This window comes from Lapidilactobacillus wuchangensis (genome assembly GCF_003946645.1).
Lineage (GTDB): Bacteria > Bacillota > Bacilli > Lactobacillales > Lactobacillaceae > Lapidilactobacillus > Lapidilactobacillus wuchangensis.
The window spans coordinates 230,180-345,522 of sequence record NZ_RHOU01000001.1 but is presented as its reverse complement, the minus strand read 5'-3'; the positions used below and the strand labels follow the sequence as shown (position 1 = coordinate 345,522).

100 protein-coding genes and 1 riboswitch (2 of these 101 running past the window's edge) are annotated in these 115,343 nt (G+C 42.4%); of the genes, 89 read left to right on the top strand and 11 right to left on the bottom strand.

Going from position 1 to position 115,343, the window contains the following annotated elements; translation table 11 throughout:
- The 5 genes from mgtA to lpdA all read left to right on the top strand — a co-directional run.
- Positions 1–658, top strand: partial view of a magnesium-translocating P-type ATPase gene (mgtA, locus tag EKM82_RS01425; protein ID WP_125766548.1) — the end only. It extends 1,958 nt beyond the left edge of the window; the window shows 658 of its 2,616 coding nt (coding positions 1,959–2,616); its start codon lies off the left edge, out of view; the stop codon is at positions 656–658.
- 467 nt (positions 659–1,125) lie between these two features.
- Entirely contained in the window at positions 1,126–2,229 is a 1,104-nt protein-coding gene (gene pdhA / locus EKM82_RS01420) for a pyruvate dehydrogenase (acetyl-transferring) E1 component subunit alpha (protein ID WP_125766547.1), read from the top strand.
- Positions 2,229–3,206, top strand: a complete 978-nt coding sequence (locus tag EKM82_RS01415; protein WP_125766546.1) for an alpha-ketoacid dehydrogenase subunit beta — start codon at positions 2,229–2,231, stop codon at positions 3,204–3,206. The genes pdhA and EKM82_RS01415 overlap by 1 nt, the downstream gene beginning before the upstream one ends.
- 18 nt (positions 3,207–3,224) lie before the next feature.
- Positions 3,225–4,850: a dihydrolipoyllysine-residue acetyltransferase gene (locus EKM82_RS01410; protein ID WP_125766545.1), complete on the top strand. Its 1,626-nt coding sequence runs from the start codon at positions 3,225–3,227 to the stop codon at positions 4,848–4,850.
- A 2-nt stretch (positions 4,851–4,852) separates the two neighbouring features.
- Positions 4,853–6,259, top strand: coding sequence for a dihydrolipoyl dehydrogenase (gene lpdA / locus EKM82_RS01405; protein ID WP_125766544.1), 1,407 nt, complete (start codon positions 4,853–4,855; stop codon positions 6,257–6,259).
- 876 nt (positions 6,260–7,135) lie between these two features.
- Here the strand turns inward: lpdA and spxB are convergent.
- The gene (spxB, locus tag EKM82_RS01400) at positions 7,136–8,959 is read right to left on the bottom strand and encodes a pyruvate oxidase (protein WP_125766543.1); all 1,824 of its coding nucleotides are present in this window, start codon (positions 8,957–8,959) and stop codon (positions 7,136–7,138) included.
- 457 nt (positions 8,960–9,416) lie between these two features.
- Between spxB and EKM82_RS01395 the strand changes: the two genes are divergently transcribed.
- From EKM82_RS01395 to holA, 13 genes are all read left to right on the top strand, one after another.
- Positions 9,417–9,692, top strand: coding sequence for a UPF0223 family protein (locus tag EKM82_RS01395; protein ID WP_125766542.1), 276 nt, complete (start codon positions 9,417–9,419; stop codon positions 9,690–9,692).
- 16 nt (positions 9,693–9,708) lie between these two features.
- Positions 9,709–10,482, top strand: coding sequence for an inositol monophosphatase family protein (locus EKM82_RS01390; RefSeq protein ID WP_125766541.1), 774 nt, complete (start codon positions 9,709–9,711; stop codon positions 10,480–10,482).
- Positions 10,483–10,593: 111 nt separating this feature from the next.
- Complete coding sequence (typA, locus tag EKM82_RS01385; protein ID WP_125766540.1) at positions 10,594–12,441, top strand: translational GTPase TypA; 1,848 nt, start codon at positions 10,594–10,596, stop codon at positions 12,439–12,441.
- A 119-nt stretch (positions 12,442–12,560) separates the two neighbouring features.
- The gene (locus tag EKM82_RS01380; RefSeq protein ID WP_125766539.1) at positions 12,561–13,382 is read left to right on the top strand and encodes a helix-turn-helix domain-containing protein; all 822 of its coding nucleotides are present in this window, start codon (positions 12,561–12,563) and stop codon (positions 13,380–13,382) included.
- Positions 13,383–13,456: 74 nt separating this feature from the next.
- A complete protein-coding gene (locus EKM82_RS01375; RefSeq protein ID WP_125766538.1) occupies positions 13,457–13,870 on the top strand; it encodes a hypothetical protein in 414 nt (137 codons plus the stop codon).
- Positions 13,871–14,219: 349 nt separating this feature from the next.
- Positions 14,220–15,425, top strand: coding sequence for an FtsW/RodA/SpoVE family cell cycle protein (locus tag EKM82_RS01370; RefSeq protein WP_125766537.1), 1,206 nt, complete (start codon positions 14,220–14,222; stop codon positions 15,423–15,425).
- Between the two features lie 2 nt (positions 15,426–15,427).
- Entirely contained in the window at positions 15,428–15,709 is a 282-nt protein-coding gene (locus EKM82_RS01365) for a YlbG family protein (RefSeq protein WP_164508043.1), read from the top strand.
- Positions 15,706–16,269 (top strand): 16S rRNA (guanine(966)-N(2))-methyltransferase RsmD, encoded by a 564-nt coding sequence (gene rsmD / locus EKM82_RS01360; protein ID WP_125766535.1) that lies wholly within the window; start codon positions 15,706–15,708, stop codon positions 16,267–16,269. Before EKM82_RS01365 ends, rsmD begins: the two co-directional genes overlap by 4 nt.
- Entirely contained in the window at positions 16,269–16,754 is a 486-nt protein-coding gene (gene coaD / locus EKM82_RS01355; protein WP_125766534.1) for a pantetheine-phosphate adenylyltransferase, read from the top strand. The genes rsmD and coaD overlap by 1 nt, the downstream gene beginning before the upstream one ends.
- Positions 16,755–16,758: 4 nt before the next feature.
- A complete protein-coding gene (locus tag EKM82_RS01350; protein ID WP_125766533.1) occupies positions 16,759–17,799 on the top strand; it encodes a SepM family pheromone-processing serine protease in 1,041 nt (346 codons plus the stop codon).
- A gap of 73 nt (positions 17,800–17,872) precedes the next feature.
- Positions 17,873–18,571, top strand: a complete 699-nt coding sequence (locus tag EKM82_RS01345) for a helix-hairpin-helix domain-containing protein (protein ID WP_125766532.1) — start codon at positions 17,873–17,875, stop codon at positions 18,569–18,571.
- Positions 18,571–20,895 carry a DNA internalization-related competence protein ComEC/Rec2 gene (locus EKM82_RS01340; RefSeq protein WP_125766531.1) on the top strand — a complete coding sequence of 775 codons (2,325 nt, stop codon included), beginning with the start codon at positions 18,571–18,573 and terminating at the stop codon, positions 20,893–20,895. The genes EKM82_RS01345 and EKM82_RS01340 overlap by 1 nt, the downstream gene beginning before the upstream one ends.
- On the top strand, positions 20,853–21,893 hold the full coding sequence (gene holA, locus EKM82_RS01335; RefSeq protein WP_125766530.1) for a DNA polymerase III subunit delta: 1,041 nt from the start codon (positions 20,853–20,855) through the stop codon (positions 21,891–21,893). Before EKM82_RS01340 ends, holA begins: the two co-directional genes overlap by 43 nt.
- Before the next feature lie 246 nt (positions 21,894–22,139).
- Here holA and rpsT read toward each other — a convergent pair whose 3' ends face one another.
- Positions 22,140–22,397: a 30S ribosomal protein S20 gene (gene rpsT / locus EKM82_RS01330; RefSeq protein WP_125650578.1), complete on the bottom strand. Its 258-nt coding sequence runs from the start codon at positions 22,395–22,397 to the stop codon at positions 22,140–22,142.
- A 265-nt stretch (positions 22,398–22,662) separates the two neighbouring features.
- Here rpsT and rpsO point away from each other — a divergent pair, with 265 nt between their 5' ends.
- From rpsO to yihA, 10 genes are all read left to right on the top strand, one after another.
- Positions 22,663–22,932, top strand: a complete 270-nt coding sequence (rpsO, locus tag EKM82_RS01325; protein WP_125766529.1) for a 30S ribosomal protein S15 — start codon at positions 22,663–22,665, stop codon at positions 22,930–22,932.
- A gap of 77 nt (positions 22,933–23,009) precedes the next feature.
- Complete coding sequence (gene pnp / locus EKM82_RS01320; protein ID WP_125766528.1) at positions 23,010–25,127, top strand: polyribonucleotide nucleotidyltransferase; 2,118 nt, start codon at positions 23,010–23,012, stop codon at positions 25,125–25,127.
- A 9-nt stretch (positions 25,128–25,136) separates the two neighbouring features.
- Positions 25,137–26,816 (top strand): ribonuclease J, encoded by a 1,680-nt coding sequence (locus EKM82_RS01315; protein WP_125766527.1) that lies wholly within the window; start codon positions 25,137–25,139, stop codon positions 26,814–26,816.
- Between the two features lie 83 nt (positions 26,817–26,899).
- Positions 26,900–27,838, top strand: a complete 939-nt coding sequence (locus EKM82_RS01310; protein ID WP_125766526.1) for a hypothetical protein — start codon at positions 26,900–26,902, stop codon at positions 27,836–27,838.
- A 229-nt stretch (positions 27,839–28,067) separates the two neighbouring features.
- Positions 28,068–29,258 (top strand): elongation factor Tu, encoded by a 1,191-nt coding sequence (tuf, locus tag EKM82_RS01305; RefSeq protein ID WP_125766525.1) that lies wholly within the window; start codon positions 28,068–28,070, stop codon positions 29,256–29,258.
- A gap of 535 nt (positions 29,259–29,793) precedes the next feature.
- Complete coding sequence (locus tag EKM82_RS11210) at positions 29,794–29,967, top strand: hypothetical protein (protein WP_164508042.1); 174 nt, start codon at positions 29,794–29,796, stop codon at positions 29,965–29,967.
- A 143-nt stretch (positions 29,968–30,110) separates the two neighbouring features.
- Positions 30,111–30,677, top strand: a complete 567-nt coding sequence (locus EKM82_RS01300) for a GNAT family N-acetyltransferase (protein ID WP_164508041.1) — start codon at positions 30,111–30,113, stop codon at positions 30,675–30,677.
- Positions 30,678–30,849: 172 nt separating this feature from the next.
- The gene (gene tig, locus EKM82_RS01295) at positions 30,850–32,139 is read left to right on the top strand and encodes a trigger factor (protein WP_125766523.1); all 1,290 of its coding nucleotides are present in this window, start codon (positions 30,850–30,852) and stop codon (positions 32,137–32,139) included.
- Between the two features lie 150 nt (positions 32,140–32,289).
- Positions 32,290–33,543: an ATP-dependent Clp protease ATP-binding subunit ClpX gene (gene clpX, locus EKM82_RS01290; protein WP_125766522.1), complete on the top strand. Its 1,254-nt coding sequence runs from the start codon at positions 32,290–32,292 to the stop codon at positions 33,541–33,543.
- A gap of 96 nt (positions 33,544–33,639) precedes the next feature.
- Entirely contained in the window at positions 33,640–34,227 is a 588-nt protein-coding gene (gene yihA / locus EKM82_RS01285; RefSeq protein WP_125766521.1) for a ribosome biogenesis GTP-binding protein YihA/YsxC, read from the top strand.
- A 550-nt stretch (positions 34,228–34,777) separates the two neighbouring features.
- Here yihA and EKM82_RS11205 read toward each other — a convergent pair.
- Positions 34,778–34,945 carry an SPJ_0845 family protein gene (locus EKM82_RS11205; RefSeq protein ID WP_164508006.1) on the bottom strand — a complete coding sequence of 56 codons (168 nt, stop codon included), beginning with the start codon at positions 34,943–34,945 and terminating at the stop codon, positions 34,778–34,780.
- Positions 34,946–35,122: 177 nt separating this feature from the next.
- Between EKM82_RS11205 and EKM82_RS01280 the strand changes: the two genes are divergently transcribed.
- The 6 genes from EKM82_RS01280 to EKM82_RS01255 all read left to right on the top strand — a co-directional run bounded on the left by EKM82_RS01280 (position 35,123) and on the right by EKM82_RS01255 (position 43,537).
- Positions 35,123–35,863 carry an amino acid ABC transporter ATP-binding protein gene (locus tag EKM82_RS01280; RefSeq protein ID WP_125766520.1) on the top strand — a complete coding sequence of 247 codons (741 nt, stop codon included), beginning with the start codon at positions 35,123–35,125 and terminating at the stop codon, positions 35,861–35,863.
- 166 nt (positions 35,864–36,029) lie between these two features.
- Positions 36,030–37,817 carry an excinuclease ABC subunit UvrC gene (uvrC, locus tag EKM82_RS01275; protein WP_125766519.1) on the top strand — a complete coding sequence of 596 codons (1,788 nt, stop codon included), beginning with the start codon at positions 36,030–36,032 and terminating at the stop codon, positions 37,815–37,817.
- Between the two features lie 478 nt (positions 37,818–38,295).
- On the top strand, positions 38,296–39,786 hold the full coding sequence (locus EKM82_RS01270; RefSeq protein WP_125766518.1) for an ABC transporter substrate-binding protein/permease: 1,491 nt from the start codon (positions 38,296–38,298) through the stop codon (positions 39,784–39,786).
- A gap of 258 nt (positions 39,787–40,044) precedes the next feature.
- Entirely contained in the window at positions 40,045–40,416 is a 372-nt protein-coding gene (locus EKM82_RS01265; RefSeq protein WP_125766517.1) for a nucleoside triphosphate pyrophosphohydrolase family protein, read from the top strand.
- Positions 40,417–40,508: 92 nt separating this feature from the next.
- Positions 40,509–42,140, top strand: a complete 1,632-nt coding sequence (locus EKM82_RS01260; protein WP_125766516.1) for an ABC-F family ATP-binding cassette domain-containing protein — start codon at positions 40,509–40,511, stop codon at positions 42,138–42,140.
- A 248-nt stretch (positions 42,141–42,388) separates the two neighbouring features.
- Positions 42,389–43,537, top strand: a complete 1,149-nt coding sequence (locus EKM82_RS01255) for an MFS transporter (protein WP_125766663.1) — start codon at positions 42,389–42,391, stop codon at positions 43,535–43,537.
- A gap of 180 nt (positions 43,538–43,717) precedes the next feature.
- Here EKM82_RS01255 and EKM82_RS01250 read toward each other — a convergent pair whose 3' ends face one another.
- The 4 genes from EKM82_RS01250 to EKM82_RS11200 all read right to left on the bottom strand — a co-directional run bounded on the left by EKM82_RS01250 (position 43,718) and on the right by EKM82_RS11200 (position 47,746).
- Positions 43,718–45,691 (bottom strand): PTS fructose transporter subunit IIABC, encoded by a 1,974-nt coding sequence (locus EKM82_RS01250; protein ID WP_125766515.1) that lies wholly within the window; start codon positions 45,689–45,691, stop codon positions 43,718–43,720.
- 33 nt (positions 45,692–45,724) lie between these two features.
- Positions 45,725–46,642: a 1-phosphofructokinase gene (gene pfkB, locus EKM82_RS01245; RefSeq protein WP_125766514.1), complete on the bottom strand. Its 918-nt coding sequence runs from the start codon at positions 46,640–46,642 to the stop codon at positions 45,725–45,727.
- Positions 46,639–47,397, bottom strand: coding sequence for a DeoR/GlpR family DNA-binding transcription regulator (locus tag EKM82_RS01240; RefSeq protein WP_125766513.1), 759 nt, complete (start codon positions 47,395–47,397; stop codon positions 46,639–46,641). Before EKM82_RS01240 ends, pfkB begins: the two co-directional genes overlap by 4 nt.
- Before the next feature lie 166 nt (positions 47,398–47,563).
- Positions 47,564–47,746, bottom strand: coding sequence for a hypothetical protein (locus EKM82_RS11200; RefSeq protein WP_164508040.1), 183 nt, complete (start codon positions 47,744–47,746; stop codon positions 47,564–47,566).
- Between the two features lie 736 nt (positions 47,747–48,482).
- Between EKM82_RS11200 and EKM82_RS01235 the strand changes: the two genes are divergently transcribed.
- The 22 genes from EKM82_RS01235 to EKM82_RS01135 all read left to right on the top strand — a co-directional run bounded on the left by EKM82_RS01235 (position 48,483) and on the right by EKM82_RS01135 (position 73,381).
- Positions 48,483–49,571 carry a DUF871 domain-containing protein gene (locus EKM82_RS01235; protein ID WP_125766512.1) on the top strand — a complete coding sequence of 363 codons (1,089 nt, stop codon included), beginning with the start codon at positions 48,483–48,485 and terminating at the stop codon, positions 49,569–49,571.
- Positions 49,572–49,991: 420 nt separating this feature from the next.
- Positions 49,992–51,290 carry a GTPase ObgE gene (gene obgE / locus EKM82_RS01230; protein ID WP_125766511.1) on the top strand — a complete coding sequence of 433 codons (1,299 nt, stop codon included), beginning with the start codon at positions 49,992–49,994 and terminating at the stop codon, positions 51,288–51,290.
- A gap of 36 nt (positions 51,291–51,326) precedes the next feature.
- Positions 51,327–53,309 (top strand): acyltransferase family protein, encoded by a 1,983-nt coding sequence (locus EKM82_RS01225; RefSeq protein WP_125766510.1) that lies wholly within the window; start codon positions 51,327–51,329, stop codon positions 53,307–53,309.
- Positions 53,310–53,338: 29 nt separating this feature from the next.
- The gene (gene rnz / locus EKM82_RS01220; protein ID WP_125766509.1) at positions 53,339–54,286 is read left to right on the top strand and encodes a ribonuclease Z; all 948 of its coding nucleotides are present in this window, start codon (positions 53,339–53,341) and stop codon (positions 54,284–54,286) included.
- A 195-nt stretch (positions 54,287–54,481) separates the two neighbouring features.
- Positions 54,482–55,282 (top strand): SDR family NAD(P)-dependent oxidoreductase, encoded by an 801-nt coding sequence (locus EKM82_RS01215; protein ID WP_125766508.1) that lies wholly within the window; start codon positions 54,482–54,484, stop codon positions 55,280–55,282.
- Positions 55,283–55,302: 20 nt separating this feature from the next.
- Complete coding sequence (locus EKM82_RS01210) at positions 55,303–55,734, top strand: lipopolysaccharide assembly protein LapA domain-containing protein (RefSeq protein ID WP_225419629.1); 432 nt, start codon at positions 55,303–55,305, stop codon at positions 55,732–55,734.
- A 113-nt stretch (positions 55,735–55,847) separates the two neighbouring features.
- The gene (rpmF, locus tag EKM82_RS01205; RefSeq protein WP_125766506.1) at positions 55,848–56,036 is read left to right on the top strand and encodes a 50S ribosomal protein L32; all 189 of its coding nucleotides are present in this window, start codon (positions 55,848–55,850) and stop codon (positions 56,034–56,036) included.
- A 564-nt stretch (positions 56,037–56,600) separates the two neighbouring features.
- Positions 56,601–56,762 (top strand): hypothetical protein, encoded by a 162-nt coding sequence (locus EKM82_RS11195; RefSeq protein WP_164508039.1) that lies wholly within the window; start codon positions 56,601–56,603, stop codon positions 56,760–56,762.
- 240 nt (positions 56,763–57,002) lie between these two features.
- Positions 57,003–57,575: a DUF1836 domain-containing protein gene (locus EKM82_RS01200; RefSeq protein ID WP_125766505.1), complete on the top strand. Its 573-nt coding sequence runs from the start codon at positions 57,003–57,005 to the stop codon at positions 57,573–57,575.
- Positions 57,572–59,128: a bifunctional metallophosphatase/5'-nucleotidase gene (locus EKM82_RS01195; RefSeq protein ID WP_125766504.1), complete on the top strand. Its 1,557-nt coding sequence runs from the start codon at positions 57,572–57,574 to the stop codon at positions 59,126–59,128. The genes EKM82_RS01200 and EKM82_RS01195 overlap by 4 nt, the downstream gene beginning before the upstream one ends.
- 77 nt (positions 59,129–59,205) lie before the next feature.
- The gene (locus EKM82_RS01190; RefSeq protein ID WP_164508038.1) at positions 59,206–59,400 is read left to right on the top strand and encodes a DUF2929 family protein; all 195 of its coding nucleotides are present in this window, start codon (positions 59,206–59,208) and stop codon (positions 59,398–59,400) included.
- 159 nt (positions 59,401–59,559) lie between these two features.
- Positions 59,560–62,901: a DNA polymerase III subunit alpha gene (gene dnaE / locus EKM82_RS01185; protein ID WP_125766502.1), complete on the top strand. Its 3,342-nt coding sequence runs from the start codon at positions 59,560–59,562 to the stop codon at positions 62,899–62,901.
- A gap of 206 nt (positions 62,902–63,107) precedes the next feature.
- Positions 63,108–64,067 carry a 6-phosphofructokinase gene (gene pfkA, locus EKM82_RS01180; RefSeq protein WP_125650633.1) on the top strand — a complete coding sequence of 320 codons (960 nt, stop codon included), beginning with the start codon at positions 63,108–63,110 and terminating at the stop codon, positions 64,065–64,067.
- 80 nt (positions 64,068–64,147) lie between these two features.
- Positions 64,148–65,917 (top strand): pyruvate kinase, encoded by a 1,770-nt coding sequence (gene pyk / locus EKM82_RS01175; RefSeq protein ID WP_125766501.1) that lies wholly within the window; start codon positions 64,148–64,150, stop codon positions 65,915–65,917.
- 852 nt (positions 65,918–66,769) lie between these two features.
- Positions 66,770–67,234 carry a DUF441 domain-containing protein gene (locus EKM82_RS01170; RefSeq protein WP_125766500.1) on the top strand — a complete coding sequence of 155 codons (465 nt, stop codon included), beginning with the start codon at positions 66,770–66,772 and terminating at the stop codon, positions 67,232–67,234.
- Positions 67,235–67,238: 4 nt separating this feature from the next.
- Positions 67,239–68,108, top strand: coding sequence for a S1 RNA-binding domain-containing protein (locus tag EKM82_RS01165; RefSeq protein ID WP_125766499.1), 870 nt, complete (start codon positions 67,239–67,241; stop codon positions 68,106–68,108).
- Complete coding sequence (gene xerD, locus EKM82_RS01160) at positions 68,101–68,988, top strand: site-specific tyrosine recombinase XerD (RefSeq protein ID WP_125766498.1); 888 nt, start codon at positions 68,101–68,103, stop codon at positions 68,986–68,988. Before EKM82_RS01165 ends, xerD begins: the two co-directional genes overlap by 8 nt.
- A gap of 29 nt (positions 68,989–69,017) precedes the next feature.
- Positions 69,018–69,485, top strand: a complete 468-nt coding sequence (locus tag EKM82_RS01155; RefSeq protein ID WP_125766497.1) for an N-acetyltransferase — start codon at positions 69,018–69,020, stop codon at positions 69,483–69,485.
- A 5-nt stretch (positions 69,486–69,490) separates the two neighbouring features.
- A complete protein-coding gene (locus tag EKM82_RS01150) occupies positions 69,491–70,234 on the top strand; it encodes a segregation and condensation protein A (protein WP_125766496.1) in 744 nt (247 codons plus the stop codon).
- Positions 70,234–70,869, top strand: a complete 636-nt coding sequence (gene scpB, locus EKM82_RS01145) for an SMC-Scp complex subunit ScpB (protein WP_225419628.1) — start codon at positions 70,234–70,236, stop codon at positions 70,867–70,869. Before EKM82_RS01150 ends, scpB begins: the two co-directional genes overlap by 1 nt.
- Complete coding sequence (locus EKM82_RS01140; protein WP_125766495.1) at positions 70,847–71,599, top strand: pseudouridine synthase; 753 nt, start codon at positions 70,847–70,849, stop codon at positions 71,597–71,599. The genes scpB and EKM82_RS01140 overlap by 23 nt, the downstream gene beginning before the upstream one ends.
- Before the next feature lie 962 nt (positions 71,600–72,561).
- A riboswitch (FMN riboswitch) is annotated at positions 72,562–72,679 on the top strand.
- Positions 72,680–72,787: 108 nt separating this feature from the next.
- Positions 72,788–73,381, top strand: coding sequence for an ECF transporter S component (locus EKM82_RS01135; protein ID WP_125766494.1), 594 nt, complete (start codon positions 72,788–72,790; stop codon positions 73,379–73,381).
- Positions 73,382–73,533: 152 nt separating this feature from the next.
- Here EKM82_RS01135 and EKM82_RS01130 read toward each other — a convergent pair whose 3' ends face one another.
- The gene (locus EKM82_RS01130; RefSeq protein ID WP_125766493.1) at positions 73,534–73,785 is read right to left on the bottom strand and encodes a ferredoxin; all 252 of its coding nucleotides are present in this window, start codon (positions 73,783–73,785) and stop codon (positions 73,534–73,536) included.
- Between the two features lie 29 nt (positions 73,786–73,814).
- Between EKM82_RS01130 and EKM82_RS01125 the strand changes: the two genes are divergently transcribed.
- From EKM82_RS01125 to EKM82_RS01095, 7 genes are all read left to right on the top strand, one after another.
- Positions 73,815–74,783 (top strand): hypothetical protein, encoded by a 969-nt coding sequence (locus EKM82_RS01125; RefSeq protein ID WP_125766492.1) that lies wholly within the window; start codon positions 73,815–73,817, stop codon positions 74,781–74,783.
- Positions 74,776–76,218, top strand: a complete 1,443-nt coding sequence (locus EKM82_RS01120; protein ID WP_125766491.1) for a RecQ family ATP-dependent DNA helicase — start codon at positions 74,776–74,778, stop codon at positions 76,216–76,218. The genes EKM82_RS01125 and EKM82_RS01120 overlap by 8 nt, the downstream gene beginning before the upstream one ends.
- Before the next feature lie 93 nt (positions 76,219–76,311).
- On the top strand, positions 76,312–76,917 hold the full coding sequence (locus tag EKM82_RS01115) for a LysM peptidoglycan-binding domain-containing protein (RefSeq protein WP_164508037.1): 606 nt from the start codon (positions 76,312–76,314) through the stop codon (positions 76,915–76,917).
- A 45-nt stretch (positions 76,918–76,962) separates the two neighbouring features.
- Positions 76,963–77,637 (top strand): (d)CMP kinase, encoded by a 675-nt coding sequence (gene cmk / locus EKM82_RS01110; RefSeq protein ID WP_191988092.1) that lies wholly within the window; start codon positions 76,963–76,965, stop codon positions 77,635–77,637.
- A 92-nt stretch (positions 77,638–77,729) separates the two neighbouring features.
- Positions 77,730–78,950 (top strand): 30S ribosomal protein S1, encoded by a 1,221-nt coding sequence (gene rpsA, locus EKM82_RS01105; RefSeq protein ID WP_125766488.1) that lies wholly within the window; start codon positions 77,730–77,732, stop codon positions 78,948–78,950.
- 99 nt (positions 78,951–79,049) lie between these two features.
- Positions 79,050–80,360: a ribosome biogenesis GTPase Der gene (gene der, locus EKM82_RS01100; protein WP_125766487.1), complete on the top strand. Its 1,311-nt coding sequence runs from the start codon at positions 79,050–79,052 to the stop codon at positions 80,358–80,360.
- Between the two features lie 216 nt (positions 80,361–80,576).
- Complete coding sequence (locus EKM82_RS01095) at positions 80,577–80,852, top strand: HU family DNA-binding protein (RefSeq protein WP_125648599.1); 276 nt, start codon at positions 80,577–80,579, stop codon at positions 80,850–80,852.
- A 62-nt stretch (positions 80,853–80,914) separates the two neighbouring features.
- Here EKM82_RS01095 and EKM82_RS11190 read toward each other — a convergent pair whose 3' ends face one another.
- Positions 80,915–81,151, bottom strand: a complete 237-nt coding sequence (locus tag EKM82_RS11190) for a hypothetical protein (protein ID WP_164508036.1) — start codon at positions 81,149–81,151, stop codon at positions 80,915–80,917.
- A 617-nt stretch (positions 81,152–81,768) separates the two neighbouring features.
- On the opposite strand from EKM82_RS11190, the gene EKM82_RS01090 reads away from it, so the two are divergent.
- On the top strand, positions 81,769–83,043 hold the full coding sequence (locus EKM82_RS01090) for a tetratricopeptide repeat protein (RefSeq protein WP_125766486.1): 1,275 nt from the start codon (positions 81,769–81,771) through the stop codon (positions 83,041–83,043).
- Here EKM82_RS01090 and EKM82_RS01085 read toward each other — a convergent pair.
- Entirely contained in the window at positions 83,040–83,942 is a 903-nt protein-coding gene (locus EKM82_RS01085; protein WP_404802883.1) for a YitT family protein, read from the bottom strand. The two genes, EKM82_RS01090 and EKM82_RS01085, sit on opposite strands and share 4 nt — an antisense overlap.
- A gap of 39 nt (positions 83,943–83,981) precedes the next feature.
- Between EKM82_RS01085 and EKM82_RS01080 the strand changes: the two genes are divergently transcribed.
- The 18 genes from EKM82_RS01080 to EKM82_RS00995 all read left to right on the top strand — a co-directional run bounded on the left by EKM82_RS01080 (position 83,982) and on the right by EKM82_RS00995 (position 104,036).
- A complete protein-coding gene (locus EKM82_RS01080; protein ID WP_125766485.1) occupies positions 83,982–85,199 on the top strand; it encodes a CCA tRNA nucleotidyltransferase in 1,218 nt (405 codons plus the stop codon).
- A 172-nt stretch (positions 85,200–85,371) separates the two neighbouring features.
- Entirely contained in the window at positions 85,372–85,845 is a 474-nt protein-coding gene (locus EKM82_RS01075) for a hypothetical protein (RefSeq protein ID WP_125766484.1), read from the top strand.
- A 153-nt stretch (positions 85,846–85,998) separates the two neighbouring features.
- Positions 85,999–86,958 carry a thymidylate synthase gene (locus tag EKM82_RS01070; RefSeq protein ID WP_125766483.1) on the top strand — a complete coding sequence of 320 codons (960 nt, stop codon included), beginning with the start codon at positions 85,999–86,001 and terminating at the stop codon, positions 86,956–86,958.
- Between the two features lie 4 nt (positions 86,959–86,962).
- Positions 86,963–87,493, top strand: a complete 531-nt coding sequence (locus EKM82_RS01065) for a dihydrofolate reductase (RefSeq protein WP_125766482.1) — start codon at positions 86,963–86,965, stop codon at positions 87,491–87,493.
- Positions 87,494–88,375: 882 nt separating this feature from the next.
- Entirely contained in the window at positions 88,376–89,221 is an 846-nt protein-coding gene (locus EKM82_RS01060; protein ID WP_125766481.1) for a DegV family protein, read from the top strand.
- 62 nt (positions 89,222–89,283) lie between these two features.
- Positions 89,284–90,156: an SGNH/GDSL hydrolase family protein gene (locus EKM82_RS01055; protein WP_164508035.1), complete on the top strand. Its 873-nt coding sequence runs from the start codon at positions 89,284–89,286 to the stop codon at positions 90,154–90,156.
- 40 nt (positions 90,157–90,196) lie between these two features.
- A complete protein-coding gene (locus EKM82_RS01050; RefSeq protein WP_125766479.1) occupies positions 90,197–90,835 on the top strand; it encodes a YpmS family protein in 639 nt (212 codons plus the stop codon).
- A 19-nt stretch (positions 90,836–90,854) separates the two neighbouring features.
- The gene (locus tag EKM82_RS01045; RefSeq protein ID WP_125766478.1) at positions 90,855–91,082 is read left to right on the top strand and encodes a YozE family protein; all 228 of its coding nucleotides are present in this window, start codon (positions 90,855–90,857) and stop codon (positions 91,080–91,082) included.
- Positions 91,083–91,084: 2 nt separating this feature from the next.
- Positions 91,085–92,608 (top strand): S41 family peptidase, encoded by a 1,524-nt coding sequence (locus tag EKM82_RS01040; RefSeq protein WP_125766477.1) that lies wholly within the window; start codon positions 91,085–91,087, stop codon positions 92,606–92,608.
- 284 nt (positions 92,609–92,892) lie between these two features.
- On the top strand, positions 92,893–93,759 hold the full coding sequence (gene ylqF, locus EKM82_RS01035) for a ribosome biogenesis GTPase YlqF (RefSeq protein ID WP_125766476.1): 867 nt from the start codon (positions 92,893–92,895) through the stop codon (positions 93,757–93,759).
- The gene (locus tag EKM82_RS01030; RefSeq protein ID WP_404802882.1) at positions 93,752–94,549 is read left to right on the top strand and encodes a ribonuclease HII; all 798 of its coding nucleotides are present in this window, start codon (positions 93,752–93,754) and stop codon (positions 94,547–94,549) included. The genes ylqF and EKM82_RS01030 overlap by 8 nt, the downstream gene beginning before the upstream one ends.
- 66 nt (positions 94,550–94,615) lie before the next feature.
- Complete coding sequence (gene dprA, locus EKM82_RS01025) at positions 94,616–95,473, top strand: DNA-processing protein DprA (protein ID WP_125766475.1); 858 nt, start codon at positions 94,616–94,618, stop codon at positions 95,471–95,473.
- Between the two features lie 230 nt (positions 95,474–95,703).
- Entirely contained in the window at positions 95,704–97,785 is a 2,082-nt protein-coding gene (gene topA / locus EKM82_RS01020; protein ID WP_125766474.1) for a type I DNA topoisomerase, read from the top strand.
- Between the two features lie 29 nt (positions 97,786–97,814).
- Positions 97,815–99,131: a methylenetetrahydrofolate--tRNA-(uracil(54)-C(5))-methyltransferase (FADH(2)-oxidizing) TrmFO gene (gene trmFO / locus EKM82_RS01015; RefSeq protein WP_225419627.1), complete on the top strand. Its 1,317-nt coding sequence runs from the start codon at positions 97,815–97,817 to the stop codon at positions 99,129–99,131.
- Between the two features lie 936 nt (positions 99,132–100,067).
- The gene (gene xerC, locus EKM82_RS01010) at positions 100,068–101,027 is read left to right on the top strand and encodes a tyrosine recombinase XerC (protein ID WP_125766472.1); all 960 of its coding nucleotides are present in this window, start codon (positions 100,068–100,070) and stop codon (positions 101,025–101,027) included.
- Between the two features lie 3 nt (positions 101,028–101,030).
- Entirely contained in the window at positions 101,031–101,555 is a 525-nt protein-coding gene (gene hslV, locus EKM82_RS01005) for an ATP-dependent protease subunit HslV (protein ID WP_125766471.1), read from the top strand.
- Between the two features lie 16 nt (positions 101,556–101,571).
- Positions 101,572–102,978, top strand: a complete 1,407-nt coding sequence (hslU, locus tag EKM82_RS01000; RefSeq protein ID WP_125766470.1) for an ATP-dependent protease ATPase subunit HslU — start codon at positions 101,572–101,574, stop codon at positions 102,976–102,978.
- A 179-nt stretch (positions 102,979–103,157) separates the two neighbouring features.
- Positions 103,158–104,036 carry an aldose 1-epimerase family protein gene (locus EKM82_RS00995; RefSeq protein ID WP_125766469.1) on the top strand — a complete coding sequence of 293 codons (879 nt, stop codon included), beginning with the start codon at positions 103,158–103,160 and terminating at the stop codon, positions 104,034–104,036.
- A 209-nt stretch (positions 104,037–104,245) separates the two neighbouring features.
- Here EKM82_RS00995 and plsY read toward each other — a convergent pair whose 3' ends face one another.
- Positions 104,246–104,887 carry a glycerol-3-phosphate 1-O-acyltransferase PlsY gene (plsY, locus tag EKM82_RS00990; RefSeq protein ID WP_125766468.1) on the bottom strand — a complete coding sequence of 214 codons (642 nt, stop codon included), beginning with the start codon at positions 104,885–104,887 and terminating at the stop codon, positions 104,246–104,248.
- Between the two features lie 259 nt (positions 104,888–105,146).
- On the opposite strand from plsY, the gene parE reads away from it, so the two are divergent.
- The 7 genes from parE to EKM82_RS00960 form a co-directional block, all read left to right on the top strand.
- Positions 105,147–107,159 (top strand): DNA topoisomerase IV subunit B, encoded by a 2,013-nt coding sequence (gene parE / locus EKM82_RS00985; RefSeq protein WP_125766467.1) that lies wholly within the window; start codon positions 105,147–105,149, stop codon positions 107,157–107,159.
- 5 nt (positions 107,160–107,164) lie between these two features.
- Positions 107,165–109,645, top strand: coding sequence for a DNA topoisomerase IV subunit A (gene parC / locus EKM82_RS00980; protein ID WP_225419626.1), 2,481 nt, complete (start codon positions 107,165–107,167; stop codon positions 109,643–109,645).
- Between the two features lie 462 nt (positions 109,646–110,107).
- On the top strand, positions 110,108–112,369 hold the full coding sequence (gene pflB, locus EKM82_RS00975; protein WP_125766465.1) for a formate C-acetyltransferase: 2,262 nt from the start codon (positions 110,108–110,110) through the stop codon (positions 112,367–112,369).
- Positions 112,370–112,826: 457 nt separating this feature from the next.
- Positions 112,827–113,039 (top strand): hypothetical protein, encoded by a 213-nt coding sequence (locus EKM82_RS11185; RefSeq protein ID WP_164508034.1) that lies wholly within the window; start codon positions 112,827–112,829, stop codon positions 113,037–113,039.
- 36 nt (positions 113,040–113,075) lie between these two features.
- Positions 113,076–113,849: a pyruvate formate-lyase-activating protein gene (gene pflA / locus EKM82_RS00970; protein ID WP_125648536.1), complete on the top strand. Its 774-nt coding sequence runs from the start codon at positions 113,076–113,078 to the stop codon at positions 113,847–113,849.
- A gap of 210 nt (positions 113,850–114,059) precedes the next feature.
- Positions 114,060–115,019 (top strand): LysR family transcriptional regulator, encoded by a 960-nt coding sequence (locus EKM82_RS00965; protein ID WP_125766464.1) that lies wholly within the window; start codon positions 114,060–114,062, stop codon positions 115,017–115,019.
- A gap of 48 nt (positions 115,020–115,067) precedes the next feature.
- Positions 115,068–115,343: the 5' end (the start) of a manganese-dependent inorganic pyrophosphatase gene (locus EKM82_RS00960; protein ID WP_125766463.1), read on the top strand. 654 nt of this gene lie beyond the right edge of the window; only the first 276 of its 930 coding nucleotides appear in the window; its start codon is at positions 115,068–115,070; the stop codon falls past the right edge of the window.

The window sequence follows — 115,343 nt, the reverse complement described above, 5'->3', positions numbered from 1 at the left end:
GTTAGTTTTGGAAGATGGGATTATTGAAGGCCGTACGGTTTATCGGAATACCATGAAGTATATTCGCATGACGATTGCTTCCAATTTCGGTAATTCATTAAGCGTATTATTGGCCAGCATTTTCTTACCATTCTTGCCCATGTTATCGCTACAAATTTTGGTTCAAAATCTGATTTACGATTTCGCCCAAATGTCCTTGCCATGGGATCACGTTGATCGTCAAACTTTGTTGAAACCAACGCCTTGGCGGACGAAGGGATTATTACGGTTTGCCTTGATTTTCGGTCCTGTTAGTTCGATTTTTGACTTGATCACCTTCGCTTTTATGTGGTTTGTCCTGCACGCCGATGTGGCATCACGAGCGGGTTTATTCCAGACTGGCTGGTTCTTAGTCGGTTTGATTACCCAAAGCTTAGTGGTTTTTGTTTATCGGACAACGCGGGTGCCATTCTTCAAAAGTAAATCGAGTTGGCAAGTTATCAGCGCCACTGTTGGTGCCATCTTGCTAGGTTTCTTCATGGTCTTTGGCCCATTACAACATACTTTCGGCTTTGAGAATTTGCCGGCGCTTTATTGGCTATTCTTGCCCGCAGTCGTGATTTGCTATTTGGTGCTATCAGATGTGCTGAAGAAACTATTGAAAGTAAAATTAAACTAAATTAACGTGTATCAAAAACTGTTGTCGGTTAATAACCTAATTAACGAGTTTTCTGGGCAAACCAGAAACTGTTCGTCAGGTTATTTTTTTGGCGCTAATTTTCTGGCAATTTAAAAGCAAGGGCGTGGTTTTAAGATAATTTTGAATCGAGGGTGCCTGCTTAAAGTCAGTTTCAACAGCCAAGCTAACAGTTTCAGTTAGGTTAAACCCTTGAATCGTGGCCAAATTTTGTTAACAAATTTGGTAAAACGATAACAGAATAAACATGAAAAGGAACAGTAGTATTCGTTTTCATATACTTGATTTTTTTCGTTTTTAAATTCACATATGATGACGGTGAAATCGCTTAATCATAAGGCTGAACTTAAACGCTTGCAAGTTTATTTTAATCATGATATCTTTAGCGTAGTTTAATATTCATAACACAGATCATAATTAATTGTGTAACAGAAAGTCGAGGGTGAATAATGGCTCAAGAAAAAATTGATTTTGCAGCAATCCTCAACGAGGAAGCGCAAGAATTTAAAGAAATTCAGATTTTAAATGAAGCTGGGGAAATTGTAGCGCCAGATTTAGTACCAGATTTAAGCGACGAACAATTGGTCAATTTATTAACGAAAATGGTGTGGGCGCGAACTTTAGATCAACGCTCAACTGCACTTAACCGTCAGGGACGTTTGGGCTTTTACGCCCCAACTGCTGGTCACGAAGCTTCCCAGGTGGCTAGTGAATTGGCGATGGATAAACAAGATTTTCTATTACCACGTTATCGTGATGTGCCAGAATTAATTTTGCATGGCTTGCCACTCTACCAAGCCTTTTTGTGGTCCCGAGGTCATCAGGCGGGTAATGAATATCCGGCTGAACTACAGGCTTTGCCACCACAGATTATTATCGGCGCTCAATATGTGCAAGCTGCCGGGGTGGCTTTAGGAATTAAGAAAAATAACAAGCCGCAAGTTGCGTACGCTTATACCGGTGACGGTGGGACCTCCGAAGGTGACTTCTATGAAGGCATCAACTTTGCTGGTCATTTCAAAGCACCGGCAATTTTTGTTGTTGAAAATAATGGTTTTGCAATTTCGGTTCCTCGTAGTGCACAGACAGCGGCGAAAACACTAGCCCAAAAAGCAGTTGCTGCTGGTATTCCCGGAATTGTCGTTGACGGGATGGATGCTTTAGCAGTATATCAAGCCATGGCTTCAGCACGTGCTTGGGCAGTTGCCGGCAATGGCCCAGTTTTAATTGAGACGATGACGTATCGTTATGGTCCCCATACTTTATCTGGCGATGATCCTAAACGTTATCGGACGCCAGAAATGGATCAACTGTGGCTTAGTCGTGATCCGTTAATTCGGATGCGTAAATATCTCACGGCCAAGAATCTTTGGAGCGAAGATCAAGAAACAGCCTTGGTGGAACAGTTCAAAGCCGAAATTAAGGCAGCGATTGACCAAGCCGATCAAATCGCCCCACAAAAAGTCTCAGATTTCCTAAAGAATACTTACCAAAACGCACCGCAAAACATTCAAGAAGAATTACAAAAATTTAACCAACGGGAGGCCAAATAATGACTCAAAAAACAATGATTCAAGCAATTACTGATGGATTGGCAGCTGAATTAGCAGCTGATGACAAGGTCATGGTCTTTGGCGAAGATGTTGGTAAGAACGGCGGCGTTTTTCGAGCTACTGAAGGTTTGCAAGCAAAATTTGGTGAAGAAAAAGTTTTTGACACGCCTTTAGCTGAATCAGGCATTGGTGGTTTAGCAATTGGTTTGGCTTTACAAGGTTTTCGACCAGTCCCAGAAATTCAATTCTTTGGGTTTATTCTAGAAACCATGGATTCGATTGGTGGCCAAATGTCACGCATGCGCTATCGCATGGGTAATACCCGCCAAATGCCAATCACAATTCGGGCACCATTTGGTGGTGGCGTTCATACCCCCGAAATGCATTCTGATAATTTCGAAGGCTTGATTACCCAATTTCCAGGGATGCGGGTCGTGGTGCCTAGTAATCCGAAAGATGCTAAGGGATTATTAATTAGTTCGATTAAAAGTGATGATCCCGTGTTATTCTTGGAACACATGAAGCTTTATCGTTCTTTCCGCGAAGAAGTTCCTGATGAAGCTTACGAGATTCCCCTTGATCAAGCCGCTGTTGTTCGATCGGGTAAAGATGTGACGATTGTGACTTATGGTGCCATGGTTCGCGAAGCAGTCAAGGCTGCTGATGAATTGGCGCAACAGCAAATTGATGCTGAGATTATTGATCTCAGAACAATTGCACCTCTGGATACGAAAACAATCATTGACTCAGTCATCAAAACTGGTCGCGTCGTGGTGGTTCAGGAAGCACAACGTCAAGCTGGCGTTGGTAACCAAGTGATTTCTGAAATTTCGCAACGGGCAATTTTAAATTTACAAGCACCAATTGGCTTTGTTGCCGCACCAGATACACCGTTCCCATTTGGCCAAGCCGAATCGCTTTGGCTGCCTAATGCGCAGGATATTGTTGCTAAAGTTCAGGACACCGTTAATTTCTAATTTCAGGAGGCTAAGTTAATGAGTTATATTTTCAAATTACCCGAACTAGGGGAAGGCATCGCTGAAGGCGAAATTGTCAAATGGCATGTTCAACCAGGTGATCAAGTTAAAGAAGACGACATCATTCTTGAAGTCCAAAATGATAAGTCAGTTGAAGAAATCCCTTCACCAGAAAGTGGTACTGTGACCCAGATTCTGGCCCAAGAAGGCGACACCGTCACGGTTGGCCAACCATTAATTGAGTTTGATGGTGACGGCAGCCAGCCTAGTACGACTACTGCCACGGTCGCGGAAACAGCAACTGTTGCTGCACCGACACCGGCCGCGGTCCCTGTTGCAAGTACCAGTTATTACCAATTCAAATTACCGGAACTAGGGGAGGGCATTGCTGAAGGCGAAATCGTCAAGTGGCATGTTCAGCCTGGTACTGAAATCAAAGAAGACGAGACTTTATTAGAGGTTCAAAACGATAAGTCAGTTGAAGAAATCCCTTCGCCAGTGACAGGAAAAGTCACAAAAATTTTGACACCAGAAGGGCAAACAGTGACCGTCGGTGAACCATTGGTCGAAATTGATGCTCCTGGTCACAATCAGGCTGGCACCGCACCATCAGCACCAGCTTCAACAGCATCAGCACCAGCAATTGCAGCAACAACGGCAACTGCGACTGCTAGCGCCACACCACAAGTTGCGACTAGCACTGCGGCCCATCCAATTTTAGCGATGCCATCAGTACGGCTATATGCACGTGAACAAGGTGTTGCCTTAGAACAAGTTCAAGCAACTGGTAAAAACGGTCGAATCACTAAGGCCGACATTGATGCAGCTAAATCTGGCGTTGCCATTACTACCACTGCCAGTGAACCAACTGCAGCCACACCAGTCGCAGCAACGGCGCCCGCAGCTGCAAAACCAGCACCACAAGCCTTGCCAGAAAATGCTAACGAAACGCGGGAAAAGATGAGCCCAACTCGGAAAGCAATTGCCAAAGCAATGGTTAACAGCAAGCACACAGCACCACATGTCACTTTATTTGACGATGTGGAAGTTTCCAAGTTAATGACCCATCGTAAGAAATTCAAGGCTGTGGCGGCTGACAAGGGCATCAAGTTAACCTTCTTAGCTTATGTGGTCAAAGCTTTAGTGATTGTTCTGCGCGATTTTCCAGTATTGAATGCTTCAATTGACGATGCCAATCAAGAAATTGTTTATAAGCATTACTTTAATGTGGGAATTGCGACTGACACACCTCATGGGCTATACGTGCCAAATATTAAAAATGCTGATGCCAAAAGTATTTTTGCGATTGCGGAAGAAATCAGTGCCAATGCTGTTAAGGCCCAGGATAATAAGTTGAAACCTGACGAAATGGCTCATGGTTCCATGACAATCAGTAATATCGGTTCAATTGGTGGAGGTTGGTTCACACCGGTCATTAATTATCCAGAAGTAGCAATTCTCGGCTTTGGTCGGATTGCCAAAGAGCCTTATGTCAACGAAGATGGCGAAGTGGCCGTTGGTGCGATGATGAAACTATCCTTATCTTTTGATCATCGCTTGATTGATGGCGCCACTGCTCAAAAAGCAATGAATGAGTTGAAACAGTTGTTAGCAGATCCCGAATTATTATTGATGGAGGGTTAATTATGGTCGTTGGAGATTTTGCAATTGATTTAGATACTGTCGTGATTGGTGCTGGCCCTGGCGGTTATGTTGCCGCAATCCATGCTGCTGAATTAGGTCAGAAAGTGACTGTTATTGAACGTGAATACGTTGGTGGCGTTTGTCTTAATGTGGGCTGTATTCCCTCTAAAGCTTTAATCACTGCCGGCCACCGTTTACAAGAAGCACGTGATGCCAGTGCTTTTGGCATTAGTAAAACCGATGCGACGATTGATTTCGCTAAAACTCAGGATTGGAAACAACATCGGGTCGTTGAACGCTTAACTGGTGGCGTACGGATGTTATTTAAGAAGCACAAAATTGACCTAATTGAAGGCGATGCGTTCTTAAAGGATGCCCACAGTTTGCGGGTCATTCAAAAAGATAGTGCCCAAACTTATACTTTCAAAAACTTGATTATTGCAACAGGGTCACGACCAGTTGAAATCAAAGGCTTTAAATTTGAAAAACGTGTGGTTGATTCTACTGGCGGTCTTAATTTACATGAAGTACCTAAGAAATTGATTGTCATTGGTGGCGGTTATATTGGTTCTGAATTAGCTGGTGCTTACGCTAATTTGGGCGCTGAAGTGACGATTTTAGAAGGTACACCGTCAATCCTGCCTAATTTTGATGCCGATATGGTCAAGCTCGTCTTAGACAGCTTCCAGAAAAAGGGCGTTAAGGTGGTCACTGGTGCCATGGCTAAAAGCGCTGAGAACTTTGATGATCATGTCACGGTGACTTATGAAGCTAATGGTCAAACCGAAAAAATTGATGCTGATTATGTGATGGTCACAGTAGGTCGGCGGCCGAACACCAATGACATGGGGCTCGAACAAGCTGGCGTTAAAATGAGTGATCGCGGTTTAATCGAGGTTGATCAACAAGGTCGGACTAATCAAGCCAACATTTATGCGATTGGTGATATTGTTCCTGGCGCTGCTCTGGCACATAAGGCTTCTTATGAAGGTAAAGTTGCCGCCGAAGCGATTAGTGGCAAACCAGCAGCCGTTGATTATCGGGCAATGCCAGCAGTTTGCTACACTGATCCTGAACTAGCGACGACTGGGTTAAATTTGGCTGAAGCTAAGGATCAAGGCTATCAAGCTAAAGCCGATAAATTCCCGTTCGCAGCTAATGGCCGGGCCATTTCCTTGCAAGAAACGACTGGTTTTGTCAAATTAATTTCTGACAAAAATGATGGTACATTACTAGGCGCACAAGTTGCTGGCAGTGGTGCTAGTGATTTGATTTCGGAGCTGACCTTAGCTGTTGAATCTGGCATGAATATTAGTGATTTAGCACTGACGATTCATCCTCATCCAACTTTAAGTGAGGCCATCATGGATGCAGCTGATTTAGCGGAAGGTATGCCAACCAATATTTAAGTGATGAATTAATCTGTTAGTGACAACAAAAGAGTTCATGATCAGCCGCAAAACTGATCAATGAACTCTTTTTTGTGTCTGTGTCAACGCAAGTTCAAAAGCTACGGTGTCGGCGATAAAACAGAATTGGTTCTGACTGCATTGCGGGCTTGCTGGTTGTGGAACGCTGCCGGCATCGATTGATGCCAATTAAGGACCAAATTGTCACCAATACGAGCCTTTGTCTAACCGCTGAAGCGGCGAGACAAATTTAGCTGCTTCTCGCAAGCTCCTACGCAAATAAAACCCGATTGGCTGACAACCACGCCCTCCATTCTGTCTGGAGTTGATGTTGTGAACTGTACCTTTGCTAGTTGTTAAGGCATCCATAGCAAGTCATATCAACTAAACATAGACTGATAACGCTAAATATTGAAACTAAAATAACCTGATTAACAACCTCTAGTTTTTCAACTCAGAGTGATTGTCAATCAGGTTTTGTTGGTTGGTGCTGTCTACTTTTCTAAGTAGTGGTGTTCCATTAAATTAGTCAGATCAGGCAGGGGCCCAGCGATTGGCGTCAGCCGTGAAATTTGTCTTGCTGCTTTAGCAGCTAGTCAAAGCCTCGCATTGAAGACAATTCGGTTTTTGAATTGGCTTCAATCGATGGCCACGGCGTTCCACGCCCATAAAATCGCTGGGCCCCTGCCGTTCTCAATTAGGGAGTCGCATAATTCGATAGTCCGTTGTGTTAGATAAAGTCGATTCTTGAGGGTACAAAAACCCCCAACACTCCTGAGGAATGTTAGGGGTTTGCTGACTAGCAGCGATTAATAATCTTGTCAGTACCTAAAACTAATAATTTGGATGATTGACAGTTTTAGTTGTTTTTAAATATTAAAGTTCTACGCCAGCTTCATCAAAGAAGTGGGCTAATGGTTTCAATTCTTGAGCATCATAGCTGGCGAAGAAATCTTCTAGGCTAGTCGTGCCTTTTAAGTCGTGGTTTGCATTGTAACTTGGGCTGATTGTTTCGGTTAATTGGCCATCTTTAATGCTTAACTCCAGCTCTTCAACTGGCAAGCCACGTTTTTGCGTGATTTTAGCATCGATTAAGAAAGGACGACCAGCTTTGGTGACTTCAACGGCACGATCGAAAGCAGCTGGTAATTCACTTGATTTACGAACAGTGATTGATTCCACACCCATCCCTTGAGCAATCATCGCGAAATCTTGGTCTTCCAAATCGATCCCACTATGATGAGCAATATTCAAGTCATCTTGTTCTGACTTGATGAAGCCTAAAACAGTGTTGGAAGTAATAATGTTGATAATTGGTAATTGATATTTCTTCTGATCGATCAAATCTTGCATGACCATTGAGAAGGCACCATCACCGGAAATGTTGAAGACTTGGCGGTCAGGGAAGGAGAGTTTGCCGGCAATTGCCCCAGGTAAACCATAACCCATGGAAGCAAACAACGCTGAAATCGTCCATTTGTTCTTTGGTGTTAGATTAAGATAACGGAAGGAATTAATAATGTTGTCGCCAACATCAATTGAGAAAACAGCGTCATCTTCAGCAATTCGGTTAATTTGCTTATAAATTGGTTCAAATTCTAGTGGGTCAGTCTCACGATTGAGTAATTTGTCTAAATATTGCCGCCAATTCAGATTGTCAGCTACAGCCGCCTTGAAGTATGGACTTGGTGCCGCTGCTTCACTACGGTCAAGTGCTTTCTCAACGAAAGCAGTGGCGTCACTCCAAATGCCTAAGTCTAAGAAATGATGGCGACCAAACTGAGCTTCATCAACGTCAACTTGCACGAACTTAAAGGGATGAGTCCGATAAACTAAGTTAGCAAATGGGAAGTCAGTCCCAATAGCAATAACTAAATCGCTAACGGCGAAAATTTCATCGGCAGCTTTAGCCGCAGCCCGATTGGCATAACCTAAGTTACCTTCATAATGATCATCGATCAATCCCTTAGCTAAGCCAGTTAAAACTAACGGTACCTGTAATTTCTTGGATAATTCAATTAATTTGTCACCGCCGCCTCGGATCCCGCGGCCAACGTGAATGACTGGCCGCTTAGCCGCTTTGATCATATCAAGGACTTGATCGACTTCAGCATCAGTTGCTGTTGGTAAAGGTTTAACTTTGTTATCAGTTGGCGAAACGCTGGTGTATGGCTCGTCAGGAATTTCAACATAGCCAAAGTCGTTGGGAATGATCACGACAGCAACGCCTTGATGCTTATAAGCTTCGCGAATTGCCTTATCAACTACGTAAGGTAAGCTTTCCGGCGTCATGACTAAACGATTGTAAACTGCCACGTCAGCAAAAATTGGATTTTCATCGAATTCTTGGAAGTAATTGGTGTTCATATTTTTACTTGGAACTTGACCAATTAACGCTAAAACAGGTGCGTGGTCTTCACGAGCGTCGTATAAACCAGTTAGCAGGTTAGTGGCACCAGGGCCAGCTGAGCCGAAAGTAACGGCAATTTTGCCAGTTAATTTTGCATCGGCTGAGGCTGCTAAGGCACCAACTTGTTCGTGGCGGATTTGCACATATTTCAAGCGCTCTTTTTCTTGATCTAAAGCGGACATAGTTGAGTTAAATGAACCACCAGGGTAACCGTAAATATGTTTAACACCCCATGATTCGATGACACGTAACATTGCGACACTTGCTGGAACTGTATTTTGATTGTTCATGATTGATATCCCCCAATAAGATAAAGATTGTAAACAATTTGTTCGTAGACAATGTAACACATTATGCAAACGGTTGCAACAGATTAATTATACGGGATAGCGCAAGAAGTTGGCAAGTTTTATGAACCGCTTTCACAAACGCTGACTAGACAAGGTTTGGCGACGATTCTTTAAGAGGATTAGCTCTAAAAATAATTTTTTAGGTGGCAGTTTTGAGGAAATTATTGTGGCCAAATCTTTTTTATTTTTGGTTAAACAGCTTTACTGCAATGATTATATAATCATTGAATAACATTAAATGAATAAAGAACATTTAAAAATATAACAGCTTGGTTTAGTTGTGTGAAACAGTTACTAATTAAAAAGTCCTGACTAAGAGGTGACAGGGATGCGAATCAAATTCCTAAAAAAGGCGTAAATGTGTTAAAATTAAGCCACAATCTAAGGAGTGAATACAATGGATACTAATTATAGTTACCCACTAGATCCAGAATGGAATCAAGAACAATTATTAGCCGCGATGGCAATTTTTAATTTAACGGAAGATGCTTATGAAACGAAACTGAATGTTGCTGATTTTCAGAAAGCTTGGCAGCATTATCAGACACTTTTTCCAGCTAAGATGGATCAGCGTCAGATCGATCGGGAATTTAAACGGGTCAGTGGTTACTCGATTTATGCGGTTCAAAAAGCAGTTAGTCAGGCCAAGGGCGCAACAATCAAAATGAAATAATGAAATGAGGTAGATTATGGTACAGGCAACGCTTAAAATTCAACAAGATTTAGTCGAATGGTTATCGATTGTTGGTGATCAATTACGGCGTGATTTACATAGTCCTTTAAAGGTGAGTACTAAAAGTGGCCGTAATGATTTAGTGACCAATTTGGACAAGCAAACGGAGCAGTTTTATGTGCAACAAATTCGGGCTCATTACCCTGAAGCGCATATTTGTGGCGAAGAGGGTTTTGGTGATCAGTTAACTGATTTATCAGGATTGGTTTTCTTCGTTGATCCAATTGATGGCACCATGAACTTTGTCCGCCAAAAAAATAATTTCGCGACGATGATCGGTGTTTATTTAGATGGTCAACCATTAGTCGGGGCCATTCTCGATGTGATTGGCGCGAAATTATTAGTCGGCGGTGCCGAAACTGGTGTGCAATTAAACGGCTATCCTTTAAAGCAAATCGAGCCGGCACCAATTGCTGAAGGTTTGCTAGGCGTCAATGCCATGATGTACGCTGCTAATAAATATCACTTGCAAGATTTGGCGGCCCAAACTTCTGGTGTGCGGGTAACAGGTAGTGCTGGCCTTGAATTCATTCAAGTCATTACGGGCCAGCAAAATGGTTATGTTTCCTCATTATCACCTTGGGATGTGGCTGCAGGTTGGGCGATTGGTCAAGGCATTGGCATCGAAGCTCATAATTTAGCTGGTCAACAACCACAGCTGCGAGATCGGGAAGTTATTATCGCTGGAATTCCCGAAATTTGGCGGTCATTTCAGAAATTACAAAATTGAAACCGATTTTATGAATAATTTTCTGTAAGCTGGCTCATATTTATGGTATTATTTTACTTGACTGTACGAGAGAGCTTATTACCTATGCTTTTTGGAAGGAAGAAAACATTAGTGAAAACACGTGAAGATATTCGAAACATTGCCATCATCGCCCATGTCGATCATGGTAAAACAACCTTAGTTAATGAATTATTAAAACAATCTGATACCCTTGATGAACATATCAATTTGGAAGATCGGGCGATGGATTCCAACCCAATTGAACGGGAACGTGGGATTACCATCTTATCTAAAGTAACGGCCGTTGATTATCACGATCACAAAATCAACATCTTGGACACCCCAGGACATGCTGACTTTGGTGGTGAAGTTGAACGGATCATGCGAATGGTTGATGGTGTGCTGTTAGTTGTCGATGCTTTTGAAGGTACGATGCCACAAACACGGTTCGTTTTGAAGAAAGCTTTGGAACAACATTTAACACCAATCGTTGTGATCAACAAGATTGACCGTCCTGGTGCTCGTCCTGAAGAAGTTGTCGACGAAGTTCTGGAATTATTTATCGAATTAGGTGCTGACGAAGATCAATTAGACTTCCCAGTTGTTTATACTAGTGCCGTTAATGGTACTTCAAGTATGGATGCTGATTTGGATACTCAGAAACATACGATGGCACCTGTTTTCGACACAATTTTGGATACAATTCCAGCTCCTGTTGATAACAGCGACGAACCATTACAATTCCAAGTTGCCATGTTAGACTACAACGATTATGTTGGTCGTGTTGGTATTGGCCGAATTTTCCGTGGTAAAATCAAAATTGGCGATAGCGTTTCTGTTTTGAAATTGGACGGATCTGCCAAAAACTTCCGAGTAACTAAATTATTTGGTTTCTTCGGTTTGAAACGAATTGAAGTTAATGAAGCTAAGGCCGGCGATTTGATTGCCGTTTCTGGGATGGAAGATATCTTCGTTGGTGAAACAGTCACACCAGTTGATCATCAAGACCGGTTACCAATCTTACGGATCGATGCGCCAACTTTGCAAATGACTTTTGCCGTTAACGACTCACCATTTGCCGGTAAAGAAGGTAAATTCGTGACTCCTCGTAAGATCGAAGACCGTTTGAAGTCACAATTGCACACTGACGTTTCATTACGGGTTGATGATACTGATTTACCAGGTGCTTGGGTTGTCTCAGGTCGTGGGGAATTACATTTATCGATTCTAGTTGAAGAAATGCGTCGTGAAGGCTTCGAGTTACAACTTTCTCGTCCTGAAGTTATCTATCGCGAAATCGATGGCAAGCTTTCAGAACCATTTGAAAGTGTTCAAATCGATACACCTGACAATTATGTTGGTTCTGTGATTGACTCAATGGCCCAACGTAAAGGTGACATGAAGAACATGGAATCACTTGGTAACGGTCAAACTCGGATGATCTTCTTAGCACCATCTCGTGGCTTGATTGGTTATTCAACTGAATTCTTATCTCAAACTGGTGGTTACGGGATCATGAACCACTCATTCGAGAAGTACATGCCTGTTGTTCGTAACTGGAACCCTGGTCGTCAATCAGGTGCTTTGGTTTCAATCAACCAAGGTACTGCCACAACTTATAGTTTGCAATCTGTTGAAGATCGTGGTGAATTATTCGTTGATGCCGGCGTTGACGTTTATGAAGGGATGATTGTTGGTCAAAGTAACCGTGATCAAGACATCGCAGTTAACGTTACTAAGGGTAAAAACTTAACTAACACTCGTGCCGCTGGTAAAGACCATGCTGCTGCCATTCGGACACCACGGACGATGTCATTGGAAGAATCAATTGAATTCTTGAACGAAGACGAATACTGTGAAGTAACACCAACAAGCGTTCGTTTACGTAAAAAGATTTTAAATACTAACGAACGTCGTAAGAATGACAAACGTCGTAAGATGGCTGCCAACGACAAATAATCAAAAGAATGCTTAACTGGTCAGAATTTATTTTCTGGCTAGTTTTTTTGTGGCTGGATTATTTTTGCTAAAACTTTATTCCTGGTTAAGAAAAATTATTGCTATTGCGGAGGTGCACCATGTCGTTAGGTAGTATTCTGAAAGCAACGCGCCAAGCACAAAACAAATCACAAAAACAGTTAGCAAACGGAATCTGTTCACAATCAATGTTGTCGGCGATTGAAAACAATCGTTATACACCAAATGCTAAATTGATGTTGGCCTTATGCCAGCGCTTAAAAATCGATTTGAATCAGTTCAGTTTGGCCGCTAACTTTGCGATTAGTGATCAGGACCCAATCAATACGACCATTAGTGAGTTGTGTAATCAACATCAGTATCAAGCCTTAAAGGTCTTTTTGCAGCAGCCACAAACGTTGGCAGCAATTACAACTGATACGCAGACCCAGGCATATTACTATTATTTGGGGATTGCTGAATTTCAAACCGAGGCCACGTTGACCAACGCACACCAAGATTTGAAAATGGCCGTCAACTTGATTGCGCCACTCCAACCATTAACCGCATTGTCACGATTATGCTTAGTTTCGCTGGCCTTAATTCTGGTTCGGAACAAGCAACATCACGCAGTAGCTGATTTAGTCAAACGTGCCTTGACGGGCATTAGAGCGGCGCCTTTTGAGGAAGATTTAAATGTTGTTTTCTACTTAGCAGCTTTAATTCAGTTTGACTTGAATGACGAGCAAGCGGCCACTGATTATCTGAGAGCGGGAATTGAGTTTGCGGCGGGCCATGATTCTCATTACATGTTGGCTAATGATTATCGGTTGTTAGCAGAGATAGCCGCTGTTAATGGTCAACGTCATGAACAGCTAATGGATCTAGAGCATCAGCAGTTTCTGGTTAGCCTGTTTCATGAAAAAGTCAATGAACATTTTTAAAATATTAGTATTCTGATTTTTCCTTATGTTAGCAAGCAAGTATATTTAGGCTATCAATTAAGGAGGTCATGAAGATGACAACAATGCTTTTTACAAATATGATTACCACCACGGCACCAATTGATCGGGTACGCTCACTACTAGCTGATTTAAGTCAGCTAGCCTTATGGAATCGATCAATCAGTGAGGTGCAGCTAACTGACCAAGGCGCCGAGCTTAGTCGTACTGAGACAGCTATTAATCAACAAGAATCAATTCAGATCCAAACAGCAGGTCAGCAAATTATTTATCTGGGGCAAGGTCCCCGGTTGAGTTATCAACTGATCTTTAAACTAACAGCTGATCATGGTGAGCAATTGACTTTGATTCGCGAAGAATTTATGGTGCTGCAATCCACCTTACCAAGGCCACTGTTGGCACTGGTAAAGCCAACGGCCAAAAAGGCCTTTTATCACAATTTAACTAATCTTGTGCGGTTAGCTGAATAAGCAATGTTCGGGTATCGATTTGTTTATGGCAGAAAGTCGGCAGTAACAGCAGTTGAAGATTTGTTGCCAGGTCACAATGACCTTCTTGATAACGATCCGAACTAAGGCGTGTAAAGAATAGTCAGCTTAGAAATCTCGATTTTTAACCGAGGTAACTAAGCTGACTATTTGATTATTAAGATTACGGTTTGGAACTGATATCATAGCTTCAATATTTTAACCAGTTGCTAAGTTGCCAAAATTAACAACTTAAACTTTTTTAAGAATGAAAACATAATTTGTGGTTACAATTTGCCGGGTGTTATAATAAACAAGATACAATTGTTCAACTGAGGGAGGATGCTGGACATTGAAAAAGTTTCGCTATTTAGATTGGTGGATTCTAGCACCTTACTTAGTCTTAGTGGCCATCGGTGTAGTAATGGTCTACTCAGCCAGCTCTGGTATCTTGTTGGCCAATAAATTGCCGGCAGATGCTTATTTTAAGAAACAACTTGGCTTTGCCTTAATCGGTATATTTCTGGCATTTTTTACTTATTTATTACGGGTACAATTGTTTTATTATCGAAAAGTTGTGCTCCTGATTCTGGGCGTTTCTTTAGCGTTCATGATTTCCTTACTGTTTTTGAAAATTTTACGGCCTAGTGCGGCAGTTAACGGCGCGGTTGGCTGGATCAATATTTTTGGGATTACCATTCAACCAGTGGAAATATCCAAGTTTGGTTTGATTATTTACTTGGCTTTCATCTTTGGTCGTAAAGAAACTGATTTACATTATCATGCTTACTTAAAAACCATTACAGCACCAGTTTTGTTGGCCATGTTTTTCATGTTCTTGGCGGCCCTGCAACCAGATATGGGTGGTGCCGGCATTTTACTGTTGATTACCATGGTAATGGTGGCAGCCAGTGGGATTCCTTGGATTTTTTCGGCGGGAATTTTCGCAGTTTTAGGATCATTTTTGACTTTTGGGATTTATTTCTTAGGTCATTTGGATACTAATTCGCCAATTTTGAAAACGTTGAAAATTAGTGGTTATCAATTAGCCCGAATTCAAGATTTGTTTCATCCGTTTCAAGTGGCTCAGCATGGTGGTCAACAGCTAGTTAATTCTTATTATGCCATTAATAATGGTGGCTGGTTTGGTCGCGGACTGGGCCGCAGTATTCAGAAAATGGGTTATTTACCGGAACCTTATACCGATTTCATTTTATCGATCACAGCTGAAGAGCTTGGTGTGATTGGCGTTGCAATTATCATTATTTTGTTAGGAATTCTGATTATCCGCAGCATTTATATTGGTATTCGCGTTCGGCGCAACACTTATTTAGCGTTGATTTGTTATGGGATTGGCACGATGATTTTTATCCAAGTCCTCTTTAATATTGGTGGGGTACTTGGTGTTTTACCGATTACTGGGGTGACGTTGCCGTTTATTAGTTATGGTGGCTCAAGTATGCTGATTTTGTCGGTCTGCATGGGCTTACTAATGAATATTAGTGCTTATGATAAGCGCCAACAGCAACGTCTTCAAGAAATTAAAAAAGAGGCATGATGATGTTTACAGTTAAAAAACGACTATCTTTATCCGTCTGGGTTTATTCATTAAAACAAGTGCGGCAACTGCGGCGTTATGGCATGATTGCCTATATTTCGAAACGCATGAAATATGTAGTAATTTACATTGATTATGATCAAGCAGATCGGGTGATCAATGCCTTAAATAATCTCCGGTTTGTGCGGCTGGTGGAAATTTCTCATCGGCACGAATTAAATATGAGTTTCGGCAAAAAGCTTGATCAAGAAGCTGCTTCACAAAGCGATGGTGGCAACATTTGAGAATTATTACTGGTAAATTTGGCGGTCGCCGGCTCACGGCAGTTCCTGGCACGAAGACGCGGCCAACGACTGATAAAGTTAAAGAGGCCATGTTTAGTATGATTGGGCCTTATTTTGATGGCGGTCAAGTTTTGGATCTCTTCGCTGGAACTGGTGGTTTAGGCATTGAGGCCGTTTCTCGCGGCTGTGATCATGCTTATTTAGTTGACAAGCAACGACAGGCACAACTGGTGATTACCCAGAATATCGCCGTGACTAAGGCGCCAGAGCAATTTACATTGCGGCGTCAGGCTGCTGAAACAGCATTGGCCGAGTTTTCCGCTAGTGAGCAGCAGTTTGATTTAATTTTCTTAGACCCACCATATCGTTTTAAGATTATTGGGACTTTGTTAACTAAATTTGTGGCCCTTAATTTGGTGAATGATCAGTCGCTAATTGTTGCCGAGACTGACGAAGCAGTGGATTTGGCAACGATTCCCGAAGCTTATCATTTTGTAAAAACCCATGATTATGGTTTAACTCATGTCACAGTTTGGCGATATCAGAAGGAGACGGTCTAATGACGAAGATTGCCTTATTTGCAGGTAGTTTTGATCCATTTACACGCGGTCATTTAGCAACGTTAAAACAAGCTTTGAAAGTCTTTGACCAAGTGATTGTGGCGGTGATGACCAATAATAGTAAACACTACACTTTGTCGGTTGCGGAACGTACTAGTATTATTGAGACGGCTACCAAAGACTTAGCACAGGTGCAAGTCGTTGCCCGGCCAGCCACGTTAACTACCAGCTTGGCCCAAGAAGTTGGGGCGCAGTTTCTGGTCCGTGGTATTCGTAATGCTGAAGATGTGACTTATGAATCGGGAATTGCGGCCATGAATCGGAGTTTAGCGCCGGAAATAGAGACGGTACTCCTGCTCGCGGATCCTGAATTAGCCTATGTTTCTTCAAGTATGATCAAGGAAGTCGTTCGCTTTGGCGGTGATGTTAGTCAGTATTTAACACCACAAGCGGCTAAATTATTACAACAAAAATTACGAGGGTGATGTCATGAAACGTTGGCAGAAAATTGCCAGTGGGTTGCTGGCCTTTTTATTAGTAGCGGCGTTCTTTCTGTTGCCGTTGCCAATCTACATTGAACAACCTGGTAGTGCCGAACCGTTGCGAGAATTCGTGACCGTCAACCACAAACATGATCAGCAAAAGGGTGCCTATATGTTGGTCACGGTCGGGATTGCTCAAGCCACACCTTTCCGTTGGCTGACGGCGCATTTTGACAGCTTTCATGAACTGGTCAGTCGTGAAGATTTAATGGGTGACCAGGATAGTGCGGTTTACGACCAAATGCAAAAGTATTATATGCAGAGTTCGATTAACAATGCGATTGCCCAAGCTTATCACGCTGCAGGTAAGGATTATCAGATTCAATTTAAGGGCATTTATGTTATGGATATTTTGCAGCATTCTAATTTAGCTGGAAAAGTGGCCATTGGTGATACGATTACCGCAATTGATGGGCATCAGTTTACGAATAATCAAGGCTTCATGGATTACTTGAAGCAGAAATCTTTGGGAACTCAAGTCAAAGTTAGTTATCAGCATCAGCAACAAGCCAAAACTACCACCGCCAAAATTATTAAGTTACTAGATACGAATCGTCATGGGCTAGGGATTACCTTAACTGATCGAACTTCCGTTAAAACCACTATCCCCGTTAAAATTGATGCTGGTGACATTGGTGGTCCTTCAGCGGGAATGATGTTCTCGTTACAGATCTATGAGCAACTGACGGGCAATCAATTACGTCATGGTCGCAAAATTGCTGGAACTGGCACAATTGCTGAAGATGGTACCGTTGGCGCAATTGGTGGCATCGACAAAAAAGTTGTTGCCGCCGATGCTGCTGGCGCCACCATTTTTTTCGCACCAGATGATCCCGTCACTAAGGCAATTAAAAAAGTTGAGCCTAACTATATCAATAATTACCAAACCGCTAAACAGGCAGCCGCTAAGATTAAAACCAAGATGAAAATCGTTCCGGTTAAAAAGTTTAGTGATGTGATCAAGTATCTCGAAACTCATCCCAATTAAATTAAAAATTTTAAGTTAAAGTCGCAGAAAATGGCGGCTTTTTTTCGTACTTAAGATTAGTGAGGTGAGGATCATGACCATTAAAGAACGCTTGGCGGCACAATGGGGTAAATGGCCTCGTTGGCTGCATGGTTTGTTAGTAGTACTGGGCATCGGACTAGTCAGCGGCCTGTTCTATGTTAGTAAAACCATTCAAGAGATCCGAGCGGTGACACAAACGGTGCCATCGGAATCGAAATCAATCGCCGCTAGTAGTCAATCAACAACGCAAGCTTCAGCGGCGTCAGCGACAACAAACAACAGCAAACCAAATAATGAGATCTGGATTGAAGTGAAAGGTGCGGTTAAACAGCCCGATGTTTATCAGTTTAAACGAGAGATTCGAATCAAAGATTTAATCAAGCGAGCGGGTGGCCTAACCGCCGCGGCTGATGATCGTCAGTTGAATTTGGCGGCGAAGTTGCAAGATGGTCAAAGCATTTATGTACCTGAAAAAGGGGAGCAGTTGGCCGAAACTGATCAGCTCAACAAGACTAACGCCACTAGTGGCAGTGAAACATCGGCAGCAGATCCAGCCAGCCAAGTGGATTTGAATCATGCAGATTTAACCCAATTACAACAAATATCTGGGATTGGTCCCAAGAAGGCGGCCGATATTATTGCCTACCGTGAGGAAAATGGTGGCTTCAAAGACGTTGAAGAATTAACTGAAGTTAGCGGTATTGGCGAGAAGACTTTGGCTAAGGTCCGTGATCAGATCTGTGTTAATTAATGGTCGGGCTTGATCATAGTTTTCGCGGCAAAGTTTTGCTGGTGGCCTTGGCCATGATCATCATGAGTGGCTTATTCTGGTATCAAACTAAATTACAGTTAGGCCTGTTAATCTTTCTCGGTTTAGTGCTATTTGGACGCTTTATTCAACTACGATCACGACAACTTTGGCTATTATTAGTGATTTTGCTGAGTCTCTTTGCGTGGCGGCAACTTTATTTTCAAAATCAATTGTTCCGAGTGCCGGCGACGATTGAGCAAATAAGGATTTTACCGGACCAGGGCCAGTTACAAGGTGATTTATTAACAGGTTCTGGGACCACCAGCGAGGGCATTAAGGTTAATTATGCTTTGCAGCTTGCGACTGAATCATTAGTCAATCAATTAAAAACGGCTCGGCAGCCACAGGTCTTAATGGTTAAACGCGCTAAGTTGCAGTTGATTCAACCAGCAACGAATATCGGCGAATTTGATTATCAGCAATGGGCTGCTCATCGGGGCCGACGTTATCAAATCACGGGAAAGTTACAACAAACCAGAACAGTTAAACCAATCAATTGGCAAGAAAAAGTTGCGGGCTATCGTTGCCAATTACAGCAACGTTTTAGTCACTATCCGCCATACTGCGCTTTCCATTTGCGCACTTTGGTGATTGGCTGCCAAGATGCCAATGATTGGCAACTTAAGTTCTTGCTAAGTAGCGTGGGTTTGATCCAAATTTTTTCATTATCCGGCCTACACTTAGATTTATTAATTTATGGTTGCCGCAAATTAGGTGCCCATTTACGAATACCCGATGAATGGCTTCGTGGTGGCTTAGTTTTAGCCTTGCCAATTTATGTTGTTTTTGTTGGTGGCCAAATTGGGATTCTCCGCAGTGTATTACTCTTTTATCTTCGTCAATTACAACTCCTTGGTAACTTTCGTTGGTCGACCTTGGATCAGTATAGTTGGACGTTACTGATCTGTTTGTGGTGGCGGCCGGCTTGCATTTGGGAGTTAGGCCCACAGCTCAGCTTCGGCCTAACTTTGGCTTGGCGTTGTTTGCCTCGAGACCTTGCGCGTTGGCGGCGTCAGTTACGGTTAGGCTACCTAAGTGGTCTATTGATTTTGTTTGCAACGTATAAAATTGAATTGTGGGCAGTTCTGTTTGGCGGTCTAGGAGCTTCAGTCTTGACCATCGTCATTCTTCCGTTAACTTGGTTGACATTGTTTTGGCCAAGCATGACAGTTTGGGTGGAACCGATTTGGCACGGCTTTTACCAGCTATTAGCTTGGGGCCAAACTTATTGCTCTTGGCAAATAAGCTATGGTCAGTTACCACTAGTTATTCTGTTGCTATGCTTGTTTAGTTGGCTTCTGGCCAGTCACTTACCGAAAATAAAACCACGAATTATTTTATTACAGGCAATCTTATTGAGCGGGCCGTTTTTATGGTGGCATTTACCCATCCGCCAGCAAGTCACGATTATTGACGTGGGCCAAGGTGATAGTTTATTGATTCAAACAAGTTGGCCTCGCCGAACTTTGTTAATTGATACTGGTGGCCAATTAACTTTCGCGAAAACGGCTGCTTGGCAACAACGTCCGCGCCGGCCACAAATTGAGCGAGTGACGCTGCCTTATTTAGCCAGTCAGGGAATTAATCACTTGGATTACGTTGTGGTCACCCATCAAGACGCGGATCATTTAGGCGACTTAGGGGCATTACTTGCCCAATTCCCAGTTAAAAAATTACTTTTCCCAGCGGGGATGGAGACAAATCCACAGTTTCAGCAGCAATTACGTCAAAATCGTTATTCGACACGCTATCAACCCTGCTTAGCTGGCGAGCAGATTAATGATCAGCAGCTACATGCATTGGTGGTTGGCCCACAACAACCGGGGACAGGGACCAATGAGGACTCATTATGTTTATGGTTTGCGCTTGATAATTGGCGTTGGCTCGCGACGGGAGATTTGGATCAAGCTGGTGAACGATTGTTGCAGCAACACTATCCGCAACTACAAGCAGATTATTTGAAAGTTGGTCATCATGGGAGTCGCACGTCCAGTGATCCGGCCTTCATTCAGCAGTTACAACTCACGCAGGCATTTATTTCGGCGGGCCGGCAAAATCGCTATGGTCATCCTCATTCGGAGACAATCTTGACCTTGGAACAAACGGCAGTGCCTTTTTTAAATACGGCTCAATATGGTATGATTGTTTGGCAAGAATATCCTTGGCGCCACATAAAACGTCAGGTGAAGATTCGGACCCAACAATCAGGGAGTGAAACCAAGTGGTCAAAACAGTCAATCAAGGAATCAGTGTTGCCCAATTAACAAAAATGGATTTGACTCAGTTACCACCCATTTGCTTGGTGCTTGGCCAGGAACCAGTTTTATTAACTCAGGCACAGCAATATTTTGAACAATTATTACCAGCAGATGAAGCCCAAATGAATTTTGGTCGTTATGACTTAACCGAAACCAATTTAGCCGCCGCCCTTGATGATGCGGCGTCAGTACCTTTCTTTGGTGACTGGCGCTTAGTGATTTTAACGCAGCCGACTTTTCTAACAGCAACGCCAACTAAGAATAAAATTGATCAACCAGTCGATTTGCTCAGCGCTTATCTCCAACAACCTCAGCCAAGCACTAAATTGGTGATTTGGGCTGATTATGAAAAATTAGATGAACGTAAAAAAATCACCAAATTGCTAAAGAAAACCGCCTTGGTAGTTGATGTTGCCAAATTAACTGGTCCTGCTGTTAGTCGAACGTTAACGGCTACAGCTAAGCAAGCCAACATCGCGATTGCGCCAGACGCCCAAGAATTATTATTACATCGGGTGCGGGATGATTACTCACAGGCGTTTCAACAGCTGCAACAATTGCAACTGTATGCGGGACCAGGACAAACCATTACCAAACAAATGGTGGCAGATTTAGTAGAACAGATCATTGATGATAATATTTTTGACTTAGTTGCTGCAACCTTGAATCACCAGTTACAAACTGCGTTGCAAATTTATCAGAAGTTATTACTCAATGGGGCTGAACCAATTGCGTTGTTAGCGCTGATTCTAACCCAAGTGCGATTGTTGTTACAAACGAAGATCATGCAACAATCAGGTTTCCAGCAGGGAAGTATTGCCCAACAATTAAAAGTCCATCCTTATCGTGTTAAATTGGCCTTACAACAAAATCGTCACTTTGAATTGGCTCAATTAATGCAAATGTATCAAGAGTTAGTTGATTTAGATTATCAAATAAAAACCGGTCGGGCTGAGAAAGAACAAGCGTTGGCCTTGTTGATCACGAAATTTGCCAGTCATTAGCAATCATAAAAAAGCCCTCACAATTTTCTGATAATTGTGAGGGCTATTTATTGTTTACGCTAATTGTGGCAGTTTAAGTTCACGGCATATTTGGGCCATGTTGCTGTTGGTACCGGTCGCTTCGCTAGAATCGCATTAAGTTGCTATTAGCTAGCGAGTTTATTCTTTAGCAGTTGACAAGATAAACTAGGGTACAAAAAAAGTCTGCAGTGAAGACCGCAGAACTTAATTAAAAGCGAATTTAAATTAATTTGCTTGGTTTAAACGAGTCAAACGTGACTTATCACGGGCTGCTTTATTGGCATGGATCAAGCCTTTGGAAGCGGCCATATCGATCGAACGAATTGCGCTTGTGTATAATGCATCAGCGTTTTCTGCTTTAGCAGCATGAGCTGTTTCGAATTTCTTAACAGCAGTACGCATAGCAGCTTTTTGGCCGGCATTAAGTTCATTAGCTTTGTGATTTGTTTTAACACGTTTGATTGCAGATTTGATTTGTGGCATTGAGGTCACCTCCAACTACTACTTAGATTAAAACTAGCCAAAAGATATTATATCAAAACTGTGTGAATATGCAAGGCTAGCCAGTAACTTTCCGTCTTTTTTCTGTAAAATTGACTAAATTCATGGCTTATGAGACAATAATTTGCGGAAAACCTTGCTTTTTAGCTGGTTTTTCGCTAAAGTAATTGTGTTATACCATTTACTCTGTTTGACGATCCACCGACGTCTTACTGAGTTCTTGGACTATTTTAATGAGGTGAAAGAAATGGCAATTTCTCAAGTTCAAAAGAACGAAATTATTGCAAAGTACGCTCGTCACGAAGGCGACACTGGCTCTGCAGAAGTACAAATCGCAGTTTTAACTGCTGATATCAATGCTTTAAACGAGCATTTACGTGTACACAAGAAGGACCATCATTCATATGTTGGTTTGTTAAAGAAGATCGGCCATCGTCGTAATCTTTTAGCATACTTACGTAGCAACGATGTTGTTCGTTATCGTGAACTTATTAAGAGCTTAGGCTTACGTCGTTAAGCTTACCCATGGCGAGGTCATTTCGATCTCGCTTTCTTTATACATAGAATTAAAATAAAAGTAAAGGATCGAAGCAAATGGCACATGAAAAAAAAGTTTTTCGACGTCAATGGGGTGGGCAAAACCTACAAGTTGAAGTTGGACAATTAGCCCAACAAGCTGACGGCGCAGTTTTAGTACGCTATGGTGAAACGGCTGTTTTAAGTGCGGTCGTGCATAAACCGGCCAGTGGGAATCAAGATTTCTTTCCCCTGACGATTAATTATGATGAAAAGATGTTTGCCGCTGGTAAAATTCCTGGTGGCTTCAACAAGCGCGAAGGTAAACCAAGTACCCATGCAACTCTGACGGCGCGTTTAATCGATCGTCCAATTCGGCCGTTGTTCCCTGATGGCTATCATGATGATGTTCAAATCACTAATATTGTGTTTAGTGCTGACCCGACAGCTGGCCCAGAATTATTGGCAATGCTGGGGTCTTCTTTAGCATTGGGTATTTCTAGTATTCCTTTTGAAGGACCCATTGCCGGGGTGAAAGTTGCGCGCGTCAATGGCGAACTGCAATTGAATACACAATCTAATGAATTAGCAGATTCTGATTTGGATTTAACCGTTGCTGGCACGGCTACGGCAGTTAATATGGTCGAAGCCGGTGGTCAAGAAATTGCTGAAAGCGATATGTTAGCAGCTTTGGATTTTGGCTTGGCGCGAGTAAAAGAACTTTGCGAGTTTGAACAAGAAATTATTGCGACGGTAGGTCAACCCAAAGCAGAATTTGTTGCCCCAGAGATTCCCGCTGGATTAAGTGCTGAAGTCGATGATCATTATCAGGCAACCATGCGCACGGCAATTTTAACTAAAGATAAGCAGGCTCGGGATGAAAATATTGCCGCCGTCAAAGCCTTGGCTCATGACCATTATGCGGCAATGGCGGACAGTAATGATGCAACCAGTGTGGTTAGTTTAGTCGATGAGTTATTGGCTGACCTAGAACGACGGCTTGTTCGCGAATTGATTTTGACGGAGCAAATTCGGCCTGATGGTCGGCAATTAGACGAAATCCGGCCGTTATCAGCAGAAGTTGGGTTATTACCGCGAACTCATGGCTCCGGTTTATTTACCCGTGGGCAAACTCAAGTTTTAACGGCCTTAACTTTGGCGCCTTTAGGTGAAGCCCAAGTGATCGATGGCTTATTGCCCGAATATCAGAAGACGTTCGTGCATCATTATAATTTTCCCCAGTTTTCAGTTGGTGAAACAGGTCGTTACGGCGCACCTGGCCGCCGCGAAATTGGTCACGGTGCTTTAGGTGAACGGGCTTTGAAACCAGTGATTCCTAGTATTGAAGCCTTTCCTTATTCAATTCGACTCGTTTCTAACGTTCTGGAATCCAATGGCTCTTCTTCTCAGGCTAGTATTTGTGCCAGCACTTTGGCTTTGTTGGATGGTGGGGTGCCAATCAAAGCACCTGTTGCCGGCATTGCCATGGGGATGGTTAAAGAAGGCGCCGATTATGCCATTTTAACGGATATTCAAGGTATCGAAGATCATCTTGGCGATATGGACTTTAAGGTTGCCGGAACAGCTCAAGGAATTACAGCTTTACAGATGGATATTAAGGCTGAAGGTGTCACTAGCGAGATTCTTGGCGAGGCTTTGGCCCAAGCTAAGCAAGCCCGTTTAGAAATTTTGGCGACGATCACGGCAACAATTCCCGAACATCGGGCTGAATTAAGTACTTACGCTCCGAAAATCGAACAATTGATGATCAAGCCAGAACAAATCAAAGACGTTATCGGCCATGGTGGCGAAACAATCAACGAGATTATTGCCCAAACTGGTGTTAAAATTAATATTGAGCAGACTGGTCAAGTGACGATTAGTGCGACTGACTTGGCGGCAATTGAACAGGCAAAACGTATTATTGCCGACTTGACCCGAGAAATCAAAGTTGGTGGCGTTTATTTAGGTACTGTCAATCGCATCGAAGCCTTTGGTGCTTTTGTTGAATTGGCTCGTGGTAAAAATGCTTTGGTTCATATCTCACAATTAACAATGAGTCACTTAGATAAAGTAGAAAATGCGGTTAAATTAGGCGATCAATTACTAGTCAAGGTAATCAGTATTGATGGCAAGGGTCGAATCAATGCTTCTCGTAAAGCGTTATTGACCGATGAATCGCAAACAGAAAATTAAGGAGTTAAAATGGTACAAAATTTAAAAGTTATTCCGTTTGGCGGTGTCCGCGAAAACGGTAAAAATATGTATGCTGTTGAAGTCGAGGATGAAATTTATATTTTTGATTGCGGCTTAATGTATCCTGAAAATGAATTGCTGGGGATCGACGTGGTGATTCCCGATTTCACTTATCTTTACGAAAATATCGATAAAGTTGTCGGCATCTTTCTAACTCACGGCCATGCTGATGCAATTGGGGCTTTGCCATACTTTTTGGCAGAACATCAAGTGCCAGTCTTTGGTTCAGAGTTATCAATTGCCTTAGCCAAAATTACGGTTAATGGTGAGAAGAAGACGCGTAATTTCAAAGACTTTCATGTCATCGACGAAACTTCAGCAATTGATTTCAATCATGCAACAGTTAGTTTCTTTAAAACAACCCACTCGATTCCTGGCTCTTTAGGGATCAATCTCAAAACTGATGCTGGTCAAATTGTTTATACTGGCGACTTTAAGTTTGATCAAGCAGCTAAGCCAATGTTCCAAACCGACTATGCGCGGATTGCTGATGTTGGTCGTGGCAAGACATTGCTGTTGTTAAGTGATTCTTCTAATGCAGAATCGCCTTATGAGATCAGCAGTGGCCGTGATATTTTAAGTTATATTTTGGAAACTTTCAAATATCATAACGGTCGAATTATTGTGGCCTCAGTTGCTAGCAACATTGAACGAATGCAACAAATTTTCGATGCAGCTGCAAAAACCGGCCGTAAAGTGATTTTAACTGGTCGCGATTTGGAAAAGATCGTTAAAACCGCGTTGAAATTAAATTATTTAACCTTACCTGATCCTAATCTTTTAGCATTAACGAAAGACTTAAAGACCTTGAAGCCTGAAGAAACAATTGTTTTGGAAACTGGCCGAATGGGCGAACCATTGAAGTCATTAGAACGTATGGCTACTAATCGTCATCGTTTATTGCATATTAAAGAGGGCGACTTGGTCTTTATTGCCACGACGCCATCGCATGCCATGGAAACAACTGTCGCTAAAATGCGCGATATGATTTATCGCGCCGGCGGGACTGTAAAAGCCATTGGTGATGATCTGCATGCTTCTGGTCATGCCAACAAAACTGATCTGCAGTTGATGATCAATTTGGTCCATCCTCAGAACTTGATGCCCGTCCAAGGCGAATATCGTCTCTTAGAAACTCATGCGGAAATCGCTGAAGAAACTGGGCTGCAACCAGATCATATTTTCATTACTAAGGCTGGCGATGTGCTCAAGTATGATAAGGGCCAGTTTCATTTAGCGGCAGCAGTAACTGCTGGTGACACGATGATCGATGGTAAGGGTGTCGGCGACATTGGCAATATTGTCTTACGAGATCGTCGTTTATTGGCCGATGACGGAATTTTTATTGCCGTTGTCACCATTGACCGGCGTAAGAAGAAAATCGTTGCTAAACCAAAACTGACTTCTCGTGGCTTCGTTTATGTTAAAGCTAATCGTGACTTGATGTCGGAAAGCTCAGCAATTATTGTTAAAACAATTGATAATAATTTGACTCACAAAGAATTCGATTGGAATAACTTAAAGCAAGATGTCCGTGAGAATCTTAGCAAGTATTTATACGACCAAACGAAACGTCATCCTGTGATTTTGCCAGTGATCATGGAAGTTAATCAAAATCGCCATCGTTAAAAAGTTTTTTCTTGAGTTGGCGTATTTATAATTAACCAGCAATTTTGACAATTAATTGCTAATGAATGAGGAGAGGTTGAACGATGCCTGAATTTTCCGTCTCGGTTGAAAACTTACTCGCGCTGGCTCAAGAACAAGAGCAACAACAGCAATACTTACAAGCATTGACCTATCTAAAACAAGCTTATGAATTAGATGATCAAGCCGCGGTGACTTTACATTATTTACAAGTTGCATTGGCTGCCGATAAGTTGGTCCTGGCTCAAGAACTGCTAGCCACAACGACGATGATCGATTATTTTTGCCAAGAACATGATTTGGAAGGTTATCGGCAACTATTGTGGCAAGCTCATGGCTATTTGTTGGTTGATCAGGCGCCAGATGTCTTTACCAGTCAGGACTATCAACTGTCGCCAGCTGAACAAACGGCGACACAACAATGGCAAGCAAAATTAGCTCAAGTTATTGTTGCGCCAGAGCAGTTACAACATGCCAACGATTTGTTGAAGCAGGCGTTGCTGAAACCTTTGGCTGATCATCAGTTGAATTTGGCGCCGCTATTAAGTTTGCCACCGTCAAGCTATGTTCAAGTAGTTCAACCAATCTTGCAGAATCCGTTGTTGCTGCCATTTTTGCGAATGCAAATTCTCGTTAACCTGCAACGTTTAAGCCGGCCAGTAACTGTTAGTTTATTTTGGCGAGGACAATTGCGTCAGCTGACCAATAATGAGTTATTGGCCGTTGATCAGTTGCCAGTTTATCAAGAAATGATGCAGTATTTAACGACACAGTTGGACAGCGGACAGTTGGTTTATTCAAATTTGAGTTTTGCCCAAAGCAATCTGGTTACTTATTTGTTATTAACATATCCTTTTTGCGAGCAAGAACTGAGGCCGTTATCAAATTGGCAAGAATTCTTAACGACTGGCCAAGTGGCGGCGGATTTGTCGTCGGCAGCTAAAGACCAAATTGCCTTTTGGCAGGAGCAAGAACAACAGTTATTACGGGCCGCTAATCAGTAAATCGTGCCCAAATTGTTGCTAAATGACGAATTTTGTTAAAAAAAGCAATTTTTCCTCGGAAAAGGTATTTACAATCTCGCTAACTCTCCGTATAATCAGAAAGGAATATTTCCTTTGCGGAACATGGTTTTTCTGTGCGGGAAGTAGTATAATTAATCATAGAGAATTTTCGGCGTCAACCATGCAAGCGTCGATTCTTCTTGCAATATTACAGGAGGTTCATTTTATAATGGCAGAAAAAGAGCATTACGAAAGAACTAAGCCCCATGTAAACATTGGGACTATCGGCCACGTCGATCATGGTAAAACTACCTTGACAGCCGCTATTACAAAAGTGTTATCTAAGAAGGGTCTCGCTAAAGCAGAAGATTACAATCAAATTGATAACGCTCCAGAAGAAAAAGAACGTGGTATCACAATCAACACTTCTCATATCGAATACGAAACTGAGAAGCGTCACTACGCTCATATCGATGCCCCAGGACATGCTGACTACGTTAAGAACATGATCACTGGTGCTGCACAAATGGACGGTGCTATCTTAGTTGTTGCTGCAACTGATGGCCCTATGCCACAAACACGGGAACATATCTTGTTAGCTCGTCAGGTCGGCGTTAACTACTTAGTTGTCTTCTTAAACAAGACTGACTTAGTTGATGATGACGAATTGATCGACTTGGTAGAAATGGAAATCCGTGAATTATTATCTGAATACGATTATCCTGGTGACGATATTCCTGTTATCCGTGGTTCAGCTTTGAAGGCTCTTGAAGGCGACCCAGAACAAGAAAAAGTTATCGAAGAATTGATGGATACTATTGACGAATATATCCCAACTCCAGTTCGTGACACTGACAAGCCATTCTTGATGCCTGTCGAAGATGTCTTCACTATTACTGGCCGTGGTACAGTTGCTTCTGGTCGTATCGACCGTGGTACTGTTAAGATTGGTGACGAAGTTGAAGTTATCGGTTTGAAGCCTGAAATCTTGAAGTCAACTGTTACTGGTCTTGAAATGTTCCGTAAGACTTTGGATCTTGGTGAAGCCGGCGATAACGTTGGTGTACTTCTTCGTGGTGTTAACCGTGATCAAGTAGAACGTGGCCAAGTTTTAGCTAAGCCGGGTTCAATCCAAGTTCATAACAAGTTCAAAGGCGAAGTTTATATCTTGAGTAAAGATGAAGGTGGTCGTCATACACCATTCTTCTCAAACTATCGTCCTCAATTCTACTTCCATACTACTGACGTTACTGGTGTTATCGAATTACCAGAAGGCGTTGAAATGGTTATGCCTGGTGACAATGTCACTTTTGAAGTAGACTTAATTGCACCAGTTGCTATTGAAAAAGGTACTAAGTTTACTGTCCGTGAAGGTGGACGTACTGTTGGTGCCGGTCAGGTAACTGAAATCTTAGACTAATCTATTAGTTGATGATTCTAAAAACTCGCTTAGGCGAGTTTTTTTGTACATAAAATTGCAATAGATGGTCGTCTTAATTGGGTTTAAGTCGTTTCCTAGTAGGTTAGTGACAGGTCCCAGCGATTTAGAGGGTGTGGAATATGGTGACGTCAAGTCTTTCCTAATTGGTGAGGTGGTGGCGGCGCAATTTGAGGGGCGTGGAACGCCATGGGCATTGATCTGAGCTTATTGCTACGCAACAATCTCAGATACAAGCCTTATTCTAACCGCTAAAGCGGCAAGAATAATTTCATGGCTGACGCCAATTGCGCCGCCACCACCTGATGAAACTAACTAAATTGAGCACCACTATTTGGCCGAACCAGATTGTGGTGATCCAAAAACGGTGTGACAATCTCTACTGAGAATAGAGTTGCCACACAGCCTTTTTTTTGCTACTTAACTATTATTACTGTTTGAATTGAGTTACTGAATCCCACGAACATTGCGTTAAGTACTAACAAAGATGAAATGCACCGCTTCAACTCCAGACGGCGTGGAGGGATCTTGGCGTCAGCCGCCAAATTATTGTTGGTGCTTTAGCACTTACAATAAGACCTGGATTGATGACAATTTGGTTTGTAATTGGCATCAATCAGTGTCGGCCGCGTTCCACGCCAAGCAGCCCGGAACAGAGTCAGACGCTATTCTGTTTGACTGTCATTACTAACGCCTGCTGGAGCCTTACTGGTGCACCTCCATGACGGAAGTCGGCAAAGCAAGAGCTAATCAAACAATTGACTTTTAACGCAATAATTCTATAATAAAAAATCAATAGCGCTACAATTAAAAAACAATCAGGTGATGATCAGCATGTTTACTTTTAGTCAGTTTCAAATCCAAGACCATCTTATCAAGCTTGCTTATCCAGATGAGGATTATGCGGCAGGACTTTACGAACAAGTTGTTGCAAATCGTGACGAATTTAGTCGCTGGTTACCTTGGGCGACGCTCATGAACTCCGCGGCTGATGAGGCCAAATTTTTGGCGCATGCCCGGGCTGAAATTGCCACTAACGATTTAATTTTGGTGGTGATTTTAGTCGATAATCAACCGGCGGGAATGTTGGATTTGCACAATATTAGTGCGCTTAATCGCCAAGGCGAAATTGGCTATTGGTTAGCAGCTGAGTTTCAAGGCCACGGCATTATGACCGCGGCTTTACTGAATTTTGCTGATAAATTGTTCACCACAGGTAACTTTCATAAGCTATTACTGTTAGCAGATCAGGCCAATCACAAAAGTCGGGCCGTGGCCACTCGCTCTGGCTTTCGGTCGGTTGGTCAACTAAAAGAGCATCTATTCTTGGCTGGTAAATTCGATGATGCGGAATTATTTGAGCTAGTTGGTCCGTTGCCAAAGCCCGCTGAATTTAATTAATTTGTGGTTGTGACCGAAATTAATGGTAAAAGCTGGTCGGTTTGACGGAATTATACTAAAAACCCGCTATTTATCTAAGTTATGAGAAAGTTTCATTTACTTTTTTTGGCAAATAAGATACTATTAATAAGTATGAAAAACAGATAGACGTAATATATCGGAGGTAAATTTAATGACGGCCACATGGGAGAAAAAAGGCACCAATGATGGTGAACTCACTTTTGAAATTGATGTAAATAAAATCAGTGATGGTTTAGACCAAGCATTTAAACGTGTTAAGAAGAACTTGAACGTACCTGGTTTCCGTAAGGGTAAAGTGCCCCGCGAAGTTTTCAACCAAATGTACGGTGAAGCTTCATTGTACGAAGATGCATTAAACATCTTGTTACCAGATAGCTATGAACAAGCAATTGCTGAAGCTAAGATCGAACCCGTTGCTCAACCTGAAATCAGTGTTGAAAAGATGGATCCTAAAGCACCTTGGGTAATCAAAGCTAAAGTTACAGTTAAGCCAGAAGTTAAATTAGGCGACTACAAGGGTATCAAAGTACCTAAGGAAGACACTGAAGTAACTGATGCTGACGTTGATGCTGAATTAGAAAAGCGTCGTCAACAACAAGCTGAACTTGTCTTAAAAGAAGACGGCGTTAGCGAAAAAGGCGACACAGTTGTGATTGACTATGTTGGGACTGTTGACGGTGAGAAGTTTGATGGCGGTAGCGCTGAGAACTATTCACTTGAATTAGGCTCAAATAGCTTTATCCCTGGTTTCGAAGATCAATTAATTGGTCACAAATCTGGCGATGAAGTTGATGTTGTCGTAACTTTCCCAGAAGATTACCAAGCTAAGGAATTAGCTGGCAAAGAAGCTCACTTCGCAACAACTGTTCACGAAGTTAAAACTAAAGAAGTTCCTGAATTAGACGATGATTTCGCTAAAGATATTGACGAAGAAGTTAGTACTTTAGTTGAATTAAAAGCTAAGATCAAGGACGAATTAGCTAAGAACAAGAAAGAACAAGCTGAATCTGCAAAGCAAGAAGCTGCCATTAATGGTGCTGTTGCCAATGCTGAAATCGTTGACTTACCACAAGCCATGATTGAAACAGAAATTCATAACCAAATGGATCAATATTTAGGCAATATGCAACGCCAAGGTGTTAACCCTGACATGTACTACAAATTAACTGGTACTTCTGAAGACGACTTACACAAACAATTTGAACAAAATGCTGATCAAAATGTTAAAACTAACCTTGTCTTAGAAGCAATTGTTAAGGCTGAAGATATTGAACCAAGTCAAGAAGAAGTTGACAAGGAAATCAATGACCTAGCAGCTGAATATAACATGGAAGCTGACGCTGTACGGAAAGCTTTGACTGACGATATGTTGAAGCATGATATCGGTATCAAGAAAGCTATCGACATTGTGACTGACTCAGCCGTCGAAGAAGATAAATAAGCGTTTCAAGTTTTTAATGGAGAAGGCTGAACGTAGGGTTCAGCCTTCTTTTATTCAGTTGTCCAGCCTATCCAGACAAATAACTTTACAAGGTGAACAGAATCGTGTTATGATTCTACACTAAATTAAGTGAATAAAGGTGGACAGATAATGTTTGATAACATGCAGACCACAGGAACGGTTAAATGTTCTTTTTGTGGGAAAACTCAAGATCAAGTTAAAAAAATCATTGCTGGACCTGGCGTCTATATTTGTAATGAATGTATTGATCTCTGCAAAGATATTTTAGATGAAGAGTTGCAAGCAGATGCTGCTGAACAACAAATCGATGTACCACGTCCCCGTGAAATTCTTGACTTCTTAAACGAATATGTCATTGGCCAAGATGATGCGAAAAAGGCACTCTCAGTTGCCGTCTATAACCATTACAAGCGGGTTAACCATATGTTGACTGCTGACAAGGGTGAGACTGAATTACAGAAGAGTAACATCGCTTTAATTGGGCCAACTGGCTCTGGTAAAACCTTCTTAGCGCAAAGCTTGGCACGAATTTTAAATGTCCCATTTGCAATTGCTGATGCCACAACTTTAACTGAAGCTGGTTATGTCGGTGAAGATGTTGAAAATATCTTATTGAAGTTGTTGCAAAACGCTGACTATGATGTTGAGCGCGCGCAAAAAGGGATTATCTATATTGACGAAATCGATAAGATTGCCAAGAAGAGTGAGAATGTCTCAATTACGCGTGATGTTTCTGGTGAAGGTGTGCAACAAGCCTTACTGAAGATTCTTGAAGGGACGATTGCTAGCGTGCCACCACAAGGCGGTCGCAAACATCCGCAACAAGAACTGATTCAGGTTGATACAACTAACATTTTATTCATCGTTGGTGGGGCGTTTGACGGTATCGAAAATATCATTCGTAACCGACTAGGTGAACAAGTGATTGGCTTTGGTGCGGTTAATGAGCAAAAGCAAAAGATTGCTGATTCGGCGCACATCATGCAACAGGTTATTCCTGAAGACTTAATGAAGTTTGGGATTATTCCCGAATTCATTGGTCGGATCCCAATTATCACGGCCTTAAATAAATTGGATGAAGACGATTTGGTTAAGATTTTGACTGAACCCAAGAATGCTTTGGTTAAGCAATATCAGAAATTAATCGAATTGGATGATGTTCAATTAGAATTTACGCCAGCCGCTTTGAAGGCAATGGCTCATGAAGCAATCGCCCGCGATACTGGTGCCCGTGGCTTACGAGCAATTATGGAAGAAGTTATGCAGGATACAATGTTTAACTTACCTGAAGAAAAAGATGTGGCTAAAGTGATTGTTACGAAAGAGGCCGTTGAAGGCACTGGCAAACCTGAATTAGTTCATCAAAGTGAAAAAGCTTCGTAAACAAATAAAACCACTTTGCAAATTAATGCAGGTGGTTTTTTTATTAAATTAAATGTTAAAATAATAAGCAACGAGTGAATGTAAAGGAGGGGCAAAATGCAAGTTAAAGATATCGAATTATTAATCAGTGCGGTGGCCCCAGCACAGTATCCCAAAAATCAATTACCAGAAATTGCCATGGCTGGTCGCTCTAACGTTGGTAAGTCGTCGGTGATCAATCGCCTAGTTCAACGCAAGGGCTTTGCGCGCACCTCAAGTCAGCCAGGTAAGACGCAGACTTTGAATTTTTATCAGATCAACCAAGATATGAATTTAGTCGACGTGCCTGGTTATGGCTATGCCAAAGTTTCTAAAAAACAACGGGAACAATTTGGCAAAATCTGTGAAGCTTATTTTCAAGAACGTGAAACTTTAAAAGGGGTCATTCTGCTAGTTGATGGTCGTCATGATCCTAGCGAAGATGATCAACTCATGTACGACTTTATTCGTTATTATGAACGACCTATTTTGGTAGTGGCCACTAAAATGGACAAGGTGACGCGTAATCATCAAGCTGGTAGTTTGCAACGGATTCGCAAGGTCTTACAAGTGCCTAAATCGGATTTAGTGTTACCTTCTAGTGCGTTAGCAAATACTGGTTATGAGGATATTTGGCGTTGGATCGAACAGCGAATCGCGAAATAGGTAGTGTAGTAGCAGTATTGTGCTAAGTCTTCCCCAATTGGGAGAGGTGGTTGCTGGGCGATTGTTCTGGCGTGGAACGCTGTGGTCGTCGATTTGAGCTTATTGCTAACGCAACAATCTCAAATGCGAGACTTATTCTAAGCGATAAATCGCTAAGAATAATTTCACAGCTGACGCCAATCGCCCAGCAACCACCCAAGTAAATTTACAGAACTGATGACCACTAATTAGAAAACCAAATTAATGTAAGCTAATAGGCCTGTTTGACAATTTTTCTGGATAAAATCAGAAAGTTTGTCAAACGGGCCTTTGTAATACTATTCGGTTGTGAAAAAAATTTGAATCAAGCTGATTAGTCCCACTAAATTGGCTCAGATCAGTGTCGGCCGCGTTCCACAACCAGCAAGCCCGCAATGCAGTCAGACACTGATCTGTTTTAAACGCCTCACCAGGTTCTAATTGTTTTGAACTTAGCTTTAATCAGTATCGACCAAGATCAAAAATAGTGGCATACAACCAAATCTAATACTGTACTAGTCAGCAACAAAGATTACTTATTTTTTTCCGCTTCGTCTGATTTTTTCTCAGCTTTGGCTTGCTTATCTTGGTCGGCCTTGATTGTTTGAGCCATGACGCCATCTTTTTTATCGTCAGGCAGGGTGGCAAATTTATCGAAAAGACTTGTTAGTTTATCATCACGTTTTACTGTTATAGCCATGGGTGTCACCTACGCTTTCTTACTGCTAGCATACCACGGTTTACGCCAAGATAAAAAGAATTTTTTGTGAAATCAAAAATAGAATAAATATTCATAAATAACTTTTATTTCCGAATGATATTGCATATTTATAAATTTAATGCTATACTTTCTTCATTACTTACAGTGGGTGTGAACATGAAAACAATTTTAGCAACGAAACAATTAGAAAAAAAGTTTGGCGATAATTTAGTATTAAAAGGTATTGATTCAGAGGTTCAGGCGGGACAAGTAATTGTCGTGATCGGCCCTTCAGGTAGTGGTAAAAGTACTTACTTGCGCTGTTTGAATTTATTGGAACAACCGACAGCTGGCGAAGTCTTATTTGAAGGCCAAGAATTAAATCAACTGTCAGAAACTGAATTGGATAAAGTTCGCGAAAAAATGGGCATGGTGTTCCAATCATTTAATTTATTTGCGAATTATTCAGTTTTAGATAACGTTAATTTGGCACCACTAAATGTGCAATCATTAAATAAGGCCAATGCCAATAAGCAAGCACTGGCACTTTTGGAACAGGTTGGCCTGGGTGATAAAGCAGCAGCAATGCCCAGCAGCTTGTCAGGCGGTCAACAACAACGGGTGGCCATCGCGCGGGCGTTGGCGATGCATCCTGATGTGATGTTGTTTGACGAACCGACCTCAGCTTTGGATCCGGAAATGGTTGGCGAAGTGCTAAATGTTATGAAGGAGTTAGCTCAAACTGGGATGACCATGGTAATCGTCACCCACGAAATGGGCTTTGCTAAAAACGTGGCCGATGAAGTTTGGTTCATGGATGATGGCCAGGTCATTGAGAAGGGGACGCCAACGCAAGTATTTGACCATCCTCAAGAACAACGGACTCAAGACTTTTTATCAAAGGTACTCCAAAGTTAGACCACTTAAAAAGCTATTTTAAATCCACGGGCACTTAAAATAACTGACTTGAAATTAGTAATCAACTATATTTTTAAAAGCGAACATATTATCGTATAATAGTTAACAGGAAACTGTTAACTATTTTTTTACGTCTGCGGACGTTATTAAGTTGGAGGTGAGCCAGTTGGCCTCAGAACATCTGGAACATAAATTAGCACTACTCCCTGATTTGCCTGGTTGTTATTTAATGAAAAACTTAAATGCCCAAGTCATTTATGTTGGCAAGGCGAAGAATTTAAAAAATCGGGTCCGCTCTTATTTTAAAAGTAGTCACACTGGCAAAACAGAACGGTTAGTCGCAGAAATTGTCGATTTTGAAACAATTATTACTTCAACCAATAAAGAAGCGTTCTTACTTGAGATTACTTTAATTCAAAAATATAAGCCTTATTATAATATTCGCTTGAAGCAAGGCGGAAATTATCCTTATATCAAAATCACCAACGAGCGTGATCCAATCATGCAAATCACTGGTGAAATCAAAAAAGACGGTGCTTATTATTTTGGGCCTTATACCAATGTTTACGCTGCTGAAGAAACCATGCATTTTTTGCAGAAAGTTTACCCTTTGCGGCGTTGTGCCGGGCATTTAGGGCGGCCGTGTTTGTATTATCATATGGGCCAGTGTTTGGGCGCTTGTTTCCGCGAGGTGCCTGTTGAAGAGTATCAGCAACAAATCGAGCGGATCAAACGGTTTTTAAATGGTCATGTGGATGTGATCAAACGCAAATTAACCCGGGAGATGCAGGCAGCCTCAACTGAATTGCATTTTGAGCGCGCGGCAGAATTGCGTGATCAGTTACATTATATTGCTGCCACGGTTGAGAAACAGAAAATTATTTCTAATGATCATACTCCCCGTGATATTTACGGTTTTTATGTGGATAAGGGTTGGTTGTCGGTGCAAATTTTCTTCCTGCGGCAGGCGCGGTTAATGAAGCGGGTCAAGCGCTTGTTCCCTTTGGTGACTGATGATCCCATGGAAGCATTGGGTACCTTTATCTTGCAATTTTATAGTCGTAAAGATAATGTGTTGCCACGAGAGATTCTGGTGCCAGCTGGCGTAGAAAAGGATGTGCTGGAAGAAATCCTCCAGATTCCTGTGCGCACGCCAGCTCGTGGTCAGAAGAAGGCTTTGCTGGATTTAGCCAATAAAAATGCCAAGCTCGTCTTGGATGAGAAATTTCGCTTGTTAGAGTTAGATGAGCGCCAAACTTTGGGTGCCCAGAACGAAATTCTCAGCGCCTTGGGCTTGCCAGATGGTCATGTCCTCGAGGCCTTTGACCATTCTCATATTCAAGGGAGTGAGCCGGTTTCGGCCATGGTTAGTTTCCTGGATGGTCGTCCTGACAAACATAGTTATCGTAAATACAAGTTAAAAGGTGAAGTTGAGCATCAGAATGGCGCTGACGAAGCGGCCAATACTCGTGAAGTGATTCGCCGGCGCTATTTACGGTTACTAAAGGAACAGAAGCCATTACCTGATTTGATTTTAATGGATGGTGGCATTATTGAAATGGAAGCCGCTGAAGATGTGTTGCGTAATGAATTGGATTTACAAATTCCTGTGGCTGGCATGGTCAAAAACGATAAGCATAAAACAGCCCAGTTAATTTATGGCCCAGATGCGCAGCCCGTTCATTTGGATCCCAAGTCGCAAGGCTTTTATTTGTTGCAACGAATTCAAGATGAGGTCCATCGATTTGCGATTACCTTCCATCGCCAAAGTCACAGTAAAAACGCGTTGTCATCGCGGTTGGAGACCATTCAAGGGGTTGGGCCGAAAACTCGGACTAAGCTGTTGAAACATTTTGGCTCGATGAAGAAAATCAAGAGTGCCTCATTAGAGGAAATTCAAGAACTGGGCATTTCCAAAACTGTTGCTCAGACAATTAAATTAGCGATTCAATAAACGATATTTTGCCAATGAGAAAAACGTTGATCGATTTGATGATCAACGTTTTTATTTTGGTCAGGATTAAGAACGGCGGCTGGTCAGCGGGCCTTAAGCAGGGTGTGGGCAAGTTGGGATAGAACGATAATGACCAGAATCCCTAGGAAACCACTCCAAAAAGAATGAGTGCCATATTTTAGCCACAAGAAACAGGCCGCGATTTCTAAAGTGAAAATTATATACTTCATCAGTCAAACAACTCCTTAGTCCCCCGGAGTGACTTTAGTTTAACTTAGACAGTAAAAAAATTAAAAAAATTTGCTTAGACAATTGAATATTTTAAATACGCTATTTGGTATTTTGTCCGACAAATCGGGATTTTCAAATTGAATATTATTACTTTTAATGAATAAAAAAACAATTTAAGAAAAAATAGTGCATATTTATAAATAATGCGGTATACTATTCCTATCATATTTGGAAGAGGAAGATTTCGATGAAGCAAATCAAACATAAATTATGGGCCTTAATTGCCTTAGTCATGATTTTATTAGGGACGTTGGGGACGCTGCCAACTCAGAATACACAAGCAGCAGCAACGGACCCGACCTTAACTGCCATTAAGAAACGGGGCTATATGGTTTTAGGGGTGTCAGCTGATTATCCACCTTATGAATTTCACAAAACCATTAATGGCCAAGACAAAATTGTCGGCTTCGATATTTCGCTGGCTCGGCAAGTAGCCAAAGATATTGGCGTCGAATTACGGATCAAAGAAATGGGCTTTGATTCTTTATTGGGCAGTTTAAAGACTGGTAAGGTCGATATGATCGTCTCAGCAATGACGCCAACACCAGAACGGGAAAAGGAAGTTGCTTTCTCGAAATCATACCTGACAGTTGCGCAAAAAGTCGTTGTTCGGAAGGGCGAAGAAAATAAATATCGCAGCGTCATGGATTTTAAAGGTCAAAAAGTCGGTGTTCAAAAGCAAACGACCCAAGAAACCACGGCTAAAGACGAAATGACCGATGCTAATGTGGTTTCGTTGGAGAAAGTGACTGACTTAATTCTTAACTTGCAACAAAAGAAATTAAGCGCCGTGGTTGTTGAAGCACCGGTGGCTGATGCCTATGTGCAACAAAACCAGGCGTTAACTTTAGCTAATATTAAATTTACCAATTCTGATTATGACTGTGCGGTGGCCGTTTCTAAAGATGCGCCAGCTTACTTGGCATCAGTGAATAAAACCATCACCAAAGTTCAGAAAAATGGTCAATTTAAAGAATGGCGTAAAGAAGCCAATGCCCAAATGTTTAGTAAGCAGAATTTCTTCCAGGCTTATGGCAGTTATTTCTTAAAGGGTACTGGAATTACAATTGTTTTAACGATTATTGGGGTCTTCTTTGGTAGTTTATTAGGAACTTTATTGGCATTAATGAAGCGGGCTAAAAATAAAATTGTTAAGGCAATTGCCATTGTCTATATTCAATATTTTCGGGGTACACCGTTGCTAGTTCAAGTGTTCATGATTTACTTCGGAACCCAATTATTGCATCTTAATGTATCTGCCTTCGTTTCAGCAGCCGTCGCCTTGTCACTGAACTCTGGGGCCTATGTTTCTGAAGTGATCCGTTCGGGGATCGAGTCAGTAGCAAAGGGTCAAACTGAAGCTGCTCGGTCATTAGGTTTATCACGGAAACAAGCGATGCGCCTAGTTGTTTTACCACAAGCAGTTAAAACGATTTTGCCAGCCTTGGGTAACGAATTTATTTCCCTACTGAAGGAATCAGCCATCGTCAGTGTGATCGGTGTTGGTGAATTAATGTTCCAGACGAGTGTGGTCCAAGGCTCTAGCTTCAAGCCGTTCTTACCACTTGTGATTGCTTCCTTGATTTACTTCGTCTTAACACTGTTGTTATCCTTGTTATTGAAGTATTTCGAAAAGAAATTGCATGCCAAAGATCCATTGAAAAAGGCAGCAGAGTAAAACAAATAGCTATCTAAAAGGGTGTGTTGGTGTTTTATTGACCAATACACCTTTTTACTAGGGGCCAGAGCAATTTATGATACAAATCTAAAACGGAATGGCGTCTGACTCTGTTCCGGCCGCGTTCCACAACCAGCAAGCCCGCAATGTAGTCAGTACAAGTTTTGTTTCTAAGCTATGCCAAGACTTTTTAAAAATATACGCTAACAATGCTAAAATAAAAGATGTTATCAATCGATGAACAAAGGAGCTTTTTAGATGTCGGGACAAATTCATGAATTAGATGCCGAGAATCACGGTGCTAAGTTAAAATTAGATGAAACTAGTGCACCAGAAATTCGCCAAATGATGCAAGCTATTGTTGATTTTCGCCATGAAAAAGGCTGGGATACTAGTAATTTGAAGGATTTGGCCATTGCTTTAATGGGTGAGACCAATGAAGTGTTGGAAATTTTCAAATGGCATCCAGAAAATGAGCCTTTATCTGACCGTGATTTGGCGCATTTACAAGAAGAATTAGCAGATGTCCAAATTTACGTTTACGATATGTGCTGGGCTTTAGGTTTGGATCCGCTCAAATTGATTCAGGCCAAGCATCAGGTTAATCAAGGTCGAACTTGGCCAGAATAAGGGTGCTACTTTACCCAACCACATCTTGCAACCCGGCTAAATTGCCGGTATAATGCGAATTAACGACCATTTATGAAATGAGGATTATTAATTTGATTACAGTTAGTGATGTCAGTTTGCATTTTGCCGATCGCAAATTGTTTCAGGATGTCAATATTAAATTCGTGCCAGGCAACTGTTATGGCTTAATTGGGGCCAATGGTGCGGGCAAATCGACTTTTCTCAAAGTTTTATCAGGGGAAATTCAACCGTCAACTGGTGCCGTGACTTTAGGCCCTAACGAACGTTTGGCCACGTTAAAACAGAACCATTTCGATTATGATGAATATACGGTCATGGAAACGGTCTTGATGGGCCACACGACTTTGTACGAGATCATGCAGGCTAAAGACGCTATTTACAACAAACCAGATTTTGATGAGGCTGACGGGATTCGTGCCGCCGAATTAGAAGCCGAGTTTGGTGAAATGGGTGGTTGGGAAGCTGAAGGTGAAGCCTCACAAATGCTGCAAGGGCTGAACATCCCCGAAAGTTTGCATCAAGAAAAAATGGCTCATTTAACAGCCGGTCAAAAAGTGAAAGTTTTATTGGCACAAGCGTTATTTGGTCGGCCTGATGTGCTGTTACTTGACGAGCCAACCAACGGTCTTGATGTTGCTTCAATTGACTGGCTGGAAGAATTTCTGATCAACTTTGAGAACACCGTGATTGTGGTGTCTCATGACCGTTATTTCTTAAATAAAGTTTGTACTTATATGGCCGATCTTGATTACGGTCAAATCAAACTTTATGCCGGTAATTATGATTTCTGGCTGGAATCATCACAGCTGGCTCAGAAGTTAATGGCAGATCAGAATGCTAAAAAAGAAGAAAAAATCAAGGAACTGCAAGACTTTATTGCGCGTTTCTCGGCCAATGCCTCTAAATCTAAGCAGGCCACTTCCCGGAAAAAGATGCTTGATAAAATCACTTTAGATGACATTCAACCAAGCTCACGGCGTTATCCATTTATCAAATTTGTGCCTAATCGTGATATTGGGAATGATCTGTTGCAAGTTGATAATTTATCGGTGTCGATCGATGGTAAGAAAATTCTTGATCAGGTTAGCTTCATTCTGAATAAGGATGACAAAGTGGCCTTTCTGGGCCAGAATGATATGGTCACAACGACTTTATTCAAAGCAATTACTGGCGAAATTACTCCCGACTCAGGCACGATTACCTGGGGTGTGACGACTAGTCAGGCTTATTTACCAAATGACTTTAACCAAATGTTTACGGAACCAACGCCAATTTTGGATTGGCTGCGGCAATTTGCGGAACCTGGTGAGGACGATAATACCTTCTTACGTGGTTTCTTAGGCCGGATGTTATTCTCCGGTGATGATGTGCTGAAGTCAGTCAATGTGTTGTCTGGTGGTGAGAAAGTTCGGGTCATGTTGGCGAAGTTAATGCTGTTGAAAGCAAACGTCCTGTTACTGGATGATCCGACGAACCATTTGGACTTGGAATCGATCACGGCGTTAAACGATGGCTTAATTGATTATCAAGGCGCGATTCTCTTTGCCTCTCATGATCACCAGTTCATTCAAACGATTGCGAATCGGTTGATTTACTTGACTAATCATGGTGTTGTTGATCGAGCAGAAACCACTTATGATGAATTCCGTAATAATCAGCAAGTGCAACAACGAATTGCTGAATTAAGCGGCGCGGAAAGCTAAACAACTAACCTGAACCAAAGCTAAGCACAAAAAATAAACATGAAGTGACTAAACACGTTGATGGGCTAAAATCAACGTGTTTTTGTCTGGTTATTATCAGCGTCCGTAACTAAAATCAAAAAAACAATTTGACGCTTGGAAAAGAAAAGCGTTATGGTATTAATTGAATTATTTTTATTCAGGTTTGAATTTAAGGGGTCTTAGATGTGAAGGAAACAACGACATTATCACGTAAAACGATTTTATTAATGGCAATTGTCACTGGCGTTATTGTGGCTAATTTGAATTTTATTCAACCAATTGAGAATTTAATTGCGGTTGATTTCAACTTAAGTAAATCAGTGGTTGGCGCTTTGGCGATGGTGACTCAATTAGGTTATGCCTTTGGGTTACTGCTGATTGTGCCACTAGGGGATATTTTTGACCGCTATCATTTGATTCAAGTGATGATTATTCTATCGATTGGCTCGCTGTTGTTGGCCTTCTGGGCGCCGAATGTGGCCGTCTTTAGCGTGGCAACGACTTTAATTGGGATTACCTCAGTGGCACCGCAAATTATTATTCCTTATGCTGGCTATTTAGCACCCAGTGACCAACGGGGGAAAGTTCTCGGAATTGTACTGAGTGGTTTATTAACGGGGATTCTTTTGTCACGTTCCTTCAGTGGCTTGTTAGGCAGTATTGTGCCTTGGCAAGATATTTATTTGATTGCTGCCGGAATCGACTTGATTTTTCTGGTGATTGTTCATCTTTATTTGCCGCGAGATGCTCGGGGTCATCAGAATTTACATTATTGGCCGGTAATTCAAACTTTACCGAAACTTTTCCGCCAACAAAAAGCCTTACGTGGTTCAGCCATCAATGGTTTTTGCATGTTTGGCATGTCTAATGTGCTCTGGTCAACGCTGGCTTTCTATTTAGCTGCTCAATATCATTTGGGCAGTAATGTGGCTGGCTTATTGGGACTTTTAGGAATTGCTGGTGTAATTGCCGCACCGTGGATCGGTAATTTAATTGATCAACGGTCGCCGCGGTTAACCGTTGGATTAGGGATGATTTTTTCCGGGATTGCTTTTGTTGTTTTTTGGCTTCTGGGAGTTTGGTTAATTGGCTTAATTGTGGGGATTATTCTGTTAGATTTAGGCACGCAGTTTAGTCAGGTTTCGAATCAAGCGATTGTCCAATCGCTGAATCGTCATGAGAGTAGTCGTAATAATTCAGTTTTCATGTTCAGTTATTTCTTGGGTGGTTCCCTGGGCACGTTAACGGCCACAACAGCTTGGAGTCATGCTGGTTGGACCGGTGTCTGCTTAGTGGCGGTAGTCTTTCTAATTATTGCTTTAGTCGCGCACTTCGTCATTGGCGAACCAGAAAAGTTAGGGCAAGAAGACGATTAGCAAGTTGTCACTCTGGCGCTAAAAATGGTCGGTCAATGTTGACAATTGACCATTAAATGATTGTCTGGCAGTCAGATTTTGGTCTGGTAGTTTGTGTACGCAGCAGTCGATCACGACAACAAAAAAGCGTTCAACAAAATTCGCAATGAATTTGTTGAACGCTTTTTGAATGATTATTAATTAATTGACAGATTTAGCTTTTTTATCAGTTAAACCATTTTGTTCGGCCGGGAGGGGTTTCTTCCACAAACCGAGAATAATTGCGGAGATAACGGATCCAACAATAACGGAAATCAGGTAGCCCAGCTTGTGATCAGCTAAGGGAAGGACGAACAAACCACCATGAGGCGCTGGTACGTTAACACCTAACGCTTGTGATAAGCCACCACCGATGACGGCACCAATCACACTAGAAGTGATGACCCGCAATGGATCTGCAGCGGCGAAAGGAATGGCACCTTCAGTAATGAAAGAAATCCCTAAGATATAATTACTTAAACCAGAATTACGTTCATCTTTGGTCCACTTGTTAGGCCAAATCGTCGTTGCTAAGGCAATGGCCAAAGGTGGCACCATCCCACCAACCATGACAGCGGCCATTAAAGCACCGTTTTGGGTAGTTTCAAAAGCACCAATGGCAAAGACATAAGCGGCTTTGTTGAAAGGACCACCCATATCAACGGCCATCATTCCGGCTAACAAGGCACCTAAGACAACGGCATTTGCTGTACCCATGTTATTTAAGAAGTTGGTAATTCCTAAATTAATAATCCCGAAGATTGGATCAACAATGAAGTACATAATCGCTCCGGTAAGAATTAGACCAAGAATCGGGAAGATAAAGATTGGCTTTAAACCATCCAGCGACTTCGGCAGATTCTTGAATAGTTTCTTCAAGAAGACCACTAAGTAACCAGCAATGAAACCAGCAGCTAAACCACCTAAGAAACCAGCCGGACTCTTAGAACTAATGAAGCTCATGCTAGCTTGGCTGGCCATGTAACCACCAACGAAACCAGGCATTAAGGCCGGACGATCACCAATTGCTTGGGCAATGTAGGCTGCTAAAACAGGAATTAAGAAACTGAAAGCAGCATTCCCAATTTGATTAGGGAAGATGTACCACATGGATTTGTCGCCAGTGAATCGTTCAATCAAGAAGGAAATGGCCATGACGATCCCGCCAGCAACAACGAATGGCAACATATTGGAAATCCCATTCATTAATTGACCATAAATTTTATGACCAGCACTTTCTTTATCTTGATCGTTAGTGGCAGCAGCGGCACCGTCACCCTTAGCTTGATAAATCGCGCCTTTTTCTTCGAGGGTTTGTTCGATTAATTCATGGGGTTTTTTAATCCCATCAATGACCGGACGATTGATCAAATGTTTGCCAGCAAAACGGTCCATTTCGACCTTTTTATCAGCGGCAATGATGACACCAGTTGCCCGCTTAATATCGTCGGCAGTTAACTGATGCTTAACACCTTCAGAACCATTAGTTTCAACTTTAATGTCAACACCCATTGCTTCGGCTTCCTTGATCAAGGCTGCTTCGGCCATGTAAGTGTGGGCAATCCCAGTCGGGCAGGCCGTTACCGCAATGACATAAGGCTTGTCAGCAGGTGCGGCTGTTTTAGCAGCACTGGCTTTGGCTGCTTCAGCCGCTTCGTCAGCTTGGTCTTTGGCATCTTTAGCAGCTTGAGCATCGCCGAATAATTGTTGAACTTCTTCAGGTGTCTGGGCTTTTTTAAGAGCGGCAACTAAGTCTGGATCGATTAGTAACGATGACAAGGTTGAAAGTGCCTGTAAATGAGCGTTGTTGGCACCAGCTGGTGCGGCGATCATGAAGAATAGATGAACTGGTTGTTGGTCCAAGGCGTTGAACTCAACCCCAGCATCACTTTTGGCAAATAAAACAGCGGCGCGAGTAGCAGCATCAGTTTTCGCATGAGGCATGGCAATGCCATCGCCAATCCCAGTTGTGGATTCAGCTTCACGCTTTAAAATAGCCGCTTTGTATTTGTCGGCATCACTGACGATACCGACTTGATGATAGCGGTCAACCATTTCATCAATCGCAGCTTCTTTAGTCGTTGCTTTCAAATCCATGATCATTGCGTCTTTGACTAATAAATCTTGAACTTTCATTTAAATATACCTCCCAATACTGAATTGTTTAGTTTAAGCAATTGTGGTGATTTTAATTTGGGGACGAATCGCTTCAATTTGATCGCGATCAGCAATGTCTTCGGTGAAGGCCGTGGCACTGCCGCAAGCCAAGCCATAATTGAAAGCTTGGACGGGATCGTGATGCTGACTGAATTCGCCAACGAAGCCAGCAATCATTGAGTCGCCAGCACCAACGGAGTTCACAACTTGGCCTTTTGGTGCTGCTGAATGATAAATGTGATCAGGTGTAATCAAGTAGGCACCAGCACCAGCCATGGAAACAAGCACATGTTGGGCACCTTTTGCCAATAACTGCTGGCCATGGGTAATTAAATCGGCGTCATCTTGGAAAGTCGTGTTGAATAAGGCGGCTAATTCATGATGATTGGGTTTAATCACGAGGGGACGTTCTGGTAAGGTATCCAGCAAAGCTTGGCCAGTTGTATCAACAACAAACTCACCATGTTGGGCCTGCACCAACTTAATCAATTGATGATAAAAGTCAGTGGGTAGACTAGGCAACAAACTACCAGACATGACGACAATATCACCAGGCTGTAGTTGCTTAAATTGGTCTTTAAAGGCTGCAATTTCTGTGGCCGTAACTTCTGGACCAGCAGCGTTAAGCTCGGTTTCCACATCTGCTTTGAGTTTAACGTTGATTCTCGAATTGGCGGCAATTTTAGTGAAGTGTTGATTGATCTGCTTTCGTTGTAATTCACTGGCAACAAACTCACCGGTGAAACCACCGAGAAACCCCCAAGCTTGGTTAGGTACAGTCAATTGGTTGAGGATTTGCGAGACGTTGACGCCTTTGCCACCGGCAAGAAAGACGGTTTCATCAAGACGATTAACAGCGCCTAATTCCAGTGGCTGGCGGTTACGCATAATATAGTCAATTGAAGGATTGACCGTAATGGTATAAATCATTTGCTCAACTCCTTAATGTTTTTTTGATGATATTGATCACGAATTGTTGCTGGTAATGCAGTCGTCACCACAGCGGCGAAGTCACGAATGTTGCCAAAAGTAGCAAAGGCAATTTCTGAGAATTTCGAAGCATCGGTTAATACCACGGCACTTTTCGCTTGGCGAACGGCTTGCTGCTTCACATCAGCCTCGTCAACATCAGGTGTTAGTAAATCGCCACCTGGTGTAATTGCATTGACGCCTAACAGTGCCAAATCAAAGTGATATTTATTTAAAGTTTGCACTGCGGTCATGCCGACTAAAGCTTGGGTATTGGCTTTGAGTTTGCCACCAGTCAAATAGGTTGCAATGCCAGTCTCAGCTACGGCACCGGCAGTAACAATACTATTAGTCACGACGGTCAGTTCTTGGAAATCTTTTAAATAGGGAATGATTTCTTGAACCGTTGTGCCCGCGTCCAAATAGATGAACTGTTGATGATGTAAATAATGTTGGGCCACGTAAGCCGCCACTTGTTCTTTATCAGAACGATGTAATTGCTCACGCTCGGTTTGATTACGATCGGCAGTTAGATGAACTAGCAAGCGAGCGCCACCATGAATTCGCTCAAGTAACCCTTGCTTCTCCAGTTCGTCTAAGTCACGTCGAATCGTCGACTCTGATGCATCTGTTAAATGAACCAACTCATTGATCTTACAAATGGGTTGCTGACTTAAGCGATGCAAGATGATTTGATAACGTTGCTCGGTTAGCATTAACTTTCACCTCATGAATGATTCTAACCGCTTTCAAAACGAAAAGCAACCTTTTTCTGTCAAAAACTATCAAAAAAAGTTATTTATGGTGAATTTGCTGGTAGATTTTGGCAGTTATCGTAACTTGAGTGAAAATGTGGTTGTTCTTTTATTATGTGTTGGTATGTTAAAAAACGTTGTGAAGACGATAAAACAGAATGGCGTTTGACTGCATTCCGGGCGTTTTGGTTGTGGAACGCTGCCGGCATCGATTGATGCCAATTACAAACCAAATTGTCATCAATACGAGCCTTTGTCTAACCGCTGAAGCGGCAAGACAAATTTGGCGGCTGACAACCACGCCCTCCATTCCGTCTGGAGCTGAGGTGGTGTACTCCATCGTTGTCAGTACTTAAGACAGTGGTAGTGAGATTCATTAACTCAAATAAATAAGTAATGATAGCTGAACAGCACAAAACGGTGTGACAACTGTATTATCAGTAGAAATTGTCACCTCGAGTTTTTGTATCATCACAATTTGGTTTGGCTAAATAGTGATGCTCAGTTTTGTTAGTTAATTCAGGCAGAGGCAAGCGATTGGCGTCAATGCTGAAATTGAGGTTGTGATATAAGCCAGATATCTGCTGCAATCTTACAATGACTGCGTTGATTGTTGGCAAAGATAAAGTGAGCCACATTAACTTCAGACGGCGTGGAGGGATCTTGGCGTCAGCCGCCAAATTGTTCTTAGTGGCTGGGCCACTTAGAACAAGGCTTGTATTTGAGATTGTTGCAAAGCAATAAGCTCAAATCAATGCCGGCCGCGTTCCACACCAAGCAGCCCGGAACAGAGTCAAACGCTATTCTGTTTTGCACTTATGTCACAGCTTTCCACGCCATTCAAATTGTGCCGCCACCGACTCTCAAAAGTGGAAATACTTAACGCTTAATTTGTCTAGACCAATTTTATTTGAAGTAAAGTATGAACGGTCAGTTATCGCGGGGATGGTGATAGACCACCAAAAATGCGCTTTCACCGCTGGGTTAAACATGTTAAAATCGAACTAGTCAATGAACAATCAACAAAATGACATGGAGGTATTCACATGGGAAAATTAGGTGTCTCAATTTATCCAGAACGCTCGACTTATGAAAAAGATGCTGCTTATTTAGATCTCGCTCATCAATACGGCTTCAAACGAGTTTTTACGTCGTTACTAGAAATTAAAGGTAATCAAGATGAAGTTGTTGGTAACTTCAAGAAAGTAATCGATCATGCCAACGAATTAGGCATGGAAGTCATGATTGATATTAACCCTGGCTTGTTCAAGCAGTTAGGTGTCACTTATGATGATTTATCTTTCTTCCATAAATTGGGTGCTTGGGGCGTGCGCTTGGACCTAGGCTTTACTGGTGCCGAAGAAGCGAAAATGACGCGTAATCCTTACAATTTAAAAATCGAAGTCAACATGAGTCAAGGCACTAATTATGTGGACAATATTATGAGCTTTTCACCAAAACGTGAGAACTTATTAGGGTCTCATAATTTCTATCCCCATCGTTTTTCTGGATTAGGTCATGATTTCTTCGTCATGGCAACGAAGAAATTTACCAAGTATAATCTGAATACGGCCGCTTTTATTAATTCGCAAGCGGCTACTTTCGGTCCTTGGCCGACACAAGATGGTCTTTGCACGTTGGAAGATCATCGGTCATTGAGCTTGGCTGTGCAAGTTAAACATTATTTGATGATGGATTTGATCGATGATTTAATTATTGCCAATGCTTATGCTTCAGAAGCAGAATTAAAAGCAGTTAGCACAGCATTCAACGATGATTTTCCAGCAATTACCGTGATTCCTGAAAGTGATATCACTGCCGATGAGCAGAAATGTTTATTCGACACGCTACACAGTTATCGTGGTGATCGGTCAGAATACATTCTGCGTTCGTCAGCAACTCGGGAAATTTACCGTGATCGGCCATTCCCAGCTCATCACACGGTGCCTATCAAACGGGGCGATATTTTAATTGATAATGTGGGTTATGGTCAATATAAAGGCGAAACCCAAATTGCCTTGCAAGAAATGCCAAATGATGGCCGTGTCAATGTGGTCGGTCGAATCGATCCTGACGAAATCTTCCTATTATCTTACTTGCGGCCGTGGAGTAATTTCCGGATGGTTGCGAAATAACCAGCTAGAAAGATTTTTTTCGACGGCTCCGTTTAAAAATAGCTTTCCACCAAAATACCAAGTTAACTTCAATCTGAGGTTAGCTTGGTATTTTTGTTGATTTTAAGAGATATTTTGATTGGTTGAAGACGGCTAAAATAATTTACAAATTTGGCTTGTTACTGCAGTCAAAAACCGGTAAAATTCAATCACCACGATATTTCAACCAATTATGTTGAATAAAAAGGCCGTTTGAAAGCTTTTACATAAAAAAAGAAACGGATTAAGATATTTTGGTGGTTAATAAAGGGTATACTAGAAGAAAGAAAAATTCGGCCGTTACGCCATAATTTTAGTTTTTTGACTGATTATTTGTTATCATAGAGAATGAATTTTATACAGGTGTCAACGGTTGTTATTGCAGAGAGGAATCATTAAAAGATGTTTGTTGATCAAATTAAAATTAACGTTAAAGCAGGCAAGGGTGGCGATGGCGCCGTTGCCTTTCGTCATGAAAAATTCGTGCCTAATGGTGGCCCTTCCGGTGGTGATGGTGGCCGCGGTGGCTCAATTATTTTAGTGGGCGATGAAGGGTTACGGACCTTGATGGACTTCCGTTATCATCGTATTTTTAAAGCATTGGCTGGTGAAAATGGTCAAATTAAGGCGATGTATGGTCGTAGCTCTAAAAATACTTATATTAAAGTCCCAACTGGTACCACAGTTACTGATCTGGCAACCGGGGTCCAACTTGGCGATATTGTCGAGCAAGGGCAAGAACTAGTTGTGGCTCAAGGTGGTCGCGGTGGTCGCGGCAATATTCATTTTGCCAGTGCCCGTAATCGTGCGCCAGAAGTTGCCGAGAATGGTGAACCTGGTGAAGAACGAGACCTACAATTAGAATTAAAAGTTTTAGCTGATGTTGGTTTGGTAGGCTTTCCATCAGTTGGTAAATCAACGCTATTGTCAGTGGCAACTTCAGCTAAGCCGAAAATTGCCGCCTATCATTTCACCACTTTGGTACCTAATTTAGGGATGGTGCAATTACCCGATGGTCGTGACTATGTCATGGCCGATTTACCAGGTTTAATTGAAGGTGCAGCTCAAGGCGTTGGTTTGGGGATTCAATTCCTGCGTCACATTGAACGGACGCGAGTTATTTTACATTTAGTTGATATGGATCCGGAAAATGGTCGTGATCCATGGACTGACTATGAACAGATTCGTCATGAATTAAGTGAGTATGATCCTAAGTTATTACAACGGCCAGAGATCATTGTGCCAACTAAAATTGATGTGCCTGGTGCGGCTGAACGATTGGCGGAGTTTAAAACGGCTTTGACTGATCATCAAGTGACACCTGAGGCAATCATGGCAATTTCGAGTTTGCAACATCAAGGGGTTTTACCATTATTACAAAAGACAGCCGATGTTTTGGCCACGGCACCAGAGTTATTAACGGCAGAACAGCCAGCTGATGAGACACTTTATCAATATCAAGATCAGAAGAATAAAGTGCCTGAATTTAAGGTCACTCAACTTGATGATCATGAATTTGAAGTCACCGGCGCTCAAATTGAACGTTTCGTTAAAATGACTAATTTGGATCACCAAGATGGGATTATGCGTTTTGCCCGGATCTTGCACAATTGGGGTATTGAAGATGCCCTGCGTCAGGCTGGCGCTAAGGATGGCGATTCGGTAGCAATCGCTGATTTCGTTTTTGATTTTGTTGAGTAGCATCGCGATGTAGTTGGGTTATTTGAGGGGAAAAAGATGCAAAAAAATTCTCGCATGAAAAAACGTTACATTCACGGCTTTGATGGGCTGCGGGCTTTAGCTGTGATTGCCGTTATTTTATACCATTTAAATCCGGATGTTTTTAAGGGCGGTTATTTAGGCGTGCCGGTCTTTATGGTGCTTTCCGGTTATTTAATTACTGATCATATGATCTTAAGTTTGGAAACAACTGGTCATTTTAGTTTTAAGCAATTCTGGCTGCGGCGGATCAAACGCCTTTATCCAGCACTATTGGCAATGTTGTTAACCACTTCCGCCTATATTGTGCTGTTCCAGCGGAATCTGTTAGGGAATCTGCACAAAATTGTGATTAGTAATATTTTTTATGTCTATAATTGGTGGCAAATTGCCAATGGCCAATCTTATTTTGAGCGCTTTGCTAACAGTGAATCGCCTTTTACCCATTTATGGACGCTTTCAATTGAAGGTCAATTTTATTTAATTTGGCCGTTGATTATTTTGTTACTATGGCGGTTAACTAAAAAACGTAAAGTGACGATTTTTTGGACTAGTTTAGGTTTGGCCTTGGTTTCTTCAGTCTTAATGGGCTTGTTGTATCATCCTGGTGTTGATCCGAGCCGAGTTTATTATGGTACCGATACGCGGGCTTTCTCGATTTTGTTCGGCTGTATGCTGGCGGTTATTTGGCCTAGCAGCTATTTAAAACGTAATGTTTTAAAAAGTGACCGGTTAATCATGGACGGTATTGGCCTTTTGGGCTTTGGCGGGATGATTTGGTTAATGTTTAGTTTAAATGCCCAAGCTGATCTGCTTTATCGTGGTGGCATGGTACTGTTTACGCTGTTCACAGTTTTGATTGTGGCGGTTGTGGCTCATCCTGGTGCTGATTGGGATCGTATTTTAACCAATCCAGTATTTAATTGGATTGGTAGTCGGAGTTATGGCTTGTATCTCTATCAGTTCCCAGTCATGATTTTCTTTGAAAGTAAGTTCCGCAATATTGCTGATCATCCGATTCTTTATCCGGTACTTGAAGTGTTGATCATTGTGGCAATTAGTGAATTTTTCTATCGTTTTGTGGAAAAGCCTTTGGGCCATTTCGATTATCATCAGACGATTGTTTGGTTCAAGAATTTGTTCCAGTCACATAGTAATCGCAGGATCAATTTGCAACGTGGTTTGACGGCCTTATTTACGATTGTGACGGTGATTGGTTTAGTTGGCATTTTCCAAGCACCAACGGTTAATGCTGATGCGGCCAATCATTCTGAATTAGCCACCACAATTAAGAAGAACGCGAAGAAAACAGATAAAGAGAATAAACGGATCGCTGCAGAAATGCGTTCGGCCCGTGAGGAAAGCAAGAAGGCTGCTTCTAACGCGGCACTAAGCAAATCGCTGAGTAAGTCATCCAGCATCGCCAGTACCAAAGCTGAAGCTGATGCGGCTAAAAATCCAGTTAATCAAGATTTAGAGAAGTATGGCCTGACTCAAGTCGAGTTACATGCGGCCCAAAATTTAATGATCACTGGGATCGGCGACTCGGTGATGCTAGGTAGTGCTGAAGGCTATCAACGGATCTTCCCGAAGATGTATTTATCAGCATCAGTTAGTGAGCAAGTTTATCAAATTATGCCGCGGATCAAGAGCATTTTGGACCAAGGTTTAATGGCCCAAGTAGTTGTCATTGGTTTAGGTACCAATGGTTCGTTCCAAGACAGTGATTTAGATGAAATCATGTCAATGATGGGTTCAGATCGTCAAGTCTTCTGGATCAATGTTCATGTGCCAACTCGTTCTTGGCAAAATCAAGTCAATAGTGATTTAGTTAATGGTGCTAAACGTCATGCTAATTTGCATATTATTGATTGGTATTCGTATTCAAAAGACCATCCTGATTGGTTCTCTGGTGATAATGTTCACCCGAATCCTACTGGGTCACCGTATTATTACAGCTTTGTGGCTAAGCAGATTTTAGATACCTTGGCGGCGAAGTAATCAGTATATATTGAGGTTGATGTAAAGTAATGGAATTGGAATTTCTTGGCACTGGCGCTGGCGTTCCGGCGCGGGGTCGTAATGTCACAAGTATTGCACTAAAAATGTTAGATGAACGAAACGAGGTTTGGTTATTTGATTGTGGTGAAGGCACCCAACAACAAATTTTACAAACCACTTTGAAACCGCGAAAAATCAATAAAATATTTATCACCCATTTACACGGGGATCATATTTATGGACTACCCGGTTTCTTGTCCAGTCGTTCTAATCAAGGTGGTGACACGCCGCTGGATATTTATGGACCGGTAGGCATCAAGGAGTATGTGCAAACATCCTTAAATATTACTGGCACGCATTTGAGCTATCGCTTGCGTTTCCATGAGATTACCGAACCGGGCGTGGTTTTCACCGATAAAAAAATTAAAGTTAGTCAAATGCCCTTAGATCATCGAATCGATTGCTATGGCTATCGTGTGGAAGAAGCGGCTTTACCTGGTGAATTATTGGTTGATAAATTACAGGAAGCTCATGTGCCGTCAGGGCCAATTTATGGTAAATTAAAGGCGGGACAAACAGTTACTTTAGCTGATGGTCGTGTGTTAACGGGGACTGATTATTTAGGCCCGGCAAAACCAGGTCGTATCGTGACGATTATTGGCGATACCCGCAAAACGGCCAATATTGAGTTATTAGCGGCGGATGCCAATGTGTTGGTTCACGAAAGTACCTTTGGCCAGCATGAAAGCAAATTGGCCCATCAGTATTACCACTCAACCTCAACTCAAGCAGCACAAGTGGCAGTCAAAAGTCATTGTCAGCGTTTGATTTTAACTCATATCTCAGCCCGTTATTTAGGCAAGGGTGCGCATCAGTTACAAACTGAGGCCCAGCAGATTTTTCCAGCCACACGAGTTGCTAATGATTTTGATGTGTTTGCAGTCCCATTTTCGACGAAGCAAGTGGTATCCCAGTAATCTTCTCAGAAGACTTTGACCTAATAAGTCTTTTCGAGAGTAATCAACCAAATTTTATTTAGTGAGATGTGGGTTTCAAGAACAACTGGCGCGGCATCATGCCAATACGAGATGGATGGATCTGAATCGTTTCCGTACGCAATTGATGTTTAGCAGTGGTTTTCTTGACTCACAATCTGCTGAGGAGGATTAGCAATGGCAGAACAGCAAAAGAGCTTAGCCGGCCAAGTGGTGGTCGTTACCGGCGCTTCATCGGGAATTGGCCGAGCGGTAGCGTTAGAAGCTGCTAGTCGCGGTGCCCAGTTGTTTTTATTGGCGCGGCGAGTCGAGCTACTTGAAGAAGTTAAAGTTGAGTGTGAGCGGCTATCACTAACTAGTGCGACGGTGATTGCTGTGGATTTAGGTGATTTAACCAGTTTGGAAGCCGCCGTCGCAACAATCAAACAAGCAACGGAACAGGTCGATGTTTTGGTTAACGCGGCCGGTTTTGGTGATTTCGAATTGTTTACGGAAATCCCAGTTGCCAAAATTCAGCAAATGTTTGCGGTGAATGTGTTAGGGTTGATGGTTTTAACCCGCGAGTTAGTGCCACTCATGTATGAGCCACAGGGACATATCATTAGTCTCGGCTCAATGGCGGGCAAATTACAAACGCCTAAATCAGCTGTTTATGCAGCAACTAAGGCTGCCGTGATTGCTTTCTCTAATTCGCTGCGGTTGGAATTGCGGCCTTTAGGCGTTAAGGTCACCACAGTCAATCCGGGACCAGTTAAGACTGATTTCTTTGCTACTGCTGATCAGGGCAACCAATATTTGGAAAAAATTGCTTGGTTGTCGCTGGATACAGAGCAGTTAGCTAATCGAATCGTGAATAGTTTTGGCCGTCAAGTTCGGGAAATCAACGCGCCGTGGTTCATGGAAGTTGCAGCCCGTTTATATCCATTAGCGCCACGAATTGGTGACTATTTGGCCAGCACTTTGGGTAATCAGAAGTAAGTTTTCAGGGGATGAATGGCATGAAGAAGCAAACACGTTTTATTTTGGTATTGGTACTGGCATTAGTTGTGGTGGTATTCGCATTGTTAAATGTGGCGCCAACAATTATTAGCTTTGGTTTTACAAAGGTTAAATTACCACTGATTGTGGTGTTGTTGCTGACTTTGATTCTAGGCGCTTTAATTGCTTTATTGTTATCAACTAGCAGCAGTTTTTCCGCCAAGAAGCAAAAGAAGGCTCTGGATCAAGAATTAAAGGCCTTAAAGCAGAATCAACAAGCTGAAATTGATCAAGCAGTGGCAACAGCTCGTGAGACAATCGAACAACAGTTAGTTGAGAAAGATACTGAAATTTCTGATTTAAAGGCAAGATTGATGGTCGCGGAAGAACCTAAGCCAACAACCACAACGGTGGAAACGCCCACAGATTCTTCAACATCTGATCAAAATTAGGCTTGCTATCAGCGGGCTTTGATAGTATTATGGTTAAGTGAATGAAAAATAGCATTTTTTAACGTTGCTTTAATCATCGCTTAAATAGCTAGTATGAAAAGGAGTTTTTAATTATGGCAGTACCTGCACGTCGGACTTCAAAACAAAAAAAGCGTCAACGTCGCGGCCATATCAAGTTGCAAACACCAAATTTACAATTTGATGCAACTAATGGCGAATATCGTTTGAATCACCATGTTTCACCAAAGGGTTTCTACAAGGGTGAACAAGTGATTAAAAAGGCTGAGGAAGCTAATAAATAGTCCGCATAGCGGGCTTTTTTTATGCCCAAAATATTTTTACCAAGCCGCTCCCGGTTGAAGTGGTGGTTGCTCTGCGTTTCTAAGGACGTCGACACAAATTTAAAGTGGTTTTAGGCAGAATAGTGAACACTCCGTTACGGCCGGCGGGGTGTGGAACGCGGCGGGCGTTGATTTAAGCTTTTGCTGCGCAAAATCTTAAATACAAGCCTTATCCTAAGCGATAAATCGCCAAGGATAATTTCGCGGCTGACACCCCGGCGGCCTTCACTGCGTTTTGAGCTAGTAGCTGCCACTTTAGAATGGTTAGATTGCTCGACAGTGCTAGTAAAGTTGGATAAAGTAGGCCAGCAACCAACTAAAAGTTTGATTACCACGGTTTAAAAAAACTAGTGATAACGACCAAGCTTAATTAATAATGTCTCTAGATAAACTAGAAACTGTCAATTAGGCTATTTTTGATCACTATTTAATGTGTGATAACAGTTGAAATTCAGTTGATTTATTTCGCTTGCACTGCCTCGAACACTAACAACGAAAGAGTGTACTACCTCAACTTCAGACGGAATGGAGGGCGTGGTTGTCAGCCGCCAAATTCTTCTTAGCGATTTATCGCTTAGAAGAAGGCTCGTATTTGAAACAATTTGGTTTTCAATTGGTTCAAATCGATGCCGGCCGCGTTCCACAACCAGCAAGCCCGGAATGCAGTCAGAACCGATTCTGTTTTAAAATCTTTACTAGATTTTAATGGTTTTGAACTTTGGTCCGCAATTGGCTTCAATTAGTGTCGGCCGCGTTCCACGACAAGCAGCTCGCAATGGAGTCAGACGCCATTTTGTTTAATAACTTCATCAGCGTTTTATATTCAATGTAATCGTCAATTCTTCAACAAACTTTTTAAGCAAATATCAGACGACAATAGCTAGTTTTCAAGACGATGTGTTAAAATGAACTGGTGAGGTGACCAGAATGGAAGATCAGAATTTTACTGAATATTTACGCCAAATTCAATTATTAAATATTCCCCGCTGGAGTGAATTGCCCCAGTTTGATTTATATATGGATCAAGTGGTCAGCTTTATTAATCAAATGCTGAAACCTTTGAATTTTGATGAATTAACACCGGCGATGATCAATAATTATGTCAAGTCAGGTTTGGTCCATGCACCGCAGAAGAAGAAGTACAGTCAGCAACAAGTGGCTCGTTTGATTCTAATTGCTATTTTAAAAAGTGTTTTCTCAATTAGTGATATTGCCAATGGCTTCAAATTGGTGATCAAGCCAGAAAAAGGTGCACAAAGTTATGATTATTTTGTCACCGTCTTTACTAAGGCAATCCATGATGTGGTCGGTAATTTCCAGCAGGAAGTGGTTATTACTCAAGCCACTCAAAAAGATGTGGTTGTTGAAACAAGTAACTTGGTTAAATTAAGTTGTAGTGCTGTTGTGCAACGGATTGTTGTTTTGAAGCTGCTCACTAAGTTAGAAGAACGTCAGGCAGAGATTACAACTGCCACCATCAAAGGAGCTAGTAAAAAATGAAATTAACCATTTTATCAACCAGTGATACTCATGGCTATTTGTTGCCTACCGATTATGCCAGTCGCGATCAGTTGAAACCATTTGGCCTGAGTCGTGCGGCTACCGTGATTAAACAAGAGCAAGCGGCAGCCGGAAGTGATCCGGTTTTAGTGATTGAAAATGGCGATTTTCTCCAAGGGTCACCGCTATCTTATTATTTGGCTAAAGTGAGTGGCAATTTAGCGCCTTTGACAACGGCTTATAATCAAATTGATTATCAAGTGGGGATTGTAGGTAATCATGAGTTCAATTATGGGACTGATTATTTAAAAAAGGCCATTCAACAAAGTAAACGTCAATTCCTCTGCGCCAATATTTTAGACGACCAGGGCCAACCAGCTTTTGGCCAGCCTTATGAAATTTTTGATTTAAAAGGGCTTAAAGTAGCCGTCTTAGGCTTAACAACTCAATATATTCCACATTGGGAAGCCCCAGAGAAAATCAAAGGCTTAACCTTCCAATCAGCAACGGCTTGTGCCCAAGCATGGGTGCCTAAATTACATCAATTAGCTGATGTGGTGGTGGTAGCTTATCATGGTGGCTTTGAGCGCGATTTGCAAACCCAAGCGCCAACAGAAGCCTTGACTGGTGAGAATGAAGGCGCCCAATTGCTTAAAGAAGTACCAGGAATTGATGCCTTAGTCACTGGTCATCAACATCGCGAATTGGCTGAAGTTAGTCAAGGTGTTCCGACGACTCAACCAGGCTCCAAGGGTACGCACGTTGGTAAAATTGTTTTGACCTTAAATGATCAGAAACAAGTGACCGACAAGCAGACGACTTTGATCAAAACTGCTGAGTTTGCGCCAGATGCAGGCATGGTTGAGCAGTTAGCACCAACGAATAAGCTAGTTGAGGATTGGTTGGATCAAGCCTTGGGTAAAACTGAAGGGGATTTAACCATTACTGACCCAATGAATGTTCGGTTGAAGCCACATCCTTATATTCAATTTGTCCAAGATGTACAGCGGGCGGCCTTACATGCTGATATTTCAGGCACAGCCTTGTTTAATAATGATGGTCGTGGCTTTGGCCCAGTGATTACTTTCCGGTCAATTTTAACGAATTATATTTATCCGAACACTTTGGCAGTTGAACGAATCAGTGGTGCTGATCTAAAGGCAGCTTTAGAGAAATCAGCGACTTATTTTGTAGCGACGGCGGATGGTCACGTTGGTGTTAATCAAAAATTTGTTCAGCCGAAGCCACAACATTATAACTATGATATGTATGCGGGGATTGATTATGTGATTGATGTGGCGCAACCAGTTGGCCAACGCATTACGAAATTGCAATATCACGGCCAGGATGTTCAGCCGACGCAGCAATTAGAAGTTGTGATGAATCAGTATCGGGCTGTTGGTGGCGGTAACTTCAAAATGTTTACCGCTGACAAAATTATTCGTGAAGATACGACTGACATGACTGAATTGATTGCGGATTACTTACGGCAACACCCGGTGGTTAAGGCAACCACTGAGGATAATTTCAAAGTCATTAATTCGCAGGCTTAGTAAAACAAAATTAAGGAAATACCTTGGTGTTTTGCGGTAGAATATGCTAAGATATGTTCTTGAAAGAAGGGTTGACCATGAAACGTGTTGTTGTGGTTGTTTGGGCAATCATTCTCGGGATTGTCGCTGGTTTTATCGGTGCCAAACTCGACCAGAGTGATTTTAATTTAAAGTTAAGTTTGATCACTTTTCTGATTTTTGGCTTACTCTTAAATTTTGTACCAGAGATTATGCGTAATTCGGTACCAATTGAGAAAAAGACCAATAAATAATTGTTTTCAAACTTGAAGAAGCTTAGACCTTGGGGCCTGAGCTTTTTTTGTGGGCTGGAAGTTTGCCATTGTTGACTAACTTTAGCGAACAAGAGTGCGGTTTTTGCCGCCAATTGCTGCAATTATTTGTTATAATAATTAAAAAAGGAGTGAGTGTCAGTGACGGCAACGTTTGTTAACTTACAGGTTCGTAGTTGTTATAGTTTATTGCAAAGTTCAACCACGATTACTGGCTTAATTGAAACGGCAAAACAACAGGGGCAAACGGCAATTGCGCTCACTGATCTGAATACCATGTATGGCGCCGTTAGCTTTTATCGAGCGGCTTTAGCAGCTGGCATCAAGCCAATCTTAGGACTGACCCTAGATTTGCCCGGCCTAATTGGTACCACGACTAATTGCCAATACATTTTTTTAGCGCGAAATAATCATGGCTATCATCAATTATTTAAATTATCTTCGTTGAAAATGACCCAAACGCGCGAGGCTTTGACCTGGGAACTGATCAAGCCATATTTAAGTGACCTCATTGTGATTGTGCCACCAGTTACTGGGGAAGTGGCAACGATTCTTGGCTCGTCATTAACTGACCAGAATTTGTGGCGGCAAACTCAGGCGGCTTATTTTGCGCCAGAACAATTATATTTAGGGATTACCACTCGCGGATTAACTGCTGAGCAACAATTGCAGTTACAACAATTTGCTGAGTTAGCGCAGTTGCCGCTGGTAGCTGTTGACGATGTTCGTTATTTACAAACTGAAGATGCTTTTATTAATCAGGTCTTAACAGCGATTGCTGATGGGGCCAAGATTGATAGTCCCGTTTTGCAAGCCCAGCAACGCGGGTCTTATTATTTGGCGTCATCAGCCGATAGTTTAGCACGTTATCAGCAGGCTAACTTAGCAGATGCTGCTGCCAATACGGTTAAAATTGCCGCTGCCTGTGAGATTAAATTGGATTTCAAGCGGGCTCAATTACCACCGTTCCCAGTGCCAGAGACAGAAAACGCCAGTTCCTACTTACAAAAATTGGCGGTGGCTGGTTTAAAACAACGGTTAGGTGGTCAAATTACTGCACCATATCAAGAACGATTAACAAACGAGCTTGCAATTATTAACCAAATGGGTTTCGCAGACTATTTCTTGATTGTTTGGGATGTGATTCGGCATGCCCACGAAGTTGGAATCATGACTGGCCCTGGTCGTGGCTCAGCAGCAGGCTCATTAGTTGCTTACAGCTTGCAAATTACTGATGTGGACCCTTTGGTTTATCATTTGCTTTTTGAACGGTTCTTAAATCCAGATCGGGTGAGCATGCCTGATATTGATTTAGATATTCCCGATGATCGTCGTGATGAATTGATTCAATACATGCATGAGCGTTATGGTGACCAGCATATGGCCCAAATCATTACTTTTGGGACGATGGCGGCTAAACAAGCCCTGCGCGATGTGGGACGGGTTTTTGGTTTGACCCAAATTGAAATGGGTGAGTGGTCGCGAGCAGTGCCCAGCTTTCTCAATGTGACTCTGCGGACGGCCTACCAGCAATCTGACGGCATTAAGAATTTAGTTGCCGCTAGTGATCGCAATCGCCTGCTGTTTAAAGTCGCCTTAAAACTAGAAGGGCTGCCGCGGCATTTCTCGACCCACGCTGCCGGAATTGTTTTAAGTGCTTTGAAATTAACGGATACTGTACCAGTTCAAATGGGCAGCGAAGGGATTCGGCTGACCCAATTTCCTAAAAATGATGTTGAAGCCCTAGGTTTGTTGAAGATGGACTTTCTAGGTCTGCGTAACTTAAGTATCTTGGCGCAAACAGTCGCCCATATTCAACAACGGCCTGAATTAAAACAGTTTAATCCACATCAGATCCCGCTGGACGATCAGCCGACGTTACAGTTGTTTCAAAAGGGAGATACCGATGGTGTTTTTCAATTTGAATCCAGTGGTATTCGTCAAGTTTTGATTAAATTACATCCGACTAGTTTTAACGATATTGTGGCAACTAATGCCTTGTATCGACCAGGTCCAATGGAAAATATTGATACTTTTGTCGCTCGGAAAAATGGTCGTCAACAAGTTGAATATCCGGCGCCGGCTTTGGCAGAAGTCTTAGGGGATACATATGGTGTCCTCGTTTATCAAGAGCAAGTTATGCAGGTCGCCGTGCTAATGGGTGGCTTTACGATGGCTCAGGCCGACACATTACGTCGAGCCGTTAGCAAGAAGAAGAAAGCTGATCTTGATGCCGCTAAGCAGCAATTTATTAATGGCGCTTTGAAAAAGGGCTTTAGTGAAACAGTCGCCGCAACGGTTTACGATTATATCGAACGGTTTGCTAATTATGGTTTCAACAAATCCCATGCCGTAGCTTACAGTATGATTGCTTTCTGGTTGGCTTACTTAAAAGTTCATTATCCCGCTGAGTTTTTCTTGGCTTTATTAAATGCCAATTTGAATAATCAACGTAAAACAGCGGCTTATTTACAAGAATTACGGTCTCGTAAAATCAAAGTTGCCGGTCCGGATATTAATACGAGCAGCTATCAATTTACTTTGGTGAACGACCGGGTTCAGTTTGGCTTTGAATCAATTAAAGGTTTGCGCCGTGATTTAGTGAAAGAAATTATTGCGGAACGGCGTCAAAATGGCCGCTACCAGAGCTTGGCTGATTTTTTGAAACGTTTACCAGAAAAATTCCTTAAAATTGAGCCGCTGATCACTTTGGCCCAAGTTGGTTGTTTCGATAATTTCGACCAAAATCGCCAACAAATGGTTCAGAATATTCGTAATTTAAGTGAAAGCTTGCAACTGGCGGGCACTAGCTTACCTCTGTTTGATGTGTTAGCACCAAAGGTTGAGCAAGTCGCTGATTATAATAATCAAGAACGCTTGGAACTGGAGAAAGATTTACTAGGTGTTTATTTATCTGGTCATCCCTTGGAAAACTATCAGCAAGCTTTTCAACAAAATCAGGCAGTAACTGTCGCTAATTTGGCTCCCCAAGCCAGTACGATTTTGGTATACTTACGTCATATTAAGGTGATTCGGACTAAAAAGGGGGAGCAAATGGCCTTCGTCAGTGCTGAAGATTTAACAGCAGATGTGGAAATGACCGTCTTCCCCCAAGCTTATCGTCAGTATCAAGGCGATTTAGTTGCCGGACAAGTGGTGCTGGTTCGCGGTAAGTTGGATCAGCGCAGCGATAATCCTGACCAAAAACAGTTTATTGTTAATCAAGTCCAAGTGCCGCCAGCAGATCAAAAGCAGGCCACGCTATTTCTACAATTAACGGCGGACCACGATCAACCAGCAACCCGCCAGCAATTAGAACGAATACTGTTGCGTCATCACGGTTTTGCGCCGGTGATCTTACATCTGGAACAGACCAAACAGAATCTCCGCTTAAGCGATCGTTTTCAAGTCAATGTTTCAAGTGAACTAATTAGCGAGCTGGCCCAATTACTGGGCGGTGAGAACGTCGTGGCCCATACTTAAGCAACTATAATGAAAGTTTTTACAAATAATTTGAGCAGTTTTCAGATTATTAATGGCTTTTTTTGGTTGGTTTGCAGGAATTTCATGAGAATTAACTGGAATTGCAAGACAATTTTCTTTAAAGGTGGTAGACTATCTTATGGTTGTGGTGTCCGGTATTAGCCGGATAGCATATGCGCAAAATAGATTGACCTTGAGGTGAAATAATGAAAAAAATCGGTATTTTAACGAGTGGCGGCGACGCACCTGGCATGAATGCAGCAATTCGTGCGGTGGCTCGTCGTGCTTATGCTGAAGGCTTGGAAGTTTATGGGATCAATTATGGTTTCGCTGGCTTAGTTGCTGGTGACATTTTCCCATTAGATGAAGAAGTCCTCAATGATAAGATCGCTCGTGGTGGTACTTTCCTATATTCAGCTCGTTATCCAGAATTTGCCAAAGTTGAAGGCCAACTTAAGGGCATCGAGCAATTAAAGAAATTCGGTATTGATGCTTTAGTCGTTATTGGTGGCGATGGTTCTTATCATGGTGCCCTTCGTTTGACTGAACATGGCTACAACACTGTTGGTTTGCCCGGCACAATTGATAACGATATTCCTTACACTGACTTTACCATTGGTTTTGACACAGCGTTAAACACTGCCGTTGATGCCATTGATAAGATTCGCGATACAGCAACAAGTCATCGTCGGGTCTTTGTTGTGGAAGTTATGGGTCGTAATGCTGGTGACTTAGCATTATGGGCTGGCGTTGCAACTGGCGCTGAAGCAATTATTGTCCCTGAACGTGATTACGACATGGACAAGATTGCTAAACGTTTGGAACGTTTCCGTGAAGAAGGTCATGATAATGCAATTATCGTTTTAGCAGAAGGCGTTGCAACTGCAGCTGACTTCAAAGCTGAATTAGATAAGCATGGTGACTTTGATTCACGGGCCAACACAATTGGTCATATGCAACGTGGTGGCGTGCCAACTGCTCGTGATCGTGTGTTAGCTAGCAAGATGGGTAACTATGCTATCGAATTATTGCTCCAAGGCAAGGGCGGTCTCGCTATTGGGATTGAAGATAACAAGATTACTCATCACCCAATGGAAGACTTGTTCGATGAAAAACATCATGCTGATTTAGATCTTTATGATATGAATAATAAGTTCAATCAGTAAGCTTTTTGTGGTATGATTACTTTCGGTTATAATGGCGTTAAAGCCGTTCTAATAAAATAAATGTAAGGAGCGTTTTTTTCATGAAAAAGACCAAGATTGTTTCAACGCTTGGACCTGCAAGCAACACAACTGACATCATTGTTAAGTTGATCGAATCCGGTGCTAATGTATTCCGGTTCAACTTCTCTCATGGTGATCATGAAGAGCATCTTGCTCGGATGAACATGGTTCGCGAAGCTGAAAAGATTACCGGCAAATTAGTTGGTATCGTCCTTGATACAAAGGGTGCCGAGATTCGGACAACAGTTCAAGAAAACGGTTCTTTTATTGCTCATACCGGTGATGTGATCCGTATTTCAATGGATGACAGCTTAACTGGTAACCCAGATAAGATTGCTGTTACTTACAAAGGCTTGTATGATGACACTCACGTTGGTGGTCATGTTTTAATCGATGATGGTTTAGTCGACTTAAAGATTACTGCCAAAGATGAAGCCAAAAAAGAATTAGTTACCGAAGTTCAAAACGAAGGTAAAATCGGTTCTCGGAAGGGTGTTAACGCTCCTGGCGTTGAAATTCGCCTCCCAGGGATCACTGAAAAAGACGCTGACGATATTCGTTTCGGCTGTGACAACAACATTAACTTCATTTCTGCAAGTTTTGTTCGTAAAGCAGCTGACGTTTTAGACATTCGTGAAATTCTTGAAGAAAAACATGCTGAAAATGTTAAAATCTTCCCTAAGATCGAATCTCAAGAAGGTATCGACAACATCAAAGAAATCATGAAGGTTTCTGATGGTTTAATGGTTGCTCGTGGTGACATGGGTGTTGAAATTCCATTCGAAAACGTACCTTTCGTACAAAAATCATTAATCAAGATGTGCAATGCTTTGGGCAAGCCAGTTATCACTGCTACTCAAATGCTTGACTCAATGCAAGAAAACCCACGTCCTACACGTGCCGAAGTTACCGACGTTGCTAACTCTGTCTTAGACGGTACTGATGCAACAATGCTTTCTGGCGAAAGTGCTAATGGTGACTATCCTGTTGAAGCCGTTGCAACTATGTCACGGATCAACAAGCGTACAGAACAAGAAATGAAGAAACGTAACACTTTAGCTTTACAACGTTTCGAAGAATACAAGGGTTCTAACGCCACTGAATCAATTGGCGAATCCGTTGTTCGGACTGCTGAAGAATTGAAAGTTAAAGCAATTGTTTGTGCAACTAACTCAGGTTACACTGCACGGATGATTTCTAAATATCGTCCAAATGCTGATATCTTAGCTGTTACTTTCGACGAAAAAACAGAACGTAGCTTAACAGTTAACTGGGGCGTTACACCAATCTTGGCTGACCGTCCTAACTCAACTGATGAGATGTTCGAAGTTGCTGCTCAAAAGGCACAAGACCTTGGCTTTGCTAAGGAAGGCGATTTGATCTTGATCGTTGCCGGTGTTCCTGTTGGTGAAAGTGGCACAACTAACGTTATGAAGGTTCAATTAATTGGATCTAAATTAGCACAAGGCCAAGGTGTTGGCGACGAAACTGTCGTTGGCAAAGCTGTTGTTGCTGATAACGCTAAAGATGCAATTGCTAAAGCTGTTGATGGTGGTATCTTAGTTGTTAAGACAACTGACAAAGACTACTTACCAGCAATCGAAAAATCTAGCGCAATCGTCGTTGAAACTGGTGGCTTGACTTCTCATGCTGCAGTTGTCGGCATTGCTATGGGTATTCCTGTTGTTGTTGGCGCAGCTGATGCAACTAGCCTCGTTAAAGATGGCGAATTAATTACTGTTGACTCACGTCGTGGTGTTATCTACCGTGGCGCTTCAAACTCACTTTAATTAATTCAAAAAAGAGCTTGGTTTAACGACCGAGCTTTTTTTATACATAGAATTATTTTGGTGATAAACTACCTCAGAATTTTGGTCATTGAGCTGATTTGGTTTAGGTCGCATCTTAGCTTGTAACGGCAGGGACCCAGCGATTTTGTGACCTGCAACTAATGGTGCCAAGACTTCCCTAATTAGGGTGGTGGTGGCTGGGCGATTTGGAGGGCGTGGAACGACGTGGCCGTCGATTTGAGCTTTTCTGCGAAAATCTCAAATTCGAGGCTTATTGTAAGTGCTAAAGCACCAACAATAATTTCACATCTGACGCCAATCGCCCAGCCACCACCGCATGAAACTGGCATAATTGATTACCACTATTTAGAAGAGCAGATTGAGGTAAACTAACAGCTTGATTGACAAGCTTTATGGAGCTGACCAAATCAGCTTGTTACGTAACTGGCGACTTTCAATCAAACTATTTTGGTTTTACTGTTTAAGATTCAACACTAGTTTATTTGAGTTGATTAACTCCATAATAGCTGACTTTATTACTAACAATAGTGAAGTGCACAAAATCAGCCCTAGACGGCGTGGAGGGATCTTGGCGTCAGCCGCCAAATTGTTCTTAGTGGCTGGGCCACTTAGAACAAGACTTGTATCTGAGACAATTTGGTTTTTAATTGGCTCAGATCAATGTCGGCCGCGTTCCACGCCAAGCAGCCCGGAACAGAGTCGAAACCAGTTTTGTTTCACGACAAACCCGTGGTTAAACTCGTTTTGCCTGCTGGTCTCAGTAGTATCATGACAAACCTGTCTATTTTTTGGTACAATAGAGATAAGTATAGAGAGAAAATAGGTGGATCAGTGGAGAGCTGGCTTTTTTTAATTGTTATTTTAGCTGTGGCAGTGTTGGGTAAGAACCAATCGCTGATTATTGCCGTGGCTGTTGTGATGTTGCTTAAACTGTTGCCGCAGTCTTGGCAATTGTTAGACTTGGTTGGCAATCGTGGGATCAACTGGGGTGTAACCATTATTTCAGTGGCAATTTTAGTGCCGATTGCTACCGGTAAAATTGGGTTTCAGGACTTAATTAATGCTTTTAAAACGCCAGCAGGCTTCATTGCCGTTGGTTGTGGTATTTTGGTGGCGGTGCTTTCCGCGCGGGGTGTCGGGTTATTAAGTCAAAGTCCCGAAATTACAATTGCCTTGGTTTTTGGCACGATTATTGGGGTGGTTTTCCTTAAGGGGATTGCCGCGGGGCCTGTAATTGCTTCAGGCATGACCTATGTGTTGTTAACCGTATTAAATTCAGTGATAAGTCGATGGTGATAAAATGTTAAATCCAGGTATGATTGTTTCTGCAAAAATTATTGATCATAACGAGCAAGCCGATTTTGCACAAGTTGATGGTCAAACGTTACAAGTGATTAGTGAAGAGAAATATGCCACTGATCAAGAGGTCACTGGTATGGTCTATGAAAATCAACAAGGCCAGTGGTGTTTACAAGTGAAATTGCCAGCCGCTGGTTTAGAGAGTTATGGTTTAGGCGAAGTTGTCCAAATTCGTCGGGATCTAGGGGTCTTTATCAATATCGGTTTGGAAGATAAAGACGCGGTGATCTCACTTGACGAGTTACCATTAATGCATAGCTTATGGCCGCAAGTTGGTGACCAATTATTAGTTAATTTGAGCTATGATCATAAACAACGTCTGTGGGCGCATTTAGCTAATGATGATTATTATAAGGAACATGGCCGGTTCAGTCGGGAATATACTCGGAATGAAACCGTCAGTGGCCGTGTTTATATGACCAAGAAAGTCGGCTCTTTCGCACAACTTGATGATTACCGTTTGGCCTTCATTCATTATACTGAGCGTCAAGATGAACCGCATATTGGTCAGGCAATTAGTGGTCGGGTAATTGGTTTGACTCAAGATGGCCGTCTTTCAGTTAGTTTGAAGCCGTTAGCTTATGTAGAAATTGCTGATGATGCTAAAATGATTATGGCCGTTTTGCAACGAGCACCTGAGTATCACATTGCTTATCAAGATAAAAGTGATCCAAGTGAAATCAAGGATTATTTTGGGATTAGTAAAGGTGCGTTCAAGCGGGCTCTAGGTAGCCTACTCAAATTAGGTTATATTACGACTGATTTAAGTGGCACCACGTTAACCGCTAAGGGTCAGGAATATCATGAATAATTTGCTCAATGATTATTTGCGCTCTTTGCGAATTGAGCAGGGGCTAGCAGATAATTCCATTATGAGCTATCGTCGTGATCTGCAACAATTTTGTCAGTGGTTAACTGAACAGCAGCTTGACCATTTTCCCGAAGATCCGTCACAATTAAGTTTGTATTTACAAGCGTTGGCTGTTCAAGGTAAAGCTCAGAGCAGTCGAATGCGGGCGGTTTCTAGTCTGCGCCACTTTTATCGGTGGTTGAGTCAGCGCGAAGTGATTCAGCACAATCCCATGGAGACGATTCCCTCACCAAAACGAGGTCAGCATTTGCCAGTGGCTTTGACAGTTGCCGAAGTAGACCAGTTATTGGCAGCACCTAATACCGCCACTAAATTGGGCTTGCGTGATCGGGCAATTTTAGAAGTCATGTATGCAACTGGTTTGCGAGTTAGCGAATTGGTTCATTTACAGCTAAGTGATTTACACTTGGAATTAGGCTTGATCAATACAATTGGTAAGGGGAATAAGGAACGGTTGATTCCTATTGGCGATGTTGCAATTAAGTACGTTAAGCGGTATCTTAATAACAGTCGGCCACAATTACTGAAGTCAGATCATTTTGTGGGGACGCTTTTTTTGAATTTTCGTGGTCAGCAAATGACGCGTCAGGCTATCTGGAAATTAATTAAAAAGTATATTCAACAAATTGGTATCACCAAAGATGTGACCCCGCATACGTTACGCCATTCATTTGCCACGCACCTTTTAGAGAACGGGGCTGATTTACGGGTGGTTCAGGAATTATTAGGGCATGCCGATATTTCGACGACCCAGATTTATACGCATATCACGCAGCGGCGCCTGATTGATGTTTATCAGCGCGCGCATCCGCGGGATTAAAGCAACAGGACGTTACTTGGAGGAATTTGATGTTAGTAAAATATAAGCAAGACTATGAAAAAATTGCCTTGGGTTTGCTTTCTTTTACCCCAGACTTAAAAGATTTTAATCATTTGTCTGCTGAATTGGCCAACTATGTGAGTGATTCAACCCTCGAATTAGATTTATGGCGCGACGCTCATGGTGATATTGTTGGTATTGTCGGTTTTGAGATTGCCGATGATTATATTTTATTGCGCCATTTGGCATTTACCCCGGATTTCCGGACTAAGAAAAATGCCTTTGAAGTACTGGATGCTTTAAAACGCAAATTTAATGATAAGCGGTTAATGGCAACTGTGAGCTTAACTGAGATTGTTTCAGCTTGGGAACGGCAACAAGCGGCTTCTGACTCGGATCAATCTGAATCAGCTGTTGATCCAAAAGCGCCAACACCTTCGTTACCAGATGCAAAAGATAATTCGTCAGACAGCACTAACGTTGCTAATCAGGATTAATTAGTATGGAACTACAATTAAAATTAACTGAATTTGAAGGCCCCTTGGATTTATTACTTCATCTGATCAAGAAACAAGAAATTGATATTTATGATATCCCTATCGCCCAAATAACGGAACAGTACTTGGATTATTTGCACCAAATGCAAGAACTTTCCTTAGAGGTGGCGGGGGATTATTTGATTATGGCGGCAACCTTAATGGCCATCAAAAGCCGCTTACTGTTGCCACAATCCAAAGTTGATGAATTGGATCATCCTGATGAAGAACCGGAAGATCCACGGCAAGCTTTAGTTGAGCAGTTACTAGCATATCAGGCTTATCAAGAAGTTAGCCATTATTTGCAGCAACAAGCGCAAACTCGGGCCCGTTTTTTCAGTAAAGAAGAGACAATTCCGCATAATATTGCCCCACCCCCTTTGCCTAAGGGGATTGTGACGTTAGATGAATTAGGTGCGGCCTTAGGTGAGTTGTTGCAACGCCAACAGCAAGAAAACTTATTCGCGGCGCAAACCATCAGTCGTGATAGCTTCTCCCTAGATGAAGCCTTGGCTTTAATTGAAACGCGGGTGCAACAAGCACCGCAACAACAGATTAGTTTCACTAGCTTGTTTGTGGCACCAATTGATCGTGAACAAGTGGTGACGCTTTTCTTAGCTTGTTTAGAATTAATGAAAACCAAGGTGATTATTTGTCGCCAGGAGAACCAACAAGCAGCCATTCAGATTTGTAAGGGAGTGCCCGCATAGTGATTCAGTATCAAGGTGAAATTGAAAGCATTCTCTATACCGTTGGTGATCAAGGCATTAGTCTGCATGACTTAGCGGCAATCATTGGCATTCAAGCCAGTGGTTTACGGCAATTATTGGCTAAGTTGCAAACTAGTTATGAGCAGGGTGCTGGTGGCTTAACTATCATGAATCATGGTGACCATTATCAATTAGTGACCAAGTCGCAGTACGCACCGCTATTACATCAGTATTTTGCGGGCCACCAGCCAACTAGTTTAAGCCAAGCCGCGCTGGAGACGATGGCAATCGTTGCTTATCAACAGCCGGTAACACGAATCGAAATCGATCAAATTCGCGGTGTGAAAAGTAATGGGGCCATTCAGACTTTATTGGCGCGGCAATTGATCAAGGAAACAGGCCGTAAAGATGCGCCAGGACGACCAATCCTCTATGGCACAACTAGCTATTTTCTCGATTATTTCGATCTGCAAAAAATCGCCGAGTTGCCGGATATTAGTAAATTTACTGATTCCGCCTTTGATCAATCAGGCAATTTAGATTTATTTTATAAGAAACAAACCACGACACAAGCAAATAATTCCCAGCCAGAAACAGAAAAGGAGTCCCAAGATGACACAACCACAGGAGCCTGAAGTTCGTTTACAAAAAGCGATTGCTGATGCCGGCGTTACTTCACGGCGTAAAGCAGAAGTTCTAATTCAACAAGGTCAAGTGACCGTTAATGGCGAGACTGTTCGCGAATTAGGTACTAAAGTAACTGCTCATGATCACGTCGAGGTCGGCGGGGTCCCATTAATGAAGCAACGGCCAACAACTTACTTATTTTATAAACCGCGTGATGTTATTTCAGCAGTAAGCGATGATAAAGGACGTCCGGTCGTGAGCGATTTCTTCGTTAACAAACCAGAACGGCTATATCCAATTGGTCGGCTTGATTATGATGCCTCAGGGTTACTTTTGGTGACCAATGATGGCGAATTAGCCAATCTGCTGATGCATCCTAAATTCAAAGTTGATAAAACCTATTTGGCAAAAGTTGAAGGCATTCCCGATGCAACAGCACTTAAGAAGTTGCGCCAAGGGGTGACCGTCCATGGTAAAACAACGGCCCCAGCCAAAGCTTCCCTGAAAAGTTCGAATCAAGTTAAGCAAACTGCTTTAGTTAACTTAACCATTCATGAAGGCATGAATCATCAAGTTAAATTAATGCTGGCAAAAGTAGGTTATCCAGTTGAAAAATTGAAGCGCGAGCGCTACGCCTTTCTTGATTTAACCGGGATGCAACCTGGCGAAGCTCGTAAACTTAACGGTAGCGAAGTTCAGGAGCTTTATAAGTTAGCGCGTCACGGGTTACAACGGTAATTGCCGCCATTATTTTGAAGATTAGTTAAAATGACGTCTTAGCATGATGAATCATCACGGCTAGGACGTTTTTTAGTAATATTCATCAGTCTTTGTCAGCAGCAGCCAGCAAGATTCAAAATCAAGGCTGGTTAAGTTTTGAAACAGAATGGCGTCTGACTCTGTTCCGGGCTGCTTGGCGTGGAACGCTGCCGGCATTGATTTGAGCTTATTGCTTTGCAACAATCTCAAATACAAGCCTTGTTCTAAGTGGCACAGCCACTAAGAACAATTTGGCGGCTGACGCCAAGATCCCTCCACGCCGTCTGGAGTTGAGGTGATTCACTTTATCCTTGCCAGTAACAATGCAGTCATTGTAAAATTGCAGCAAATATCAGACTTAAATCACAGATTGGATAAACTCACCAGGATTGAGCACCACTATTTGAAAATTAGATCGTAGTAACCAACGAAGGTTTGTTTAATAATATTTCTAATCCAGTTGAAATATCGCTCAAGCTATTTGATGACTATTTAAGTATGTTCACAATTGAAATCTGGTTGATCTGATTCACTATCTTGGGCCCCAACACTTAACAAGAGTGAAGTGAGCTAACTCAACTCCAGACGAAATGGAGGGCGTGGTTGTCAGCCGCCAAATTTGTCTTGCCGCTTTAGCGGTTAGACAAAGGGTTGCATTTGAGATTGTTGCGTAGCAATAAGCTCAAATCAATCCCGGCAGCGTTCCACAACCAGCAAGCCCGCAATGCAGTCGGACACAATTCTGTTTTTACAAGTTTCCACCGTCCCAGAACTCACATTAAGATTGTTGCCAGATATTAAGTCACTCACTATGTCCGATGTTCAATAATTGTGGGCTGCTTGGGGTGTTTAACTTAGAAAGCGATTGCAATTAAATTGCATTTAACTATCTTTTTGTTAGGACCTCATGCTATAATGGTGGAGTACCTAAATTAATAATAGTTTGTCTTCAGGGCAGGGTGTGATTCCCGACCGGCGGTAAAGTCCGCGACCCGCGTGAGCGGCTGATTCGGTGTAACTCCGGAACCGATAGTATAGTCTAGATGGAAGAAGACAGTCTTTTTTGTGATACATAATAAGACTGTTAGTCAAAACCCTGACTAACAGTTTTTTTGTTCATAAAATCGGCTGCACGAAGACAGCTGTTTCTCAAAGGAGACGGTTTCAGTGCAAAATGGTAAACGCTTGCGTTTAGCAGTTAGTGTTAGTATTTTTGGGGTGTTAAGTTACTTGTTGATGTTGGTGGAAATTCCGATTTTACCGTTATTTCCCTTTCTCAAATTAGATTTCAGTGACTTGATCCCGCTATGTGGCTTAGCTATTTTTGGTTTTGGTGGTGCCAGTGGTGTGGTACTTATTCGAGCATTGCTGCATTTGATCATGACCGGCTTTTCCGCGCAGTCGTTAATTGGTGAGTTAGGGTCAGTTATTGCCAGTCTAACGATCTTATTATTGGCCCAATTAATTTTGCAAAAACAGCAAAAGGGTCAATTGAATTGGCAACGGCGAGTTTTATTGGTGATCAGCGGCACGTTAGTATTGACAGTGGTCATGGCGATTTTAAATTACTTCGTCCTGACACCGCTGTATATTAAGGTCACTGGTTTCAAATTAGGCATGGACTATTTGAAATATGTTTTATTCGCCATTATTCCCTTTAATCTGATCAAGGGAGTGCTAGTCGTCGGGCTTTTTACCGTTGTCTACGCGCGCATGGGTGCTTGGCTCCAAAGTCAGTATCAATCATTCCATCAAAAATAAAATAAAAAAGAAAATCATCGAAACAGCGAAATTATCTTCACTGAGTCGATGATTTTTTAATGATACGAATGAGTTGAATTGGTGATGCTAACTGAATTGCACTGTCACTGATTTATGATAAGCTAAAGAGTAAGTGATTGTACCCAAGTCAACTACGCGCCAGGTTTTTCTGCCTTAGTGCTTGGCTTAAATGGTGTTGGGGAACGAACGATCGCCCCAGTGGGACAGCTGGTATAAGCGTCTTTAAACTTGGCCATTAGCGCCGCGGGAATGGGCGTGGTACCTTGGTTGTTATCAATTTTGACGTAAGCGACCCCGTCTTCATCATATTCGAATAATTCTGGGGCTTTTAATTGGCAAAGTCCGCAGGCAATGCATTGTTCTGGAACAACACGCGTATACATATTTTTGACCTCGATTAGGTGGTGATATTTTGGCAGCTGAATTATTATTAGCAACTTTTGCAGCAACACCACGGCGCTATAAAGCCATTTTTTATGGCTTGCTCGGTAAAGATACCGTTTCTAATTTACTGGCGCTGCGTGAGTACGGCTTATTAAGTTACTTTCATCTTTATCCTAAATTAAGCCAGTCGAAATTTCAAGCACAGTTAGTTAAACTACAACAAGCTGGTTGGCTACAAATTGATCAAACTGCTGCGACCGCGACGCTCACCACTGCAGGTGCGCAGTTTCTGCAGGCACAGCAGTTGACTGATTATTGGCCCCACGCCTATGATTATTGGCAATTTGGTGATTGGCAGTTACAGTGGCAACGGCTCTTGCTAGGGGTTCAGGTGGTAAGTAATCGGTGGCACCAAGTTCAACAGTATCAACCGTTGACTGAAAGCTTTCAAGTTCAGCAGGAGTTGCATGCTTGGTGGCGTTATTGGTCGCAACAGGATTGGTCGCAGTTCAAAATAGAATTACAAACAATTTTGAGCCAGTTACCAGAGTCAGCCGGAATATTATTGGCCAATTCATTTAGCAGTAATAGTTTTCCTGGATTAACTAGCCAACACTTGGCCCAAATTCAACAGCAGTCAACCACTGTTTTACAATTGGCGCAAATAAATAGTTTGGGACTACTACTACAACAGTTGCAACAGACGCCGCAACAATGGCCAATGCTGACTAGCTTATTACCGCTACCTAAAAGCCCCTTGCCGCGCAGTGCGGCCCAAACTTATCAACAATTGTTGTCCGGTCAAACTTGGTTACAAATTGTTCAGCAGCGGCGAATTAAGGAAAATACTTTGAAAGAGCATTTATTAATGGCGGCAATTTTAATCCCGACCTTTCCTTTTCAAAATCCAACGATTCAACAACTTTGCCACCAGGATCCAGCTGGTTTTTTCGCCGGGCGCATAGCTCAGCTACAAGGAGGGGCGTTCAATGCCTAGTCAGTTAACAGATGAATTACAACAACGCTTTGGTTTTCAACAATTTCGTCCTGGCCAAGCAGAAATTCTGACGGCATTGTTGGCTGGTCGTGATGCCATTGCGGTGTTGCCAACTGGTAGTGGCAAATCATTGTTATATCAATTTGTGGCTCCACATTTAACCGGACTGATTTTGGTAGTTAGTCCCTTGATTTCTTTAATGTCTGATCAAGCGATGCGTATTCGTACCGCCCATATTGGCTCAGTTGCAGTCTTAAACAGCCAGTTGACACCAGTCGAAAAAAATCAGATCCTACGGCGATTAAGCCAATACAAATTTTTATTTGTGGCCCCAGAGACGCTGCAGCAACCCCAAGTTCAGCAGGCAATTCAGCGGGTGCAACTTGCCTTGTTTGTCGTTGATGAAGCGCACTGTATTTCCAGTTGGGGACCAGATTTTCGGCCCAGTTATTTATTATTAGGACAAGTTCGGCAGCAACTCAAGCCGGCCTTGACCTTAGCGTTAACGGCCACAGCCACACCGAAAGTTTTCCGTGATATTCAACACGAATTGATGTTACCAGCCCAAACGGCCCATTATCGTGCTTCAGTCAATCGCAGTAATCTGTTTCTGCGTTTAGAGCGCATTAGCCATGCTGATGATAAGCAAGTTCGACTGCAGGCGTTGATCGATTTAGGAGTGCCAACGCTGATTTATGTGGCCACGCGACATCAGGCTCAAGCATTGGCCCAATATTTACAGTTAAAAACTAACCGACAAGTGGCTTACTATCACGGTGGTCTGTCGGGAATTGAGCGTTATCGCATTCAACAATTATTTTTGCAGGATCAATTGGGGATTGTGGTGGCGACGAATGCGTTTGGCATGGGCATCGACAAAAGTAATCTCCGCTTAGTGATTCACTATGATCTGCCCGCTAATTTTGAAAATTATTTGCAGGAAATCGGCCGAGCGGGACGTGATGGTCAATTAGCCTTAACTGTTATCTTTGTTGATGAAACTGATTTTGCTAAGCAAGGACAACGGATCAAAAATGGTCAATTAACCACCATCGAAATTCAGAACTTTTTTGCCCATCCTGATGATCGGCAAGAATTAAACGATAGTCAGTTGGGGGTACTGGCTGCGTACGCCCAAACACAATTGCCGGTGGCGCAAGTGACTGCTATTTTGCAACAGACCAGTCAATTGCGGGCCCAGCAGCGGCAAGCATTTTGGCAATTTTTAAATTCGCGTACTTGTTTACGGCAGCAATTGTGTGATTATTTTGATGCCAAACCACCAGAAATTCATCATGATCAATGGTGTTGCAGTCAAAGTGAGGATGAGTCGTTATCGGCGCTGTTGCAACGGTTACCTTTGGTGGAGACCGCCGCAGCTGATCAGGCACCTTTGCAAAGTGTTGCCACTGTTTTAACGGCACTGTTTGACTAGTTAAATCAGCTTTTTTACGATTTATCAGTTTTTTTAAGAATTTTATCGATGGATTATGCTAAAATTGAATCTAGACAGATAGGGGGTCAAGACATGAGTCAAAAAGATCAGAAAAATAGCCAAAATAATGATCAACAAGCCCGCCCATGGGAAAATACCTTTGATAGTGATCGCGACGAAAACGGCAAATTATCACGAGTTGCCACTAAGAAAAAGGAACGTAATAATATTGTTTTCGTTTCAATTCTAGTGGTGATTCTGCTGGCCGTGATCGGCAGTACAATTTGGATGTGGGTTGCCGCACAAAAAGATGATAAGAGCCCACAAATCGTGGTTTCCTCATCAAGCAGTGTCAAGTCATCATCTAAATCATCACAAAAATCTGAATCAAAGAAATCAAGTTCGAAGTCAAGCAGTTCTTCTAGCGAAGCGGCTAGTTCAAGTAGTGTTTCTAGTACCGAAGAAACCCAAACCAACGAACAAAGCTCCAGTGAGGCTGTTGACCAAACGTCCAGTTCGACTGCTGCAAGTAGCTCAACTGCGGAAACCGAAACTGGTTCGACGTATACCGTCAAATCTGGCGATAACTTGTATCGGATTGCCGTTAATAACGGGATTACCTTGGATCAATTATTAAGCTTGAATGGATTAACCTCAAGCTCAGCAATTGCACCAGGTCAACAGTTACGTGTTAAATAATATACGGTTATTTTTGGGTGATTAAATTCGTTATTTAAGGACTGAATGTTAGTGCAAATTGCAATTGATGGACCAGCTTCTGCTGGAAAAAGTACGGTTGCCAAGCGAGTAACTCAAGAGCTTGGTTTTATTTATTGTGACACTGGGGCCATGTATCGTACGGCCACAGTTCTGGCTAAAGAAAAGGGCCTTGATTATGGTGATGAAGCAGGGATCTTAGCAGATTTAGAGCAATCTAAAATCTCGTTCAAGCCTGCCCATCCCGGTGAAGACCAACCTGTTTTCTTGAATCAAGAAGACGTGACCTTGGCAATTCGAACCCCAGAAATCACCAATAATGTCTCACAAGTTTCCGCGTTACCTAAAATTCGTGAAGAATTAGTGCGGCAACAGCGCGAAATCGCTAGTGGCCACGATATCGTCATGGATGGTCGCGATATTGGCACCACAGTTTTGCCGACCGCGGAATTAAAGATATTTTTAGTTGCGTCTGCGGCAGAACGAGCTCGGCGCCGGTATGCTGAAAATATTACCAAGGGGATTATGACGCCCTTGGCCGAATTACAAACGGAAATTGAGCAACGGGACTACAAAGATTCTCATCGTCAGGTGTCACCTTTAACTAAGGCTGACGATGCGATTGAAATTGATACGACGACCATGACCATTGACGAGGTGGTCGAAAAAATCGTGACTTTAGCGAAAAATCGAAAAAAATAGTGGTTTTTGACAAGAAATAGTACTTTTTACTAGCTTGTTAGCCGCTTTTCTATTAGAATTAGTATGATGTTATAGTGCAGGAGGAATAATTCATGGCAGACCAAGATTATAGTCAAAGCGAAATGGAAAAAGCGCTCAATAGCGTTCATGAAGTAAAAATCGGGGATGTTGTCAAGGGTGAAGTTTTAGCCATTGATGACAACCAATTAGTTGTCGGTATTCAAGATGCCGGCGTTGAAGGTGTCGTTCCTTTAAAGGAATTGACAGCTGATCGTAATGCAGATATTAAAGACCAAGCTAAAGTCGGTGACGTTTTAGACTTAGTTGTCTTAGCTGGCTTAGGTCACGATAAAGAAAATGGTAGTTACTTGCTTTCTAAGCGTCGTTTAGAAGCACGTAAAGTTTGGTCAGAAATTGAAGATAAATTCAAAGCTGGCGAAACACTTGAAGTTAAAGTACGCGAAGTTGTTAAAGGCGGTTTAGTCGTTGACGCTGGCGTTCGTGGCTTCATTCCTGCTTCAATGGTTGACGATCATTATGTTGACGATTTGAAGAAGTATGTTGGTCAAAGTTTCGAAGTTAAAATTATCGAAATCGAACCAAGCGAGAATCGTTTGATCTTATCACGTCGCGAACTTGTTAAAGAAGAAAAGGCTGCTAAGAAGGCTGAAATCTTCGCTAAGTTGTTACCTGGTGATGTGGTTGAAGGCAAAGTTGCTCGTTTAACAAACTTTGGTGCTTTCATTGACTTAGGTGGCATTGATGGCTTAGTTCATATTTCTGAAATTTCTCATGATCACGTTGACAAACCAAGTGATGTTCTTAAAGTTGGTCAAGACGTTAAGGTGAAAGTCTTAAGCGTTGATGCTGACAAAGACCGGATTTCACTTTCAATGAAGGCTTTACAACCAGGACCTTGGGATAAGATTGCTGAAATCGCTCCAGTTGGTTCTGCAATTGAAGGGACTGTTAAACGTTTAACAACGTTTGGTGCCTTTGTTGAAGTTGCTCCTGGCGTTGAAGGCTTAGTTCATATTTCGCAAATTTCTCATCAACACATTGCCACACCAAATGATGTGTTAAAGGAAGGCGAAAAAGTTCAAGTTAAGGTCTTAAGCGAAGATCCAGAAAACAAACGCTTATCATTATCAATCAAAGCCTTAACTGAAAAGCCTGGTGAACCTGAAGACAAAGCTGCTGATAATAACAATGCTAACGAACATTTCGAAATGCCTGAAACAAGCAATGGTTTCAGTCTTGGCGAAATGATCGGTGATGCTTTGAAGAAAGACAGCGACGATTCAGACAAATAATTAGTGCCTTCTTGATGAAAAGAGTTTGGACCTAAAACTGGTTCGACTCTTTTTTCTTAGCTTGACCTAATGACTTTAGAAAAGAAATGAGGTGGTTCAATGGCAAGACCTGTTGTTGCCATTGTTGGTCGGCCTAATGTTGGTAAATCGACCATTTTTAACCGGATTGCTCGGGAGCGGATCGCAATTGTCGAAGATACGCCCGGTGTGACTCGGGACCGGATTTATACCCACAGTATTTGGCTAAATCATGAATTTAGTCTGATCGATACTGGTGGGATCGAATTTGCTGATCAACCATTTATGACGCAAATTCGGAACCAAGTCGATATTGCAATTGATGAAGCTGATGTGATTGTTTTCTTAGTGAATGCACGAGAAGGCATCACTGATGCTGATGAGAAAATTGCGCAAATCTTGTATCGCGCCCATAAAAAAGTGGTGCTGGCTGTCAACAAGGCTGATAATCCAGAACAACGGCAAGATATTTATGATTTTTATGCTTTAGGCTTCGGTGATCCAGTCGCTGTATCTGGGACCCAAGGGACTGGTTTAGGTGACTTATTGGATGCCATCGTGGCTGAATTCCCAACGGAAATCGAAGACGATGACGATCAATCAATTAAATTTAGTTTAATTGGTCGGCCTAATGTTGGGAAGTCTTCATTAGTCAATGCCATGCTTGGCGAAGATCGGGTGATTGTTTCTGAAATTGAAGGGACAACTCGTGATGCCATTGATACGAAGTTCACTGATGAAGCGGGCCAAGAGTTCACCATGATTGACACTGCTGGGATTCGTAAACGTGGCCGCGTTTATGAAGCCACGGAAAAATATGCCGTGATGCGGGCACAAAGCGCAATCGACCGCTCTGATGTGGTTTTATTTGTGATCGATGGTGAAGCGGGCTTACGCGAGCAAGATAAAAAAGTCGCTGGCTACGCTCATGAAGCTGGCTGCGGCATTATCATCGTTGTTAATAAATGGGATTTGGTTAAGAAAGATACCAAGACGATGGCGGAGTTCACTGAAAAATTACGTGGGGAATTGCAGTATTTGGAGTATGCCCCAATTGTTTTCGTTTCCGCATTAACTAAGCAACGTTTAACGCAATTACCAGATATGATCAAAACTGTTTCTGAGAACCAACAACGGCGGGTGCAATCTTCAGTATTGAACGATGTTTTGTTGAAGGCGGTGGCAATTACGCCAACGCCAAACGTTAAGGGCCATCGTTTACGAGTTTATTATCTGACTCAAGTGGCCATCAAGCCGCCAACGTTTGTTGTTTTCGTTAATGACCCTGATTTATTCCATTTTTCGTATCAGCGTTTCCTAATCAATCAATTACGTCAGACTTTCGATTTTGCCGGCACACCAATCCGCTTAATCGCCCGGAAACGTAAGTAATTGCAAGGATTTGACCTGGTTTCGGGGTAAATTATTAAGATTTCGCCTTTTTTCGTTAAAAATACAAGTTTTTTTGCGAAAAAGCTTGTAGTTACGGCGTTTCTATGATAACTTTATCAGTGGAATAATGATCCTATAAGTCATTGTTTCTGTGTTTCAAACAAAAAAGAATTGGCATGCTTAGCGCAAAGCTCAGCTGCGGGAGGTGAAATCAACATGGCAAATAAAGCAGAATTAATCGATAGCGTTGCAACTAAAACTGGTTTAACTAAGAAAGATGCAACTGCAGCTGTTGATGCAGTATTCGGTACTATTCAATCAACACTTGCTAATGGTGAAAAAGTTCAATTGATCGGCTTTGGTAACTTCGAAGTTCGTCAACGTGCAGCTCGTAAGGGTCGCAACCCACAAACAGGGGAAGAAATTAAGATCCCAGCAAGCAAAGTACCTGCATTCAAACCAGGTAAAGCATTGAAGGATGCCGTTAAATAAGACTTATACTTAAACCGTTGAGACTCAATGTCTTGACGGTTTATTTTTTTGCTTTAAGACGCTTAGAACGCAGCCGACAACTGATCCGAGCTTATTGCATGACATGGTTCAAAACTATTAAAACCTTGGTGAAGTTGATCAAACAGAACTCGGTCTGACTGCATTACGGGCTTGCTGGTTGTGGAACGCGGCCGGCATCGATTTGAACCAATTGAAGACCAAATTGTTTCAAATACGAGCATTTGGCTAACCGCTAAAGCGGCAAGACAAATTTGGCGGCTGACAACCACGCCCTCCATTCCGTCTGGAGTTGAAGTTGTGCACTGAATCCTTGTTAGTTGTTGAGGCAATTGTAGTGAGTCATATCAACTAAACTTAGATTGATAGAAAATCTGAATAGTGAAACAAAAAAGTCTGATTGACTGTCTCCGATTTTATCCGGAGAGATTGTCAATCAGGTTCGCCTGTTACTGCTATCTGTTTTTCTAAACAGTGGTATTCAATTAAACTATTTAACTCAGGCAGGGGCCCAGCGATTGGCGTCAGCTGTGAAATTTGTCTTGCTGCTTTAGCAGCTAGTCAAAGCCTCGTATTGGAGACAATTCGGTTTTTGAATTGGCTTCAATCGATGGCCACGGCGTTCCACGCCTAAAAATCGCTGGGCCCCTGCCGTTCTTACTAGGGAGAGAGACTTGAATCAAGCTACGCATATTATTGTTATGAACTTGGCTTAAATTCTTTAATTGATTCGAATTATTTTACATTGTAAGAAAAGGCGGGTTAATTTGAATTTGGCCCCGTCAATAAAGTTGGTTATAATAAAGTTGGTTATAATGATTGCGACGAAACAATCAGTGGATGATAAAACTGTTCAGTTACTGGTGGTGAACCAGTTGGCAGTTTAAGGAGGATTTCAGTGAGTTATTCAGAACAAATGTTGGCGGCTCTAGATGATCAAAATCTTCAGCAGGCTGATCAATTATTTAAGCAAGCCTTAGCAAATGATGATCCAGAAACATTATTTAATTTAGCTGAAGAATTACAAGCTTTAGGTTTCAGTGTTCAAAGTGGGCAAATTGCCCGCCAGTTATTACGGCAGGATCCTGACGCTGATGAGGCACGATTAATGTTGGCGGAATTAGCCATTAATGATGATCAAACTGATCAAGCCCTTAATTGGCTAGCCCAAATTAAGCCAGAATCACCAGTTTATCCCCAAAGTTTATTGACTGCTGCTGATCTTTATCAAACGTTGAATTTATTAGAAGTCAGCGAACAGAAATTATTACAGGCAAAAGTTTTACTTCCTGATGAACCAGTTGTTGATTTTGCCTTGGGTGAACTCTATTTAACGATGGGACGCTACCAAGAAGCTTTAGCTGCTTATCAGCGGTTAGCTGACCAGAAAATCGAGTATTTGGCGCAGGTTTCGATTAATCAGCGTCGCGCTGAAGCTTTGGCTGGTTTAGGTGAATATGAAGAAGCCGTCGAGCTGTTGACGCCTTTAACTGAAAGCTTAGCAACCGACGATCAGTTGTTCCAATTAGGTGTGTTACAACATAATTTACACCGCGAGTCAGCAGCAATTAAGACGTTAACTCGGTTGCAACAACAAAACTCAGATTATAGCGGTTTATATGAACCCTTAGTGGCAAGTGAGTTGGCGGCTGAACAACCAGAACAAGCCTTGCAATCGGCCCAAGTTGGTTTAGGTTATGATGAGTTCAATTTGAATTTATATCGTTTAGGTGCGGAAGCGGCTTTAAAGACTGGCGATACTAAAAAAGCCAGCGACCTTTTGGAAAAAGGGCTGGCAATTGATAATGATGCTGAAAGTTTGCGAGCTTTATTAGGGACGATTGTCTTGAGAGAGGGCCATTACCAACGGGTTGTCGATCTATTGGCACCTTTGGCGACCGCTGATCAAGCCGATCCTCAAGTGGCCTGGGAGTTAGCAGTGGCATATGATCATCTGGATCAAGTCGAGGCCGCGAATAGCGCTTATTTCCAAGCCTATGCGGAGTTAAAAGATAATCCTGACTTCATGCGCCAATTCATTAATTTCTTGCAAGAAGAGGGCCAAACCGCACCACTTAAATTAGCTTTACAACAGTATTTGCGGTTAGTTCCAGACGATCCTGAATATACCGAATTATTATTAGATCTTGAATCAGATCAGGATGACAATTAGTGGTGTTTAAAGATTGATTTACGAGGGCGTAGGTAAGTGAAGCCTTCACCAACTGCTTCGTGAACATCAATAATACTAACAAAAGCATGTTCATCAAGCTTCATAATGATTTTTTTTGCGGTAACGATTTCGCTGGGTGCAACCACACAGTAAAGGACGGGCTGCTGACTATGCTGATAGCCGCCTTCGCCATTGAAAAAAGTCGTGCCACGTTCAAGCTCACTCATCAGCGCTTGGCTGATTTCTTGGTTGGCTTGACTGATGATCAACATCCCCTTAGCTGAATAACTGCCGTCTTGGGTAGCATCAACGATTTTTGAAAAGACGAATGAGGCCAGCAGGGTGTACATCATGTGCTCAATATCTAAATAAGATAGGGAAGCCAGCAATACGAAAACATCAATCACTAGCAACGTCTTACCCATGGGAATGCCACGCTCCAGCTCCAAAATCCGAGCAACCACGTCACTACCGCCTGTGGTGCCACCAAAGCGATAAATCATCCCGGAGCCAAAGCCGCCGAAAATACCAGCCATGACGCCAGCAATGAATAAATCGTGGTGTAAGTCGATGGTTTGTGCCCAAGCAACTCGTTGCCAAATCCACAATGAGGCTGACAAAGCTAGGGTGCCATAAATTGTGAAAATCAGTCCGCGCCGGCCTAAAAAACGGTAGCCGAGAATGATTAAGGGAATGTTTAAAAGAATCGTGGTGTAAGCTGGGTCAATGCCCCACCAAGCTCGAAATAGCAAGGTGATCCCAGTAATCCCGCCTTCAGCTAAGTTGTTTTTAATGTTGACGGCAACTAAACCAAACCCATAAAAAATCGCGCCAAAACTAATCATGAAGACGGATTGGGCATTGTTCCACCAAGGCTTTTCCTGTAGTTGTTTGATCATTTCATAACCCCCTGAATTAAGAAATAGGTGTAATTATTAATGTATTTAAAAGAATTTCCTTTAGAATTTGAACAGGCATTACCTATTCTACAACAAATTTCTGCTAATGGATATGAGGCTTATTTTGTTGGCGGTTCAGTTCGTGACCACTTACTAGGTAAGCCAATTGCCGACGTGGATATTGCCAGTAGTGCCTTTCCAGCAGAAATTAAAACAATCTTCCCCACGACGATCGATACTGGTATTAAGCATGGTACTGTGACTGTTCGCTGGCATCAACGGAACTACGAAGTGACGACTTTTCGAACTGAATCAGGTTATCAGGATTTTCGCCGGCCTGATCAAGTCACCTTTGTTCGTTCATTGTTGCAAGATCTCCAACGCCGCGATTTTACGATCAATGCCTTGGCTGTTCGTCAAGATGGCTTAGTGATCGATGAGTTTGCTGGCTTAACTGACTTAAAAAATCATTTGATTCGCGCCGTCGGTAATGGTGACGAGCGCTTCCACGAAGATGCCTTGCGCATGATGCGGGCTGTTCGCTTTAGTAGCCAGCTGGATTTCACCATTGAACCGGCAACTTTCGCCAGCTTAACCAAGATGGCACCGCTCTTGGAGAAAATTGCCGTTGAACGAATTCACAGTGAGTTTGTCAAAATGATGCTTAGTCCCCATTGGCAACAAGGTTGGTCGCAATTCGTTAGCAGTAGTTTGATTCAATATGCACCATTTTTCAAGAAATGGTCGGCGGCGATGCCACAGTTTAACCCAGCCGAATCAGCACCTTTGCTTGATGAAACCACAATTTGGCTCTTATTGGCCTTAAGAATGCAATTAACGCGAGACCAATGCCAACAACTATTGCGACAGTGGAAGACTGCTAATCAGGTGCAACATGACACCTTAGCCGCTTGGGATTTTAGTCAGTTACTTCATGCCCAAACAACATTAACGCCAGTTGAATTGTATCAGGCTGATTTACCAATGTTGCAGCGGCTGGCCGTCGTTGGTGCAGATTTGGCTTGGCCAATTGATTTCAAGCAATTAATCGCGGCCTATCAGCAATTACCAATCAAAAACGACCATGAACTGGCAATTAATGGTGGGGATCTAATTCGGCAATTGGCAATTAAGCCGGGCCCGCAACTGGGAAAATTATTAACAGCGGCGAAGATTGCGGTGCTAAATGGCGAGGTGCCTAATCAAGCAGCAGAACTAATTCGTTGGTCGCGAAAACGATTACCGGATATGGTATGATAGGTTTAAATAAATCATTCGATAGCAAATGTGTTTTGGCTAGTAAGCGGTACTGCTGCCTGCGCATCATCATTCAAGTTGGCTAAGGCCAAGTTAAATCGTGATGCGAATTGGCGCAAGACCCAACTGACCAGATCACGGCTGTTATTTTTAGAAGGGAAGTACTGGTAAGATGACTGAAGAAGCACATGTGTTTAAAGAATTGCGTTTTTATTTTCGAAATGGCGATGAATGGACGGTTTCCCATGCGGAAATGGCGGATGTTTGGATTGCGCGGGTCACGACTTCTTATGGTCGGATCAACGGAACTGGCCGCATGCAAGAAATTCATCCTTGCAAGAGCTTCAAGATTGAAATTCTGCCTGAAGCTGATCATTCCAAGTCCACGGACATTAATTCCGGTTCCTTAGAATTAGGGATGTTTGGCCGAGCTACTAAGTATCAGGATATTGAAAAATGCGATCTTGTTTTTGAAGAAAACACGCGTAAGCCACTACAGATTTACTTCCCATTTAAGCAAAAAGATGTTTCTGGCCTTGATAATGTTTATCAAACTAGTATGATTTCACCAGCTAATGGTCACTTATATGTGGTGATTGATGCTGATAAAACTGTTTTTGATGTTTTTCCACAATTGGCACAATAATTTAAAATTTTATTTAGTCTGTTAGTTGTGCTAGTGCTCAATAATAACTTGTGTTATGGTAAATAACCGAATAATCCGTATTTGGATTAGACGGTTATTTTTTATTGATGCTGACTGCTAAATGACTAATTTTAAAATAAAAGGGTGAGTAATTTGAATCGCAACGAACAGACCTACCTGAATTTTCTAGAAACCATTTTAACGCAAGGTCATTATAAAACCGACCGGACTAATACGGGTACCTACAGTATTTTCGGCTATCAAATGCGCTTTGATTTGCAAGCTGGTTTCCCGTTACTGACCACTAAAAAAGTCCCTTTTGGCTTGATCAAAAGTGAGTTGTTATGGTTCTTAAAGGGTGACACAAATATTCGTTATTTGTTGCAGCATCGCAATCATATTTGGGATGAATGGGCGTTTACCAAATATATTAACAGTGCTGACTATCAGGGACCAGATATGACCGATTTTGGTCACCGTTCAGTGACTGATGCTACTTTTGCCGAAGCTTATCAAGCTGAACATCAGGCTTTTTGTCAGCAGATTTTAACCGACGATCAATTTGCTGCTAAATATGGTGATTTAGGTCAGATTTATGGTAGTCAATGGCGAGCTTGGCAAACTAGTCAGGGCGAGACGATTGATCAGTTAGCTGATGTGATCAACGCCATTAAAACAACGCCTGATTCTCGGCGGCTGATTGTTAGCGCGTGGAACCCTGAGGACGTGCCGAATATGGCTTTACCGCCTTGTCATACGTTGTTTCAGTTTTATGTAAATGATGGTCGCTTGTCATTGCAATTGTATCAGCGCAGTGGTGATGCCTTTCTTGGAGTGCCGTTTAATATTGCCAGTTACGCGCTCTTAACTTCATTAGTGGCTCAACAAACGGGATTGATCCCAGGTGAGTTTATTCATACTTTAGGGGATGCGCATATTTATCAGAATCATTTAAAGCAAGTTCGCCAGCAACTTAGCCGCACCCCACAAGCTGCACCGCAATTAATTTTACCAACGACCGTTAAAGCCGATTTAGCTGACTATGACGTGAATGAAATCAAACTTGAAGGTTATCAACCCTTAGCTGCCATTAAAGCACCAGTGGCAGTTTAATTGAATGCGAGAATTTAGAAAGGATGTGGCGCAAATGACAATCGCCTTTGTTTGGGCTGAATCGATTGGTGGCGTGATTGGTCGTGATGGCCAATTGCCTTGGCGGATCCCAGCCGATTTAAAACATTTTAAAGAACTGACTTGGCAAAAAACAATTATTTTAGGTCATCGGACTTGGCAATCATTTCCTAAACAGCAGCCATTACCGCAACGACAGCACTGGATACTGACGCATCAACCAGCGAGCGCCTTTCCAGCAGCGGTTAAAGTTTACCATGATGCCAATAGTATTCGGCAGGCCGTCATACAGGCACCTGAGACAGATTTCTATGTGATTGGCGGCGTCTCTTTATTTGAATTGTTTGAAGATCTGGTGACTGATTTGTATTGCACAAAAATTGACCATGTTTATGTCGGCGATGTGGTCATGCCACCACTAGCTTGGCAACAATTTGATTTGCAGTCCGAGCAAGTATTGCCAGCAACTGAGAAGACACCGACAATCACTTTCGAGCACTGGCAACGCCGAAATTAGGCTAAGAGTGAGCTGAAACAGAATGGCGTTTGACTCCATTGCTGGCTGCTTGTCGTGGATGCGGCTGGTTATAGGGCATTCCTTAGTTGAGAACGGCAGGGGCCAGCGATTTTATGGGCGTGGAACATGGTGGGCGTTGATCTGAGCTTATTGCTACGCAACAATCTCAGATACAAGCCTTATTCTAACCGCTAAAGCGGCAAGAATAATTTCACCATTGACGCCAATCGCTGGGCCCCTGCCTGGATTAAACTAACAGAATCGAGCACCACTATTTAGAAAAACAGATTGTGGTAACCAAGTTGAATGCAGTGTGATTTTAAATCAAATTCCACTAACACTGCCATAACGACATCTAAGATGAAGTGAACCACCTCAACCCCAGACTGAATGGAGCGTGGATGGACAGCCAATCGGGTTTTATTTGCGTAGTAGCTTGTAAGAAGTGGCCAAATTTAAGGCTGTAACATAAGTCAGGTATTTGCTGCAATCTTACAATGACTGCATTGATTGTTATCAAAGATAAAGTGAGCCACATTAACTCCAGACGGCGTGGAGGGATCTTGGCGTCAGCCGCCAAATTGTTCTTAGTGGCTCGGCCACTTAGAACAAGGCTTGTATTTGAGATTGTTGCAAAGCAATAAGCTCAAATCAATGCCGGCCGCGTTCCACGCCAAGCAGCCCGGAACAGAGTCAAACACCATTCTGTTTCAAAACCTAAACTGAGTTTTTAACTTGTTCTGCACAAGTTCTCAGAAAGACGAAATTTTTTCGTAATCAACCAGCTTCTTACCGCCTTGTTGGATGAATTTTATGCTTAATTCTGTTATACTTGCACAATGAGACGCGAGTCAGAGATCCTTTTGAGAGGAAGCATGAATCATGACTAATAAGATTAAAATCGTGACTGATTCTTCAGTTCAGCTCACGGAAGCAGAAATTGCCAAATATCAAATTACGATTATTCCACTAACGATCGTGATCGATAATGAAGTTTATACTGATGGTGTTAACCTGTCGCGGACCGAGTTTATGACCCAAATGGCCCAGGCAAAGAATTTACCGCAAACTAGTCAACCGTCAATCGGGACAATTCTTGATTGCTTTGACCAACTGACAGCTGATGGCAGTCAGGTTATTTCAATTCACATGACGGAAACAATTAGTGGTACCGTGAATGCAGCCCGCCAAGCTGCGCAAATTTCCAAAGGTGGCATTACCGTCATTGATAGTGAATTCACCGATCGGGCGATGGCTTTCCAAGTTCTAACTGCGGCACAAATGGCTGAAGCTGGTGCTAGTCGTGAAGAAATTGTAACCGCTGTTCAGTCCGTTCGCGAGCGGACGCAACTGTATATGTCAGTGACAAATTTGACTAACTTAGTTAAGGGTGGCCGGCTTAGTCGGGTATCAGGCATGCTGTCCAGCTTGTTGAATATTAAGTTGATTTTGCAATTGCACGACAGTCAACTTGAGGCAATTCACAAGGGCCGGGGCATGAAAACAATCAATAATTTTTATCGGGATTTAATTGAGAAAATGAAGCAAGCTGCACCGATTAAAATGATCGGTATTTCTCAGGCTGACGATGCGGATTTTGCTGAGAAAATGAAGGAACAGTTACAAGCAGTTTTACCAGAAGTGCCTATTTTAGTTGCGCCAACAAGTCCGATTATTGCCACTCATACTGGACCAGGAGCAATTGCCGTTATGTTTTATACAGCATAGTTTTTTCAGAAGGTGGAGCTATGGTTCCGCCTTTTTAATATATTAATGTAGGTGTGAAAGTTTTGAAAAATATTTTTAAGGGTATTAAAGTAATTGTGATCATTGCGATCGTCGCCGTCATTACCGTCGTTGGCTTGAACTTTTTGATAAAGTCACCTAGTGCTACCAGTACCAACGGTTCTAAGGCGCGGGCGGTGAAAACAACAGCCACCAAAAAGACTTTAAAAAAAGTCAATTACGTGGCCATCGGCGATTCATTAACTTATGGGATTGGTGATGCCACTGAAAACGGTGGTTACGTGCCTTTAGTGAAAACCCAATTGGCCAATGATGATAATACTGATGTCAGCAGCCTGAATTTTGGGGTCAGTGGTGACACGTCCACCCAAGTTTATCAACGAATCGTTAAGCAGCCGAAGATTCAGCGCGGTTTAGCCCAAGCTAATCTGATCACGATGACGATTGGGGCCAATGATTTGATGCACATTATCAACAAGAACGTGCTCAATATGGATTTGAAAAAAGTTGAAACTGCGCGGACAACTTACCAAGCTAATCTTGAACGTTTGCTGAAAAAGATTCGTTCGTACAATAAAACAGCGCCGATTTTTGTCGCTAGTATTTACAATCCCTTCTATGTTTATTTCCCACAAATTACGGATATGAAGACAGCGATGGATGATTGGAATGCAACGGCTCAGAAGGTGATCAAAGAATTTGATCAAACTTATTATGTGGATATTGATCAGGTGATGACGCAACCAAAGGGCTCAGTTTTAGCGAACAATAAGGATAAGAAAGAAGCTTTGAATCCTTACTTATTTACTGAGGATCATTTCCATCCTAATAATCGCGGTTATCAAGCAATTTCGCAGCAATTTATTAAACAAATTCAGGCTCGTAAGTCAACTTGGTTATATCAAACTAGTAAATAAAGTTATTTTCAGAAAATTGGTTTAAAGGAGTTTATTTGTTATGGCCACACAAGCACGTCATCAAGTAAAAAAGGTAAAAAAAGAAAAGCCGGAAAAGAAAAATCGCGGTCCAGTTAATATTTGGAAATGGATCAGTCTTATTTTAATTGGTTTGCTATTAGGTGGTGGGATTTTCTTAGGTTCCAAAATTTTCACACAACCGAATAATCAATTAGCAGCTGATGTTTCTCAAGCTGATGAACCTGTTTTTAATGTTGATTTAACCAAGCAACAAGCCAATCGAATCGTGGCTTATTCGTTGAAACATTATTTAAAAAATGACGAATTTCAGTATAGTTTCAAATTTACTGATCAAGCCGTTTTAGGCGGTAAATTTAAGTTTCTTGGTTCAACGGTGCCGTTTACGTTAAATCTAGATCCTTACGTCATGGAAAACGGTGATATTCAATTGAAGGCCGAATCGTTGTCAATTGGGGCTTTGCCAATTCCAATCAGCCAAGTAATGAGTTTCATTGGCAATGACTATAAAGTGCCTAACTGGATCAGTTTAGATACGAAGAAAGAAACAATCACTTTACATTTACGCAAATATAAAATGAAAAACGGCATGAGTGTGCGTGCCAATCAAATTGATCTTGATAAAAACCAGATCAATTTTAGCGTTTATCTACCAGAATAATGAAGTAAGAGGTTAACGAATGGAACTAAGACGAAGTTTTTATCAATTTTTAATGACTGAGCGCAATCCCAATAATCACAGTGAAGTTGCCGAGTTCGCAAATAATGCGTTTTATGACCATTCTTTTCCGAAACAAAGTAAAGATTACGATGAGATTTCTCGCTATTTAGAGTTGAATGGCGGTTATTTACCCAGTATGTTGATTTTTGATCAGGCTTACCAACTCTATTTGGATAGTGAGGCATAATAATGGCAACAAATAATGAGCATGACAATGAGGAACAACCGGTCACCAAGCCTGCAAAAAAGGTGAAAGAACCGGTTGGCAAGAAGAAAGTACCACGACGCAAACATTTCACCCGCTTGACCTATTGGTTTAGTCTGGTCATTGCGTTATTAGTTGGTTTGATTGTCGGGGTTTTAATTGTAACCGTACAAGTTCGTAAAAACTTAACGGCAACAGCAGAAACGCGACAAATTGATCAAGTTTATCAATTAATTCAAAAGAATTACTACACCAAAGTGAGCAAGAAGAAGCTGGCTAATGGCGCCATTTCCGGCATGCTAAAAAGTTTGAACGATCCTTTTTCTGAATATTTAGCTACTGAAGAGACCTCTAACTTGAATGAGTCGATTTCCGGTTCTTTTGAGGGAATTGGGGCGCAAGTTCAGAAGGATAGTGCTGGAATTAAGATTGTTTCGCCAATCAAGAATGCCCCAGCCGCTAAAGCTGGTTTGAAAGCCAACGACATTATTCTAGCCATTGATGGCCAATCAACCGCCCAAATGACCGTCAACGATGCTGTCAGCAAGATTCGTGGCAAAAAAGGTTCCAGTGTCCAGTTGAAAATTAAACGGGGCAGTAAAACTTTCACAGTTAAGGTAAAACGTGGGAAAGTTGATCAGGCCACAGTTAGCGGTACTTTGAGTAGCACTGATAAGAAAGTCGGTGTGATTCAAATTACAACGTTTGCTGAAAACACTGTTAGTGGCATGAAAAAGACGATCAAGTCGTTGCGTAAACAAGGTGCTGAAAGTTTCGTTCTTGACTTACGAGGCAATGGCGGTGGCTTAATGAATACGGCTTTAAACCTTTCCAGCATGTTCTTGCAGGATAAGAAAGTCATTATGCGCGTGGTCGATCGTGATCAAAACGAAACAGTTTATCGGGCCGGCAAGAAATATGACGATGGTTTTAAGGTCACCGAACCAGTCACCGTGATTGTTGATAGCGGCAGTGCTAGTGCTTCCGAGATTTTCACAGCGGCCTTACAGCAATCGGCTGGCGATAAAGTGGTTGGTACCCAGTCATTTGGTAAGGGGACTGTGCAAACGGTGATTCCTTTAAGTGAAAGTAGTGAAATGAAGTTTACGACTGCGAAATGGTTGACGCCGAATAAGACTTGGATCAACAAGGTGGGGATCACGCCGGATACGGTCGTTGATTATCCCGCAATTGCTAAATTGACCTTGATTTCTAATGATGCCACTTTGAAAAACGGTGATGTCAGTGACCAAGTGAAATTACTCCAAGAAAATTTGACGGCTTTAGGATACGCAGTCGATAATACGAAGGGTATTTTCGACGATAGTACGACGGCTGCCGTGAAACAGTTGCAAACTAAGGCTGGTTTAACTGCTAATGGCGAGTTTAACGAAGATACCTACACAGCATTATATGTGCAGGTCGCGGCTTACTTACAGGCTCATGATGAGATGATGAGTACGGCTGTGAAAACCAGTCAAGAAGCCCAGGCTAACACGCAGGCTTAAGAGATAAAACAATCAATAGATGTGACCCAAGTATGTTGATTGGCGCTGGCAATCGGCGCTAATAAATTGGGGCACATCTATTTTTTCGGGCAGCAGTCAACTTTGTCGCTCGACAATTAAAGCAACAATTAAAATCAAGGATGAATTTAGTTCGATTTTTTGGTAAGCTTTGGATGGTTAACTAATTTATTCTGCCAGTAATTAGTCGTTGACGTATTAAGGCTATTTTCAGAATAGTTAGTCGTTTAGAGACGCGGTTTTTAAATAGAAGAGGATGTTTTAAAATGAGTACAATTCAATGGTATCCCGGTCATATGGCCAAGGCAAAGCGGCAGATCCAAGAACAACTGAAATTAGTTGATGTCGTGATCGAGGTGGTCGATGCTCGCTTGCCAGAAAGTTCCCGCAATCCCGAGTTAAATCAATTAATTCAGCATAAAGATCATCTCATTATTTTGAACAAGTCGGATTTAGCAGATCCCCAAGCAACCAAGCAGTGGCTGCAGTTTTATCAAGGCGAAGGGCTAGCCTCACTGGCTTTAGATTCTCAACATGGGCAGCCTTTAAAACCAGTTTTGCGGGCAACTAAGCAGTTGTTAGCCCCTAAATTGGCACAACAAGCAGCCAAAGGGATTAGAGAAACCACCATTCGCGCCATGTGTGTGGGCATTCCCAACACTGGTAAATCAACATTCTTGAATCGAATGATTGGTAAAAATGTCGCTCAAGTCGGTAATCGACCAGGGGTTACACGTAAACAAAACTGGCTGAAAACGCAACAGAACTTTGCCATTTTGGATACCCCGGGGGTCTTGTGGCCTAAATTTGCCGACCAATTAATTGGCCAAAAGTTAGCTTTAACCGGCGCAATTAAGGAAGGACTGTATCACGAAGATGATATTGTCTTATTTGCGTTAGAATTTTATCAAGCTCAGTATCCCCAATTATTACAACAGCACTATCAGCTATCGGCTGAACAAATGGTCTTGGCACCAGTGGACTTGCTGATGGCGTTGACGAAAAAACTAGGCTTCCGCGATGAATACGAGCGAATGGTGACGCGCTTCTTATTAGATTATCGTAAGGGCAAATTAGGGCGGATTACGCTAGATCAAGTGCCGGCTACTTGGCAGGAGACGGTGCATGACTAAGAAAGTAATGCTACAGCCAGAAACGGTCAGTCAGGCATCGATTACTACCATCAAGGCTGCGCTAGCTGACCATCCTGATGAGGCTTTATTAGCTGCCGTCAAAGCTGATTCGCGGAAGGGCGTGCAACAGGCTCTGCGTCGCTATCGCAATTGGCAAACAGCTAAAGTTGAAATGAAGGCTGCTTTACAACGGAAATTGACTTTGGAACGGCAATTATGGCCCGAGTATCCTTTAATTGCAGGAATCGATGAGGTTGGTCGCGGACCTTTAGCTGGGCCAGTGGTCACTGCGGCAGTTATCTTACCTCATGATTTTCAGTTATTAGGTGTTGATGATTCGAAGCGACTGACTGCCCACCGCCGCGAGGAACTTTATCGAAAAATTTTGTCGGTGGCTATCGATATTAGTATTGGCGTAGGCGATGCGCAACTGATTGATCGGGAAAATATTTATCACGCCACAGAAATCGTGATGGCTCAAGCGGTTCAGGGATTACATTATCAACCCCAATTTTTGTTAGTCGATGCCATGACAGTTCCAGTGCCATTGCCACAGCGAAAATTAATCAAAGGTGATCAACAATCAGCTAGTATCGGCGCGGCCAGTATTGTGGCCAAGCAAGTTCGGGATCATTTAATGGTCATGTACGATCAAGTTTATCCGGGCTATGATTTTGCCGATAATGCTGGTTATGGCACGGCGAAACACTTAGCTGGCTTAGCAAAATTAGGCGTGACGCCAATTCATCGACGCAGTTTTGCGCCCGTCCAAGCTGCTTTAGCAAAATAAAATAATTCAAGAAAATCAGCTATTTTGGCGTACTTTAATAAGAGTAGGCAGGTAGGTGGTTTTTTTATGGATAAAAATTCAATTTTATTAGCGGCTAGCTTAAATTCGAAGTGGTCCTATCGGGAACAGTTGCAATTGGCCCGCTTATTACAAGATTATTCTGGGACGATCCCCAATAATTGGGCTCAGTTAAATTCTTGGTTGCAACAGCAGTGGTCGACGTTGTTATTGCCAGCAGAATTGCAATCACCGCAGTTTGTGGGCAATTACTTAACGGTGCTTGATCAAGATTATCCCTTGGCTTTGGCGGAGACTTATCAGCCACCGTTGCTCCTTTTTTATGCTGGTCACCGGGAGTTATTGGCGACACCTAAATTAGCGATTGTTGGTGCTCGTGAGTGTACCACGTATAGTCACGTTTGTTTGCGAAGGTTGATTCCGCAACTCGTGGACGCGAAAATTACCACGGTTAGTGGCTTGGCGGCGGGCGTCGATCAACTGGTTCATCAGGAAACCTTATTGGCTCATGGGGCAACGATTAGTGTGATTGGCACCGGCCTTGATGTTTATTATCCAACGCAAAATGAGTTGCTCCAGCAGTTAATTGGTCAACAGGGACTTTTGTTATCTGAATATCCACCAGCGACGCCACCGCGACGGTTTCATTTTCCACAACGTAACCGCATTATTGCTGGGTTAAGTGCTGGGGTTTTAGTCACCGAGGCTCGACAACGCAGCGGTTCTTTAATTACGGCTAATCTGGGCCTGCAAGAAAATCGCAATATTTATGCTTTGCCTGGTAGTTTGCTGTCACCCCTTTCCGAAGGGACAAATCAGTTATTACAAGCCGGGGCCACACCAGTTTTAAGTGCAATGGATATTATTCGTGACTTTAATGAAGTTAAAAAAATGCAGCCAAGTTGAGCTTGATGCAATCGGCTTTGAGACAGTACAATTAGTGGTTTGTGGCGGATTATGAACGAGGTCGACTGATTTCTAATCAACACGATTTTCGAACCGCTGATAAAAGTTCATGGTTGACAAGTGGCTAAAAACTAGCTTATGATTATTTCCGATTTGAGCACGGACTTTTTTAACGTGCCGACAAAGCCTATTAAGGTTAAGAATTAGTAGGAAAAGAAGGGAGTTTTTGCATGGCCACTAAAAATCTTGTCATCGTGGAATCACCAGCAAAAGCCAAAACAATCGAAAAATATCTCGGCCGTAATTATCACGTTGTTGCCAGTTTAGGCCATATTCGTGATTTACCTAAAAGCCAAATGGGGATTGATTTCGATCATGATTATCAGCCCAAGTATATTTCGATTCGTGGCAAGGGCGATGTCATTAAACAATTAAAGAGTGCCGCTAAAAAAGCTGATCATGTTTATCTGGCAGCCGATCCGGACCGTGAAGGTGAAGCAATTGCTTGGCACGTTTCGCATATTTTAGGATTAGATCCAACTGCTAATAATCGGGTTGTCTTTAATGAAATCACTAAGAATGCGGTTAAGGATGCTTTTAAAGAACCACGTAGTATTGATATGAACTTGGTTGATGCCCAACAAGCACGGCGGGTGTTAGACCGAATCGTTGGTTATTCAATCAGTCCAATTCTCTGGGCCAAAGTTAAAAAGGGCCTTAGTGCTGGCCGGGTGCAATCAGTTGCCCTTAAGCTAGTCATTGATCGCGAAAAAGAAATTAAAGCCTTTATTCCAGAAGAATATTGGAGTTTGGCGGCGGAATTTCAAAAAGGTCGCGGTAAGAAATTTGCCGGTAATTTCTATGGCCTTAATGGCAAAAAAGCGGCTTTACCTGACAATGCTGCTGTGCAAGCAGTGCTCAAGAAAATTGACAAGCAGCAACCATTTGCCATTACTAAAGTGACTAAGAAAGAACGGAAACGTTTCCCAGCAGCGCCATTCACTACGAGTTCACTGCAGCAGGAAGCCAACCGGCGCTTAAACTTTAAAACGCGTAAAACCATGATGATTGCGCAACAATTGTATGAAGGTATTAACTTAGGCAAAGAGGGAACCGTTGGGTTAATCACTTATATGCGGACCGATTCGACGCGGATCTCTTCAGTTGCTAAGCATGAAGCGGCGACCTTCTTACATGAGAGCAAAGATTTTGGTGAGCCATATGCAGCCACTAAACTGCATAAGACTAAGAATCCAGAAGGGGCTCAGGATGCCCATGAAGCGATTCGGCCTAGTTCGGTCATGCGGACACCAGAAAGTCTTAAAGAAATTCTTTCTCGCGATCAATTCCGTTTGTATCAGTTGATTTGGTCCCGGTTCTTGGCTAGTCAAATGACCCCAGCTATTTATGATACGGTAGCCGTTGAACTAGAACAAAATGGTGTTAATTATCGGGCCAATGGTTCACAAATGAAGTTTGCTGGTTTTACCAAGGTTTATCATGGTAGTACCGACGACCAAAAAGAAAATATCTTGCCCGAATTAGCAGTTGGCGATGAAGTGAAATTAACGAAGACTGATCCGCAACAACATTTCACTCAACCACCAGCTCGTTATTCTGAAGCTAGTTTGGTCAAGGCTTTGGAAGAAAATGGCGTTGGTCGCCCATCAACTTATGCGCCAACGATTGATACGATTCAAAAACGTTATTACGTCAAATTATCAGGCAAAAGCTTTGAACCGACAGAACTTGGCGAAATTGTGGATGAATTGATTGAGAAGTTCTTCCCAGATATTGTTAACATTGATTTCACTGCCAAACTGGAAGATGAGCTTGATGGCATCGAAGCTGGTAAAGGTGAGTGGGTCAAAGTTGTTGATCAATATTACCAACCATTCGCTAAAGAGCTTGATCAAGCTGAGCAGAAGATTGAAAAAGTGCAAATTAAAGATGAACCTGCTGGCTTTGACTGTGACATTTGTGGCGCGCCAATGGTCGTTAAAATGGGCCGTTTCGGGAAATTCTACGCTTGTAGCCGTTTCCCAGATTGTCGTAATACCAAGGCAATCGTTAAAGAAATCGGTGTTGTTTGTCCAAAATGTCAAAAAGGTCAGGTCTTAGAACGTAAGTCGAAGAAGAATCGGATTTTCTATGGCTGTTCTCGTTATCCTGACTGTGATTTTGTTTCTTGGGATAAGCCGGTTGGTCGTGATTGCCCAGTTTGTCAGCATTACTTAGTTGACAAAAAAGTTAAAGGTGGTCATCAGGTCCTATGTCCTAATGGCGATTACGAAGAACAATTACAAAAATAAAATAGTTAGCTGAGAAATGAGGAAAGATCGTGGAATCTTTTGTTAATGTTGTGGGAGCCGGCCTTGCAGGCAGTGAAGCGGCATGGCAAATTGCCAAGCGTGGCATTCCGGTACATTTGTACGAAATGCGGCCCGGTCAAAGTACGCCAGCACATCACACCAATGAATTTGCTGAATTAGTTTGTACCAATTCGTTAAGAGCCAACCAATTGACTAATGGTGCTGGCTTATTGAAAGAGGAAATGCGGCGCTTGGATTCGTTGATCATGACTGCCGCAGATCGTAGTGCAGTGCCAGCTGGTGGTGCGCTGGCGGTTGATCGGGATAAATTCTCAGGTTACGTTACGGCGCAATTGCGAGAACATCCACTGGTCACTGTGATTAATGAAGAATTAACTGATTTTCCAGCTGGACCAACAGTTATTGCCACTGGTCCATTAACAGCACCTGGTTTAGCAGACACCATTCAGGAACTGAACGGTGCAGAAGGGCTACATTTCTTCGATGCGGCGGCACCAATCATCACCAAAGAATCGATTGACTTTGATCAAGTCTATTTGAAGTCACGTTATGATAAAGGTGAAGCAGCTTATTTGAATTGTCCGATGGATGAAGCGACTTTCTTGGCTTTTCGTGAGGCTTTAGCAACGGCTGAAGCTGCGGAAGTTCATGATTTTGAAGATGATCAGGTTTTTGATGGCTGTATGCCAATCGAAGTGATGGCGCGTCGTGGTATTAAAACCATGATTTTTGGCCCGATGAAACCGGTGGGCTTAGAGAATCCGCGGACTGGCAAGCGTCCTTATGCCGTGGTTCAATTACGCCAGGATAATGCGGCTGGCAGTTTATATAACCTGGTTGGTTTTCAAACTCATTTGAAGTTTGGTGAACAACGCCGCGTTTTCCGAATGATTCCTGGTTTGGAGAATGCGGAAATTGTTCGTTATGGGGTGATGCATCGTAATACATTCATGAATTCCCCAGAAGTGCTTGAACCAACTTATCGCTCGCGTAAACGGTCTGATCTCTTTTTTGCTGGGCAAATGACCGGCGTTGAAGGTTATGTTGAAAGTGCTGCAAGTGGTTTGTTAGCCGGCATTAATGCCGCCCATTTATACCATGATCAGCCGCTAATGACAGCCCCAGCCACCACTTCAATGGGCTCAATGGCGCATTACATTACCCATGCTGACCGCAAACATTTCCAACCGATGAATGCGAACTTTGGCATTTTTCCTGAACTCAGCGAACATATCCGCGATAAAAAGGCTCGTAAAGAAGCCTATGCCCAACGAGCCTTACAGGATTTTGATCAGTTCGTCAGCAAAGTTAAAACTTTCGATTAATTGAACTATGTCGCTTCTTAGTTCAGAGCGGCAGGGGTCCAGCAATTTTTGGCGTGGAACATGGTTAGCATTGATTTGAGACTATTGCTAACGCGACAATCTCAGATACGAGTCTTGAAACTATAACATAGGTCTAAAACGGAACTAGTTCTGACTACATTGCGGGCTGCTTGTCGTGGAACGCGGCCGACACTGATCTGAGCCAATTACAGACCAAATTGTCTCAGATACAGGTCTTATTGTAAGTGCTAGAGCACTAACAATAATTTGGCGGCTGACGACAAGATCCCTCCATTCCGTCTGGAGTTAAGTCCGTGCACTTTATCTTTGCTAAGTTTTAAGGCGGTACTTGTAAGAGTTTGATAATCAGACGACTTATGTCACAGTTTGAATGAGAGAGCTGTCGCCAATTACTTCCACCACCAGATTAAGCTAACAAAACTGATCACCACTATTTGGCTGGACTAGATTGTGGTATTACAAAAACGATGTGACAATCTCTGTTGAGAAGAGAGTTGTCACATCGATTTTTTTGCTGTTTAACTGTTATTACGAACTGAATTGAGTTAATGAATCCCGCTAACCCTGACTTAAATACTAACAAATGTGAAATGTGCCATCTCAGCTCCAGACGGAATGGAGGGCGTGGTTGTCAGCCGCCAAATTTGTCTTATTGCTTTAGCAATTAGACAAAGGCTTGTATTTGAGATTGTTGCGGAGCAATAAGCTCAAATCAATGCCGGCCGCGTTCCACAACCAGCAAGCCCGCAATGGAGTCAGACTCGATTCTGTTTGAACACTTTCGCTAGATTTCAATGATTTAGAACTTGATTTGCGATTTGCTGCAACCAATTGTCGGTTGGCGGCACATCATTTATTTTTGAAACACCTTCCTCAACTATGTTAAAGTAGAGACATTGAGGTGGGTGTTTTTGTATGGCAGAACAAGCATGGGTCCGCCAGTTTGGCGAGTATTTGGTGGTTGAACGTCAGTATTCCGAATTAACGAAAACCGCTTATTTAGATGATATTCAAGATTTTACCAATTTTTTAAATGCCAATGGTGGCTTAGCCTCTTATCAAAAAGTTGGTCGCTTAGAAATCGAAACCTTTCTGGACGATTTGACGCAACGTAAGCTTGCGCGTGACACCATTAGTCGGAAAATATCAGCCTTAAGGTCCTTTTATCGTTATCTAGAAAACCATAAACTAGTAGAGCGTAATCCATTTACGCAAGTTGAAATAAAGGGCGCGCCTAAAGTTTTACCGCGGTTCTTTTATGAACAAGAAATGGCGGCTTTGTTTGAGGCAGTTCAGGGTGATAAAACACTGCAATTGCGGGATCGCGCCTTGTTGGAGTTGTTTTATGCCACCGGGATGCGGGTTAGTGAAGTCAGTGAGTTGACCCTGAATCAGATTGACTTTCAAACGCGGATCATTCTCGTTCACGGGAAAGGTAATAAAGATCGTTATGTGCCATTTGGCCACCATGCGCTGAATGCTTTAAATGATTATTTGCAAAAAGCGCGGCCGCAACTAATGGCTAAGCAACAAGCAACTCATGATTTTGTGTTTGTTAATCATTATGGCCAGCAACTAACCAGTCATGGGATTTCTTACATTTTAAAGCAAGTGATCAAACGTTCCAGTCTGCATAGTGATATTCATCCCCATATGTTGCGGCATACTTTTGCCACGCATTTGTTAAACCATGGTGCAGATTTGCGAACTGTTCAAGAGTTGCTAGGTCATGCGAGTCTCTCGACGACGCAGATTTATACTCATGTCACCATGCAGCATTTACAGGCGGACTATCGCCAGTATTTTCCCCGGGCAACTAGTGAAACTGAAGTACCAAGCAATAAAAATAAAAATTCTCAAGATAAAAAGGAGTAACTCATGACAACAATTGTTGCAGTTAAACACCAAGGCGAAATCGCCATTGCTGGTGATGGTCAAGTCACCATGGGCGAGAAGTATATTATGAAAGCTAGCGCTCATAAAGTGCGCCGGATTTTCGACGACCAAGTGATCATCGGTTTTGCCGGTGGTGTTGCCGATGCCTTCACACTATCTGATTGGTTTGAGAAAAAATTACGGACTTATGCAGGTGATTTACAGCGTTCTGCGGTTGAGTTAGCGCAAGACTGGCGTAAAGATCCCACTTTACAGAAATTAGAGGCGATGTTGATTGCCTTTGACCGCAAACAACTTTTACTGATTTCTGGGAATGGCGAAGTGATTGCCCCTGATGAAGACGTAATCGCGATTGGTTCTGGTGGTAATTTTGCCCAAGCTGCGGCAATTGCCATGACTCGCCAGGCTCCAGCCATGAAGGCCGTTGATATTGCCCATGAGGCGATTGACATTGCTGCTGGCATCGATATTTTTACGAACCACGAAATTATTACAGACCAGTTTTAAAGGAGTTAATTAAACGATGACTTTAGAGAAAACCCCACGCCAAATTGTGGCTGCTTTAGATGATTATGTGATTGGCCAGAATTCAGCCAAACGTGCTGTCGCTATTGCCTTGTACAATCGCTATCGCCGCCATCAATTGAATGCACAATTGCAAAAAGATATCACCCCCAAGAATTTACTGATGATCGGACCTACTGGGGTCGGTAAAACCGAAATTGCCCGACGTCTCGCAATGATCGTTGACGCACCTTTTGTCAAAGTCGAAGCCACGAAGTTCACCGAAGTTGGTTACGTGGGCCGCGACGTTGAAGCCATGGTTCGTGATTTAGCTGATGCGGCGGTGGCCATTGAAGAACGCATTGCTTATGATCAAGTTCGTGGTCAAGCTTTACGCGAAGCCAATAAAGAATTAATTCGGTTGTTGGCACCTGGTGAGAAGAAGCAAACTAAGCCAGCTAATAATGGCAATTGGATGCAAATGATGAACCAGTTAATGCAAGCACAGCCCAATCAAGATGAAGAACCAGAAACCGAACAAGTATCAGAAACCGTTCAGAATCAACGCATGGATTTGGCGGAAAAACTCAACCGTGGCTTATTAGAAAATCGCGAAGTGACCATTAAGGTGGCCGAATCGAAGAAAGCTAATCCAATGATGGATGCCATGGGTGGCATGGGCGTTGACATGAGTGAAATGCTGGGCCAATTAACACCTAGTCGTAAGGTGAAACGGACCTTACCAGTTAAGGAAGCGCGGGAAATCTTAATTCGCCAACATTCCGAAAAATTAATTGATCGGGAAAACTTACAAGAACGGGCCATTAAACGGGCTCAGGATGATGGCATTATTTTCATTGATGAAATTGATAAATTGTCATCGAAGAAACAGAATGGCTCTGGCGAAGTTTCTCGTGAAGGGGTACAACGGGATATTTTGCCAATCGTTGAAGGTTCTCAAGTAAATACCAAATATGGTCCTTTAGATACTAGCCATGTTTTATTCATTGGTTCTGGTGCCTTTGCCCAAACGAAACCTAGCGATTTGATCCCCGAACTACAAGGTCGTTTCCCAATTCGCGTTGAGTTAGATGACTTGAGTAAGGCTGACTTCATTCAAATCTTGACTGAACCACATACGGCTTTGATCAAACAATACATTGCTTTGGTCGGCGCTGATGGCGTTAAGTTGACGTTCACCCAAGAAGCAATTGAGAAGATTGCTGAAGTCGCTGATGATGTTAACAAGCGGACTGATAATATCGGAGCTCGGCGTTTAGCGACCATTCTGGAAAAGGTCTTGGAAGAAGTCTTATTTGATGGCCCCGACATGCAAATGGGTGAGATCATGATCACTGAGAAGTATGTGGCCGACCGCATTGATGCCATTGCCTCCAACCAAGATTTAACCAAGTATATTTTGTAAAAGCATGGCGAAATAATTAAATCAAACTAAAAAACATGACAAATCAGGAACGGACTGTTTGTCATGTTTTACATATTCTGTTATCGTGTTATCGTAATGAAGAAAAGCGTTGTCAGCATAAGTCGGTCACAGGGGGATTCACCTCAGGCCGTACGCTGACAAATACGGAGGTAAACTTAATGAACGTTAAACTTGAAAATGAATTTTATCAATTAACTGTCGCAACTAAGGGCGCAGAAATGCAAAGTCTGATCGATCAGCATTCAGGTGTTGAATACTTATGGCAAGCAGATCCTCAAGTCTGGGGCCGTCATGCGCCTAATTTATTCCCGATCGTTGGTAAATTGAAAGACGATCAATATACTTATCAAGGCAAAACTTACCACATGACCCAACATGGTTTCGCCCGTGATTTAGAATTCACTTTGGAACGGGAAACGGATCATAGTTTAACTTTCTTGTTAACTGATAATGCCGAAACTCGGGCGAAATATCCTTTTGCCTTTGAATTTCGGGTGAAATATTCATTGATCAATCGGTTACTGAATGTCACTTACTATGTTAATAATCCGAGTGAAACTGAGCCATTGATTTTTGGTGTTGGCGGGCATCCTGGTTTCCGTTTGCCAGTTGAAAGTGGCGTTGACTTTGCCGACTATTTCTTACGTTTCAAACCAAGTAAGAGCCGGATTCAGATCCCGTTAACCGCGACTGGCGTTGATTATGCGCACCGGACTTTGGCACCAACTGATGTTGATTGGCAAATCAATCATGAAGTTTTCGCAAATGATGCACTGATTTTCCAATTAAACGGCACCAATGAAGTTGAAATTCGTTCCGATAAATCAAAACACAGTATTAATTTAAAAACCAAAGATGCGCCGTTTGTCGGTGTTTGGTCAGCTTATCCCCAAACTGGCGACTATGTCTGCATTGAACCATGGTGGGGTATTGCTGATTTAACAGATAGTAATGGTGAGCTGACGGACAAGTTCGGCATGAACACCTTAGCACCACAGGAAAACTTCAAGGCTAAATATCAAATTAGCTTTTCGTAAAAATGATACTAATGGGAAAGATGATTAAGCAGAATGGTGTCTGACTTTGTTCCGGGCTGCTTGGCGTGGAACGCGGTCGGCATCAACTAGGGCGCGACGCTTGTGGAATTTTAAAGACAATAAAAAACAGGACCTGCTTCAGTCGGTGGTTGTTAAGACCTTGGTACTGAGCAGTGACCTGTTTTTGTTTGGTCATTTTTATATTTAAGCTATTTTTTCTTTTTCTGTTGGTGATAATACCAGCCAAATGGTACCAAGTTCTCGGTGCCTTGGCGAATCCGTTTAATATTGGCACGATGACGATAGAAAATAAAAATCGTCAATAATACCGCTGTTAAAGTCAGGAAAATATCATGATAATAAAACGAGAAAATCGTGATTAAAATCATTCCCAACATGCTGGCCATACTGACCATACTAGAAATCAGCATGATCAGAACAAAAGTACTGACCGCAATTACAAAAAATTGGGGATTATAAGCTAATAATACACCAGCACTAGTGGCGACTGCTTTACCACCAGAAAACTTAATAAAGATCGAAAAGGAATGGCCAAGAATAGCGGCTAAACCAAAGAGCAGAATAAAGTAATGTGGCAGTCCTAAATGAAACCAAACTGGTAAACTAGCGGCAACAGTACCTTTTAGAATATCTAAGGCCAGCACGCTCACCCCAGCAGTTCGGCCTAAAACTCGGAAAGTATTGGTCGTGCCGATGTTGCCACTGCCGAACTGGCGAATATCTTTCTTGAAAAAAATCTGGCCAACTACCACACCAGATGGGAAAGAGCCTAAAAGATATGCTAAAATAATTAAGACTGCAAATTTCAAAATGATTCCTCCGTCGTGCATTGCGAATTAATTTAGACGCGCTAAGCCTAAATTGATCAATCAGAATAATGGCACTAAGCCCTATTCTACAAAAATCTGCGGCGGTTGACAATCATTATTCAGATGCGTAACCTTAATAGGTAGAACATACGTTTGTAAAAATAAGGAATAAGCTTTTAAAAAAGTTTGTAAAGCGGTGCTGGCAATGATTAGCGGCACTGTTTCGCGTTGTCGGCTAATTTTTTAGCGACGACGGGGATTGAGAATGTTGGAGGTTCAAATGGTAGCCAAACAAAAATATGATGACAGTTCGATCCAGATTCTTGAGGGATTAGATGCTGTTCGTAAACGGCCGGGGATGTATATTGGTTCGACTGATGGTCGCGGTCTACATCACTTGGCTTATGAAATTATTGATAATGCCGTTGATGAAGCCATGGCTGGTTATGGGAAAGAAATTACGGTGACAATCAATCAAGATGGTAGTTTAACTGTGACTGACCATGGCCGCGGGATGCCAACGGGGATGCATGCCTCAGGTCGGCCCACGATTGAAGTTATTTTAACGATTTTGCATGCTGGTGGGAAGTTTACTGAGAACAACTATAAAACTTCCGGTGGCTTGCATGGGGTTGGGGCCTCAGTCGTTAATGCCTTATCTTCATGGCTGGAAGTGGAAGTTGTCCGTGATCACCGCCTATATCGAGAACGCTTTGTGAACGGTGGTCATCCTGAAGGCACTTTGAAAGAAATTGGTAAAAGTAAGCTTGCCTCAGGGACTAAAATTAGTTTCATGCCTGACCCAGCCATTTTTACAACCACTAAATTCAAATATGATACGTTGGTAGAACGACTCCGTGAGTCAGCTTTCTTGCTGAAGGGCGTCGCGATTACGATTGCTGATAAGCAAACTGATCAGTCGGAAACTTTTAAGTTTGATGATGGTCTGCAATCCTTTGTGCGCTATTTGAATGAAGACAAAGATACTTTGACTGATGTAATTAGCGTCGAAGGTGAAAAGGACGGCATGGAAATCGACTTTGCCGCCCAATACAACGACGGTTATTCTGAGAACATTATTTCCTTTGTCAATAATGTCCGGACTGCTGATGGTGGTAGCCATGAAACCGGGATGAAGTCTGGTTTAACGAGGGCCTTTAACGACTACGCGCGTAAGACTAATTTGCTGAAGGATAAAGATAAGAACCTTGAAGGTAGTGACGTTCGGGAAGGCATCAGTGCGGTTATTTCAGTGCGGATCCCCGAAGAAATCCTGGAGTTTGAAGGCCAGACTAAAGGACGCTTAGGCACGCCCCAAGCACGAACAGCCGTTGATAGCTTGATTTATGAGCAGTTCTCTTATTATTTATTGGAAAATGGTGACGTGGGCCAAATGCTGGTTCAAAAGGCCATCAAAGCTCGCGAAGCCCGCGATGCTGCTCGTAAAGCCCGTGATGAAAGTCGCAATGGCAAGAAGCGTAAACGTCATGAAGGCTTATTATCCGGGAAACTCACCCCAGCTCAATCACGAAACCCTAAGAAAAATGAGCTTTACTTAGTCGAAGGGGATTCTGCCGGTGGCTCAGCCAAACAAGGTCGAGATCGTCATTTCCAAGCGATTTTGCCATTACGAGGGAAAGTTTTAAATACCCAGAAGGCCAAGCTACAAGATATTATTAAAAACGAAGAAATCAATACGATGATTTACACGATTGGTGCTGGCGTTGGTGCTGACTTTAACTTGGCTGATGCTAATTATGACAAAATCATTATTATGACCGATGCCGACGATGATGGTGCTCATATTCAGATTCTGCTGTTGACTTTCTTCTACCGTTACATGCGGCCTTTAATCGAAGCTGGCAAAGTTTATATTGCCTTACCACCTCTTTATAAGGTGCAAAAAGGTCGTGGCGCTAAGAGTATTATTCGCTATGCTTGGACCGAAAATCAGTTAGCTAATGCGACCAAAGATTTGGGCCATGGCTATAGCCTGCAACGGTTTAAAGGTTTAGGTGAAATGAATGCCGACCAGCTGTGGGAAACCACCATGGATCCAGTCGCACGGACATTGATCCGGGTCAAAATCGAAGATGCCACTTTAGCAGAGAAACGTGTGACCACGTTAATGGGCGATAAAGTTGAGCCCCGGCGTCGTTGGATCGAAGACAATGTGAAGTTCACACTGGATGAAGAGGGTAGTATTTTGGATACCACGGCGGCTGAAGACGTGCAAGGTGATACGGGTACGCAAGATTTATTAAAGCAAGTTGAACAACATAAAGGTGTGTGATGAGTTTGGCTGAACAACCACAGAAAATTGAAGAACTCTCCATCGAAAAAGTGATGGGCGAACGGTTTAGCCGTTACTCGAAATACATTATTCAAGAACGGGCTTTACCAGATATTCGTGATGGACTGAAACCAGTGCAACGGCGAATTCTGTATGCCATGAATTTAGATGGCAATACGTATGACCATGAATTTCGTAAATCAGCGAAGTCAGTGGGGAATGTCATGGGTAACTTCCATCCCCATGGTGATAGTTCCATTTACGAATCCATGGTGCGAATGAGCCAGGATTGGAAATTACGAGCACCCTTAATTGAGATGCACGGGAATAATGGTTCCATGGATGGCGATCCGCCAGCAGCGATGCGGTATACTGAAGCGCGCTTAAGTAAGATTGCCGGGTTAATGCTCAAGGACATCGAAAAAGAAACTGTTAATATGGTATTGAATTTCGATGATACTAGCGAAGAGCCCACTGTTTTACCAGCCCATTTTCCGAACTTATTGGTCAATGGTTCCTCAGGAATTTCGGCTGGTTATGCCACTGAGATTCCACCGCATAATCTTGGCGAAGTCATTGACGCGGTGATTTATTTAATGAATCATCCCGAAGCCGAATTGGCAGATTTAATGAAGCTTGTGCCGGGACCAGATTTTCCTACTGGCGGGATCTTACAAGGTGTTGCTGGGGTTAAGGATGCTTATCAATCTGGCCGTGGTCGCGTGTATTTACGTTCCAAGACGGCAATTGAAACATTGCGTGGTCAGCGCGAACAAATTACCGTGACCGAATTACCGTATGAAGTGAACAAAGCGCTCTTGGTTAAGAAGATTGACGAGTTACGCGTGCTGAAAAAAGTCGACGGTATTTCGGAAGTGCGGGATGAAACCGACCGGACTGGTTTACGTATCGTGATTGAGTTGAAGCGAAATGCGGATGCCCAAGGGATTTTGAACTACCTATTCAAGAACACGGATTTGCAAATCTCTTATAACTTTAACATGGTGGCCATTGCCGACTTACGACCACAACAAATTGGCTTGCGTCAAGCGTTAGTCGCTTATTTAGCTCATCAACGGGACGTCTTAACTAAGCGGACTCAATTTGACCTTAAAAAGGCTCAAAAGCGGCAACACATCGTTGAAGGTTTGATTCGCGCTTTATCAATTTTGGATGAAGTAATTGCATTAATTCGGGGTAGTAAGAATAAGGGGGATGCCAAGAACAATTTAGTTGCTAAATATCAATTTAGTGAAGTTCAGGCTGAAGCCATTGTTTCTTTGCAATTGTACCGGTTAACCAATACGGATGTGACTGCTCTAGAAGCAGAACATCGGGAATTATCCAAAACAATTGCCACTTACCAGAAGATTTTGGCGGAACCCGCCGAGTTGGATCGGGTGATCAAGTCTGAATTACTAGCGATTAAGAAAGAATTTGCTAGTCCCCGGCGAACTAAAATCGAAGCCGAAGTTGCTAGCTTGGAAATTGATACCAGTGTCATGGTCACTTCTGAAGACGTGATGGTTCAAGTTAGTCATGATGGCTACTTCAAGCGCAGTAGCATTCGTTCTTTTCAAGCAACTGGTGCTAGTGATGATGGCTTGAAAGACGAGGATTATCCGATTTTTCAAGAGCAAGTGAATACCTTGGACCATTTGTACATCTTTACGAACTTAGGCCGATTGCTGTATCGGCCGGTTCATGAGTTGTTGGATGTGAAATGGAAGGATACTGGCCAGCATTTATCTCAGGATGTTGGACTAGCTAATGATGAGTCAGTTTTAGCCGTTTATCGCTTTAAAGATTTAGCTGCTGAACAAGGCAATTTCATCTTAACGACTTCCGATGGCTATATTAAACAGGTCAATTTCCAAAATCTATTGCCAGGTCGGACTTATCGAACTCGCTTACAAGCGGCGATCAGCTTGAAGAGTGAAGCGGCTCATGTTTTAAGTGTTGATTACTTATTACCTGAAACAGTGCCATTTGCTGAAGTCTTTGCCTTTTCACAGCGTGGCTTCGGCTTGCACTTTGCTTTAAGTGATGTTCCCGTTGTTGGGGCGAAAGCTGCCGGTGTTCGGGCCATCAGCTTGAAAGATCAAGATCTGGTCGTTAGCACCATTACCTTATCGCAACCGCAATTGGAACAAATGGCGGATGTGGCGATTCTGACGCAACGTGGTGCCTTTAAGAAAATGGCGCTAAGTGAGTTGCCGTTAAGTAATCGGGCTCGCCGTGGGCTGCTAGTTCTGCGCGAATTGAAGACCAAACCACATCGGATTGTGGCAGCCACTGCGATTGATCCGGCTCAACCACAATTATTGATTACCACTGATACTGGCGAGCAAGTGCCAGTACAAACCGCTGATTTATCAGTCAGCGACCGTTATTCAAACGGTAGCTTTGTCTTAGATCCAACTGATGCCGGGGCACCGATTTCCTTGGTGACCATGCCAGTTGAACCCGAGGCCACGGCTGACTAAACAATCAGAAATATAAATTAAGCCACGACCAACATCTCTTCAAAGGGGATGCTGTCGTGGCTTTTTATGATTTTTGCTAATCTAATACGTTAAGACCGCTGCGAGCCGCTTTAAACAGATTTGATCAAAGACTTAATTTGGTCAGCGGCTAGGAAAGTTGCTTATTGTAAAATGGCTGGTAATGTCAGCCCAAGTGACCTGGAAAGTCAGCAATGATTCAAAATTGTTGTAATACAACGTCTAAAATCTGTTATACCACATTTGAAAAAATAATAAATTATTTTGTGATAGCTTGCTCAAAAATGATTAGAATATGGCGCTAATTATTGATATGATAGCGTTTTACTTAATTTTTGATGCCCAAATAGCGGGGAAGAAAAGGCTTGCAAAAGTTTTGTGACATGTTATACTTAAATCATCAAATGTGTTGTAACTAGATTGATTGATATGGAGGCTATTTTTATGAAACAGATGGAAAAAACAACCACACCAGAATATTGGGAAGGTTTTGTCGGCGGGGATTGGCAAACAACCATCAACGTCCGTGATTTCATTGAAAAGAACTTAAATCAATATGATGGCGACGAAAGTTTCCTTGCTGGCCCAACTGAAGCCACAACTGAATTAAACGATCGCGTGCTTGAATTAAAGAAACAAGAACGTGAAGCTGGCGGTGTTCTTGATGCCGACAATAAAGTTGTGAGTACAATCACTTCACATAAACCAGGCTATATTAACCAAGATTTAGAAACAATTGTTGGTTTACAAACTGACAAACCTTTGAAGCGTGCATTCATGCCATTTGGTGGGATTCGGATGGCCGAAGATGCGTTGAAAGCATATGGTTTCGATACTGATGCTGAAGAACATAAAATCTTCACTGAAGACCGCAAGACTCATAACCAAGGTGTCTTCGATGTTTATACACCAGCAATGCGGAAATGCCGTCACTACAAGATCATCACTGGCTTGCCAGATGCTTATGCTCGTGGCCGTCTAGTTTCTGACTTCCCACGGATCGCTATCTACGGGATCGACCGTTTAATGGCTGCTAAAGCTCATGATTTTGAAAGTATTGGCGATGGCGAAATGACTGATGATGTCATTAAGCTTCGTGAAGAAGTTCAAGAACAATATCGTGCTTTAAATGACATTAAGAAAATGGCTGCTTCATACGGCTTTGACTTAAGCCGTCCTGCTGAAAATGCTCAAGAAGCAATCCAATGGATCTACTTCGGTTACTTAGCTGCCGTTAAGACTCAAAACGGTGCAGCAATGTCAGTTGGCCGGATCGATACTGTAATTGATGCTTATATTAACCGTGATTTGAAGCGGGGCACAATTACTGAAGAACAAGCCCAAGAATATATTGATCATATGGTCATGAAATTACGGATGGTTCGTTTCATTCGGACTGAAGACTATAACTCATTATTCTCAGGTGACCCAATCTGGGCAACACTTTCACTATGTGGTATGGGTATTGATGGCCGTCACCATGTTACAAAGACTGCTTTCCGTTTCTTGAAGACCTTGGACAACATGGGTGCTGCTCCTGAACCAAACATTACTTTGTTATGGTCAGAACGCTTACCAGAAGGCTTCAAACGCTATGCAACTGAAGTTTCGATTAAGAGCTCAACAATTCAATATGAAAATGACGATTTAATGCGTAACGAATGGGGTACTGATTACTATGGCATCGCTTGCTGTGTATCTGCACAACCAATCGCTACTGGTATGCAATTCTTCGGTGCTCGGGCTAACTTAGCTAAGGTAATTCTTTACACGATCAACGGTGGTGTTGATGAATTAGGTAAAGCTCAAGTTGGACCTGCTTATGAAGGCATCAAGAGTGAATATATCGATTACAAAGAATTCATGAAGAAACTTGATCCAATGATGGATTGGTTAGCTGACATTTACGTTAACTCATTGAACGCTATCCACTACATGCATGACAAGTATTACTATGAAGCTGCCCAAATGGCTTTGAAGAACACTGATCTTGACCGGACTTTTGCTACTGGTATTTCTGGATTCTCACATGCCGTTGACTCAATCTCTGCAATCAAATATGGTCATGTCAAAGTAGTCCGTGATGAAGACGGAATTGCGACTGATTTCATCGCCGATGACAATGACTACCCACGTTATGGTAACAATGATGATCGTGCTGATGACATCGCTAAATGGTTAGTTCAACACTTCTTCGAAATGATGAACAAACATCACTTATATCGTGGTGCTAAATTATCAACTTCGATCTTAACCATTACTTCTAACGTTGTTTATGGTAAGAATACTGGGACTACTCCTAATGGCCGTCAAGCCGGCGAACCATTCTCACCAGGTGCTAACCCAGCTTACGGTGCAGAAAAGAACGGTGCTTTGGCATCATTACTTTCAACTGCAAAATTACCATATCACTTTGCTCGTGATGGTATTTCAAATACTTTCGGCGTAACACCAAATACTTTAGGTCATGATGATGAAGCCCGCAAAGATACTTTAGTGAACATGGTTGATGGTTACATGGAAAACAATGGTATGCACTTGAATATCAACGTTTTCAACCGTGATACTTTACTTGATGCTCAACAACATCCAGAAGAATATCCAACATTAACTGTTCGTGTATCTGGCTACTGCGTATACTTCGCTGATTTGACAAAAGAACAGCAAGATGACGTTATCTCTCGGACTTACTTCGAGACAATGTAGTACAACACATTTAGCAACGGTAGGGAGCGTTCCTGAACGCTTTCTACAAAAGACAATAAACGGCTAAAGTTTATTGTCTTTTGTAGTTTTATCGGCAACAAGCTCGATGGGTAACAGAAATATAGATGTGAAAACTAAATGGCATCTGACTCTGTTCCGGGCTGCTTGGCGTGGAACGCGGCCGACACTGATCTGAGATAGTTACGAATCAAATTGTCTCAGATACAGGTCTTATTGTAAGTGCTAAAGCACTAACAATAATTTGGCGGCTGACGCCAAGATCCCTCCACGCCGTCTGGAGTTAAGTTGGCGTACTTTTCTCTTACCAGTGTTCAATGCAGCAACTGTGAGACTTACTAACGTATTTTTTTACCAATTTCAGTTTGGGTTGTTCTAACCCGCTGTATTACAGTATTCACTAACAAGATTTCAGTGATCAACATTAACTCCAGACGGAATGGAGGGCGTGGTTGTCAGCCGCCAAATTTGTCTTATTGCTTTAGCAATTAGACAAAGGCTCGTATTTGAAACAATTTGGTCTGTAATTGGTTCAAATCGATGCCGGCCGCGTTCCACAACCAGCAAGCCCGGAATGGAGTCAGACGCCATTCTGTTTTATACTGAAGATATAATTTCAACGATCACACTAATATGTATCAAAGAATTATAAACCGAGTTACTCTGCTTCAAGAAAGGATAGATAATTATGGTACTTTCGACAACAACAAAGCCAGTCGTTGGCTACGTTCATTCAATTGAAACTTTTGGGTCCGTTGATGGCCCTGGTATTCGTTACGTGATCTTCTTACAAGGTTGTCGAATGCGCTGTGAGTTCTGCCATAACCCCGATACTTGGAATATTGGCACTGGTGACGAAATGACTTCTGACGAAATTTTGGCTGAAGCGATTAAGTACCGGGCTTTCTGGGGCAAACGTGGTGGCATCACTTGTAGCGGTGGTGAATCATTGCTACAAATCGACTTCTTGATTGATTTATTTACTAAGGCCAAGGCTGAAGGTATCAATACTTGCTTGGATACTTGTGGCCAGCCTTTTACCTACAAGGAACCTTGGTTTAGCAAATTTAAACAGTTAATGGCAGTGACCGATGTTTCTTTAGTGGATATTAAGCAGATTGACACTGATCGCCATAAACGTTTAACCGGCTTTAATAACGAGACGGTCTTGGCTATGATTGAATATATGTCAGATAATGGTCATCACATGTGGATTCGCCACGTCCTCGTGCCAGAACGGACGGATTACGACGATAATTTGCGCGAGCTAGGCGAATATATTAAAACTTTAAAAACCGTCGATAAGGTGGAAATTTTGCCATATCATACAATGGGTGTAGTCAAGTACGAAACTTTAGGGATTGATTACCCCTTGAAGGGCATCGAGCCACCAACTCATGAACGGGTCGTCAATGCCGAGAATTTACTGCATGTTAATGATTATCAAGGTTGGTCCAAATAGCTGATTTGATAAAGTTGACCAGTCATTATCGCTTTTATTTTGTAAAATGATTAAAAAAGAGTAATACTTTGACTTGAGCCTTGGTTTCGCGCCTGTTATTATTTAAGGTACGAAATGTAAGGGCAATCAAAATTGTTGCTCTTTTTTTTTGCTTATACTATGATAATGTTAACGTGTAACGTGAAAATTGAATTGGGGGGAATGTTTGTCATGAAGACAAAACAAGAAAATCTTTTTGCATCAAAGACGCTAACTTATTTCATGAAGTTAGCCGAGACAATGAATTACACGCAAGCTGCGCAAATCCTGGGAATTACGCAACCAGCATTAACGCAACAAATTAAGAAGTTAGAGCGGACGGTGGGGGCCCCGGTCTTCTTCTCAATCGGTAAGAAACTGTATCTGTCTGATGCAGGTCGGACGATGTTGAATACCACACAACAAATTTTTGATCTCGTCAATGAGGCCTTAAATAAGGTTCAACAATCAACTAGTCCAACAAGTGGTTCAATTAATATTGGCTTCTTGTCATCAATGGAGGACAGTGCCTTTGAAACTTTCTTCATTCATTTTTCCGAGAAGTATCCGAATATTAAAGTTCGCTTCGTCTTATTAACTCGTCGCGAAATTTGGGAACAATTGGAAAACAATCAAATCGACTTAGCCGTAATGTATGTGCCTGACCAAAGCATTAAGAACTGGCGCTCATATGATACGCGCAAGATTTTCTCAGATCATTTGATGTTCTTGCATCATGATCAGAAGTTGGTTGGTAAGAAGAAAGTTCGTTTACAATCAACGAATAAGAGCGATTGGGTCACTTATCCACCTGATTACTTCATTGCCCAATTATTGCGTGAAGTTTACAAGAACAAGATGGTTGATGAACCAGTTAGTCGAGCTCAATTCACCTCACCTTATCAAATGGTGAAATTTGCTGAAGCTCGCCAGTTGGCAACAGCTTTGCCATATAGTTTCTGGTTAGCTCACCAAGGCGAATTCAAGATGGAAGCAACAGCCTTTGACCCGGCAATTAATTTTGATATGGCCTTTGTTTACCGTCAAGATAAGGCTAAAATTCCGCGGATTGCACGCTTCTTCAAAGAATGGGACGCCTTTTTTGCAGAAAAGAACTATCAAACTGTTTTAGGTAATTCACGTCACCTCTAAAATGAGGTACAATGAATAAGACAGATTGATAGTAAAGGAGTTTTATTAATGGCAAAAGAGTTAGTTTTTGGGCATCAGAATCCTGATACCGACGCGATTGTAGCGGCTATGTCATACGCATATTTACAAAATCAATTAGGTCTTGACGTTGAGGCTGTTGCCTTGGGCGAACCTAATGAAGAAACTGTTTATGCTTTGAAGCACTTTGAGACTGAGGCACCACGGGCGATTAAGACGGCTGCTAATGAAGTTAAGCAAGTCATGTTAGTTGACCATAATGAACCTCAACAAAGTGTCAGTGACATTGCTGACGTTGAAGTTTCT

Coding starts and splice junctions, on each gene's coding strand:
- pdhA (WP_125766547.1), top strand. CDS start 1,126: ATGGCTCAAGAAAAAATTGATTTTGCAGCAATCCTCAACGAGGAAGCG.
- EKM82_RS01415 (WP_125766546.1), top strand. CDS start 2,229: ATGACTCAAAAAACAATGATTCAAGCAATTACTGATGGATTGGCAGCT.
- EKM82_RS01410 (WP_125766545.1), top strand. CDS start 3,225: ATGAGTTATATTTTCAAATTACCCGAACTAGGGGAAGGCATCGCTGAA.
- lpdA (WP_125766544.1), top strand. CDS start 4,853: ATGGTCGTTGGAGATTTTGCAATTGATTTAGATACTGTCGTGATTGGT.
- spxB (WP_125766543.1), bottom strand. CDS start 8,959: ATGAACAATCAAAATACAGTTCCAGCAAGTGTCGCAATGTTACGTGTC.
- EKM82_RS01395 (WP_125766542.1), top strand. CDS start 9,417: ATGGATACTAATTATAGTTACCCACTAGATCCAGAATGGAATCAAGAA.
- EKM82_RS01390 (WP_125766541.1), top strand. CDS start 9,709: ATGGTACAGGCAACGCTTAAAATTCAACAAGATTTAGTCGAATGGTTA.
- EKM82_RS01380 (WP_125766539.1), top strand. CDS start 12,561: ATGTCGTTAGGTAGTATTCTGAAAGCAACGCGCCAAGCACAAAACAAA.
- EKM82_RS01375 (WP_125766538.1), top strand. CDS start 13,457: ATGACAACAATGCTTTTTACAAATATGATTACCACCACGGCACCAATT.
- EKM82_RS01365 (WP_164508043.1), top strand. CDS start 15,428: ATGTTTACAGTTAAAAAACGACTATCTTTATCCGTCTGGGTTTATTCA.
- coaD (WP_125766534.1), top strand. CDS start 16,269: ATGACGAAGATTGCCTTATTTGCAGGTAGTTTTGATCCATTTACACGC.
- EKM82_RS01350 (WP_125766533.1), top strand. CDS start 16,759: ATGAAACGTTGGCAGAAAATTGCCAGTGGGTTGCTGGCCTTTTTATTA.
- EKM82_RS01345 (WP_125766532.1), top strand. CDS start 17,873: ATGACCATTAAAGAACGCTTGGCGGCACAATGGGGTAAATGGCCTCGT.
- EKM82_RS01340 (WP_125766531.1), top strand. CDS start 18,571: ATGGTCGGGCTTGATCATAGTTTTCGCGGCAAAGTTTTGCTGGTGGCC.
- rpsT (WP_125650578.1), bottom strand. CDS start 22,397: ATGCCACAAATCAAATCTGCAATCAAACGTGTTAAAACAAATCACAAA.
- rpsO (WP_125766529.1), top strand. CDS start 22,663: ATGGCAATTTCTCAAGTTCAAAAGAACGAAATTATTGCAAAGTACGCT.
- pnp (WP_125766528.1), top strand. CDS start 23,010: ATGGCACATGAAAAAAAAGTTTTTCGACGTCAATGGGGTGGGCAAAAC.
- EKM82_RS01315 (WP_125766527.1), top strand. CDS start 25,137: ATGGTACAAAATTTAAAAGTTATTCCGTTTGGCGGTGTCCGCGAAAAC.
- EKM82_RS01310 (WP_125766526.1), top strand. CDS start 26,900: ATGCCTGAATTTTCCGTCTCGGTTGAAAACTTACTCGCGCTGGCTCAA.
- tuf (WP_125766525.1), top strand. CDS start 28,068: ATGGCAGAAAAAGAGCATTACGAAAGAACTAAGCCCCATGTAAACATT.
- EKM82_RS01300 (WP_164508041.1), top strand. CDS start 30,111: ATGTTTACTTTTAGTCAGTTTCAAATCCAAGACCATCTTATCAAGCTT.
- tig (WP_125766523.1), top strand. CDS start 30,850: ATGACGGCCACATGGGAGAAAAAAGGCACCAATGATGGTGAACTCACT.
- clpX (WP_125766522.1), top strand. CDS start 32,290: ATGTTTGATAACATGCAGACCACAGGAACGGTTAAATGTTCTTTTTGT.
- yihA (WP_125766521.1), top strand. CDS start 33,640: ATGCAAGTTAAAGATATCGAATTATTAATCAGTGCGGTGGCCCCAGCA.
- EKM82_RS11205 (WP_164508006.1), bottom strand. CDS start 34,945: ATGGCTATAACAGTAAAACGTGATGATAAACTAACAAGTCTTTTCGAT.
- EKM82_RS01280 (WP_125766520.1), top strand. CDS start 35,123: ATGAAAACAATTTTAGCAACGAAACAATTAGAAAAAAAGTTTGGCGAT.
- EKM82_RS01270 (WP_125766518.1), top strand. CDS start 38,296: ATGAAGCAAATCAAACATAAATTATGGGCCTTAATTGCCTTAGTCATG.
- EKM82_RS01265 (WP_125766517.1), top strand. CDS start 40,045: ATGTCGGGACAAATTCATGAATTAGATGCCGAGAATCACGGTGCTAAG.
- EKM82_RS01255 (WP_125766663.1), top strand. CDS start 42,389: ATGGCAATTGTCACTGGCGTTATTGTGGCTAATTTGAATTTTATTCAA.
- EKM82_RS01250 (WP_125766515.1), bottom strand. CDS start 45,691: ATGAAAGTTCAAGATTTATTAGTCAAAGACGCAATGATCATGGATTTG.
- pfkB (WP_125766514.1), bottom strand. CDS start 46,642: ATGATTTATACCATTACGGTCAATCCTTCAATTGACTATATTATGCGT.
- EKM82_RS01240 (WP_125766513.1), bottom strand. CDS start 47,397: ATGCTAACCGAGCAACGTTATCAAATCATCTTGCATCGCTTAAGTCAG.
- EKM82_RS11200 (WP_164508040.1), bottom strand. CDS start 47,746: ATGGAGGGCGTGGTTGTCAGCCGCCAAATTTGTCTTGCCGCTTCAGCG.
- EKM82_RS01235 (WP_125766512.1), top strand. CDS start 48,483: ATGGGAAAATTAGGTGTCTCAATTTATCCAGAACGCTCGACTTATGAA.
- obgE (WP_125766511.1), top strand. CDS start 49,992: ATGTTTGTTGATCAAATTAAAATTAACGTTAAAGCAGGCAAGGGTGGC.
- EKM82_RS01225 (WP_125766510.1), top strand. CDS start 51,327: ATGCAAAAAAATTCTCGCATGAAAAAACGTTACATTCACGGCTTTGAT.
- rnz (WP_125766509.1), top strand. CDS start 53,339: ATGGAATTGGAATTTCTTGGCACTGGCGCTGGCGTTCCGGCGCGGGGT.
- EKM82_RS01215 (WP_125766508.1), top strand. CDS start 54,482: ATGGCAGAACAGCAAAAGAGCTTAGCCGGCCAAGTGGTGGTCGTTACC.
- EKM82_RS01210 (WP_225419629.1), top strand. CDS start 55,303: ATGAAGAAGCAAACACGTTTTATTTTGGTATTGGTACTGGCATTAGTT.
- rpmF (WP_125766506.1), top strand. CDS start 55,848: ATGGCAGTACCTGCACGTCGGACTTCAAAACAAAAAAAGCGTCAACGT.
- EKM82_RS11195 (WP_164508039.1), top strand. CDS start 56,601: ATGGAGGGCGTGGTTGTCAGCCGCCAAATTCTTCTTAGCGATTTATCG.
- EKM82_RS01200 (WP_125766505.1), top strand. CDS start 57,003: ATGGAAGATCAGAATTTTACTGAATATTTACGCCAAATTCAATTATTA.
- EKM82_RS01195 (WP_125766504.1), top strand. CDS start 57,572: ATGAAATTAACCATTTTATCAACCAGTGATACTCATGGCTATTTGTTG.
- EKM82_RS01190 (WP_164508038.1), top strand. CDS start 59,206: ATGAAACGTGTTGTTGTGGTTGTTTGGGCAATCATTCTCGGGATTGTC.
- pfkA (WP_125650633.1), top strand. CDS start 63,108: ATGAAAAAAATCGGTATTTTAACGAGTGGCGGCGACGCACCTGGCATG.
- pyk (WP_125766501.1), top strand. CDS start 64,148: ATGAAAAAGACCAAGATTGTTTCAACGCTTGGACCTGCAAGCAACACA.
- EKM82_RS01165 (WP_125766499.1), top strand. CDS start 67,239: ATGTTAAATCCAGGTATGATTGTTTCTGCAAAAATTATTGATCATAAC.
- xerD (WP_125766498.1), top strand. CDS start 68,101: ATGAATAATTTGCTCAATGATTATTTGCGCTCTTTGCGAATTGAGCAG.
- EKM82_RS01155 (WP_125766497.1), top strand. CDS start 69,018: ATGTTAGTAAAATATAAGCAAGACTATGAAAAAATTGCCTTGGGTTTG.
- EKM82_RS01150 (WP_125766496.1), top strand. CDS start 69,491: ATGGAACTACAATTAAAATTAACTGAATTTGAAGGCCCCTTGGATTTA.
- EKM82_RS01140 (WP_125766495.1), top strand. CDS start 70,847: ATGACACAACCACAGGAGCCTGAAGTTCGTTTACAAAAAGCGATTGCT.
- EKM82_RS01130 (WP_125766493.1), bottom strand. CDS start 73,785: ATGTATACGCGTGTTGTTCCAGAACAATGCATTGCCTGCGGACTTTGC.
- EKM82_RS01120 (WP_125766491.1), top strand. CDS start 74,776: ATGCCTAGTCAGTTAACAGATGAATTACAACAACGCTTTGGTTTTCAA.
- EKM82_RS01115 (WP_164508037.1), top strand. CDS start 76,312: ATGAGTCAAAAAGATCAGAAAAATAGCCAAAATAATGATCAACAAGCC.
- cmk (WP_191988092.1), top strand. CDS start 76,963: ATGTTAGTGCAAATTGCAATTGATGGACCAGCTTCTGCTGGAAAAAGT.
- rpsA (WP_125766488.1), top strand. CDS start 77,730: ATGGCAGACCAAGATTATAGTCAAAGCGAAATGGAAAAAGCGCTCAAT.
- der (WP_125766487.1), top strand. CDS start 79,050: ATGGCAAGACCTGTTGTTGCCATTGTTGGTCGGCCTAATGTTGGTAAA.
- EKM82_RS01095 (WP_125648599.1), top strand. CDS start 80,577: ATGGCAAATAAAGCAGAATTAATCGATAGCGTTGCAACTAAAACTGGT.
- EKM82_RS11190 (WP_164508036.1), bottom strand. CDS start 81,151: ATGGAGGGCGTGGTTGTCAGCCGCCAAATTTGTCTTGCCGCTTTAGCG.
- EKM82_RS01085 (WP_404802883.1), bottom strand. CDS start 83,942: ATGATCAAACAACTACAGGAAAAGCCTTGGTGGAACAATGCCCAATCC.
- EKM82_RS01080 (WP_125766485.1), top strand. CDS start 83,982: ATGTATTTAAAAGAATTTCCTTTAGAATTTGAACAGGCATTACCTATT.
- EKM82_RS01075 (WP_125766484.1), top strand. CDS start 85,372: ATGACTGAAGAAGCACATGTGTTTAAAGAATTGCGTTTTTATTTTCGA.
- EKM82_RS01065 (WP_125766482.1), top strand. CDS start 86,963: ATGCGAGAATTTAGAAAGGATGTGGCGCAAATGACAATCGCCTTTGTT.
- EKM82_RS01060 (WP_125766481.1), top strand. CDS start 88,376: ATGACTAATAAGATTAAAATCGTGACTGATTCTTCAGTTCAGCTCACG.
- EKM82_RS01050 (WP_125766479.1), top strand. CDS start 90,197: ATGGCCACACAAGCACGTCATCAAGTAAAAAAGGTAAAAAAAGAAAAG.
- EKM82_RS01045 (WP_125766478.1), top strand. CDS start 90,855: ATGGAACTAAGACGAAGTTTTTATCAATTTTTAATGACTGAGCGCAAT.
- EKM82_RS01040 (WP_125766477.1), top strand. CDS start 91,085: ATGGCAACAAATAATGAGCATGACAATGAGGAACAACCGGTCACCAAG.
- ylqF (WP_125766476.1), top strand. CDS start 92,893: ATGAGTACAATTCAATGGTATCCCGGTCATATGGCCAAGGCAAAGCGG.
- EKM82_RS01030 (WP_404802882.1), top strand. CDS start 93,752: ATGACTAAGAAAGTAATGCTACAGCCAGAAACGGTCAGTCAGGCATCG.
- dprA (WP_125766475.1), top strand. CDS start 94,616: ATGGATAAAAATTCAATTTTATTAGCGGCTAGCTTAAATTCGAAGTGG.
- topA (WP_125766474.1), top strand. CDS start 95,704: ATGGCCACTAAAAATCTTGTCATCGTGGAATCACCAGCAAAAGCCAAA.
- xerC (WP_125766472.1), top strand. CDS start 100,068: ATGGCAGAACAAGCATGGGTCCGCCAGTTTGGCGAGTATTTGGTGGTT.
- hslV (WP_125766471.1), top strand. CDS start 101,031: ATGACAACAATTGTTGCAGTTAAACACCAAGGCGAAATCGCCATTGCT.
- hslU (WP_125766470.1), top strand. CDS start 101,572: ATGACTTTAGAGAAAACCCCACGCCAAATTGTGGCTGCTTTAGATGAT.
- EKM82_RS00995 (WP_125766469.1), top strand. CDS start 103,158: ATGAACGTTAAACTTGAAAATGAATTTTATCAATTAACTGTCGCAACT.
- plsY (WP_125766468.1), bottom strand. CDS start 104,887: ATGCACGACGGAGGAATCATTTTGAAATTTGCAGTCTTAATTATTTTA.
- parE (WP_125766467.1), top strand. CDS start 105,147: ATGGTAGCCAAACAAAAATATGATGACAGTTCGATCCAGATTCTTGAG.
- pflB (WP_125766465.1), top strand. CDS start 110,108: ATGAAACAGATGGAAAAAACAACCACACCAGAATATTGGGAAGGTTTT.
- EKM82_RS11185 (WP_164508034.1), top strand. CDS start 112,827: ATGGAGGGCGTGGTTGTCAGCCGCCAAATTTGTCTTATTGCTTTAGCA.
- pflA (WP_125648536.1), top strand. CDS start 113,076: ATGGTACTTTCGACAACAACAAAGCCAGTCGTTGGCTACGTTCATTCA.
- EKM82_RS00965 (WP_125766464.1), top strand. CDS start 114,060: ATGAAGACAAAACAAGAAAATCTTTTTGCATCAAAGACGCTAACTTAT.